Here is a 115,343-nt window from a genome sequence, read left to right as displayed (position 1 = left end):
CTGCATAATGAACGTAAACAGTAAAAATGAACCCGCACAGATTATCTGTGCGGGTTTTATTGTGGAGTGAAAGAGGTGTGTGTGGTGAGTTACCGTTGATAACGGCGATTTATCGCTGGTAACTAGGGTCAGGTGGATGAGATTGGTGAGTTACCGTTGATAACGACAATTTATCGCTGGTAACTAGGAGCAGGCGGATGAGATTAGTGGGTTACCGTTGATAATGGCGATTTATCGCTGGTAACTAGGTTCAGGCTGATAAATTCAGTGAATTACCGTTGATAATAATGATTTATCGCTCATAACCCAGCTAAAATAAAAAAAGTGATGAACAATTCCGTTCATCACTCGTATCTTATATCACTTCAATTGCATTGACATGCTCAATCTTCTGACGATATTCACTGTCATAGATGAAGGCATCGACCATACCGTCTTCATAAAGACGTTTACCATTCTTAGAAAACTGGAAGAACAGCTTGTCGACGTCGGCAAGCTTAATATCTTCGTGTTCACTGCCATTCGATAATCTGATAACTTTAGCATCTGCATTCGGTTCTGTAATCGCGAAAAAAGGCGCCAGATTGATGACATATGTACTTTCAAGCAGCTGCTGTTTCTTGAACTTTTTCTCTGAATTTAATGTCGGTGGTTTTGCGCCGCCTTCTAATATATCACGGTTCCAGGCTTTGTTATCTTTGAATAAAATAGGCTCAACGCCTGTCGTTTTACCTGCTTCCATCTCTTCAATCGTAATTTTACGATCATCAAAAATCCACGTCGATGGATCAAGCGTGATTTTAAATTTAACATTCCCTTGTATTTGTATAATCAAGTCCCTCACTCCTTTGATATAATTCTATCACAAGCCCCGTCCGTCATGTACTTTTGCTTGATTTTTATACAGGGCTACTATAAACTTTTAAAGTATAGAAGAAAAAGGGGTGTATGTCTATGGAACCAGTCGATTACAAACAACAGGCATATGACCAGCTTAATCAGGATGCAGAAAAAATACTGCAGCTGATTAAAGTTCAGATGGATAACTTAACGATGCCCCAATGTCCGCTTTACGAAGAAGTCCTCGATACGCAGATGTATGGTCTGAGTAAAGAAGTGGAGTTTGCCGCGAAGATTGGATTAATAGATAGAGAATTTGGAAAAACTCTGTTATCCGGCCTGGAAAAAGAACTTTCCAAGTTACATGATGCATTTACCAACGTCTAGAGCAGGTGCTTTAGACTATTTTTATTAGAATTGAGTGGTTGAGTTGTGAATCAGTTAAGAAGGTTCTTTAAATACATAAAAGATTATTCCAAGTATGTTGATTTTTCGCTTTTGATTATCTACATCGTTTTATGTACAATCGGTCTCGTCATGATTTATAGCGCAAGTATGGTTGGCGGTCCTCGTGGGATGCTGTCTGGTGCAGGGGCTGTCAGTTCAACTTACTTTTACAAAAGACAGCTGTTTGCAATTATCTTAAGTTTCGGCATCGTCTTCTTTATGACTTACTTTATGCATATCAATATCATTAAAAATAAGCGTGTCCAGCAAAGTTCAATCATCGGTGTACTGATTCTTCTGATCGCGACGATGCTTTTCGGTACAGAAGTCAATGGTTCGAAGAGCTGGCTGAATACGGGTATTATGATGATACAGCCAGCTGAATTTCTGAAGATCGTCACGATCATCTATTTAGCTTATATTTATGATAAAAAGAAAAATCTAAATCAGATGAGCCTGGATCTGGTAGCGCCTATTATTCTGATAGGTTTCTGTTCAGGTCTTGTCATGCTTCAGCCGGATATGGGATCAACGCTCCTGATATTTATGATTATCATCAGTATTTTGATGTACTCAGGAATTGCTTTCTATACGATGTTAAAAACGGCTGCAGTCATTTTTGGGGTTGCCTGCGTTTCTCTTCTTTACAACTTAGTGGCTAACGGCAGTCTCTTATCTCCTCACCAGGTCGCGCGTTTCGAAGTACTGAAGAATCCTTTTAAAGATGAGAGTGGTATTGGTTATCATCTCTCCAATTCTCTGATGGCAATCGGTAATGGTGGCTTATTCGGCCGTGGTCTCGGTAACGGTATTATGAAGCTTGGTTACTTGCCTGAACCGCATACCGATTTCATCTTTGCGGTTATTTCGGAGGAACTCGGATTAGTGGGTGTTATTATCATTATTTCACTCCTGTTCTTTATCGTTTATAAAGGGTTTATGTATGCAGCACTTGCAACATCCATGTTCTATCGCCTGATCTGTATTGGTGTGGCAAGTTATATCGGGATACAGACTTTTATCAATCTGGGTGGTGTAGTGGGGCTCATTCCATTGACAGGGGTGCCTCTCCCGTTCTTAAGCTACGGTGGGTCCAGTATGCTGAGTCTTTCTATCGCAGTCGGTTTACTGCTGATGGCTTCTAAGCACGTTAAACAGGAGCGCTTAAACCGTTAAATAACTATATCGTCACATCTTGAAATGTCAGAGTGATTGTTCATATTGTATAATAAACGTGTCAGCAGGGCTGGCATGTTTTTTTATTTTGAGGAGGATGACTATGCGCCAAATTACGAAGATTTTAGCAGCAAACCGCGGAGAAATTGCGATCCGTATTTTCAGAGCGGCTACTGAACTGGGTATTCCGACAGTTGCCATCTATTCCAAGGAAGACAGCCGGTCCCTGCACCGTTACAAAGCGGATGAAGCTTATTTAGTGGGTGAGCACTTAAGTCCAACTGAAAGCTATCTCGATATTGAAGGCATCATCAGTATTGCTAAGAAGTGTGGTGCTGATGCGATTCATCCAGGCTATGGTTTCCTGAGTGAAAACGAAACATTTGCACGCAGATGTTTAGAAGAGGGTATCATCTTCATTGGACCTGAACTGCGCCATCTTGATATGTTCGGTGATAAAGTGAAGGCTAGGAGTCAGGCCACTGCTGCTGAACTGCCGGTTATTCCCGGCACAAAGGAAGCGGTCCAGTCTTTTGATGAAGTGACATCATTTGTAGAAACACATGGCTTTCCGATTATCATTAAAGCTATCTCCGGAGGCGGAGGTAAAGGGATGCGGATCGTCGAACATGCAGCTGAACTGGAAGATGCCTACACAAGAGCAAAATCTGAAGCACAGAAGTCATTCGGCAACAGCGAAGTCTATCTGGAGAAACTGATCAAGAATCCGAAGCATATCGAAGTTCAGATCTTAGGTGACCAGCACGGCAATCTCGTCCATTTATTTGAGCGTGATTGTTCTGTACAGAGACGTCACCAGAAGATTGTGGAAGTGGCACCTTCTGTCGGATTGTCCGAGGAGATGCGAATGAAAATCTGCGATGCGGCTGTTCAGCTGATGAAGAAAGTCGGCTATGTTAACGCCGGGACGGTCGAGTTTTTAGTCGCTGATGACGCATTCTATTTCATTGAAGTCAATCCTCGTGTACAGGTTGAACATACGATTACTGAGATGATTACAGGCGTTGACATCGTCAAGACACAGATTCTGATTGCTGACGGTGAAGCACTTCATGACACGCGTATAGAGATGCCGCAGCAGGAAGAAATTCAGACTTTAGGCTATGCCATTCAGTGCCGTATCACAACAGAAGATCCACTCAATAACTTTATGCCGGATTCAGGTACCATCATGGCTTACCGTTCAAGCGGTGGTTTTGGTGTCAGACTGGATGCGGGAGACGGATTCCAGGGGGCAGAGATTTCTCCTTATTATGACTCGCTGCTGGTTAAAGTATCCACTCAGGCGATCACATTCAAGCAGGCAGAAGAAAAGATGATTCGCTCATTAAAAGAAATGCGTATTCGCGGTATTAAAACGAATATCCAGTTTTTAATCAATGTGGTGAAGCATCCCGTATTTGTCAGCGGCGAATATAACACGAACTTTATAGATGCGACACCTGAATTGTTTGATATTCAGGAACCGAGAGACCGGGGCACAAAGACACTTGAATATATCGCTTCAGTCAGTGTGAATGGTTTTCCTGGCGTATCAAATGAGAGACCTGATATGATGATTCCACAGTTGAACTATGAAAAATCATTGACGGGTTCAAGACAGCTCCTGATAGACGAGGGTCCAGAAGCGGTAGCGAAATGGCTGAAAAGTCAGAAGGACGTATTAATCACTGATACGACCTTCCGTGACGCCCACCAGTCACTTCTCGCAACACGTGTCCGCACAAAAGACATGATGGACGTCGCACCTGCGACCAGCAGACTGCTGAAAGATGCATTCTCACTTGAGATGTGGGGCGGTGCAACCTTTGATGTGACCTATAATTTCCTGAAGGAAAATCCGTGGGAAAGACTGGAACAGTTAAGAGAAACCATTCCCAATGTGCTCTTCCAGATGCTGTTACGAGCGTCGAATGCGGTCGGTTATAAAAACTACGCCGATAATGTCGTCGAAAAATTTGTAGCTGAAAGTGCAGCTGCAGGGATAGATGTCTTCCGTATCTTTGATTCACTTAACTGGCTGGACCAGATGAAAGTCGCTAACGAAGCGGTACAAAAAGCAGGTAAGATTTCAGAAGGGGCCATCTGTTACACAGGTGATATTTTAAATCCACAGCGTTCTGACATTTACACGCTGGACTATTATGTCAAGATGGCTAAAGAAATGGAGCGAGCAGGTTTCCACATTCTTGCGATTAAAGATATGGCAGGACTCTTAAAACCGGAAGCTGCTTATCAGCTGATTGGTGAACTGAAAGCGGCAGTTGATATGCCGATTCATCTTCATACCCATGACACAAGTGGTAACGGGATAGCCACTTATTCGAGAGCAATCGATGCAGGTGTGGATGTTGTTGATACAGCACTCGGTGCGATGAGCGGACTGACGAGTCAGCCGAACGCCGGCACTCTTTACCATGCAAGACTTGGCACAGAGCGCCAGGTTGCTGCAGACATTGAAGGACTGAATGAACTGTCTCATTACTGGGAAGCTGTACGTCCGCTGTACGCCAGCTTTGAAAGTGATATCAAGTCGCCTAGTGCTGAAGTCTATGCACATGAAATGCCGGGCGGACAGTATTCAAACTTAAGACAGCAGGCAGCGAGTCTGGGTCTTGGGGAACAGTTTAATGACGTCAAGGATATGTATCGCCGTGTGAATTTAATGTTCGGGGATATCGTCAAAGTAACACCGTCATCTAAAGTGGTCGGTGATATGGCGCTTTATATGGTGCAAAATGACCTGGACGAGGAATCTATCTTTGCCAAAGGGGCAGCACTCGATTTCCCGGAATCTGTTGTCCAGTTCTTTAAAGGTGAAATCGGACAACCTGTCGGTGGTTTCCCGGCAAGACTGCAGCAGCTGATTTTAAAAGGACAGCCTGCACTTAAGAGCCGCCCGGGCGAAACCATTCCGGATGTTGACTTCGCGGCGCTTGAGGAAGAGCTGAAAGAACTGCTGAAAGCAGATGTCTCAGCACAGGATGTCATCAGCTATGCGCTCTATCCAAAAGTCTTCCTGAGCTTTAAAGAGACAGAGAAACGGTTCGGTAATATTTCAAAACTTGATTCTAGACTCTTCTTCTATGGCATGCAAAAAGGAGATATTGTGGCGATAGAAATCGATAAAGGTAAAACATTGATCGTTAAACTGATCAATATTGGTCATGTCCATGCAGACGGCTATCGCTGGGTTTATTTCGAAATGAACGGTATGCCGCGTAAAGTCTATGTTAAAGATGCAGCAGTAGAAGTCACTTCAACTGCTGCACGTCAAGCCGATCCCTCAGACCCGACTCATATCGGTGCACAGATGCCGGGCACAGTAGGAGAGGTGAAAGTGAAAGCTGGCGAGAAGGTCGTTAAGGGGCAGGTTCTTCTTGTTACAGAAGCGATGAAGATGGAAACGTCTGTCCAGGCTCCTTTTGCAGGAACAATCAAGGAAATCAATGTTGAAGCAGGAAGTACGGTTAAGACAGGAGATTTATTAGCAGTGATAGAACAATAAAAAAGGAAGGTCAGCTGACCTTCCTTTTTTATTGTCTTAATTTAGCTCTGGATATCAGTAAGATGAAATAGCAGAGTAAGCCGAATAGTAAAGTGATGAAGAGTGCGTGTAACAACGCGATATAAAGATTGACGCCACTGAAAACAGTAAGTGCGCCGGTCGTGACCTGCAGACAGATCAGAATAAAGGCAGTCAGATAACCATATTTAATGACGCGGTACTGTGCGTAATTCTTAACGGCATGATATGTGATGTACGCAAGCCAGATAAAGAGTATCAGCGCCAGTGTACGGTGACTCATCTGTACCCATTCATAGAAATTCTGAGGCATCTGAAACTTACCGGGCTGACAGAGCGGCCATGTAGAGCAGGCAAGACTTGCTTTTGTATGTCTGACGAGAGCGCCACTATATATAACAAAGTAGATAAAGCTCGTAAGCCCGACTGTATGATAGCGTAGTGGGTTTTTGATGATCAGCTTTGTCGCATCAAATTTCTGGTCTACTTCGAAGATCAGAAGCATCAGCAGAAACACGGAACTGTAACTGATCAGCGAAATACCGAAATGAAGCGCTAAAATAAAACTATTCTGCTGCCAGACAACTGCCGCAGCTCCGATTAATGCCTGAGCAAAAATAAAACCAATACTCATGATACAGAGAAATTTTGTTTCTCTTTTATGGCCGATATGCTTCATGCTGAGTATGACGAGCCAAGTCACTGATAAAAGTGCAAGTCCTGAAACACCTCGATGCGCAAGTTCGATCAGTGTTTCCTTTGGAATATAAGTCGGCATGATTTTACCATGACAGAGCGGCCAGCTTCTACCGCAGCCATCTGCTGAACCCGTCTTTGTAACCAGTGCACCTCCTATTTGTACGAAGAGCATCAAAATAGTCGTAAAGACTGAAAGCCATTTTAAGTTTTTTTCTTTTAACAACCTGTTCACCTCTGAAGTTCTAGTGGTCACGAAATTCGAAAACAATTCTTTCAATATATATGTTAAAATATTTCCGGATTATCATTTCATGTTTGAGTCCATATGTTATAGTATAACAATGTTTAGTAACTGTAAATGTGTCACATATGTGAATACTCTCTCTCATCAGTTACAGTAAAATGTTATCATTTTATTTCTGAAATATATAGAATTTGTGTCAATTTTGATTTATTATTGTTATTATATGCGTCAGGTGTGTAAAGGAGGTTGGAAATGCTGAATGAAAATGTCATCATTCCGATTGATGATAGCAGATTAACAGCAAAAGATATTAAAGCTGTAATCAAACTTGGACTGGTGCAAGGTAACTTAATTCCGACATTTGTCGGGGGCTGGCTTGCAATTATTCTGACGGGTCAGTCGTTCCTGGGTAGTATGCCGGAACTCATTGCAATGCTGGTAGGCTCTGTTTTAATTATGGGCGGTAGTTGTGCATTAAATAATTTTTACGATCAGGATATTGATGCTTTGATGCCGAGTAAGATGAACCGGCCAAGCGTAACAGGTAAAATCAGTAGTAATCAACTGCTGATGCTTAGTCTGATACTGATCGTTGTCGGACAGGCGCTTCTGTTTTCTATTAATATGACAACGGGTATCATTGGTTTTCTTGGCATATTCGGTTATGTCATTCTCTATTCTGTATGGTCTAAACGTCATTTAGTGTCAAACACGATAGTAGGGAGTTTTCCTGGTGCAGTTCCGCCGCTTATTGGCTGGGCAAGTATCGATCCTCACTTATCGACAACAGCCTGGATGCTCTTTATCATCATGTTTGCCTGGCAACCCGCTCATTTTTATGCACTTGCAATCAAGCGTAAGGATGAATACGGCTTAGCCAATATCCCGATGCTGCCAACTGTAAAAGGTTTCAAGCGTACAAGGCTTGGCATGCTCTTATGGGTACTCGCATTATTGCCGACACCATTCTTTATGGCAGAGCTAGGGAACGTCTTTATTATACTGGCAACTGTGCTCAATATCGGCTGGCTGCTGCTTGCATTATCAGGCTTTCGCGCGAGCGTTAAAGAAGCAAAATGGGCTATGCAAATGTTTATCTATTCTTTAAACTATTTAATGATATTTTTTGTTATGATAGTGGTAGTTACTTTAATTCAAATGATTTAATTATGAATGAGTGAAAGAGGGGTTATTTTTAATGAACAAATTGAAGAACACAAAATTGTTTGGCCTGTTTTTTGTTCTGGCAATGGCTTTATCAGGTTGCGGTAAGCCATACTTATCCGCACTTCGTCCAGCAGGGGAAGTGGCACAGGAGCAGTTCAACCTTATGATGCTTGCTGTGTACATCATGATTGGCGTTATTTTAGTCGTTTTTATTATCTTCATCCTGGCTGTTCTCAAGTTCAGACGTGGTAAAGTCGGCGAGAACTTTATGCCTAAACAAGTTGCAGGTAATCACAAGCTTGAAATCATCTGGACGACAATTCCAATTATCTTACTTCTTATCTTAGCGATTCCAACAGTATCTCTTACATTTAAGTTAGCAGATACTAAAGCGATGGATAAAGTCGATGAAAAAGGTAAAAACAAAGAAATGATCGTCAATGTTACAGCGAACCAATACTGGTGGGAATTTGAATATCCAAACCAGGAAGTTGTGACTTCTCAGGAATTAGTGGTTCCAACTGACACTAAAGTTTATTTCAGACTTCATGCAGCAGATGTAAAACACTCATTCTGGATTCCAGCTGTCGGTGGTAAGCTTGATACAAACGTTGATAACATCAACAAGTTCTACTTAATCTTTGATTCTAAAAAAGCAAAAGAAGCAGACAATGTCTTCTACGGTAAATGTGCTGAGTTATGTGGACCTTCACATGCTCTGATGGACTTCAAAGTTAAAGCAATGGACAAAGCAGACTTCGATACTTGGATTAAAGATATGCAAGGTACTAAAAAAGCAGTAGCAGCTACAAGTGATCAAGCTAAAGAAGGGGAAAAAGTCTTTAAGCAATCATGTATCGGTTGTCACGCTGTTACACCAACAGGTAAAGGCGCTAAAGGTCCTAACTTAACAACATTCGGTGAACGTACACGTATCGCAGGTGTATTAGAGCACAACGAAGAGAACCTTAAAAAATGGATCAAAAATCCTGACAGTGTTAAACCAGGTAACAAAATGACGGGTCAGTACAAAGTTTCTGACAGCGACATTGATGCACTTGCTGCTTATTTAATGGAACGTAAAGTCGAGAACTAAAGTTTAAAGGGAGGTTACACAATTGTCTACACAAGCTAAAAGAGGTTTTGGTGCAACAATTAAAGAATATTTAACAACTGTTGACCATAAAAAAATCGCGATTCTTTACTTGATTATGGGTGGTCTGTTCTTCGCAATGGGTGGTCTCGAAGCGATGTTCATCCGTATCCAGCTCGCTGTACCTGAGAATGATTTCTTATCAGCGGGTCTTTATAACCAAGTACTGACAATGCACGGTACTACGATGATTTTCCTGGCAGCCATGCCACTGTTATTCGCATTTATGAATGCAGTTGTGCCATTACAGATAGGAGCGCGTGACGTCGCGTTCCCATTCTTAAACGCACTTGGTTTCTGGTTATTCTTCTTCGGAGGAATCTTCCTGAACTTATCATGGATTTTAGGTGGCGCACCTGATGCAGGTTGGACATCTTATGCATCATTATCACTTGCTTCAACAGGTCATGGTATTGACTTCTACGCACTTGGACTTCAGATTTCTGGTGCGGGTACATTAATTGCCGGTATCAACTTCTTAGTCACTATCATCAATATGAGAGCACCTGGTATGACTTACATGCGTATGCCATTAATGACATGGACAACATTCGTTGCTTCAGCTTTAATCGTCTTCGCATTCCCACCACTTACAATCGGTTTATTCTTACTGATCTTCGATAGAATGTTCGGTACAGGATTCTTCATCGTATCTCAAGGTGGTAACACAATTATCTGGGAACACTTATTCTGGATCTTCGGTCACCCGGAAGTATATATCTTAGTATTACCGGCGTTCGGTATCTTCTCTGAAATTATTCCGACATTCTCTAGAAAACGTCTGTTTGGTTACTCAGCGATGGTATTCGCAACAGTATTAATCGGTTTCTTAGGCTTCATGGTATGGGCTCACCACATGTTTACAGTAGGTCTTGGACCAACAGCGAACGCGATTTTCGCGATTGCGACTATGGCAATTGCCGTACCAACAGGTATCAAAATTTTCAACTGGTTACTGACAATCTGGGGCGGTAGTATCGAATTTACGACTCCAATGCTTTACTCTTTAGCCTTTATTCCATCATTCGTTATGGGTGGGGTAACAGGGGTCATGCAGGCATCAGCACCAGCTGACTACCAGTATCATGATTCTTATTTCATCGTGGCGCATTTCCACTACGTGATCGTCGGTGGGGTTGTATTCGCTTTACTTGCGGCACTGCACTTCTACTGGCCACTGATGTTCGGTAAAATTTTAAGTGAAAAATTAGGTAAGATTGCATTCTGGATCTTCTTCTTCGGTTTCCACTTAACATTCTTTATTCAGCATTTCCTTGGTTTAATGGGTATGCCACGTCGTATCGCGACTTACTTACCAGGTCAAGGTTATGATACATTCAACTTAGTTTCTACAATTGGTGCTTTACTGATGGCTGTAGCGGTTATCATTACATTAATCAACGTAATCTGGACGACTGCTAAAGCACCTAAAGTCGGACGCGATGCATGGGGAGATGGACGTACGCTTGAGTGGTCTTTACCACAGCCAGTTCCATTCTATAACTTTGCTCAGACGCCACTTGTACGCGGCTTAGATGCATTCTGGTTAGAGAAAACAAAAGGGAATGGCGAAATTTTACCAGCTGAATCTTTAGGTGATGTACACATGCCTAACAATTCAATCCTGCCATTCATCCAATCTTTAGGATTATTCGTAGCAGCATTTGGTGCTTTATACTTTGCTGATGGTAAAGAATGGGCGATCGATGCAGTAAAAGATTTACCAGTTCAAGCTTGGTCTCCATATGTTCTTGGATTAGGTCTTCTGATTACTGTGGGTGCTATGATGGCACGTTCACTGAAAGATGACCATGGTTACCACATCACTAAAGAAGAGTTGATTGAGTACGAAAGAGGTGTGAAATAATGGCACATGTTGAAGAAAAAATGACAGTTGAAAGATGGCCAAGTCACCCTGAGACTGCATCACTTGAAGGTAAAAACAAGTTAACTGGTTTCTGGATTTTCCTTGGCGGTGAAACAGCGCTCTTTGCTTCATTATTTGCAACTTACTTAGCACTTAAAGACCATGTGCCAAGTGAAGAACATTTAAAAGCAGAACAACTATTCCATTTACCGCTTGCATTTGTAATGACGATGTTACTGTTAACATCGTCTCTCACAAGTGTCTATGCGATGTACCATATGAAAAACTATGACTTCAAGAAAATGATTACATGGATTGTCATCACTATCTTACTTGGACTTTGTTTCTTAGGACTTGAGATTTATGAGTTTGTAGAATACGTCCATCAAGGTCATACATTCCGTTCTAGTGCATTCGGTAGTGCGTTCTACTTCTTAGTAGGTACACACGGTCTTCACGTTTTAATCGGTCTTGGATGGGCAACACTGCTTGTCATCCGTAACATGAAGCGTGGTTTATCAGTTTATAATGCAGCGAAGTTTAATACTTTCTCATTATACTGGCACTTTATTGACGTAGTCTGGGTATTCATCTTTACAGTAGTTTACTTGTTAGGGGTGTTAGGATAATATGGCTAAGACGAATGAACATTACGTATCAGAACATGTTAAAGTGAGAGATGTAGATTCTGTAAGTACGCACACTACTCATGAAGTTCATGAATCTCACTCACCACGTTTCAACCGTGCACGATTTGACTACGACCGTCGTAATCGCACAGCAGAAATGAGACAACAAGTAACGACATTTGCTGTCATGATCTTTCTGACTTTCATCGCATTTGCGATGGTGGCAGCAGGTCTTGATAAAGCGATTGTCTTACCGATATTGATTCTGCTGGCATTCATTCAAGTTATTCTGCAGTTCTTCTACTTCATGCATATGAAGCATGAAGGACACGGCGTCGCTAAAATATTCATGCTATCAGGTATCTTCCTTGCCCTGTCATTTATGGTGACAGCACTTTACTTAGTATGGTTAGGCGATCCACTTAAATAATTGATGACACCACTGATTAAGTTCAGTGGTGTTTTTTTAAAAAGACATAAAACGTTCGTTATTGGAAGGTTTGTCCTTTTCCTTTGTATTTTATAATTAAACTAAGATTATATTTTTGGAGTGATTATATGCATAGTCTCAGTTCGGTCTCTATATTTGGTTTCTTTGCGAACTGGAGTCCGTTTTACATTGTTGCACTGCTGTTTGTAACAGTTGTCTATTTTTTAACGGTTACGAAATGGCGTCATGAAATTCCCGGCAATCGGCCATTAAAACGAAGTGAAGTGATTCTTTTTATTGTCAGTATGATATTGATGTATATCGTTAAAGGAAGCCCGATTGATTTACTCAGTCATATCATTTTCAGTTTTCATATGCTGCAGATGGCTGTACTTTATTTAATGATTGTGCCGATTCTTTTCTTTGCGATACCGAGTTATTTTATTGATTACCTTGTTTCCCGTCCTTATATTAAACCTGTATTTGATGTTGTTTCCCGTCCTGTGTTCGCCATTATTCTTTTCAATGGTCTATTCAGTGTTTATCATTTACCCGTTGTCCTGGATTTCTTAAAACAGAGTGCGACTTTGCATTCACTGTTTACGATACTGCTCTTTGTAGCTGCATTTAATATGTGGTATCCAGTATTCAACCGTACTGAACTTCCACGCAAGCAGCTGACAGGATTACTTAAGCTGGTCTACATCTTTATGATCGGTGTTCTACTCACACCGAGCTGCGGACTGATCATTTTTGCACAGCATCCGATGTATAAGACTTATACTGATCCAAAAGCCTGGCTCGGTGCAATGGCTCTCTGTGTACCACAAGGGACGCTGGACAGTGTGATGAGTGCAACGAATATTTCAGGACCACAGTACTTTACGAATATGTCATCTCTTGAAGACCAGCAGACGGGTGGGGTCATCATGAAAGTGCTGCAGGAGATATTCTTCGGTTTTATGCTTTTCTATGTCTTCTTCAACTGGCGCTGGTCAGAAGGCAGAAATGAAGAAGAAACTACTCAGAGAAGTCTGGAAGCTCGTCAGAAAGAACAAGCTTACTATAATCAATTCAGATAGGAGAATAATATGAATTTACCGATTTTACCGACTATCAGTACATCCTTTATTGTTATCAGTGCGATTCTTGTCGCTATAGGCTGGTATAGAATCGCGAAGAGAGACTACGAAGGACATAAGAAAGTGATGCTTGCAGCTGGGGCGAGTGCACTGACGTTCTTTATCATCTATGTCTCACGGACATTATTTATCGGCAATACCTCTTTCGGCGGGCCGGACAGTATTAAACTGTACTATACGATTTTCCTTGTCTTCCATATTACACTTGCCACGACAGGTGGTGTTTTAGGACTGATTATGATCTGGTCAGGACTGAAAGACAGATTGAATATCCATAGAAAGCTGGGGCCGACAACTTCAATCATCTGGTTCTTTACTGCAATCACAGGGGTTGCGGTTTATCTACTCCTTTATGTCTTCTATAAAGGCGGCGAAACAACGTCTGTATTTAAAGCGATATTAGGCATTTAATGAAGAGCAGCGGATTATCCGCTGCTTTTTTGCATAAAAAAACACACTTACCGATGTAAGTGTGTTCAATCAGATTTTAAAGTCCGTTTTAATGGCACCGGATTCTATGAATGTCACAATGACAAGAAGGATAATAGGACCGATGAAGAAGCCGACAAATCCCATCAGCTTTAATCCGATGTACATAGAAATCAATGTAGCAAGAGGACTCAGTCCAACACCGTTACCCATAATCTTTGGTTCCAGCACTTTACGCTGTACAAGCAGGAACACTGACAGCAGGGCCAGTTTAATCGCTGTTACATTATCGCCTGTAATCAGCTCATACAGAGTCCAGGGAATCGTGATACCTGTTGCACCGATAATAGGCAGTAAGTCTACAATACAGATGATCAGACTCAGGACGAGTGCATTTTCAGGGACGATAAATAGTAGACCGATAAATGTAAATACCCAGGTGATGAAAGAGAGAATAACAGCAGCTCTTAACATACCGAAGACAGATGTTGATACTTTTTTCCAGATGAGCAGACCCCGATAATAAGTTTTCTCATATGTATGTTTGCGTATCAGTTGCTTCATGCGGGGGACTTCCAGCATGAACAAGAACAGAGCAACAAGAAAAACAAGGCCAGAGATAATCAGCTCAGGTAACATGGAGACAAAATTTGTGATGTTCTGAACACTGAAATAGTCCGCTATACTGTCGCGCATAGAAAGGAGAAACTTCTGGACTTCATCATTAAGTGACGCAGTAACACTTGAAGGTAGCAGCTGATTCAGATTTACCTCTACACTGGACCATGCATCGATCAAGGTGTCCGCTTTAGTGGGCAAGGTTTTAGCGAAATCAAATAGCGCTTCTACTACTTTTGTCAGTATCAGATAAAGTAATACGAGTAAGATAAGTAGTATACCTGAATAGAGCGCTGTGACACTCCATTTACGACTGCCAATTTTAAATTCCAGCTTCCTGACAGCAGGTTCAAGCACAAGTGCGAGAATTAAAGCACTGACGATTGGAATAGAAATGGGTAATATAAAGTAGAAGAAGAGTATCGTCAGCAGAATAAAAATCATAAGAGTGATATTTTTTTTAGTTAAAAGTCGCTTGAACAAATTCTGTCCTCCTTATCGCTATTAAAAAAGACGTGGCAGATGCCCACGTCTTAAGCAAGGATTTCTCTGAGATCGTTGCTGATGCTGATGATTGTACGTTTGCAATGTTCAACCACTGCTGGTGGGAAGTATTCATCCTCACCATATTCAATGCCTGTTGGATAGTAATGCTTACCTAAGTAAGGATCCATCATCTGGATTGTAGCGTTACGAGCGCCCACATCGCCTTCAACGGCATAACCTGGAATACGAAGGTAGTAAACACCTTCTTCAATCTGATATTTTAAGTCGTAAGTGACACGTTCGTAATCCCAATGTCCACCCAGATTAAGACCATGTTTATTCATAACGTGCTGAATCACATTTTGATCAGCAACGATGTTTTCAATACCTGAATTGTCGAATACCATTTTATTTACCTCCCTCAATATGCTCAACTCTAATTTTATGACAAAAAGAGGATTGTTGCAATCAGTTATTTACTTAAGTGCAAATAATGTATAATATGAAAAAACAGACGGAGATAATAATGAAGAATATTGTAATTAAAATGCTGCTCGTCCTGGCAGCTTTAATAGGACTCTTTCTGCTGTTCTATTCACTAGGCGACTTTAACAGCCTGGAAGAACCCGAGCAGAAGAATAAGACAGAAGAAAAACAGAAGAATAGTGCGCTTTCGAGTGGACCCGGCACCTATGTAGGGGGTTCGATTGACGACTGGACAGAAGACTACGGTTATCCTGAACGTATTTATCAGGCTGACAATAAATATCAGCATTATATCTATAATGAAAAGAATGCACTCTATGATGTCAGAGTACGAGATGGACAGATAGGTATGATTTATGCGACGGGACCTGAAGCGGATATAGAACCATTCAGGATTAATCAACAGGCGGCAGAGATTTTTAGAGGTACTTCTATAGATACTGAGCCTGATGTCTCTTCTGAAGATGGCGACTACCATTTTGAATTGACAGAAGTCGACCTGAAAACCCAGCTGCTCGTTCAGTATGATGATATTTATGCACAGGTCTATATTGATCGTCAGACAGGCAAGGTGATGGCTGCAAGATTTATGACTGCACCACTGCTTGTTCAGATGCTGCCATACACAGCCCACTTGAACGGTCAGCCGCTAGAGCGTACAATGAGAATAGAGCAGTCGGTTCTGCAGGAACAGAATGCTCAGCAGACAGTCGTTGAACTCATCAATATGATGCGGGCAAATTATGAAATACATCCGCTGGACAAAATAGAGAACAATGCACCCTGTCAAAAAGAGAATAGTATTACAGCTTATGATTCAGCTGAAGCAGTTAATCAATGGCTGAATCAAGAACAGCGCGAAAAGATGCTTAACAATCATTATAACAGTATAGTCGCTGCAGTAAGTGATTGTTATGCTGTCAGCTATAGAAAGAATTAAATGGGGTATGATGATGATTTATGATGACCAGCTGTTCAATCTGCTGGATCAGGCAGATGAACTGAACAGCATGATACTGGAAAGTGAATGCTTTAAACAATATAGACAACACCAGCTGGCTCTCCAGCAGCATGCAGAAGTCAGCGCAATGAGGAAGAACTTACTTAAATTGAAAGAGCGTTATGACGAAGTGATGCGGTTTGGACGCTATCATCCTGATTATATGGAGACGCTACTCACCACAAGAAGAGCAAAGAAAGAATACGATCTGCATCCAGTCGTCGCAGAGGCGAAGAAAAGTGAGATGGCATTACAGACGTTACTAGATGAAATACTTATCATTATATCCCGTTCCGTATCGGATGAAGTGAAAGTAGAAAGCGGCAATCCATTTTTTACTACTGAACATAGTTGCAGCGGAGGCTGTTCCTGTTCAGCATAAGAGGTGCTCGTGTGGGTAAAAAGAAAGAACGTAAACTGAGAAAAGACTGGCAGAAACGTTATACTTTTTTTGAACAGCCAGTAGAACAAGTTTACCGGACTGGTTTTGTGACTTCATTTTATTTCAAACAGTATGCACGATTTGTTTATCATCTGCCTGTTAAGAAAAAGGTACTTGCGATCGGCTGTTTTCATGGTACTCTGCTTAGTACGATTGATCGCCACTCACCGATAAAAGGGTTTTATATCGACCAGGCCCCGAGAGATATGGAACAGGCCATTCATCTTTATCCGCACTTTTCCTATAAGCAGCTTAAACGCACCCATATACCTTACAAAGAAAATAAATTTGATGTGATTTATGTCAGTATACCGTTTCATCTCTTTTACGAACCGGAAATAATGATTGCTGAATTGATTCGAACAGGGCATTCATTCGTCCTATTTGATCTGAGACGTTATGACTGGCTGCCCGTACTCGTCGCTGCCGGTCTATTACCGAAAGTCACTATAGAGCGAGCTGTCAAGTTCTATCATGTCGAAATTTAGAGTTGCCTATTATCAGAATATTTGATAAAGTATAGTTATTCTAAGAAGAGGTGTTTAACCATGAAGAATCCAATGACGCAACTGAAAAGCTGGCAACTGTCATAGGACTTATATCCGTCATAGATATAAGTCATCTATGACGGTCTCTTCAGGTTATTATTTACCGAGGCCGTGTATCTTACATCGGCTTCTTTTTTTCGGCCGATGTCTATACATCGGTCGTTTTTTTAGGAGAAAAATTTAAGGAGGCAACAATATGGAAACACGTGCATCATGGAATTCAAAACTAGGCTTTATACTAGCAAGCGCAGGCTCAGCGATAGGACTTGGCGCTATATGGAAGTTTCCATATGTGATGGCGGCGAATGGAGGCGGCGCATTTTTAACCATCTTTATTCTTTTCACGCTGTTGATAGGTCTGCCCCTTCTTTTATCCGAGTTTGTGATTGGCAGACACGCACAGACAAACAGTACAAATGCGTTCAGTAAAGTAACGGGTAAAAATATGTATGATGGCATCGGTCACCTAGGGAATATCGGGGTATTTTTATTACTTAGTTTTTACAGCGTTATTGGCGGCTGGATTATCATTTATTTTGTACGGACTATTTATTCACTGGTTACCGGCAATCAACATGCACGTTATGATGAACTCTTCAATACACTGATCAGTCAACCGGTTTATGCTCTCTCCGGACAATTCATCTTTATTGCACTGACAGCATTTATTGTTGCTGCAGGGGTTGAGAAGGGCATCGAGCGTGCGTCAAAAGTCATGATGCCGTTACTTTTTATCTTCTTTATGGTCATTATTATACGCTCAGTCACTCTTGAAGGCAGTATGGCAGGGATTGTCTATTTCCTGAAACCTGATTTTCATGCTTTGAACCGAGATAGTATCCTGTTTGCTTTAGGACAATCATTCTTTTCACTGTCAGTCGGTTTTGGAGGCATGCTGACCTATGCCTCTTACTTGAAGAAAGACACTGATCTCGTGCAATCCGGGTTCTCTATCGTCGGACTCAATATTTTAGTGACCCTATTAGCTGGACTCGCTATATTTCCAGCGACGACAGCCCTTCATATCGACAATGCAGAAGGTCCAGGACTGTTATTTGTTGTTCTGCCTTATGTCTTTGACCAGCTGGCGTTTGGACAGTTGTTCTATTTGATATTTCTGCTGCTCTTTATGTTCGCGACAATTACGTCTTCGATTAATCTGATGGAAATCAATGTGGCAAATATCATTAAAGGTAAAGACGCAGGTCGAGGGCGAGCTGTTACCTTTATCTCAGTTTTACTTTTTGTAGTGGGGGTACCATCTGCCTTATCTTTTGGACTCCTAGGAGATGTGAAGTTTTTAGCGGGCACTTTCTTCGATAACATGGATTATCTCGTATCGAATATACTCCTGCCGATTGGTGCCCTTGCTTTTTCGCTGTTTTCAGGATATGTACTGGACAGAAGAATAGCGGAGGAGGAAATTGTTATCGGCATGCGTTACCGAGGCTTGTTTAAGGTCTGGATTGTATTGCTAAAGTATGTGATACCCGTGATTATCGTACTTGTTATGGGCACGTTGATATTTAAGTAAATGAGTTACGAGCGACAAACGGGATTTATCGCTGATAACACAAATTAAAAAGGGACCACATATGTGGCCCCTTTCTTATTTCTTATTGATGGTCAGTCCGATTCGCATCAGATTCCAGACGAGTGAGGTATATGTCCGGTAAACGACGAATCTTTCATTCCATTCCGGATTATATTTCTGTTTATATTTTCGTAATCCTTGGAAGCTGTACAAGTTATTGAAATGATTGAAAACATGTCCTGCGACACGTTCACGGGCATAGCCGTATCGATTCTGTCCGACATTTGATAGAGTTGCCATACCCATATTAAAGTAGTCGTAGCCCTGCTCCTTAGAATACAGCAGCATGTTTAAGTAAAGTGCATCCATTGCTGGGATATCGAGGTCCGGAAGCCAGCGAATCAGATCGACGGACAGTGTGTTGTTGTAGTGAGTCGGCATCAGTGTGCTGAATGCAACGATATGGTTTTCTGTGTCTTTGATTACAGCAATAGGTGCCTGCTCAAGGTAATGTCTTGTAAATGCGCCGACAGAGAACCGCATTTCCTGCTTGCCATTCAGCCATGCATCACTGACCCGCTTCAGTTCTTCGATAAATTCATCTTCAAATGGCGCTTCTACTATAGAGAAGGTATAGCCTTCTTTTTCCAGCTTATTCAGCGTTGCGCGAAAAGCTCGCTGCTTTTTACCGCTGACTGTAAAGTCCTGAAGCGGAATAAGCGCTTCTTCACCGATTTTGAAGAAATGATTACCGAAGCCATGATAAAGCGGTAAATATTTGGACTGTACCTGATAAAATATGACGTCATGACCAAGGAAAAAGGCTTTGTCGTAGAAATCCATCAGGAGTTGTTCAAAGTGTTCATGATTCCCGACAGGATCACCCATTACTATCAATGCATTTTTCGTTTTATGGAACATCAGGAAAGCATCCCGTTCCTCGTTCAGGAAAAATGATTTATCGCCAGTGAAAGCGAGATGACTGACATAGCTGCCTTCTATTTCAATGATTGATTTCAGTTCTTCTTCTGTCACTTCTTCAGTAAGTAAGTGATTATATTTTCTTGAATAATAATAAGTTAAAAGTGCACTGACTACGGCAAAGATCAGTACCGTGCCCCACATTAGTGCGCCTAAAAGCTGATCATCGAAATGAGTCGCTTTATGAGGATAAATCTCAAGCATATCAATGGTCACCCAGTGATTGACCGCTAATAGAAGTGTGATTAATGTTGCACTGATGACTATTTTAAGAGGGGTCAGACTGCGTTTGATCATTGTCGTCTTACGGTATTTATAAATCAGTAAAGCAAGGATGGTCGTCAGCCAGACGTATGAAATAATCGTTCCGTATGATAGGAATGTCGTGACTAGTAGAACAGCCGTCGACAGAATACTGAGCATCGTCGCACGTTTCGTACCATGCATGACCCCGTTTGCACTGATTAACAGTGTCAGACTGGCTGCAACATGGAAGATGATGATGACTGCATAATACGTATAACGTCTCTCAGCAATCGCGTCATAGACAATCAGAAAATGGTTGAAGTAATAGACGAGACTGGTGATAATGGTCAGCAGCGCGACAATCAAGCCTGAAAACTGATAAGGTGAAGCTTTTTGCATCGCCCGAATAAATGAGCCCGTCATGGCCGCTGAACTTAACAGCTTATTATCTTCTATATATGTTTTCGCGCTTTCTTTATATTCAAAGACTGACAGCAAGAGAGCGACGAGAAGCGGGAAGAAATAATAGACTGTGCGGTAAAGCAGCAGGGCAAGTAATCCTTTTTCTTCACTGATGCCTAATGTGCCGAGCCCTGTTAACATCACTAAATCAAACGCACCGAGTCCGCCTGGAATCATGCTGATAGTACCGGACAGTGACGCAATAATGAAAAGTCCTGCAACAGCGGTAAGTGGCACTTCGATATTCAGTTCATGCAGAATAAAATAAAATAAAAGAATCGCTGCAATCCAGTCAATGATAGAAACGAGCGTAAAATTGACACCGAGTAACCGCTGATCTTTGCTGATCGGCTTGATGATGCTGAACACGATATAAGCAGGTGCATAAATACAGGCAAAAAGGACGATCCAGTTACCATAAGGAACCGCTTTAATATCAATCAGACCATATGCGATATAACACAGGACGCTGAGTCCACTGATGGTTGATAATAAAAGCAGACTGATGGCACGCTTTAATGGTGCCTGGTCAGGTGATTTTGGCTGATACTGAAATATTCTGAGACCGGCACCGAATAATCCGCCAAGACCGAGAATATTGTTGAATGCATTTGTAATAAAACTGACCGGCAGTAAATGACGGAGAGAAATGTTCACGTTCAACTGACGTGTCAGTACATAGTCATAGAGTGACAGCGACAGAACAGCGAGGAGACCTGCAACAATAATCAGTATGAAATTGAGAGTCGGCAGCTGTCTGAATAAGTGAATAGTCTCCTTGAAATTGACTTGCGCAAGTTCACGCGACAGAATGACCATTGCTGCAGTAAAAAATATGAAGATCAATGCTGTTTTCAAATAAGATAAAGTACGGGAATTCATCATACACCTTCTTTTTTATAGATACAGAGTCGTCCAGGCGTTTCGTAGCTCTTTTTAAATCGTCGTCTGGACATTTTCATGATCTGTCGTCTGGACGGGAAGAGTGCCGGTAAGAGGAGAGGTCCTATCTTCATCCAGAGCGGATCAATATAGTAATAATATTTTTTATCGTAACCGATAAGGAGAGTGATGTGTATATTACTGACCCAGTGCTTCTTGCCGTCTGAAGTATGAAATATACGCTCAAGGGCTGTGAAACCGAGATGTGTATGATAAATCAGTACAGGCTGATTGTGATCAAGCAGCGTCTCCAGTTCAGATAACGAAGCCCCTGTACCGTCCGCGATGTTTGAATCAAACTGCTTCAAATAAGGGACAAAGGCGGACGGAAAAATAGTCTGATGACTGTTTAAGCTGATAGAAGAAGGGTGACCGACATAACCTTTTTCTGGATTAGAGTCATGCTTCGGCCAGTATTTCATCAGTTTTTCCGGGCTGACAGCACCATTTAGAAGCATACTCGCCGCAACACCTTCACAACCCATGATCATCGGTTTCGGAAACCACTGACTCTGAGGTTTAACCGGGATGAGTTTCATCTGAAACACCTCACTTTATAATATAGTTTACTTGTTAAAAAATGGCAAATGAATAAAAATCGTGCAGATGGTCTGCACGATTTCTCTTATTTGCGATATCGTTCTTTGATTAAGTGATAAGCAAGGTCAGGTCGGTCAGTCACGATGGTGTGTGCCCCTTTCTGGAGCAGGTCATCCATTTCGTCTATACTGTTGATGACCCAGTAGCCGACCGCGATATTATGGCTGGCAAGGAAGTTCATCCAGCGAGCGGAATCCAGGCGGATACCCCGGAATGAAACAGGTATCTGGAATGTATCAGCTTGCGGCTGATAGAGATGACCGTAACCACTTGTATAGAGCGCATAGGCTTTTCGGACTTCATTGACGCCGGCACCTGTCGCGACACGTGAATTAAGGGCAGTAAAACGCGCCGTCTGTTCATCGTGGAAACTCGTTACAAGGACGCGGTCTTCAGCGTGAAGTTTCGTAATAAGTTCGTTCAGAAGTTCCGGTGCTTTCATACCTGCTACAGTCTCCGGTCTGTCTTTAATGTCAATGTTGATACGTTTGTCCGGGAACTTGGTAATCAGTTCTTCAAGCGTGACGATACCTGCATCTTGTTGTCCTCTAAATGGATAGTCACCATTGATATCTTTGAAATAGTAGCTAAAGTCAAGCGTCTTCAGTTCTTGAAGTGTTTTGTCTGCAATAAGACCAGTACCATTAGATACGCGGTCGACATAGGCATCATGGAAGACCACGATCACATCGTCCTTTGTCACTCGGATATCTATTTCAAAGCCGTCTACTTCAAGACTAGCGGCTTCATTAAAAGCAGCCATCGTGCTCTCCGGTGCCAGTTTCATGCCGCCACGATGAGCAAACACGTACGGTGCACGACCTGTAAAATAAGGGCGGATTGCACGTTTTTCATTTTTAGCAAGTTGCTTAGATACAGCAATACTAGTACCGTAGGCAGCGAGGAGCATTGCGCCTGTTTTTACTGTTTTATTCATATCATTGCCTCCAGTCATTTTGATACATTTTATTTTACCAAATAACGTGATACTATAAAAGAAACTGTAATAATGAGGTTGAACGATGACTTTAACACCTAGAACAAATTTAATTATTTATATGAAAAGCAGTAAGAATGAGCGGCAGCTGAGAAAATACGGCCATATCGCTTACTTCAACCGCAAGGACAAATGGCTGTCTCTTTACATCGATACAGAAAAAGTCGATGAAGTGCTTGAGCAGTTATCACGTCTGAAATATGTACTGAATGTCGAGATTTCTCCTTATCAGACGCTCGAGACCAACTATGAATCCTTATAGCGGAGGCAGTTGTCTCTGAAGTCTTAAGACGCCAATCAGATAATTATAGAAAAGAGCCTGTTCATGGAAGTGATGCATCGCTTTTGTCTCGAATTCCAGAAAAGGCAGCTGATAGTTCTCTGCCCAGCCTCTGATCAAGTCGAAACGCTTGTTGGAGTCCGGGTAAGGATAGGGTAGAGATTCAAAAGTAGAATAAATCCCTTGAAAACGGCCTTGTTTGGTCGGGTTCATGATCACGAGGATACTTGTCTTTGGTGTCTTTTCAAGTGTCGTATGCAGGGCGACCACACTTCTGATACGTTCATGGTTATAACGGATCAGTTCTTCAAATTCAAAGAAATCACTGAGGCCGGGGCCCAGTTCGATAAATGATTGTGACATAATTAATCTCCTTTTAGGTAGGTGTAATCGTGCGAGTAATAGCAGGAAAATATAAGAAACTTAAAATAGAAGCGGCGGCAGGGATGACCTCCAGACCGACGACAGATAAAATTAAGGAAAACATATTCAATATTTTAGGACCGCTTGATGGCATCGGCCTGGATCTTTTTGCAGGCAGTGGCGGCCTGGGTATTGAAGGGTTGAGCCGCGGCCTCGAGTCTGTTATATTCGTAGATGGCTCGAGAGAAGCGGTTACCGCCATTCGAAAGAATATTGAAGCAATTGATGAACAAGTAGAAGTATATCGCAATGATGCGTTCCGTGCATTAAAAGCATTGAAGAAACGCGATATTAAATTTGACATCATCTTCCTGGATCCGCCTTATCAGAAAGGGCTTCTGAATAAAGCGCTGGAACAGATTGAAGAATTTCAGCTGCTCAAGCCAGATGGACTGATGATGTGTGAATGCGGTAAAGATGAAGCAGTGAATCCTCGTTCTTTCTCAGTCATTAAAGAAGAAGTATATGGCACGGTTAAAATCAGTATATTAAAAGGAGTTCAACATGACGATTAGACGAGCAGTCGTACCTGGTAGCTTTGATCCGATTACCCTCGGACATTTAGATATCATAGAAAGAAGTGCTAAAATATTTGACGAGGTCCATGTCTCTGTATTGAATAATTCCAGTAAAGTAGGCCTGTTTTCAATGGATGAGCGACTGGAACTCATCAAGGAAGCGACTGCTGCATGGCCAAATGTCCAAGTGCACTATTTCTCAGGTCTTCTGATTACGCATTGTGAAAATATAGGAGCTCAGACTATTGTCCGTGGTCTGCGTGCAGTCAGTGACTTTGAATATGAGATGCAGCTGACAAGTATGAACAAGAAACTGAACGATGATATAGAGACACTTTATATGATGACGAATAATCACTATTCATTTATCAGCTCAAGCATAGTGAAAGAAGTTGCTAAATACGGTGGTAATGTGAGTGAAATCGTACCCGCACACGTTGAAGAAGCACTTAAAAAGAAGTTCGCTGATAAATAACAGGTGTGTTGAAATCGTTTCTTTTATCACCTGATATGAGATTATAGATCTGTGTCGCTCGAATTTCCATTGCGAAGAGCGATGCATTTTTTTTGTTGATATTTGTGTGAAGGTGAGGGATACCTTTGATATACGCACGTCCTTTATCATTCATCGCCAGCACGCGTATATCAGTGATAGGCTGTCCTTCCTTAATATTAAGCAGTGTATAGGCCAGGAGACGCTGCAGGCGGGTATAAGTATAGCGCTTTGTCTTGATGGTCTGCATATAGCTGCTGAAGTCATGTGAGTTGTCGATACTTGACTTCAGTCTGTTTTCAAGGCCTTCAGTCATCATGTAGATATTTCTGAGTTCTTCAGGCGTATGGCTGAGGATTTTGTACTTAAGGAGCGGAAAGAAATCCTCCCAGCTGACGGCAAGTGCTGTATCGATAGACGCGGGTACTGATTCAGAAAAATCATGACCGGCGCTAATGGCTTTACGGATAGCAGTTGCGCTGGCAATACGCCCTGTCAGCTCTGTATCATGATAGTGATTCTGTATACGCTTAATAGGTATCAAATCTAGCATTGGGTCAGCCGCTTTAATATACTGCATAGCGAGAATATTATTGGGCTGTGAGAAAGTTTCGTCACCCATCATCACTGCATAGCTTCTGCCGCTTTTAATGTCAGCTTCTCTGACGCGGTTTGCCTCAGCTTTAAGTAAGTCGAGATCATCGCATTCCGCCCCGAACGCCAGCGCATCAGCGCGCAGAATCTGGGCTGTTTTGACACCGCCATAAGCGAAGTCGTCAGCATAACTCATTGCATAGAACTGAGGTAGTTCTACGACGAGGTCACAGCCGTTAAGAGCCGACTCGGCACGCGCGAATTTACTGAAGATAGCGGGTTCACCGCGCTGGGTGAACTGGCCGCTCATAATAGCGATGACGATATCAGCATGACTTTTTGCACGTGCCATCTCTGCATGGTACTGATGACCATTATGATAAGGGTTATATTCAGCAATGATAGCGACTGACTTCATTGATATTCACTCCTGTTGTCGTTATAATGAACATTGTAGCAGAATATACTGTTAAGAAAAAATCTTGACAAAGTATATAGTTTGAAGTTAAAATAAATTTTGTGTTTGTAAGAGGTGAAACCTATGAAATGGTCTATAAATCAACTTCGTAAACACCAGGATGCACCACTTCAATTTGAGAATGATGTTGAATTTCCACATCTTATTGATAATCTTCAGTTGATTGACTTATCGCCGATTCATGTAGAAGGCTCTTTAACCACTAAGTCCAAGGAAGTTTATGCAGATATTCTGATCACAGGTCATTATGTGATGGAAGACGCTAGAACGCTTGAACCTGTTGAAGTTCCGATTCATATTGAGTCGATGGAAGTATTTGATATGAATGATTTTGATCTGGACGAGGAACTCAACCGTCATGAAATCATCAACGGGATGATTGATCTGAAGCCCGTCGTTGAAGAATTGGTTGTACTCGAAAAGCCTGTCCGCGCCGTTAAAGAAGACTCTGAAATGTCTCTGACGCAAGGAAAAGGCTGGGAAGTTGTTAACGAGGATCAGCTTCAGCAGAAACCTGCTGTCGATCCGCGTCTCGCTAAATTGCAGGATCTGCTTTAATATGTAGAGGAGGAGAAAAACATGGCAGTACCAAAAAGAAGAACATCTAAAACAGCAAAAAGAAAACGTCGTACTCACTTCAAAATTTCAGTACCAGGTATGGTAGAATGCTCAAGCTGTGGCGAAATGAAATTATCACACCGTGTATGTCCATCATGTGGCGCTTACAACGGTAAAGAAGTAGTCGCTAAGTAATACATTCCCTTATTTCTGAATAGAAATAAGGGCTTTTTTATGTTTAAGCAACTACATTGTAATATGTACTTTAAATCTTTATAATTGTGAACAGAATAATATGAAGGAGTTCGACTCATGAAGATATCAACAGTTCAAGATGACCGTCAGAGTTTTCTAGGCAAATATGCAGCAGGTGACTTTTCAAGCTACGACTATGCGATACAGGAACCTGGCATCTATGAGTTGCGTCATCAGACTGCGCCTCATCCACATACAGAAAAACTGAGTCAGGTCATTGAAAACTATATGTCTGACCTTGAACTGACTACCCTGCAGCGGGATAATATCCAGGCCCTGCGCTCAGGTCATCAAGTTGTCATCGGAGGTCAGCAGGCAGGCTTATTTATCAGTCCGCTCTATACGATACATAAAATTATCTCAATCATCGTTCTGGCTGAAGAGCAGTCAAAAGCGCTTAACACTCAAATAGTGCCGGTCTTCTGGATAGCGGGTGAGGATCATGATTTCAGTGAAGTCAACCATGCTTACCTCTATAATAGTGATAAAAATAAGATGCAGAAGTTAAAAGTAGCTTCTAAGCGTGAAGCGGAAGATTCTGTTTCACATTTCGAGCTGACAGAAGGTGAAATGACAGCCACTATTACTGCATTCGTCAGTCAGCTGCTTGAAACAGAACGCACAAAAAGCATCTATGATCAATTGATGAAGCTGCCTTTAAACTGGACCGCGCATTTTAAACAACTCATACATGAACTATTTAAAAGCTATGGTCTAATATTAATTGACAGTGCAGATGCAGAACTAAGACAGCTGGAAAAAGAACAGTTACTCTGGATGTTTGATCATCATGCAGACATTGATGCCGCTTTTCATAACGGCCAGCAGAAAATGGATTCCTATTCCATTGAGACGACGACAAACGTTCACTTATTTATGTCTAGGGACGGCAAACGTCAATTATTGAATGAAGAAAATGGTCGCTATTATTTAGGTAAATCTGATGACAGCTTCACGAAAGAAGAGGTCCGTTCAATGATTGAGACGTCACCTGAACGTTTCAGCAATAATGTGGTGACAAGGCCGCTGATGGAAGAACTGATGTTCAATACGCTCGCTTTTATCGGTGGGCCGGCAGAAGTCAGATACTGGGGCGAACTGCACGCAGTCTTCCAGTTTGCGGAACGGGAAATGCCGGTAGTTATGCCTCGTATGCGTCTCACTTATGTTAATGCGCGTATCCGCAAGTTGATTGAACGTTACGACTTGCCCCTAGCAGCTATCGTGACGCACGGCATACAGGAGCAGGCAGACCATTTCCTGCAGCAGGATGCGAACGTGGAGCTGTTTGAAACACTATACGGGACGACTCAGCATTTAGAGTCACAGTACGGTGAAATGATGCAACTTGCTGAGAGTGAGCAGGTCAGCCGTCTCATTGCTTCTAATCTAAAGCATCATCTGAAACAGGTGGATTATTTAAAAAAAGCTTATAACAAAGAACTTCATCAGCGTAACAAAACAGTGCTTAAGCACTATGGTGAAATCGATGCCCACCTTCATCCAAGAGGCGGTCTGCAGGAACGGACATGGCATCCTTTAGTGATGCTGAATAATTATTCACTTGATTTTTTTGACCAAGTTATTGAAAGCGTTCAATATACTTTAGATCTGCAGATTGTAGAAATTTAATACGTTTGTATAAACCATTTTACTTATATGTAAAGTGGTTTAATTTTTTTGTTAAAATAGTTGTGGGATTTTTTATATAAATTGTGGTGAAAAGTGGGGACGTATGGTAAATTATTAGTGAGACGGGGTGATAGCGATGTTCATGGGAGAATATTCACACCAGATGGACGTGAAGGGACGGTTGATAATCCCTGCCAGATTTCGTGATGAATTATCAGAACATTTCGTGATTACTCGCGGTCTTGATCGCTGCTTATTCGGTTATACACACGCTGAATGGCATAAGATTGAAGAGAAACTTACCGCTCTCCCGATTACGAAAAAAGACGCGCGTAAATTTATGAGATTGTTTTTCTCAGGTGCAGTTGAAGTCGAACTGGATAAGCAGGGACGCATCAATATCCCGGCTAACTTGAGAGCGTATGCGGGTCTATCTAAAGAATGTATTGTCATCGGTGTCTCATCCCGGATTGAGATATGGGACCGTACTGAATGGCAGAAATTCAATGAGGAAACTGAGCCCCATTATTCAGAAATTGCTGAAGAACTGGTTGATATAGATTTTTAGGAGGTAGAATATGTTCCATCACATTACCGTACTGTTAAATGAAACAGTCGATATGCTGGATATCAAGAAAGACGGCGTTTATGTCGATTGTACGTTAGGTGGTGCAGGCCATAGTCTCTATCTGGTTAAGCAGTTATCGGATTCAGGCAGACTGATTGCAATCGATCAGGATGATACTGCATTGAATAATGCTAAAGAAGTACTTAAAGAACATTTACATAAGGTAACACTCGTTAAAAATAATTTTCGTCATTTACGTACGGTTCTCGATGAACTGAATATCGATAAAGTAGACGGCATTCTATATGACTTAGGTGTCTCTAGTCCGCAACTTGATGATGCTGAGAGAGGATTCAGTTATCACCAGGAAGCAAGACTGGATATGCGTATGGACCGCACCCAGGACTTATCAGCTTATGAAGTAGTCAATGAATGGCCGTACGAAAAACTCGTTTCTATCTTTTATCGTTACGGAGAAGAGAAGTTTTCAAAACAAATCGCTAGAAACATTGAAAAAACAAGAGAAACAGAGCCGATTGAAACGACGGTACAGCTCGTTGAAATCATTAAAGAAAGCATCCCGGCCCCGGCACGACGTAAAGGCGGTCATCCAGCCAAAAGAGTCTTTCAGGCTATCAGGATCGCTGTCAATGACGAACTGGGCGCATTTGAATCATCGATCGAACAGGCGATTGATTCAGTTAAAGTAGGCGGACGTATCTCCGTCATCACGTTCCATTCCTTGGAGGATCGGATGTGCAAACAAATTTTCCGTGAATACGGAAAGGGACCTGATATTCCGCGAGGATTGCCGGTTATACCGGAAGAATTCAAGCCGAAGCTGAAACTTGTCAACCGCAAACCTGTTGAATCTTCTGAAGAAGAATTGACTGCCAATAATAGAGCGAGAAGTGCGAAGCTCAGAGTAGTGGAAGTATTAAAATAAGAGGTGACAACATGGCAGCTGAATATGTAAACAGTAATGTCTTTGAAAGAGCGTATGACACACCCGTAAAAACTAAAACAAAAACGGCAACAAAAACCCATGTTGTTTCATTATCCAAATTAGAGAAAATGGTCTATCTGGTCCTTGTGGCATTAATTGCACTGGTCAGTAGTTATATGCTATCTTTAAAGTATGATGCGTATGATATGAATAGCAAAATTGCAACAACACAGTCTGAAATTATTCACCAGAAAGATGTTAACGGCGAATTAAAATCTGAAGCAATGAAGCAATCATCTTACGAACGTATCTATAGTAAAGCACAAGGTTACGGCCTGAGCTTGAAAAATGATAACGTAAAGGTCGTGCAAAAAGATGGCAGCAATTAAAATAAAGAAAAATAAAATAGGAGCAGTCCTTCTGGTTTTGTTATTCGGACTGCTCTTTTTTCTGTTGATTTTTAGATACTCCTTTGTGATGCTGACAGGAACATCATCCGGACAGGATCTTGTTCTTAAAGCGAGTGAAAAATATGCAAGAAATATTATTAATCAGCCTAAGCGCGGCAACATTTATGACCGTAATGGCCAGATACTCGCACAGGACGTCAATTCGTACAAACTGATTGCGGTCCTGGACAAGAATATGAAGAATACAGATCAGTCTCCAGCGCATATCGTTGATGTCAAGAAGACATCTAGTGCCCTTGCAAAGATTATTGATATGCCGGAGAAAGAAATACGTGCTAAATTATCGACAAAAAAAGCGTTCCAGGTTGAATTCGGTAAAGCAGGCAGAGATCTGACTTATGCACAGAAGAAGAAGATTGAAGCATTGAAATTGCCTGGGCTGACGTTCTTCACTGAGAAGAAGCGCTTCTATCCGAATGGTAACTTTGCATCACATACGATAGGCTTTGCAGAGAAAAATCCGGAGACCGGTCAGATTGAAGGCATGCTGGGAGTTGAAAAGGTATTTAATACTTATTTATCCGGCCAGCCGGGTAAGACTTCATTCAATCAGGATATCTGGCAGTATGTGCTGCCTAACTCAGGTAATGTGAAACCGGCAGTAGATGGTGATGATGTCCATCTGACCATCGATAAGAATATCCAGATATTTGTTGAAGATGCAATGGATAAAATGGTAAAGCGCTATAAACCGAAGGATGTCTTTGCTGTTGTAGCAGACGCGAAAACAGGTGAAATACTAGGTTTCAGTCAGCGCCCGACCTTTAATCCGGAGACACGGGAAGGTTTTGGTGATAAGTGGCAGAATGACTTATTCCAGAACACTTATGAACCAGGCTCTACGTTTAAGACATATGGACTGGCTGCTGCTATACAAGAAGGAAAATATCAGCGTCAGAAAAAATATATGTCAGGTACGCGAGAAGTCGAAGGGCATGAGATTTCCGACTGGAACGATGTCGGCTGGGGCAAGATTTCCATGAATAAAGGATTTCAGCTCTCTTCAAACGTCCTGATGATGAAACTGCAGGATGAAGTCGGTATCGATAAAATGAAACAATACTACGAAAAGTTTGGATTTGGCAAAAAAACTGGCGTGCTCTTTGACGGGGAACCTGCAGGCAATATTTCTTGGGGAGATCCACTGAGCCAGAAAGTTTCAGCTTTCGGTCAGTCAACAACAGTGACGCCAATACAGATGGTCCAGGCTGAGTCCGCTATACTTAATGAGGGCAAGATGCTGAAACCTTATATCGTCCAGTCAGTGACTTCCCCTGATCGTTCAGTGGTGATTAAAGGTAAAAAAGAAGTGGTCGGGCAGCCGATTACAGCGGATACGGCTAGAAAGACAATGCGTGAACTGAAAGATGTTGTCTACGGTTCTGAGATGCATGCGTTTAACTACCGTATTGATGATTATCAGATTGCGGGTAAGACCGGAACTGCACAAGTGGCTGATACGGAAAATGGGGGCTACGTACAGGGAGCTAACCCTTATTTTGTCAGCTTCATGGGTTATGCGCCGGCAGATAAACCGAGAGTCATCGTTTATATGGGTATGTCTCTAGCACAAAAAAATGATGCAGAAGCGTATAATATGGGTGTATCAAGAGAGTACAAGCCTTTGATGGAAAATACACTTAAATATCTGGATGTTTCTTCAGGGTCACAGAAAAAAGTGAAGCCGACGACGACTGAAGTGCCATCAGTCATCAATGAGACAACAGATAAAGCAGTATCTGAAATCGAATCCAGAAACCTGGAGCCGATTGTACTGGGAAGTGGTGATAAAGTGATTGCAAGTCAACCTGCAGCAGGCCAGTTACTTGATGGAAGTAAGGTGCTCTTACTGACTTCGGGCGATGTCACCTTGCCTGACCTCTCCGGCTGGTCGAAGCGGGAGCTTAATGCACTTGAAACCTTGACTGGTGCAGCGATTAAATTTGATGGCAGTGGCTATGTCGTTAAGCAATCTGTTCCAGCAGGTACCGCCATCAAAAAAGGTGTCGATATTGTCGTCAATATGGATTCATTAGATCCTTTAAAACAATCTCCGGCTTATGACCAGATTATTGATGCAGAACGAAAAGACGAGGAAAATGCCTTGCAGAAAGAAGTCGACCAATCAAAGACCCAGCCTAAAGAAAAGAAATCCACTCAGGAAAAAGAATCACAAACTACAAAGGAGAAAGCGGCTAATAACTAGCCGCCTATAACAATTATGCAGACAATTATTTTTACACTCAGTGCTTTTATTCTGACCGCTATCCTGGTACCGCTTTTCATTCCGTTGTTAAAACGCTTGAAATTCGGCCAGTCGATTCGTCAGGAAGGACCTAAAAGTCATATGAAGAAAAGTGGGACACCGACTATGGGAGGTCTTACTTTTCTGCTCAGTACTTTGCTCTTAAGTCTGATCGCTCTTCTATTTGTAGAAGACCGTGGACCGATCATCTTGCTGATTTTAGTGACGCTTGGATTTGGTCTTATCGGCTTTATCGATGACTACATCATTGTGGTGAAAAAGAATAACCAGGGACTTACATCAAAGCAGAAGTTTCTCTTTCAGATTCTGATTGCGGTACTGTTCTATTCGGTCAGCCGTTTTCTTGGACTGCTGGATATCAGTACGACTGTCAACATTCCATTCACTGATGCAGGGTTACCTTTAGGTCTTCTGTACATTGTGTTCATCATTTTCTGGCAGGTCGGATTCTCGAATGCGGTCAATTTGACAGATGGTGTAGATGGTCTTGCGACAGGGCTCTCAATCATTGCATTTGGTTGTTATGCCTATTTAGCCGCTATACAGAATCAGTCAGGTCTCATGCTTTTCACGCTGATCCTTATAGGAAGTTTAGCTGGATTCCTTCTCTACAACAAAAATAAGGCTAAACTCTTTATGGGAGATACTGGATCACTTGCACTTGGTGGAATCATCGCTACTGTATCTATTATGCTGAATCAGGAACTGACGCTTCTTTTCATCGGTCTAATGTTTGTTGCTGAAACGTTGTCAGTTATGCTGCAGGTGGCCTCATTTAAATTAACAGGTAAACGTATTTTCCGTATGAGTCCTCTTCATCATCATTTTGAACTGGGTGGCTGGAGCGAGTGGAAGATTGTCCTTGTCTTCTGGGCTGTAGGTTTAATCAGTGGATTGATCGGCATTTATTTAGGAGTGAACTAATATGAAAAACGTGACAGACTATCAAGGTAAACAAGTTCTTGTTCTTGGACTCGCAAAAAGTGGTTTTGAGACAGCAAAGCTGTTATTGAAACTAGGGGCGACGGTGATCGTCAATGACGGCGGCTCGCTTGAAGCAAGCGAGGATGCGCAGGCACTTCGTACGCTTGGCGTCCGAGTGTTCGACCAAGGCCATCCATTAGAGCTTTTAGAAGGTACAGAGCTGATTGTTAAAAATCCGGGCATCCCGTATCGCATTGAAATACTGCAGGAAGCGCTTAAGCGAAATATACCTATTATTACGGAAGTGGAACTTGCCTACCAAATCCATGAAGGCAGAACCATTGCAGTTACAGGTACGAATGGCAAAACAACAGTCACTTCTCTCATAGGTGATATGTTCAAGCATAGTGACTTAAAAGGACATCTCAGTGGCAATATCGGATATGTCGCTTCTAAAGTCGCTCAGGAAACTGACGAGAAAGATTATATGCTGACAGAACTGTCGTCTTTCCAGCTGATGGGGATACAGACATATCGTCCACATATCGCTGTTATCACAAATATTTATTCTGCACATCTTGACTATCATGGTACACAGGATGAATATGTCCGCGCTAAAATGAATATCTTTAGAAACCAGACAGCTGAAGATTTTCTTATTTTTAACTCTGCACAGAAAGAGTTGTTAAGCGATTATGAAGTCAATGGTCAGATCATTTATTTCTCGACAACAGAAGAGACTGACGGCAGCTATATGAAAGACGAAAAAGTTTATTTTAGAAATGAGTTCATCATTGATGTAAAAGATATTGTTCTGCCAGGGAAGCATAATCAGGAGAATGTACTGGCCAGTGTAGCAGCCTGTAAACTAGCAGGTATTGCGAATGAAGCCATCATCAAAACGCTGACAACATTTAAAGGCATCAGCCACAGGTTAGAGTTTGTGACAGAACAACAAGGGGTCAGATACTACAATGACTCAAAAGCGACGAATACGCTTGCTGCCTCTTTCGCATTAGATGCGTTTAAAGAACCAATTCACTGGATCTGCGGCGGTCTGGACCGTGGAAATGGGTTTGAAGATTTAGACCAGCATGTCCAGTCAGTTAAGCGTATGTATATAGTGGGTGAGACGACAGAAAAGTTAAAGGCGTTTGCAGAGCAGCACGACATTGATTACACGATCTGTCACGACGTGAAAGATGCGGTCAATCAGACAGCTGAATATACTGAGGACGGAGATATCGTTCTGCTGAGTCCTGCCTGTGCCAGCTGGGATCAATATAAGACATTTGAAGTGCGCGGTGATGAGTTCATCAGACAGGTCGGTGTCATATGTCAGATGAACGATTAAAGCAGCTGAAACAAGGCGGACGGCAAAAAAGAAAACGCAAGCATAGAATACAGTTCGCCATTTTTATGACTGTAATTGCCCTCGTGACATTAATACTGCTCTATATGTTTACAGGTATCAGTTATGTCAAGGATGTAAAAATTGAAGGCAACCATCTCATTACGAACAAGAAAGTAAGTGAAATACTGAATATAGGGGATAAGAGTCGGATTTATACTTTGCCGGTATCTGAGATGGAGCAGAATCTTCGTCTGCAAGACGGCGTCAAAAAAGTGGAAATCAGCCGTCATTTCCCGAATCAGGTCAACGTGAAAATACAGGAGTATGCGGTACGTGCGATAATTGCTGATGGCAGCGACTATCGACCGGTGCTGGAGAATGGTCAGATTCTGAAAAATCAGCAGGCCGAAAAATCAGGTCCTATCTTAAATGATTTTGAAGGCAGTGACCGTGTAATGATGATTGATATTCTTAATCGAACAGAAGAATCGATAAGAAATAATATGTCCGAGATTAATTTTCTGCCTAACCGTGAGGCTTCTGCGCGTGTGCAGATTTTTATGAATGACGGGCTGGAAGTGATCGGTGATTTAAGAACGATGGGCGACAAGCTCAATTATTATCCGGGAATGGTCAAAGATATTCCCCGGGACCAGAATGGTAACCTAGTTAAACCAGGTATTATTGACCTTGAAGTAGGAGCTGTCTTTATTCCGTATGAATCAAAGAAAGCAGAAGAAAAACGGCTTGAAATCGAAAGTGAGATAGAGGCGAAGAAAGAACGGGATAAAAAAAAGCACGATGCAAAAATGCAGTCTCTCAAAAAGAAATTAGAAAGCAAGAAAGCGAAAAAGTCTGATAAACAAGTATGAAGCAATATATTATGAGTAAAACCGTTTTTTTGTTCACAATGACGAATGAATCATGTAAACTTAAAATAGTGTAAAAATTAGAAAAAAGGGGTGCCTATTTGATGGAAGAACATTACTATGTAGCCATAGATATCGGCTCAGCGAGTGTAAAGGTGGTTGTCGGCGAGAAGTTTCATAACGGAATTAACGTCATAGGCACAGGCCAGACTTTTACAGATGGAATTAAACGAGGCGTTATCGATGATTTTGATGTAGCGAAGCAGGCGATTTCAGAAGCACTTAAAAAAGCTAAAATTGCTTCTGGCGTTGACATTAAAGAAGTTTTTGTCAAGATGCCGGTTATTCATACAGAAATACTCGATATTGAGAATGCGATTCAATTCAGCGGAGAATCTACTGAAATTACTGGACAGCATATAGAAGATGTCCTTGATTCAGTTCGTGATAAATACAAAGCAGACAACTCTGAGATTATCGGTGTCTATCCAAAACTTTTCATTGTCGATGATATTCATGAAGTCAGCGATCCTAAAGAAATGGTAGCGACTCAAAGTCTCGCTGTTGATGCAGGCGTCATCACTATCAATCGCTCTTTACTTGTTAATACTTTAAGATGTGTGGAATCATGTGGCGTTGAAGTGCTGGATGTGTTCTCAGATGCCTACAACTATACGTATATTCTGACGCCTACTGAAGTTGAGCTCGGTGCTTGCGTCATCGATATCGGAGATCAGCTGACACAAGTCGCTTTTTATGAGCGTGGTGCTTTATTTGATGCAGACAGTATCCCGGTTGCGGGCAGCCATATTACGAACGATGTCGCACAGGCACTCAACACTTCTTATGATAAAGCAGAGCGCATCAAAGAGCAGTATGGGCATGCGTTTTATGACAACGCAAGTGAACAGGACGTCTTCCACGTTACTCAAAACGATAAAGACGAAGAAGCGGCATTCAATCAGAAAGAACTGAGTGATTTCATCGAAGCACGTGTCGAAGAAATCTACGAAGAAGTCTTTGAGCTGTTGCAGGAGATGGGCATCGACAAAGTCAACGGTGGTTTCGTGATTACCGGTGGTACTGCTAATATGCTCGGCATCAAGGATTTACTGCAGGATATGGTCAATGAGAAAGTCCGTGTCCACGTTCCAACTCAGATGGGTATCAGAAAGCCTGAATTCTCTTCAGCAATCGCTACCATTTCAAGTGGTATTAACTTTGATGAACTTCTTGATTATGTTACAATTAATAATCATGAAACACCTGTGGAAGAACAGTACACAGTTTCTGAAGAAAAACCTAAGCAATCCAAAGGCTTATTTAAACGTAAAAATCAAGTAAATGTCGAACCAGGCGAAACAGTTACTGTTAAACCTGATGACATCGACGAAGAAGTAAAAGAAGAACAACCAGGATTAATGAAAAAAATCATGAAATCATTATTTGAATAATGGCCATTACAGTATAGGAGGAAAAGGGAATGTTGGAATTTGAACAAGGATTTAATCATCTGGCTACATTAAAAGTCATTGGTGTCGGTGGAGGCGGTAACAACGCGGTTAACCGAATGATTGAACACGGCATGAACAATGTTGAATTCATCGCAATTAATACTGATGGCCAGGCATTAAACTTATCAAAAGCTTCATCAAAAATTCAGATCGGTGAAAAATTAACACGTGGCTTAGGCGCAGGTGCTAATCCTGAAATCGGTAAAAAAGCAGCTGAAGAATCTCGTGAACAGATTGAAGATGCGATTCAAGGTGCTGATATGGTATTCGTGACTGCTGGTATGGGTGGCGGTACTGGTACTGGTGCAGCTCCAGTCGTAGCAAAAATCGCTAAAGAAATGGGCGCACTGACAGTCGGTGTTGTGACTCGTCCATTCTCATTTGAAGGCCGTAAACGTCAGACACAGGCAGCAGCCGGTGTTGAAGCGATGAAAGCAGCAGTAGATACACTGATCGTTATCCCGAACGACCGCTTACTTGATATCGTTGATAAATCAACGCCGATGATGGAAGCATTCAAAGAAGCGGATAATGTATTACGTCAAGGGGTACAAGGTATCTCTGATTTAATCGCAGTATCCGGCGAAGTCAACCTTGACTTCGCCGACGTGAAAACAATCATGTCTAACCAAGGTTCTGCACTGATGGGTATTGGTGTCGCATCAGGTGAGAACCGTGCAATGGAAGCTGCTAAAAAAGCGATCTCTTCTCCACTTCTTGAAACTTCTATCGTAGGTGCTCAAGGTGTCCTGATGAATATCACAGGTGGCGAATCCTTATCACTGTTCGAAGCTCAGGAAGCAGCGAACATCGTTCAGGATGCAGCAGACGAAGATGTGAATATGATTTTCGGTACTGTTATCAATCCTGAACTGCAGGATGAAATCGTAGTGACAGTTATTGCGACAGGTTTCAATGATAAACCAGTTCGTCCGACAACAAGCGCACCAGTCAGAGAAACACAAAGAGAAGAGCGTTATGAGTCTCAGCAGACTTCATATTCTCAGCCTACTTATTCACAGTCACAACCACAGACTCAATCACAGTCTAAACAGACTGAATCACGTGACAGTGACCTTGATGTACCTAGCTTTTTACGTGACCGTTCACGCTCACGTCGTACAAGAAGATAATCAGACTATTCAATCGGTCCTATCGCCACTCAGGTGATCGTAGGACCTTTTTTGTTAGGAGAAGCTTATGTATACAGAACTTAAAACAGTAGCAAATAAAATAATCGGTATCACGAACAGACAAGGCGGAGTCAGTCCCTATCCTGCAGATGCGATGAATATGGCGCTCTATATCGATGATGCTCCGGAGAATGTCATCACTAATCAGCAGCGTCTGGCAGAAGCCATAAATTTCAGTCGTGATAACTGGGTTTTTCCGATTCAGATACATGACAAAGAGGTAGCTGAAGTGACACAGGATGACAGAGGCACGAATATCAGCGAACTGACTGAAAAACTTCATGGCATCGATGGTCTTTATACATATGACCGGGATGTACTTCTGACGATGTGCTTTGCAGACTGTGTCCCAGTCTATCTTTATTCGGATCTGGATAATTTCATCGCACTCGGTCATGCAGGATGGCGTGGCACGAAAGAGGAAATCGTCAAGAAACTGGTTGAGGCATATCCGTCACCTGAGCATTTGCACTGTATGATAGGTCCTTCGATCTGTGAGAACTGCTATGAAGTGAATGCAGATATCAAATCCCAGTTTAGTTCTGATGCCGAGCCTTATTTTGAACTAAAAGACAACGGCAACTATAAGATTGACTTACAAGGAATCAATAAAATGCTGGCAGTTAAAGCAGGCGTACCGAGTGAGCAGATTGAAATCAGTGGTATCTGTACTGCTGAAGACGAGCGGTTCTTTTCTTACCGTACAGAAAAAGGCAAGACCGGACGCATGTTAGCTTTTATAGGAACGAGGAATCAATCATGAATGTAAAAGATAATCTCAAGGTTATACAAGATGAAATAGAATCAGTCACAGCGCATGCTCCGACTATTATCGCAGTGACAAAATATGTTACAATAGACCGAGCACAAGAAGCGTACGATGCGGGTCTCAGACATTTTGGCGAGAACCGGATTGAAGGGTTTCTTGAGAAAAAAGCAGCACTTCCCTCTGAGGCAACGTTTCACTTTATCGGCTCATTGCAGACACGAAAAGTAAAAGAGGTCATCAATGAAGTAGATTACCTGCATTCACTGGACCGCCAGTCGCTTGCTGATGAGGTAGAGAAGCGTGCAGAACATACAATCAAATGCTTTGTTCAGGTCAATGTAGCAGGGGAAGATTCTAAACATGGTTTTGCACCAGAAGAAGTCATTGCTTTTGTAAAAGGCCTGCAGGGGTTTGAGAAGATAGAAGTTGTAGGTTTAATGATGATGGCACCCCATATTGAAGATCAGATACAGTTACGTACATACTTTGCTGAACTGAAAGAGCTGCAGCATCAGGTTGCAGCACTCGGTCAGTCAAATGCACCTTGTAAGGAATTATCAATGGGGATGAGTAATGACTATTTATCTGCCATCAGTGAAGGTTCAACATTTATTAGAATTGGGACTAAGTTAGTCGGATAGGAGGCTGTCATGGCGATTAAAGATGTATTTAAAGGGTTCTTTGTCATTGATGATGAAGACAATGACAATGAAATTTATAGCAGTGAAGATACGAGAGAAGAACGGTTACGTGCGCAACCTGTACAGAAGCAGACAGCGCCTGCACCCGTGAAACAAGTGAAGACGACGACTGAAAAACGTGTCGTGAAACCGAACGTCGTCAATATTAAACCGGAGCCAGCATCAGCAAGTTCGAAGATGTGTCTGTTTGAGCCTCGGGTATTCTCAGATACACAGGATATCGCGGATGAGCTGAAAAACAGAAGAGCGACACTCGTCAATCTGCAGCGTATCGATAAGATATCAGCGAAACGTATTATCGATTTCCTGAGTGGTACTGTTTATGCAATAGGCGGCGATATACAGCGTATTGGTCAGGATATCTTCTTATGTACACCAGATAATGTGGAGGTCGCAGGCAGCATCACTGAGATGCTGGATGCACCAGAGGAGGAAGAATGAGTTTAGCAGTTATTGATATGATTTTTAATGGTATTTTAGTTCTCTTGAATATCTATTTCTATGCCATCATTATTTATATTTTTATGTCATGGATACCGGGATTAAGAGAATCATTCATCGGTGAATGGATCGCGAGATTTGTAGAGCCGTATCTTGAAATCTTCAGGAAGATAATCCCGCCGCTCGGCATGTTTGATTTCTCACCGATTGTTGCGATTTTTGTCCTGCAGATGTTCGTAAGAGGCCTTATCGCTATTTATAATCAATTTATTGTACCGATGTTGATGTAATTAATAAAAATAATCTCATGTAGGTGAGATTATTTTTTTATCTGAAAGGACAGTTAAAATGAATATCATGCAGCACTTCAGAAATGAGGAGCAGGATGTCATTAAGAGCGCGATGCAGTACTGTGATCGTGCTGAACAGACTTATGCTCCTGTTCTGACACCGTTTCTCGATCCTCGCGAACAGTATATTTTTTCAGTGGTAGCGAAACAGACGGGTGTTAAAATCACGATGTTCGGCGGCGATGACCAGAGTGAACGTAAGCGGGCTATTTTAGCACCTGACTATTTCGAGGCAACTGAAGAAGATTTTGAATGTCGTCTTGTTGAAGTTCATTATCCGGATAAATTCGTTTCGCTGTCTCATCGCAATTTATTAGGATCCATCATGCAGACCGGCATCAAGCGTGAACAGCTCGGGGATATTAGAGTCAGCGCACGGATACAGTTTGTCGTCACAACTCAGATGGCACTCTATCTGGAAAGAGAACTGACAAAAATTAAAGGTGCAACTGTTAAACTTGAAACGGTGCCATTCAATGAAATAGTACAGTCAGAAGAGCATTATCAAGTAGTGACCACAACAATTGCAAGTCTAAGACTGGACGCTGTCATTCAGCAATTGACGCGTAAATCACGTGCAGTCGCTCAGAAGTTGATAGATGCGGAACACGTAAAAGTCAATCATACCGTGATCACCAAAACGAGTTTTACGATTGAAGAAAGTGATTTAATTTCTATTAAAGGCTATGGCCGTGCTAAAATAGCATCAATAGGCGATCGTACAAAGAAAGACAAAATCAGAGTGACGTTTGAAACGTTATTCAATTAGAGGTGAAAATAGTGGAATACATGCCAAAAGATATCGAAATGAAACAGTTTAATATCGTTCATAAAGGACTCAATGAAACCGAGGTCAGAGATTATTTGCGTGAACTCAGTAATGAACTGGAGAAGTTGCGTGAGGAGAAAGTGATGCTGCAGCGCATCATTGATGATAAAGATGAAAACATCAGCCGTTTCCGTGCTGTAGAGAACACAATCGGTGAGGCCCTGGTTGTCGCGCAGCGTGCTGGTGATGAGATTAAGGCATCAGCTGGTATGCAGGCAGATGTTATTATTAAGGATGCCCAGAATCATGCTGACATGCTGATCAACGATGCAATGCAAAAAGCGCGTGAGATTACGTTCCAGACTGAGGATATGAAGCGTCAGTCAAAGATTTTCCGCGCGCGCTTTCAGATGCTGGTTCAGGCGCAGCTTGATCTTCTGCAGAATGAGGACTGGAATTATCTCTTAAACTATGATTTAGAAACAAAACCTATTGAACAAACCCCTCAGGATGAGGTAGAATAGATTTAATATTGATAGAGACGGTATGAATTCATTCATATATCAGCGAGCTGAAGGCGGTGAAAGTTCAGCATATGAAGATTGATACGGATCACTTTATCTTTAATTAAATACAATTAATGAGTGAACTCCAGGAGTTAAGCAGGGTGGTACCGCGGATTTTTCCGTCCCTGTATAATGCCTGGTGTTTTTTTTATTATAACGAAATGGAGCTGGAGAAATGGATTATAAAGAGACATTATTAATGCCGAAAACAGATTTCCCGATGCGCGGGGGACTGCCGAACAAAGAACCACAGATTCAGGCCCAGTGGGAGAAGCAGGACCTGTATCATCGAATTTTAGACAAGAATGCCGGAAAACCCGATTATATCCTGCATGACGGTCCACCATACGCCAACGGACAGATTCATATGGGTCATGCCCTGAATAAAATCATCAAGGATTTTATTACACGTTATAAGGCGATGACGGGTTACCGTACACCCTATGTACCAGGCTGGGATACGCATGGTCTGCCGATTGAGCAGGCACTGACGAAAAAAGGTGTCAACCGTAAGGAGATGTCTGTCGCTGAGTTCCGTGAATTATGTAAGCAGTTTGCACTGGAACAGGTCGAGCTGCAGAAGACTGATTTCAAGCGTCTTGGCTTAAATGCGGACTGGAATAAGCCTTATGTAACATTACAGGAAGTCTTTGAAGCTGAACAGATCCGACTTTTCGGTGATATGGCGAAAAAAGGCTATATCTATAAAGGAAAGAAGCCGGTCTACTGGTCCCCTTCAAGTGAATCATCTCTTGCTGAAGCGGAAATCGAATATCAGGACAAAGTATCCCCTTCTATCTATGTGGCATTTGACACAAAAGACGGCAAAGGTATCGTGGAACCGGGCGTGAAATTTGTCATCTGGACAACAACGCCTTGGACACTGCCGGCAAACGTGGCGATCGCTGTCAATTCTGAACTGACTTATGTACAGGTCAATGTGGAAGGTAAGTCTTATATTGTTGCACAGGCACTGCTTGACTCAGTATGTGAAGCAGTCGGCTGGGATAAGGAAGCGGTTACCATTGAGAAAGAATTCAAAGGCACTGAGCTTGAACGTCTCACTGTACAGCATCCGTTTATCGATCGTGAATCACTGCTGATTCTAGGTGACCATGTTACGACTGATGCAGGGACAGGCTGTGTTCATACAGCACCTGGCCACGGGGAGGATGACTTTATCGTCGGTCAGAAATATGACCTGCCAGTTATCTCGCCTGTCGATGATAAAGGGGTCTTCACTGAGGAAGCAGGCGAGTTTGCGGGGGTCTACTATGACAAAGCGAACAAACTGATTACAGATAAACTGACAGAAATCGGTGCACTGCTTAAACTTGAATTCTTCACCCATTCATATCCGCATGACTGGCGTACAAAGAAACCTGTTATTTTCCGTGCAACACCGCAGTGGTTCGCCTCAATCAACAAAGTCCGTCAGGATATTCTGAATGCGATTGAAGAGACTGAATTCAAAGTGGACTGGGGTAAGACACGTATCTACAATATGATCCGTGACCGCGGTGACTGGGTCATCTCACGTCAGCGTGCCTGGGGCGTCCCACTTCCAGTCTTCTATGCAGAGAATGGTGACATCATCATGGAAGAAGAGACGATTGAACATGTCGCAGCACTTGTAGAACGGTTCGGTTCAAACGTCTGGTACGAAAGAGAAGCGAAAGATTTATTGCCTGAAGGTTACACGCATCCGGGCAGCCCGAACGGTGAATTCACGAAAGAGAACGACATCATGGACGTCTGGTTCGACTCCGGTTCTTCTCACCGCGGTGTACTGGAAGCACGTCCAGAACTGTCATTCCCGGCAGATCTTTACTTCGAAGGGTCTGACCAGTATCGTGGCTGGTTCAACTCTTCTATCACGACTGCTGTTGCAACTCGTGGTCAGTCACCTTATAAAAAATTATTGTCACATGGTTTCGTTATGGATGGTCAAGGCCGGAAGATGAGTAAATCACTGGGCAATACGATTCTGCCGGAGAAAGTCGTCAAGCAGATGGGTGCAGATATTATCCGCCTCTGGGTCATGTCAGTTGATTATCTGGCAGATGTCCGCATCTCTGATGATATCCTTAAGCAGGTATCGGAAGTCTACCGGAAGATCCGTAACACATTCCGTTTCTTACTCGGAAACGTCAATGACTTTAATCCTGCTGATGCTGTCGCTTATGAGGACCTAGCAGAAGTTGACCGCTATATGCTGAACCGTCTCTATGACTTTGTGGCTAAAGCACGTGACCATTATGAAAACAATGACTACTTGTTTATGTATCAGGAGCTGCAGAACTTCATCAATGTCGAACTCAGTAATTTCTATCTCGATTACGGGAAAGATATTCTTTACATTGAAGCGAAGGATGCCGACATCCGCCGTAGTATGCAGACGGTCCTTTACGAGATTCTGGTTTCGCTGACGAAGCTGCTGGCACCGGTCATTCCGCATACAGCAGAAGAAATCTGGAGTCATACACCGCATGTCACTGAAGACAGTGTGCATCTGACTGATATGCCGGAAGTCCACGAAGTGGACAGTAATCTTGTCGCGAAATGGGACCGCTTCCTGACATTGCGTGACGATGTCCTGAAAGCACTCGAAGAAGCGCGTAAAGAGAAGATAATCGGTAAATCACTCGAGGCAAAAGTGACGCTGTACGTAGAAAATGCTGATGATAAAGCGATTCTTGACTCAATGGATCATTTGCACCAGCTGTTCATCACGTCACAGGCTGAAGTTGTTGACGAGAAAGTCGGCAATGACTATGCGGAAGCTAGCGTCTTAGTAGAGAAAGCAGACGGCGAGAAATGTGAGCGCTGCTGGAACTACTCAACAGAGCTGAATGACGATCATCTCTGCCCACGCTGTGCCGCAGTTGTCGCTGAATAATAGAAACGCCGCATCCTGATTACGGGAGCGGCGTTTTTTAGTTAAAGAGGAGCGGATTGACTAGATAGAAAAAGCAAGCTGTCATGAAAAGACTGATCTATCTCAAAGGGATAGCCGCCACGACGAATTAAGTCATTATTCACTAATCATTATCTTTTTCAAAATTATTTAACTACTTTAAAAATATTATGTAAACTTCAATTATATAAGACGATTTTCTTATTCTATGGTAGAATAATTGAGATTGGAGTGAAAATATGAAAAGAAAATATAATCTGCATCTGATGGTGCCGCTTGCTTTTTTTCTCATGGCAGCTGATCAGTTAACGAAATGGATGATTGTGAAAACGATGAATGTCGGTGATTCAGTGTCAGTCATCGGTGATATTTTAGAAATTACATCTCACCGTAATCACGGTGCAGCGTGGGGCATGCTGCAGAATCAGATGACCTTCTTCTATATCATTACCCTTATCGTACTGGTTGCTATTATTTATTTCTATAGAAGTGAAGCGCCCTTCAAGCCTGTGATGCAGCTCGGTCTGACGCTCATTTTTGCGGGTGCTGTCGGTAATTTTATCGATAGATTGTTCAGAGGAAATGTCGTCGATTTTATTGATACAAAGATTATTAATTATGATTTTCCGATATTCAATGTCGCTGATGCGTGTCTGACTATGGGTGTGATTGTACTGATTTATGAGATTTTAGTGAATGAGAGTAAGGAGAAAAAGAATGCAAACATTTAACTTTGAAGTGCAGGAAGAAGAGATCGGTCAGCGTATTGATAAATATCTGACAGACTCAAATAGTGACTGGTCACGTAATCAGATTCAGGACTGGATCAAGAATGGATTAGTCGTCGTCAATAATAAACAAGTTAAAGCAAACTACAAACTTCGTATGGATGATGAAATTGTGGTGACTGAAAAGCCGGTTGAAGAAGTCGATTTAGTAGCAGAGGATCTTGGCATTGAAATCTATTATGAAGATAAAGATGTCGCGATTGTCTATAAGCCTAAAGGCATGGTCGTTCATCCTGCCCCCGGCCATCCAAATGGCACACTGGTCAACGGTCTTATGTATGCGATAAAAGATTTATCGGGTATCAACGGTGAAATCAGGCCAGGTATTGTCCATCGTATTGATAAAGATACTTCCGGACTTCTGATGGTCGCTAAAAATGATATTGCCCATCGTGGTTTAGTCGAGCAGCTTGTCAATAAAACAGTGACACGTAAATATACAGCGCTTGTCCATGGCATCATTCCGCACGAATTCGGTACAATCGAGGCACCGATCGGCCGCAATCCACGTGACCGCCAGGAGATGTCAGTGCAGGATGACGGTAAATCGGCGGTGACACATTTTAACGTCCTTGAGACATTTGATAAGTATACGTTAGTGGAATGTCAGCTTGAAACAGGCCGTACGCACCAGATTCGTGTGCATATGAAGCATATTGGCTATCCGCTGGTCGGTGACCCGAAATATGGTCCGAAGAAAACTTTGGATATCGGTGGACAGGCGCTGCATGCTGGGGTTATCGGCTTCGATCATCCTGTGACAGATGAATATATCGAACGTACTGCTGAGCTTCCGGAATATTTTGAGGAACTGATCCGTAAACTGAGAAAATAATCTTGAAAAGCAACGTTGCTATGACATTGCTTTTTTAAATGGTAAAACTTGCATTTGACATCAATCTTCATTGTGGTAAGATGTAGTTAACTTAATCACGTTGCTTTTAACTGAGTCCAGAGAGGCTCATAAGGCGTTGAGCAGGATAACCTCACGTCTATTTGACGTGAGGTTTTTTAGGAGGGTTAAGATGAAACAGCGAGTCATATTGGATGATAAAGCAATTGACCGAACATTGACACGTATCGCGCATGAAATTCTTGAGAACAATAAAGGGACTCAGAATCTAGTGCTGTTAGGTATCCGCACACGCGGTGTTTTTCTTGCACAGCGTATACAGTCTAAGATTGAACGCATTGAAGGCGTTACTGTGCCGACAGGTATTCTGGATGTCACAGAATATCGTGATGATGTCACTGCACGTGTGAACTCGGAGCTTCAGGCTTTTCAGATTGAAGCAGATCTGAATGGTCAACATGTGGTGATTGTCGATGATGTCCTTTTTACAGGGCGTACAGTGCGTGCTTCTCTGGATGCTATTTTGGACCATGTACGTCCTAACCGTATCAGTCTCGCTACACTCGTCGACCGTGGACACCGTGAACTGCCGATTCGTGCAGATTTCATCGGCAAAAACATTCCGACTGCCTTGAGTGAAGAAATCATCGTCATGCTTGATGAAGTCGACGAAAAAACACAAGTCTATATTAAATAGCTCTTTTAAATCGGTACGAGAGACCGGCAAAGGGTAATTAAGTGAAAACTTAAGCCTCTTTGCATACGCAGAGAGGCTTTTTTTAAAAGGAGAATATACATGCAGATGAATGAAGAGATTTATGAAAGAACGGTTGAACCGATTTATGATGTGCACGAAAAACCGAAATCAAGTGAATGGCTGCTGCTCAGTTCACAGCACTTATTCGCGATGTTTGGTGCCACAGTCCTCGTCCCGTACTTAACTGGACTGACTGTCTCTGCAGCCTTGATTGCGTCAGGGCTTGGGACTCTGCTCTACATTTTGATTACAAAAGGACAGATACCTGCTTATCTCGGCTCAAGTTTTGCATTTATCACGCCGATTATTGTTGGTTTAAAAACGCATGATTTAGGCGAAATGCTCGTCGCGCTCTTTATGTCAGGGTTGATGTACGTCATCATCGGCTTCCTGATTAAACTGAGCGGTACAGACTGGCTGCTGAAACTTCTGCCGCCTGTCGTTGTAGGGCCTGTCATTATGGTTATTGGTCTTGGTCTTGCACCGGTTGCAGTCAATATGGCGATGTATACAGACAGTGGGGCCGCGACCGGCTATAACGGCAAATATCTGATTATCGCAGGGGTCACTTTACTGACAGTGATAGCGTTTAATATATTTGCAAAAGGCTTTTTTTCCATCATTCCGATCCTGATGGGGATTATTGCAGGTTACATCACTGCTGTGATGTTAGGTGTCGTTGACTTCACCGGAATTGCTAAAGCGCACTGGCTGCAGCTGCCTGAGATCTGCATGCCTTACCGTGACTACACGCCGACGTTTGACTGGGTACTGATCATGGTCATGATTCCGATTGTCTTTGTGACGGTCAGTGAGCACATTGGTCATCAGGTTGTCATCAATAAGATTGTCGGTCGTAACTTCTTCAAGAACCCTGGACTTCACCGCAGTCTGATAGGGGATGGCATTTCTACGATGGTTGCTTCACTGATTGGTGGCCCCCCTAGCACGACATACGGTGAGAATATCGGGGTACTGGCCATCACAAGAATCTACAGTATCTGGGTTATCGGCGGTGCAGCAGTACTCGCACTCATCCTCGGTTTTGTCGGTAAATTTACTGCACTTGTTTCAAGTATTCCGACACCAGTAATGGGCGGGGTGTCCATCCTGCTCTTCGGTATCATTGCAGCAAGTGGTTTACGGATGCTCGTTGAGTCAAAAGTCGATTTCGGTAACAAACGTAATCTGATTATCGCATCTGTTATTTTAGTGCTCGGTATCGGTAAAGCACACATTGATTTCACAGTACAGAACATTCATCTGAACATTGAAGGTATGGCGCTTGCTGCACTCGCAGGCATCCTGCTGAACCTGATTTTACCTGAAGCAAAAGTACACGAATAGGAGCGGATATAATGGATAATTTCTTATCAATCGCACATCTCTCTAATGAAGAAATCATGTCAATCATCACGCAGGCACAGCGCATCAAAGCAGGTGAAGTCGAACGCTTTGAAGGCTATGCCGCTAATCTTTTCTTTGAGAATTCGACCCGTACCAAATGTTCATTTGAAATGGCTGAGCGTAAACTTGGGCTGGATGTCATTCCATTTGAAACATCAACTTCTTCTGTCACTAAAGGTGAAACACTTTATGATACAGCGAAGACACTGGAAAGTATCGGTGTCGATGTACTGGTCATTCGTCACCCGGAGAACGAGTATTATAAAGAACTCGTGAACCTCGGCATTCCAGTCGTTAATGGTGGAGACGGTAGTGGGCAGCATCCGAGTCAGTGTCTGCTTGACTTGATGACAATTTACGAGGAGTACGGTACTTTTGAAGGGCTGAACGTCCTGATCTGCGGGGACATCTTAAACTCGCGTGTTGCACGCAGCAACCAGGAGGCATTGACTAGACTCGGTGCAAAGGTACGCTTTGCTGCCCCGGATTACTGGCAGGACAAAACGATTGATGCAGAGTACGTTAAGATAGATGACGTGATTGAAGAACTCGATGTCTGCATGCTCCTGCGTGTCCAGCATGAGCGCCATAATGGTGGTAAGACGTTTGAAGAAGCACATTATCACCATGAGTTTGGTCTGACAGCTGAACGTTACAACAAGATGAAAGAATCAGCAATTGTCATGCATCCGGCGCCTGTCAATCGCGGTGTTGAGATAGAGACACAGTTAGTGGAAGCAAGTAAATCACGTATTTTCAGACAGATGGAAAATGGTGTCTACACGAGAATGAGTATTTTAAGTCATATTCTGAAAAAGGGAGAGAAATAGCATGAGTACATTACTGCGAGGCGGACAGATTTTAGAGAACGGCCAGCTTGTTGAAAGAGACATCAGAATAGAGGATGGTAAAATTACAGAGATCGGAGAACGCTTAAATGTTTATAACAGCGATATCATCGACTTAAAAGGACAGTTTATATCAGCAGGCTTTATCGATGTACATGTCCATTTACGTGAACCAGGCGGTGAGCACAAGGAGACGATTGAGACAGGTACAAAAGCTGCAGCCCGCGGTGGATTCACAACGGTCTGTCCGATGCCGAATACACGTCCAGTTCCTGATACTGTTGAAAACTTAGATAAACTGAACAAAACGATTCATGACAGTGCTGTTGTACGCGTACTGCCATATGCTTCTATCACAGAGCGTCAACTGGGTGAGAACCTGGTGGACTTCTCAGCACTAAAGGAACATGGAGCTTTTGCATTCACTGATGACGGTGTTGGTGTCCAGACTGCTTCAGTGATGTACGAGGCTATGCAGCAGGCAGCGAAGCTCGATATGGCGATTGTCGCCCACTGCGAGGATAACTCACTGATTTACGGCGGAGCCATGCATGAAGGTCAAGTATCAAAGAAGCTCGGGATCCCAGGTATTCCTTCTATCTGCGAAGCGGTACAGATTGCACGTGACGTTCTGCTTGCAGAAGCGGCGGACTGTCATTACCATGTCTGTCACGTTTCAAGCATTCAGAGTATCAGAGCGATCCGCGATGCGAAACGTGCAGGTATTAAAGTGACAGCAGAAGTCACACCGCACCATTTACTGCTGAACGAAAATGTCATCACTGAAGATGATGCGATTCTCAAGATGAATCCACCGCTTCGTTCTAGAGAAGATCAGGAAGCATTGATTGAAGCACTGTTAGACGGCACAATCGATTTCATTGCGACAGACCATGCTCCACATGCGGCAGATGAAAAAAATCAGCCGATGGTCAAAGCACCGTTCGGCATTGTCGGCAGCGAGACAGCATTCCCATTACTTTACACGCACTTCGTTAAAAACGGCGACTGGACACTTGAACAGCTCGTTGAATACTTAACAACTAAACCGGCAGATGTCTTTAAACTGCCATACGGCCGACTCGCAGTCGGGGAACCGGCAGATATTGCTGTTATTAATTTAGATGAAGAATATGAGATTAAAGAAGAAGACTTCTTATCAAAGAGTTCAAACACACCGTTTATCGGAGAAAAAGTTTTCGGTAATGTGACATTGACACTGGCAGAAGGAAAAATCGCTTATCAGGAGGGGCAACATGCGTAAACAAAGATTTTTAGTACTGGAAGACGGCACGATTTTTAAAGGCTATCGTTTCGGCAGCGATAAAGAAACACAAGGTGAAATCGTTTTTAATACAGCGATGACTGGTTATCAGGAAACATTATCTGATCCTTCATATACAGGACAGATCATTACATTCACTTATCCGTTAATCGGTAACTACGGTATCAACCGTGATGACTATGAGACGTTGAATCCTTCATTAAAGGGGATGGTCGTGCGTGAGGCGTGCGAACTGCCAAGCAACTTCCGTAATATGGCTTCACTTGATGAGACGCTAAAAAACTACGATATTCCGGGGATTGATGGTGTAGATACACGTAAACTGACACGTATTATCCGCCAGCACGGTGTACTTAAAGCTGCATTTGTTAACGAAGAAGCAGATGTAGAAGCGACAATTGAAAGTTTAAAAACAGCTGAGTTTCCGACTGATGAAGTAGCGCAAGTTTCGACAAAGACAGCCTATGTTTCAACTGGTAACGACTTACGCGTTGTGCTGATTGACTTCGGTAAAAAAGAAAACATTGTCCGAGAACTGAACTTACGCGGCTGTGACGTTACAGTGATGCCTTGGAATACAACAGCAGAAGAAATCCTGCGTTTACGTCCGGACGGCGTGATGCTGTCAAACGGTCCAGGTAACCCGGAAGTCGTACAGGACGGCATCAATATGATTAACGGTATCCTCGGTAAAGTACCGTTCTTTGGTATTTGTCTCGGCCATCAACTCTTTGCACTTGCATGCGGGGCTTCCACATTCAAGATGAAATTCGGTCACCGCGGTGCGAATCATCCGGTGAAGAACCTGGCGACCGGCAAAATTGAAATCACTTCACAGAACCACGGCTACTCAGTAGACCCTGAAACAGTGAAGGATACAGATTTAGTGATCACACACGTCGCACTGAATGACGGTACTGTCGAAGGTCTGCGTCATAAAGAACTGCCGGCATTCTCTGTACAGTATCACCCTGAAGCAAGTCCAGGTCCACACGATCCAAACTACTTATTCGATGATTTTATTCAGATGATGAACGAAAATAAAGGGAGTGTCATGAATGGCTAAACGTAATGATATTAAGACTATACTCGTAATTGGTTCAGGACCGATTATTATCGGACAGGCAGCAGAATTTGACTATGCAGGAACACAGGCCTGCCTCGCTCTTCGCGAAGAAGGTTACCGTGTTATCCTCGTCAACTCTAACCCGGCGACCATCATGACTGATACTGAGATAGCTGATAAAGTTTATATCGAGCCATTAACACTTGATTTTGTTGCACGTATTATCCGTAAGGAACAGCCAGACGCACTGCTGCCAACTCTTGGTGGTCAGACAGGGCTGAACATGGCAGTCCAGCTGCATGAAGCAGGTATTTTAGAAGAGAATAACGTTACTTTACTCGGCACAAAACTGTCATCGATAGAACAGGCAGAAGACCGCGACTTATTCCGCAGCCTGATGAATGAACTCGGTGAACCTGTACCTGAAAGTGATATCGTCAATGATGTTCAAGGAGCGGTTGATTTTGCGAATGACATCGGCTATCCGGTTATCGTACGTCCTGCATTCACGATGGGTGGTACAGGCGGCGGTATCTGTCATGATGAACAGGAACTGATTGAAATCGTGACGAACGGTCTGAAATACTCACCTGTGACACAGTGTCTGATTGAAAAATCAATCGCTGGCTTCAAAGAAATTGAATACGAAGTGATGCGTGACTCTAATGACAACGCAATCGTTGTATGTAACATGGAGAACATCGATCCGGTCGGCATCCATACGGGTGACTCAATCGTTGTGGCACCTTCACAGACATTATCAGACAGAGAATATCACATGCTGCGTGACGTTTCGCTGAAAATTATCCGTGCACTTAAGATTGAGGGCGGCTGTAATGTTCAGTTAGCGCTCGATCCGCATTCATATAACTATTACATTATCGAAGTCAACCCGCGTGTATCCCGTTCTTCTGCGCTTGCTTCTAAAGCGACAGGCTATCCAATCGCTAAACTCGCTGCGAAGATTGCAGTCGGTATGACGCTTGATGAGATGCTGAATCCTGTAACAGGGACAAGCTACGCTGCATTTGAACCGGCACTGGACTATGTCGTCTCTAAAATCCCGAGATTCCCGTTCGATAAATTTGAAAAGGGTGAACGTGTACTCGGTACGCAGATGAAAGCGACAGGCGAAGTTATGGCAATCGGCCGTACTTACGAAGAATCATTACTGAAAGCAATCCGTTCACTTGAATACGGTGTACACCACCTCGGTTTACCTAATGGTGAAGAATTCGAGATGGATTTCATCGAAAAACGTATTTTAGAACAGGATGATGAACGTCTTTTCTTCATCGGTGAGGCACTGCGCCGCGGTGTGACACCAGAACATATTCATGAGCTGACTAAAATCGATCTCTTCTTCCTGAATAAAATGCAGCATATCATTGATATCGAGCATGACTTAAAAGATAACCCGGGCGATATTGATCATCTGATCTGGGCTAAAAAATATGGCTTCAGTGACCGTGTGATTGCACACCGCTGGAACATGACAGAACGTGAAGTATATGATTTAAGACAACAGCACCAGATTTTACCGGTCTACAAAATGGTGGATACTTGTGCTTCTGAGTTCGAATCGAGCACGCCTTATTTCTACGGCACATATGAAACAGAAAATGAATCAATCGTAACAGATAAGAAGAAAGTCATCGTTCTTGGATCTGGTCCAATCCGTATCGGTCAAGGGGTCGAGTTTGACTATGCGACTGTACACGCTGTATGGGCGATTCGTGAAGCAGGCTACGAGGCAATTATCATTAACAACAACCCTGAAACAGTCTCTACTGACTTCTCTATCTCAGATAAACTGTACTTCGAACCGTTAACAGAAGAAGAAGTTATGAATATCATCAACCTCGAGCAGCCGGAAGGGGTTGTCGTGCAGTTCGGTGGTCAGACGGCGATCAATTTAGCAGATAAGATCGAGAAATACGGTGTCAAAATCTTAGGAACATCTCTTGAGAACTTAGATAAAGCAGAAGACCGTAAAGAGTTTGAGGCGCTGATGCAGGAAATCGGTATCCCGCAGCCTCTCGGTAAAACAGCGACATCAGTAGAAGAAGCAGTAGCCAATGCGAACTATATCGGCTATCCGGTTCTCGTCCGTCCTTCATACGTCCTCGGGGGCCGTGCGATGGAAATCGTCTACGATGAACAGGAACTGACGAATTACATGACACAGGCTGTTAAAGCGAGTCCGGAACATCCAGTGCTGATTGACCGCTATCTGACAGGTAAGGAAATTGAAGTTGACGCAATCTGTGACGGTGACACAGTCGTGATTCCTGGTATTATGGAACATATTGAACGCGCGGGTGTTCACTCAGGTGACTCTATTGCTGTTTATCCGCCGCAAAGCTTATCACAGGAACATATCGACACACTGGCAGATTACACAGAACGTCTAGCGCGTGGTCTTGAAATTATCGGTCTACTTAACATTCAGTTTGTTATTGCTGATGATAAAGTCTATGTACTGGAAGTGAATCCTCGTTCAAGCCGTACAGTGCCGTTCTTGAGTAAGATTACAGAAGTACCGATGGCGAACCTCGCAATGAAGGCTGTACTGGGTGAGAAGCTGACAGATAAAGGCTACACAAATGGCTTAGTACCATTTAAAGAAGGCGTCTTCGTTAAGGCACCGGTCTTCAGCTTCAGCAAACTTAAAAATGTTGATATTACACTTGGACCAGAAATGAAATCGACAGGTGAAGTGATGGGTAAAGACATCACTTTAGAAAAAGCACTTTACAAAGGACTCGTAGCAAGCGGCCTGCAAGTCAAAGACCATGGTACAGCACTTGTGACTGTCGCTGATAAAGATAAAGAAGAAGCGACAGAGCTTGTTAAACGACTGCATAATGTCGGCTATCGCATCATGGCGACAAAAGGCACTGCGCAAGTCTTAAAAGACGCTGGCATTCCAGTCGTTGAAGTCAGCAAAATCGGTGACGAACTGAACTTGCTGGATGTCATTAAAGATGGCCGTGTACAGCTCGTCATCAATACGATGACAAAAGGTAAACAGTTTGAACGCGATGGCTTCCAGATCAGACGTGAGTCAGTGGATAATGGCGTACCATGTCTCACATCTTTAGATACTGCGCGTGCGTTGATCGGTGTCATTGAGAGTATGACATTTAATATGAATCAGATGTAGGAGGGTAACATGCAGGAAAAAATGACCGTTGTCAGTCACAATCTGATTGCACGTAATATATATGAACTTGTAATGCACGGTGACATCACTCGCAATATGAAGACACCAGGACAGTTTGTTCACATCAGAGTCGGAGATTCTTCTGAGTTTATGCTCAGAAGACCGATCTCTATCTGTGAAGTCAACATTGAAGAAGAAACACTCACTTGTCTGTACCGTGCAGATGGTAAAGGAACAAAGGCTCTGTCCAAATCTAAAGCAGGCGACCAGATCGATATTTTAGCACCGCTCGGCAATGGTTTCCCTGTAGAAGCGGCGAAAGAGACAGCGCTACTCATCGGTGGCGGTATCGGAGTTCCTCCTCTGTACGAACTTTCAAAGCAGCTGAATGCAAGAGGCATCCGGACAATCCATGTGCTTGGATTTAATTCTAAAGAGGATATCTTCTATGCCGACAAGTTTGCAGCGCTCGGCGAGACACATATCGCGACAGCTGATGGCAGTTACGGCACAAAAGGTTTTGTCACGGACATCATCAAGACCCTGCCGAAAACCTATGACACGTTCTATACATGTGGGCCAATCGTGATGATTAAAGCGATTCAGGAGACATTGCCGGATACTGAAGGCTATGTTTCACTTGAAGAACGCATGGGATGCGGCATTGGGGCATGTTATGCTTGTGTCTGCAAAGCGGATAATGACCACGGCTATGTCAAGATCTGTACAGATGGACCGGTCTTTAAGAAAGGGGAGCTGGAACTATGAGATTGAATGTAAAACTGCCTGGCCTCGACTTAAAGAACCCGGTGATGCCGGCATCCGGCTGCTTCGCTTTCGGTCAGGAATATGCTCAGTTTATGGATTTGAATAACTTAGGGGCTATTATGATTAAAGCAGCAACAAAAGAGCAGCGTTTCGGCAATCCGACGCCGCGTGTAGCAGAGACGTCCAGTGGGATGATCAATGCGATCGGTCTGCAGAACCCAGGCGTCCATCATATTATTGAGCATGAACTTAAATGGCTTGAACAGTTCGAGACACCGATTATTGCTAACGTAGCAGGCTCTACAGAAGAAGACTATGTCTATGTAGCAGAACATATCTCACAATCACCGAATGTCAAGGCGCTGGAACTAAACATTTCCTGCCCGAACGTTAAAGAAGGTGGCATTCAGTTTGGGACAGATCCTGAGACAGCTGCACGGCTGACACGTAAAGTAAAAGAAGTATCCAGTGTTCCGGTCTACGTCAAGTTATCACCGAATGTCACGAATATTGTGCAGATGGCGCAGGCTGTAGCACCTTACGCTGACGGTCTGACGATGATCAACACACTCGTCGGCCTGCAGCTGAACAGCAGGACAGGCGCGCCTATCATCGCTAATACAATCGGCGGTTTAAGCGGTCCAGCTATCAAACCGGTAGCGATGCGTATGGTCTATGAAGTACGTCAGCATCTGGATATTCCAATCATTGCGATGGGCGGAGTGACTTCAGCTCAGGACGTTATTGACTATATATCTGTCGGTGCAGATGCAGTAGCTGTAGGAACTGCAAACTTCCAGAATCCGACTGTCTGTCAGGATATTATCGATGAACTGCCTGGACTGCTGGATGCACTTGGTGTTCAGCACATCCATGAACTCAAAGGTCGTACACTTGACATCCTGGGGGTAAAATAATGAACACTAATCCAATCATTGCACTTGATTTTAGAAATATGGAAGAAGTGCTGACTTTTCTGAAACCATTTGATGAGCAGCTTTTTGTTAAAATCGGGATGGAACTTTATCTGCAGAATGGTCCCACTATTGTTAAGGAGGTACGTGACCTTGGTCATGATATCTTCCTCGACTTGAAATTGCATGATATTCCGAATACAGTCGGTCAGGCGATGAAAGGTCTGGCGGGACTGGACATCCAGATGATCAATGTCCATGCAGCAGGTGGCAGCAAGATGATGACAGCAGCGCTTGACGGCCTGAAAGCAGGCGGTAGCCAGGCACAATTGATCGCCGTCACTCAGCTGACGAGTACGTCAGAAGAGATGATGAACGAGGAACAGGGCATACCTGGAAGTATTAACGACAGCATCGTGAACTACGCAAGGGTGACGCGTGATGCCGGTCTCGCCGGCGTCGTCTGCTCTGCAAATGAAAGTGCGCTGATTAGAGAAGCGCTGGGTGAAGACTTTCTCAAAGTGACACCGGGCATCCGTACGCTGGCAGATGCCAAAGGCGATCAGGTCAGAATTGCAACACCTGAATTTGCACGTCAGAATGGTTCGACGCATATCGTTGTCGGACGTTCTATTACGCAGGACAGTGATCCTGTTGCAAAATATCATTCTATTAAGAAAGCGTGGGAACAAGGATGTTAAAAGAAGAAATTGCAAAACGTTTACTGGAAATAGAAGCAGTATCGCTGAGTCCGGATGAGCCGTTTACATGGGCATCGGGCATCAAGAGTCCCATTTACTGTGACAACCGTCTGACAATGTCTTATCCTGAAGTTCGTGATGAAGTAGCCGCAGGTCTTGTTACGCTTATTAAAGAACATTTCTCTGATGTAGAGGTCATTGCTGGAACAGCGACTGCAGGTATTCCACATGCCGCGTTCGTTTCACAGAAAATGGCACTGCCGATGAGCTATGTACGGTCATCAAGTAAGAAGCACGGCAAAGGAAACCAGATTGAAGGTCTCGTCAAGCCTGGTCAGAAGGTGGTGGTCGTTGAAGACCTCATTTCAACAGGTGGCTCTGCAATTGATGCAGCAGATGCGCTGAAAGAACATGGCGCAGAAGTGCTTGGCATTGTTGCCATTTTCAGCTACCAGCTGAAAAAAGGTCAAGAGCGTTTACAAGCAGCTGGGTACCCGTACTTTACACTGAGTGATTTTGATTCACTGATTAAAGTAGCAGCAGACATGAAGAAAATTAAAGAACAAGATATCGCGACGTTAGTGGATTTCCGCGATAATCTTTAACCCTTAAAATACTCGTTTATTGTATACTACAATAAACGAGTATTTTTATGGAGGTGACGTATGAGCAAAAAGTGGGATCACATCAATTCATTCATTAAGGATACGACTCCCGCAAAGAGAGTCAGACAATTTAATCAGCTGCCAGATAAAAAATCGAGCCTGAAAGCACTGGTGATCAGACCAGCTGCAGAGTTTGAATATAAGATTGAATCGTTTCAGAGTTTTTTGAAATATACGTTATCAAGACCACAGATTGTTGCAGATGATCAGACAAGCGGCAGATATTTTCTCTGGGCACTTCTTAATCTCCTGCTTTATATTGCCATTCTCTTCTTCATAGGTGCAACCGGCGAGCAGGTTGAATGGCAGGATGGTCTGCAATATGCAATATCAGGGCTTATATTTACGCTTGTCCTGATTATCTTTACGTTTTTTACTCAGTTGATTTCAATCAATTCCAATATCACGATCTATAAAGTTTTCGTAGATATTTTGAGTTACTATACATTAGTGTGTGTCTTCGGTTTTATACAGCTTGGTTTTCAACTGCTGTCTTTACCTTATAATCATGCATTAGAAATACTGACTTTTTTAGTCGTGCTCAGTATACCGACGCGGCTCTTTATTTCTTATCATCATGACCATAAGTTTGAAGTGGATATCTTTAAAATGAATCTGTTGTTACTTGTGCTGATCGTCCTTTATATGATGTTCACACGCCATATCAGCTGGTTAAATTTTTTCAGCGGAATTTAAAAAAGCACCTGACAACTTGTCAGGTGCTTTTTTGAGTTAGCTGAAGAACAGCTGATTAATTTTTTCTGCAATCGCATCGATGTCATCAGTGATAAGTGAAACATATAGCTTAATCTTCGGTTCTGTACCAGAAGGGCGAAGTGCAATCCAGCCATCATCAAAGAAGAATTTGAGCACATCTGCCTGTGGAAGGTTTATAGCGTGACTGCCATCAGCATCCACACGTTCCTGTTTGAGGTAATCTTCAGTTGCAATGACCTTTAATCCGGCAATCTCTGTCGGTGCGTTATCGCGCGCTTCTTTCATGATAGTCTGTATCTTTTCTTTACCGCTCTGTCCTTCAAAAGTATGCGCGAACAGTTTCTCCTGATAATGACCATAGTCACGGTAAATTTCATTCATCTGGTCAACTAATGTTTTTCCTTCATTTTTCAGCTCACTCGCAAGTTTGATGATTAATGGCACAATCTGTACTGCATCTTTATCACGTACAAAAGGACTGGCCATGTAACCATAACTTTCTTCGTAACCGAAAATATAATGGTAGTTTTGATCTGTTTCAAATTCTGCAATTTTTTCTGCGATAAACTTGAATCCAGTCAGGACATCAAACATTTTAACGTTATTTTTCTCAGCGATGACTTTACCCAGTTCACTTGTCACGATAGATTTGACGGCTGCACGGTCTGCAATGTCTTTTGTCTGATTGATGCGGTAGTTGAGAAGCAGGCTTCCGAGCTGGTTACCGTTGAAGTAATGGTATTCTCCCTCATGGAGTGCAACGACACCCATACGGTCAGCATCAGGATCCGTTGCAATCAGTAAATCGGCATTTGTTTCTTTACCCAGTTCTACTGCCATATCAAAGGCATCATGGTCTTCCGGATTAGCAGATTTTACACTTGTGAAGTCTGCATCTGGTACACATTGTGCTTCTACAAGCTGATAGTTGTTAAAGCCGACAGCCTCAAGAATTTCCGGGACAATCGGGACACTTGTTCCATGTAAACTTGAGAAGACGATTTTTAAATCAGATTGTGGGATGTCACCAATTAAGTTGATCACTTCTTTTTTATAGTCTGTGACAACTGAATCAGGCACAGGTACAATCAGTCCTGATGCTTGAAGTTCTTCTTTATTTTTGACTTCAATATTTAGTTCATCTTCCACTTGTCCGATGTACTGACTGACTTTCTGGGAACCTTCAAGAGCCATCTGTCCACCATCCGGACCATATATCTTGATACCGTTATATTCAGGTGGGTTATGACTTGCTGTAATCATTACACCCGCATCTGTTTGAAGATGACGGACTGAATAAGACAATTCCGGTGTTGTATGGTAACGATCATATATATATGTTTTAATACCATTTGAAGCGAGTACGATAGCAATCTCATCACAGAATTCAGGTGAGAGATGACGGGTATCATAAGCGATTACAACCGTCGGGTCCTGTGTGATTTCATTCAGATACTGACTCAGACCGAGTGCAACTTTTTGAACAGTAAAACGGTTCAGACGATTGGGTCCAAGACCGAGTTTTCCTCTTATACCCGCTGTTCCGAATGCAAGCGCACCTTCAAATCCTTCATTCTGCTGCTCAGAAGATAATGTATGAAACTGAGAGTCAGAGATTAAACTTTGTGACAATTTTTCTTCCCATTGCTGTCTTGTTGGCATATTGACCGCTCCTTAGTAAATTGTTTTTCTAAGTATAAGACATTCAAAAGGTTTTAATGTGACAGTTTTTGACACTTGACCTGCTGAATGTACATTACTGAGTTCTATATTAAATACCCCTAGTCTCGGCAGTTCAATCGTATAATTGAGCGCAGTAGGATTGAAGAAAAGAATAAATTCATCGTACAAGTCAAAAAGAAGAATACCGAGAACAGGGTCTGGTGCTTTTATTTCGATAATACGCGTCTTGATTGATAAGGCATCTTGAAGGTGAAAGACTTCGTATGCTTTTTTTAGCTGAATGGCTTTTCTGATGATGGTGATATCTTCATTGTATTTGATACGTCGATTCCAATCAATGCGATTGATGAAATCGCTTAAATTATAAGTGTTGCCATGACCATACTTAGTTCTATAAAATTCCTGGCCGGCATGAATGAATGGGATACCTTGACTGAGTATGGTGAAAACAGTGGTCATCTGATGAAGTTTCAGCACGTTTTCAGGATGCTGCTTAGAAGTATAGCTTAAACGGTCAAACAAGGTATGGTTATCGTGGACTTCTGTGTAGTTAATCGTCTGTTCGACCGGCAGACCATAGTCTCCTTGGAAGAGCTTGAAAACCCGTTCTCTGAAACGTCCTGAACCATTGATATAGCCAGTGTCACCAATATCAAAGTTATTGCCTTTTAAAGTATCTCTGAAATAATCATTGAAAAAGTGGATTTGTGGCACGAGATAGGCCTGGTCATGTGTTGTCTTCTCGTTATCGGGCAGTGCCGTATTTAAATGCCAGCCTTCACCAAGAATAAGCATGTTCGGATTGAGAGCAGTCAGCATTTCTTCAACCTGCTGCATCGTCTTCACATCGATTGCACCCATCAGATCAAAGCGAAATCCATCCACCTGAAAATTCTGAGCGTAATAGTGAAGAGTGTCGAGAATAAACTGACGAGCCATCTGTCGTTCGCTGGCAAAGTCATTACCGACCCCTGTCCCATTACTAAGTGATAAATCAGAATAGTAACGGAAATAATAACCGGGAACAAGGCGCTCAAATGATGAAGTGGGCTGATGAAAGACATGATTAAATACAACGTCCAGAATAACACCTATATGTGCTTTGTGGTAACGCTGGACAAGTGACTTCAGCTCAAGCACTCTTTTGACGGGATCCTTTGGGTCAGTAGAGTAGCTGCCGTCAGGTGTCTGGAAATACATCGGGTCATAGCCCCAGTTGTAGCTGGTCGTAAAATGGACATCATCGACTTTGGCGAAATCATTGACAGGCAAAAGTTCTATATGAGTGATGCCAAGAGACTTTACATAATCAAAGCCAGTGCTATAACCATGTTTAGTCGTAGTGCCTGATAGGGTCATCGCCTCAAATTTTCCTTTAAGGTCTTGTGGAATCCCGCTGTTTGGATGCATGGAGAAGTCACGTACATGAACTTCATAAATGATGCTATCAGCAGGGGGCAGAATAGGCCGTGAGTGTATATTAAACCCATCAGGTGCGACTTCAGGATTGACGACCACACCGGCAGTCGCGTTGATCGTCAGTCCTTTTGCATAAGGGTCAATCACTTCATGATACTCATGGTTTACTTCAACGCCGTAAAAATAAATGGCACCGAGATAGTCTCCTTGCAGTGTAATGGACCAGTTACCTTTATCTTCATTCATTTCATAAGGTTCATGATTAACGAAGAGAGTGATTTTGCTGGCGACAGGGGACCAGACCTTAAATGTTGTATACGCCTGTTTGTATTCAGCACCGTAACGATCTTGTCGTGCAAAGCGCTCATCAAATTCTGCTGTGCGAACGACCTGACCGGATATGACCGGTAATCGGACGTCCCCGAACTCTAACCACCATTTTTTATTCAGTGCAATAAGCGACTGTGCGATGAGTTCATATAGTTCAGATGAACGCTGATTCACTTGAAGGGGTAATATATCGTCATCACTCACTAAATAGACAGGTTCAGTGATAGGATTTGTATACTCTAATGAAATTGTCGTAAATGTATCGATGTAACCACGCATTTAAAAACCTCCTGCTCGGAATAGTTTTATTATAAGGATTTCAGGCTTATTTTTCTTCTCATTTGCTGTTGAAAAGAAAATATTGTCTTAATTTTTGTATTATTCATAATTTATAAAAGAATTTCGCTTTTATTTTGCGGTTAAAAGAGGGTATGGACTATAATGGAAATAAAGTGACAGAGGGGAAATGATAATGTTGCAACCTATTACAGATTTAGATCAATATCTTTTTCATCAAGGCACGCACTATGAATCCTATCAGTTCCTAGGCGCTCATTACGACCCGAAAAGTGAGATGACGACATTCACTGTATGGGCACCTCATGCGTATAAGATTAGTTTAGGGCTGGACGTGAATAACTGGACAGGTGCTGATTATCCACTGAACCGCGTGACTGATGCAGGATTATGGCACGCAGAATTCAAAATCGCGCCAGGTACGACATACAAATATGTCATTGATACAGAGAATGGCCGACTTTTAAAAGCGGATCCTTATGCGAGATACGCCCAGAGAAGACCACGTACTGCTTCAATCGTTGAAGCACCTTCCAGTTATGAGTGGCAGGATGAAGAATGGTTGACCCAGCGTGAGAAGACCGATTATTTTAAGTCGCCTATTAATATTTACGAGGTGCACTTAGGAACATGGCGTAAACATGAAGTGGATCAAGGCGATTTAAGTGTGGATGAATATACGGATTTGACTTATTACACATATAGAGAAATGGCAGAAGAGATGGTACCTTACGTTAAAGAGATGGGCTATAGCCATGTCGAAATATTACCCGTGACAGAACATCCCTTTGACTTATCATGGGGTTATCAGGTGACAGGTTATTATGCGCCGACATCACGTTTCGGAACACCGGATGATTTTAAGTATTTAGTGGATTCATTTCACCAGGCGGGCATCGGTGTCATCATGGACTGGGTGCCAGCGCATTTCTGTAAAGACGAGCATGGATTAAGACAGTTTGATGGTAAGCCCCTCTATGAACATCAGGATATTAAAAGAGCAGTCAAAAAAGGATGGGGCACTCTGACATTTGATTACGGGCGACCGGAGATACAAAGTTTCTTGATTTCTAATGCTAATTACTGGCTGACGGAATTTCATTTAGACGGACTTCGTGTAGACGCTGTACATAGTATGACAGACTTGAATTTTGAAAATCATACTCCAGATTCTAAAATATACAATGATGATGGTACAAGCGTCCATAAAGAAGGCGTTGCCTTTATTCAGAAACTGAATACTGTTATTTTTGAATATCATCCTCATGTGCTGATGATGGCTGAAGATTCGTCTGATATCCCGATGATTACAGCACCAGTCGACAAAGGTGGACTAGGCTTTAATTACAAATGGGATCTCGGTTTTATGCATGATACCCTCGATTATTTCGAACTACCGCAGGAGGCGCGGCAATATCATCATCAAAATCTGACATTTCCGATGATGTATCGTTATAACGAAAATTATATTCTGCCGTTTTCGCATGATGAAGTCGTCCATGGCAAATTATCGATGCTTGACAAAATGCCGGGTGACCAGTGGCAGAAGTTTGCGAACTTACGAGCATTATATGGCTACCAGATGACGCAGCCGGGCAAAAAGCTCTTGTTCATGGGAAGTGAGCTGGGACTCTACTCCGAGTGGAAAGATAAAGATCAGATTGACTGGTTTATTCTTAAATATCCTTATCATCATGGCATGCAGAAATATGTACGTGCGCTCAATCATTTCTACCTGAGTCATCCTTCATTATTTGCTGATGATTATGAACCAGAGGGCTATGAATGGATTGATCCAGATAACAATAAACAGTCTGTTGTAACTTATTTGCGTAAAAGTGAAGAGGAAGAACTGATTATAGCCATCAATATGACTGGACAAGTTTATTATGATTTCGAAATAGAAGTACCAGAACAAGCAGGCTACAAAGAAATATTCAGTTCTGATGCAGAAGAATTCGGTGGCAGCAATCAATTAGTATCAGATGAGCTTTTTGCAGTTAAAAGTGAAAAACAAGGGTATAAGTATGTTATTAGAACTAAATTACCGCCGTTCGGTATTTCAATTTACCAGCAGACGGCTCAAATCAAAAATGTGGGGGAATCCAGATGAGTACAGAAGTAGTAGGGATGTTATTAGCAGGTGGTAAAGGGACACGTTTAGGTCAGCTGACTAAGAAAATTGCTAAACCAGCTGTTCCTTTTGGAGGTAAATACAGAATTATCGATTTTACACTGAGCAATCTTTCAAATTCAGAAATTTCTACAGTTGGCGTACTTGTTCAATATGCACCCTTACTTCTGAATCGTCATATCGGTATGGGTAAACCTTGGGGACTGGATCGTCAGGAAGGCGGTATTTCTGTACTGGCACCATTTGCGAATCAGGAAGGTGCTTCTTGGTTTGAAGGGACTGCAGATGCAATCACGAAGAACATCCATTTCATCGATCAATATGATCCGGAATATCTGCTGATTTTATCAGGTGACCATATCTATCAGATGGATTATCAGCGTATGCTCGACTTCCATAAAGAAAAAAATGCAGATGCAACCATATCTGTTATTGAAGTACCGATGGAAGATGCTTCTCGTTTTGGGATTTTAAACACAGAAGAAGACTATAAGATTTATGAGTTTGACGAAAAACCAGAAGTGCCTAAAAACAATCTTGCATCAATGGGTATCTATATCTTCAACTGGAAACTGCTTCGTGAATACTTAGTAGAAGATGAAAAAGATCCTAATTCAGAGCACGATTTTGGTAATGACATTATTCCTAAAATGCTCGACAATGATAAACAGCTTTATGCTTACCGTTTTGACGGATACTGGAAAGATGTAGGAACAATCCAGTCTTACTGGGAAGCGAACATGGATTTATTAGAAGAGGACCTAGCAGAACTGCTGAACAGTAAAACTTGGCCGACTTATTCACATGAGCTCAACCTGCCGCCGCAATATATTGGTGAAGAAGCAGAACTGAAAGATTCACTCGTGTGTCCTGGTTCTTTTATTTTTGGTAAAGTGAATCACTCTGTACTTTTCAGCGAAGTATCTATCGGAAAAGATACTCTTATCCAGGATGCAATTATTCAGCCGAGAACAGAAGTCGGCGAAAATTGTGTGATTAAAAAAGCGATCATCATGCATGATTTGGAGATTCCGGATGGCGTAACGATTGACGGTTCAAATGAAGCGGAACCGATTGTAGTCGGTCCTGAAAATATCGATGACTATATCAATGGAGGTAAATAATGATGCGTTCTTTAATGGGCTTAATTAACTTAGAAAATGAACATGACTTTTTAGAGGAGCTGACTTACTTCCGTAACGGTGCGAGTGTACCGTTCGCTGGCCGTTATCGTCTTATTGACTTCAGTATCTCTAACATGGTGAACTCTGGTGTGGATGAGCTAGCACTATTTGTTAACCAGAAATATCGCTCACTGCTTGACCACCTTGAAAACGGTGAAAACTTTGGGCTGAATGATAAACATTCACGACTCTTCGTCCTGCCGCCAGACTGGCATGACCCTACTGATATTTCACGCGGTGATTTAAGACATTTCCATAATAACCGTGATTTCTTCAGTCGTTCTAAAGCGACAGATGTTATTATTTCAGGCTCCCAGTTTATCGCAAACGTGAACTACAAAGATGCCTTTAAATATCACGTTGAATCTGATGCAGATATCACGTTGATCGGTGAGATTGAAAATGAACTGCATGAAATGCATGGACCTGTTCAGCGAATTAATGAAGAAAATGGTAAAGTCACGTTCTTAAACCATGACCAGAGCAATCCTCATCTTTATACGGGCGTCTACATCATTAAAAAAGAGAAGTTAATTGATATTCTGAATTTCTGTATCGGTAACTATAAAGACAATTTCTTCATTCAGGGAATTCAGGAACGCTTAGGTGAACTGAACGTCAAAGTTTATAATATCAATACACGTTCTTTCTATATCAATTCACTAAAAACGTTCTATCATAGTAACCTGGCAATCTTGAATCCGACGATCTATAAAGATTTGTTTATGCAGGATTGCCGTGTACGCACTAAAATTTCTAATCAACCTCCAACTAAATATAAAGAAGACTGTACAGTGAAGAACTCTATGGTAGCAAACGGCTGTGTAATTGATGGCTCTGTTGAAAACAGTATTCTCTATCGCGGAGTAACCGTTGGTAAAGGCACAGTTATTAAGAACTCAATCATCATGACAAACAGTAAAATTGGTGAAAATGTAGTTCTTGAGAATGTTATACTGGATAAAGACGTAACAATCAATGACGGCCAGCATTTAGCGGGATCTAATGATAAACCGTTTGTTGTGGCTAAACGTCAAACAATATAAAAGAGGTATAAAAATGAAAAAAGTATTGTTTGTAGCTTCTGAATGTACGCCATTCTTTAAATCGGGTGGACTCGCTGATGTAATCGGCAGTCTCCCACAATATTTAAATGACACGGATGACTGTGAAGTCCGTGTCATTCTGCCGTTATACTCCAAGTTAAAATCTGAATATCGTGCGCTCTTAACAGAAGTCATGATTTTCGAAACAGAAGTAGGGTGGCGCAAGCAATATACAGGTATTTACGAGATCATCTATGAAGGCGTCCACTACTACTTTGTCGATAACGAACAGTATTTCAAACGCGATAATCTATACGGCTATGAAGATGACGGTGAGCGTTTCGTTTACTTCTCCAATGCTGTCATTGAATTTATCTATCGCGGAGACTTTAAACCGGACGTGCTCCATGGCCATGACTGGCAGGCAGGTGCCGCTGTTGCGATTGCGAAAATTAAGCAGCCAGTACCTGGTATCCGAACAATCTTTACGATTCATAATATTCTCTACCAAGGCTGGATGGAACATGCTGCATTTGGTGACCTTTTCAACCTGGATATCAGCCATTTTTCTGGATTTGAATGGGGCGGCATGCTGAACTTAATGAAAGCAGGTATTTTCCACGCAGATAAAATAACAACAGTCTCTCCGACTTATGCTGAAGAAATTAAGACAGCGCATTACGGTGAAGGTTTAGAACCGATGCTGAATATGCGCAGCTGGGACCTGCTTGGTATCATCAACGGACTGGATGTAGATGACTATAATTCTATGAAAGATTCCAATTTAGATGTGCCTTTTAAAACTTCTATTATTAAGAAACGTCAGAATAAAAAGCGTCTGCAGCGTGAGTTTGGATTACCGGTTAAAGAGGTGCCGATGTATTCTATCATCACCCGGATGGTCGAACAAAAGGGACTTCATTTAATCACACATATCCTGGAAGAATTTATTCAGCAGGATGTTCAAATCGTTATACTGGGCAATGGTCTTTATGAGTTTGAATCCTTCTTTAATTACTTAGCTGAGAAGTATCCAGATAAAGTCTATGCTTATATTGGTTTTAGTGAAGGCTTATCACGTAGAGTTTATGCAGCGAGTGACTTCTTTATTATGCCATCACTCTTCGAACCATGCGGTCTATCTCAGCTCATTGCTCTCCAGTATAAAGCGATTCCGATTGTCCGTGAGACAGGCGGTCTGAAAGATACAGTCATGCCATTCAATGTTTATACAGGAACAGGGACCGGCCTCACTTTTGCCAATTACAATGCACATGAATTACTGGATCGTCTGAACTATTCTCTGACAATCTATCACGACGCGGAACTTTACAAAAGGATGTTCACTAACATAACGAAGGTCAATCATAGCTGGTCACAATCTGCGCACCAATATCTTGACATCTACTAAGGAGAATAAAAGTGAAAACATTTACTAAAGAAGAATTTCGTGAGTTGCTGGAAAAGAAGGTAAGGGATAAACGGACTAAGACTCTGGAAGAAACGACTGATAAAGACTTATTCTATGCGATTGCATCAATTATAAAAGATTCTATCAATGAAGCAAGTATTGAAACAAAACAGCGTTATATTAACAACAAGAAACGTCAGGTCTCATATTTATCGATGGAATTCTTAATCGGCCGTTTAATTGAAAGTAACCTTATCAATACTGGTTTTAAGAAGGTCTGTGATGAAGTTTTAGCAGATTTAGGACGAAAACCGAGAGACGTTTATGGAGAAGAGCAGGATGCGGGTCTCGGTAATGGTGGTCTCGGCCGTTTAGCGGCTTGTTTCCTCGATTCAATTGCAAGTCTGGGCTATGCAGGCCACGGTTTTGGTATCCGTTATCGCTACGGACTATTTGAACAGCGAATTGTTTCAGGCAGCCAGATCGAACTGCCGGATAACTGGCTCCGAGAAGTTTACCCGTGGGAGACACGAAAAATCGATGAAGCTATTGAAGTCAAGTTTGGCGGAGAAGCTGATTTTACGGTAGAAGATAATCATTATCAGTTCCATTATCGTGATCAGGAAGTCGTATTAGCAGTTCCATATGATGTCGGAATCGTCGGTTATGAGAATGATGTCGTGAACACACTTAGATTATGGAGTGCTGAAGTACCAGAAAACGCAGTCAGCCCTGAGCAATATAAAAATCAACTTGAATATATGCAGAGTGTAGAGAAAATCTCCGGCTTCCTTTACCCGGATGATTCTACAGAAGAGGGCCGTTTCTTAAGACTGAAACAGCAGTATTTCTTAGTTTCTTCTACGATTCAGACTTTAATCCGTCGTTTTAAATCCCAGTATGATATGCCGATTGAACAGTTCCATGAGAAGAATGTCATCCAGATCAATGATACTCATCCGACATTCGGAATCCCCGAACTGATGCGTATACTGATGGATGAAGAGGGACTGAGCTGGGAAGAAGCATGGTCTATCACTTCTCATACTTTCGCCTATACGAATCATACGATTATGCAGGAAGCGCTTGAGAAATGGCCAGTTGAAATGGTTAAACGTGTGAGCCCGAGAATCTATATGATTATTCATGAAATTAATGAGCGATTCTGTAAACAAGTCTTCGATGAACATGAAGAACTACGTGACCGTATCAGTGAGCTCGCTGTGATCAGTGATGACGTGATTCATATGAGCAAGCTTGCCATCGTCGGCAGCTACAGTGTCAACGGCGTAGCGGCACTGCACTCAGATATTATTAAAGACTATACGTTCCATGATTTCTACCGATTAACACCCGAGAAGTTTAACAATAAGACAAACGGTATTACGCACCGTCGCTGGCTGATGGGTGCTAATCCAGGATTGACTGACCTGATTACAGATGCTATCGGTGATCACTGGATTAAATCACCTGTAGAACTTAATCAGCTGCTGCGTTATCAGAATGATAATGGCTTCCTTGACCGCTTAGCAGAAGTAAAATTACAGAATAAAAAAATACTGCAGGATGTCATCTACAAGAAAACTGGTATAGAAGTTAATGAACACTCTATATTCGATGTCCAGGTCAAGCGTCTACATGAGTATAAACGTCAGTTGCTTAATATTTTCCATGTCATTCATCTGTATAATGAAATCAAGAGAAATCCGAAGCTGAAAATGGTGCCGCAGACATTTATATTTGGTGCAAAAGCGGCGCCAAGTTATCACCTCGCGAAGGAAATCATTCGTCTTATTCATCTTGTCGGTGACTTAGTTAACGAGGACAAAGATGTGGCAGGCCGTATTAAAGTGGTCTTCCTCGAAAATTATAATGTCACACTCGCAGAATACATTATGCCGGCTGCTGAGATTTCAGAACAGATTTCTACAGCCTCAATGGAAGCATCCGGTACCGGCAACATGAAGATGATGATGAATGGTGCAGTCACTTTAGGTACGATGGACGGCGCCAATGTTGAAATTGCTGAACTGGTAGGTAAAGAAAACATCTTAATCTTCGGTTTATCAAGCGAGGAAGTCATTAGTTATCAGAATGAAGGCGGCTATCAGGCGAATGATATTTACCAGACAGATGACCGACTCAAGTCTATTTTAGATGGCTTAAAAGACGGTCGTTATGCAAAAGGCGAAACATTCAGCGATATTTACTACCGCATTTTAACGAATAACGATCCATATTTTATCTTAAAAGATTTTACTTCATATCTTGAGACACATATCAAAGCTGTGACACTTTACGAAAACAAACAGACTTGGAACAAAATGAGTCTCGTGAATATCGCACAGTCAGGTAAGTTCTCAAGTGATCGCACCATAAATGAATATGCAACAGATATCTGGAAATTGATTTAATTGATTTAAAAGACAGTCTGCCGGCTGTCTTTTTTTGACAAGGAGGCAGACATGCGAATATTTTTAATCTCGATTGGTATCGTTTCGACGGTATTAGGCCTGATAGGCGTCGTTCTGCCTCTTCTGCCAACGACACCATTCGTGCTTCTCGCGGCTATCTGTTTCGCCAGAAGTTCAGATCGTTTTCATGACTGGCTGATTTCGACAAAAGTGTATAAAGCCTATGTGCTGGAGTTTCAGAAGAATAGAGGATTCACTTTAAGACAGAAGTTTAAGATGCTTCTTAGTCTCTATATCGTTGTCGGGTTTTCATTCTGGATGATTGATCATCCATATATCAGAATAGGACTCGTCATTATGGTTATCCTGCAGACAGTAGTTTTGTTTACATTGATCAGAACAATACCGGATAAAGGATGAATTAGAAGGTGAGTTATGAGTGATAAACGGCATTTCTCGCCAGTAACTGAGCGAAAAGAAGAGAATTACGTGAGTTACGAGCGATAATTTGCATTTATCACCAGTAAATGAGCGAAAAGCAGAGAATCATGTGAGTTACGAGCGATAAGCGGCATTTATCGCCAGTAAATGAGCGAAAAGCAGAGAATCATGTGAGTTACGAGCAATAAATCACATTTATCGCCAGTAACACCACACAAAAGAAGACCATACATCAAGTGATGCACGGTCTTCTTTTATTTCACTCTCATCTGATCAACAGTCTGTTTTTCTGGATCTACATAAATAGTAGACTGATCGGTATAAGTCACAAATCCAGGCTTCGCGCCACTTGGTTTATGCACATGTCTGATCAACGTATAATCGACTGGCACACTTGCCGATTGTCCTGCTTTTGAATAATAAGCGGCTAGCATTGCTGCGTCCATCAAGTCGCTGTCACTCGGGTCTTTCTTCATGATGACCACATGTGAGCCGGGTATATCTTTCGTATGGAACCATGTATAGTCTTTACGCGCCACTTTATTGGTCAAGTAATCATTCTGCAGGTTATTTTTACCGACCAATATTTCAGTGCCTTCTGATGACTGATATTTTTCCAGGACGATTTTATCTTTACCTTTACTTTTTTGTTTCTGTCGTTTTCTGAGAAGACCTTGTTCCATCAGTTCTTCGCGCATGCCTTCTATATCTTCATAAGTGATATATGAGAGCTGGCCTTCCAGATTCTCTAGATAGGCAATCTCTTCTTCTGTCTCTTTGATCTGACTCGCTGCATGGACTTTACGAGTCTTCAGTTTATTGTACTGTTTATAATAATACTGCGCATTTTCAGCAGGAGTTTTGCGCGGATTGAGCGGAATCGTAATATTCTCATTTGTATAATAGTTGAATGCCTCAAACTCTGTCATACCATTTTTCAGCTGGTACATATTAGCTGTGATCAGTTCGCCGTACAGCTGTGCGTCATCCAGTGAATTGGCTTCCTCGAGTTCATTGACGAGTTTCTCCAGTTTCTTTCTGTCCTTATGCAGAAGCTGGGTAATGTGACGACTGAGATCGATACTGCGTGATTTGATACGCTCTCGTTCGCCGCGTTCATTGAAATAGTCGTCGAGTAACTGTGACAGAGTGTCAAAGGTTTTATCTGGCGCGCCGAGCGTTTCAAGCGGCATAAAGTAGAAGAATTCCTTCGGTGCACGGTTGTAATAGACGGGCACCACTTTTTCTGTTTTCGCCATAAACTTCTGGAAAGCAGTATCAATATCATCATCCATCGACAGTAGTTCATCTATCGCAAGTGGACTGAATCCCTCAAGGACGTTCAGCAGCTGACGTCTGACAGGTGCCGCATCTAAAAGATTTGAAACATGTTCCAGCGTATAAGGATTTTCTTTTGTCGCTGTTGGCGGTTCCTCGTACTTAAAGCCGGGCATAATCGTACGTGCAGCATTCGTGTTAGGTGTCAGATGTTTCATACTTTCTAGAATCTTGTCATCATGATCCGTTAAGATAACGTTACTATGTTTACCCATCAGTTCGATGACGAGACGACGTTTCACCGGATCGCCGATTTCATCTGTATTGTCGATATCGATGAAAACAATACGGTCATTACCTTTTTGTCGAAAGCCTTTAATAATGCCGCCTTCCAAGTGTTTACGCAGTACGCGCAGAAACATCGGCGGTTCAAAAGGATTCGGCGCCTTGTTATCCGTTAAATGCAGACGCGCAAAATTGGGATGTGCTGAAATCAATAACTGCTGATTCCTGCGGTTCGCGCGGACAGTCAGAATAATGGTCTGTGTATCCGGCTGTGTGATTTTATTGATACGTCCTGAGACGAGAAATTGTAGTTCGTCGAGCATCTTGCCCGTAAATAATCCATCAAATGCCATTTGTTTCACCTCTATATGATATTTATATAGTTTACCACTCGATGATGAGAATATGAAATGAAGCATGTATTTTTCAAAAAATATATGTTACTCTTAATAATAATCATTTTATTGTAGAAAGGTCGTAATGATGGATAACGAAAAAGGTTTATTAATTGTTCTATCGGGTCCTTCCGGCGTAGGAAAGGGCACTGTCAGGAAAGCAATATTTGATGACCCGGACACGGATTTCGAGTATTCTATATCTATGACGACGCGTAATATGCGACCGGGTGAAGTAGACGGACGCGATTATTTCTTTAAGAAACGTGAAGAATTTGAAGCCCTGATTGAAGCGGATGAATTTATTGAGTACGCTGAATATGTCGGTAACTACTACGGTACACCTGTGCAATATGTTCGCGACACAATGGATGCAGGCAAAGATGTATTCCTCGAGATAGAAGTAGAAGGGGCGAAACAAGTCCGTAAGAAATTCCCTGAAGCGCTCTTTATCTTCCTTGCACCGCCGTCACTCGCTCACCTTGAAGAACGTCTGATTGGTCGCGGTACAGAATCCAAGGATGTGATCGCTTATCGCATCTCTGAAGCACGTAAAGAAGTTGAAATGATGAACCTTTATGATTACGTTGTGGTCAATGATGAAATTGAGCAGGCGAAATCACAGATTCAGACCATCGTTGAAGCAGAACACTTAAAAAGAGAACGTATTGAAGCACGTTTTAGAAAAATGTTACTGGAGGCAAAAAAATAATGTTATATCCACCATTAGATAAAATCAAAGACAATGTGAACTCAAAATACTTAGTCGTGACGCTCGCGGCAAAACGCGCACGTGAACTTCAGGACAATCCTGATTCAAACTTACTTGAACGTTATGTATCTTATAAACCGGTTGGGCAGGCTTTAGAGGAAGTAGCTGCTGGTCGTATCCACGTAGAAGAATAAGTCGGCAGTCGCCGGCTTTTTTGTTTGGAGAAGAATCATGTATAATAAATGTACTATCATTTAGGAGGACGTCATGAAGATTTTATTAAGTGTAACAGGTGGTATCGCAGCCTATAAGGCGATTGACCTGACTAGCAAACTCGTGCAGCGTAACCATGAAGTGAAAGTCATGATGACACCGTCTGCGAGAGAATTTATTACACCATTGCCGTTTCAGGCACTAAGCCGTAACGAAGTCCATATCGATATATTCGATGAAACTAAGCCCGAAGTCATCAAGCATATCAATCTTGCGGACTGGGCGGATATCAACATCATTGCACCGGCAACCGCTTCTACAATCGGTAAACTGGCGCATGGCATTGCAGACAATATGGTGACGACGACACTGATTGCGTCGACTAAACCAACCTTTATCGCACCGGCGATGAACAGCAATATGTACAGTCATCCGGCTGTTCAGGAGAATATGCAGAAGCTCAGTGATATGGGCTACCATTTTATCGATGCGGGCAGTGGATTTCTTGCGTGCGGCTATATTGCAAAAGGGCGCATGGCTGAACCGCTCGACATCATTGAGGCGGTCGAATCGTTTCAAGTGACAAAACAATACAATAATGACTTATTCGGCAAAAAAATACTGGTGACAGCAGGTCCGACCATTGAACGGATTGATGCGGTACGTTACTTGACGAATAATTCAACTGGCCGTATGGGTTATGCCATTGCTGAAGCGGCACAACTGCGCGGCGCTGATGTCACGCTTGTGAGTGGTCCTGTTCAGCTGAAAGTGCCGAACAATGTGCGCTTTGTTCAGATAGAAAGTGCAGCTGAGATGTTCGAAGCAGTGACGACGCGTATGAATCAGGACATCATCATTAAAGCAGCTGCGGTTGCAGATTATACGATAGAGAGACAGCACGGGAAGATGAAGAAAAAAGATGAAGACTTCACGCTGACTCTGAACCGTACACAGGATATCCTGAAATATTTAGGAGAACATAAGACAACGCAATATTTAGCAGGTTTTGCAGCAGAAACAGAGCAGGTGGAAACATATGCACGCGGCAAGCTCGTCAAGAAAAATGCAGATGTCATCATTGCCAATAATGTCGGCGATACATCAATCGGCTTCAAGTCAGATCAAAATGCTGTCGAGATGTTCTTTAAAAATGGCGCAAGCCGTAAAATAGAGAAGATGCCTAAACTGGAGATTGCCCATGAAATACTGACATCTATTAAGCAGGATATGCATGTACGCTAGAATTGTCGTCGATGTCAACGCGAAACGAGTCGACAAGCTATTTGATTATTCAGTACCTGAACAGCTGGAAACGGTTGTTCAGATCGGCATGCGGGTTGTCGTCCCTTTCGGTCCGAGAAAAATACAGGGCTACATCATTGAACTCGTCGATGCAGATCATGACAAAAAGCTCAAATCTATTCTTCATATTCAGGACATGACACCCGAACTGAACGAGGAACTGATCGCTTTAAGTGAATGGATGCAGACCACGCATATCGCAAAGCGGATTGCGATACTGGATATCATGCTGCCACGAGCTGTCAAAGGAAAATATCACAAAGTCTATCGATTAGAGGAGCCTGAGGAAATCAGCGACGAACTCTATCCGCTTTTCAAAAATCAGCAGGTCCGTATCAGTTCGCTATCGGCGGATAACATCTTAAAACTGAAGCCTTATGTTGTGTCGGGTGTCGTTACTGAAGATGTGGAAGTCAATCAGCAGCAGCGGGTTAAAACGCAAAAAGCAGTTGAACTATGTGACGTCAATATAGAAGAGACACTCGCATCTCTGCGCAGTGATAAGCAGAAGGACTGTCTGCTGACACTGGCAGACGCAGGCGTACTGACTCTGAAGGAACTAAAAGAACGTGATTTTTCAGCAGCCGTGATAGCTGGCCTCGAGAAAAAAGGTCTTGTCAGAAAGATCGACATAGAGGACACGCGTGATCCGTTTGCCCACCGCTTAATCCAGTCTGATGCTAAAAAAGTCCTCCTGCCTGAACAGCAGGCAGCTTATGATAAAATCAGACGGTCCATCGATGGGGAAGAACATCGCGTCTTCCTGCTGCACGGCATAACAGGGAGCGGTAAAACGGAAGTGTACCTGCAGACGATTGCTGATGTGCTGCAGCAGAACAAGACGGCACTCATGCTCGTGCCGGAAATTGCCTTGACACCTCAGATGGTCGAGCGATTTAAGGCACGATTCGGTGATGAAGTCGCCGTCATGCACTCAGGACTCAGTATAGGCGAGCGTTATGATGAGTGGCGGAAAATCCGAAGCGGTAAGGCACGAGTATCTGTCGGGGCACGTTCAAGTGTCTTTGCACCATTTGAAAACTTAGGGCTTATCATTATTGATGAAGAACACGAGGCGAGCTATAAGCAGGAAGATTATCCGAGGTATCATGCACGTGACGTTGCTTTCTGGCGTGGCAATTATCACAACTGTCCAGTGATCTTGGGCAGTGCGACACCGTCTCTTGAGAGTTATGCCCGTGCTGAAAAAGGTGTCTATGATTTACTGACTATTAAGACACGTGCCAATCAGTTCCCGGTGCCGACTGTGAATGTCGTCAATATGCGGGACGAACTTGCTGCAGGCAACCGCTCGATGTTTTCAAGAGAACTGACTGAGGCCATTAACGACCGCATTCAAAAAGGTGAGCAGATCGTCCTCTTCCTGAATAGACGTGGGCATGCACAGTTTCTTCTCTGTCGGGACTGCGGGCATGTGCCGAACTGTCCGAATTGTGATATCAGTCTGACCTATCATAAGGTAACAGATGAACTGAAATGTCATTACTGTGGCCATAAGGAGTATAAACCGCTGACTTGTCCGAACTGTGACAGCGAACATATCCGTGAAATGGGGGTCGGCACCCAGAAAGTTGAAGAACTCATCTATCAGCATTTTGAAGGTGCTAAAGTTATCAGGATGGATAATGACACAACGTCTCGAAAAGGTGCACATGAACAGCTGCTCTTGAAATTTAAAAATCAGGAGGCGAATATACTGCTCGGGACACAGATGATAGCAAAAGGACTGGATTTTCCGAATATCACTTTAGTCGGTGTTCTGAATGCAGATACGATGCTTAATCTGCCGGACTTCAGAAGCAGTGAGCGGACATTTCAGCTGCTGACTCAAGTGGCAGGGCGTGCAGGACGTGCGGACAAAGAAGGGCATGTGATCATTCAGACCTATAATTCTGAGCATTACGCCGTTCAGTATGCGCAGAATAATGATTATCTCGGCTTCTACAAAGAAGAGATGACTTACCGGAAAATCGGCAAATATCCGCCGTACTATTATTTAGTCAATCTTATTTTCAGTCATGCAGACATGAAGGAAGTGCTGCTGGAGAGTAAGCACATCCACCAGACGCTTCTGCAGCATCTTTCGCCGTCAAGCTACGTACTGGGACCTGCTCCGTGTACGATTGCCCGTATCAATAGTCAGTACCGCTTCCAGATTATTATTAAGTTTAAGAGTGAGCCCACACTTTTAGCAGCACTTACTTATCTGGATGACTATTATTATGAAAAGTTTGTTAAGAACAAGTTTTCCTTGAGTATCGATATTAATCCTCAGATGCTGATGTAAAGTTCCTTATTCTTTAGAATAAGGAACTTTTGTTTGCTTACAGCGTGTATATTCCTTTATACTAATATGATGCATATAAAAGAGTAGGAGGTCTTATCATGACCGTTAAAAAACTAATTGATCAACAGCATGAACTGCTGCACCGCGAAGTTAAGAATGTCTCAAAATTTGATGATTCCCTGCGACAGCTGATTCTGGATCTGGAAGATACGATGTTTGAGTCAGACGGTGTAGGTATCGCAGCCCCGCAGATTGGTGTGGATTTAAAAGTGGCTATCGTTGATATGGAAGAAGACGGTATTCTGCAGTTGATTAATCCTGTGATCACCCACTATTCAGAAGAGACAGAAGTAGATATAGAAGGCTGCCTCAGTCTGCCGAATGTATTTGGTGAAGTACCGAGAAGTGTTAAAATAGAACTGACGGGTAACGACTTAAAAGGGAACACAGTGGAAATGACCGCTTTTGATGATATCGCCCGAGTGATACAGCATGAGGTGGACCACCTGTATGGTCACCTGTTTACAGAGAAGATGACACGAGAAATCAGTCCTGAAGAACTGGAGGAGATGTATCATGACTAGAATCGTTTTTATGGGAACACCTGATTTTTCAGGTCCTATTTTAGAAGCAGTTGCAGCAAATTATGATGTGGTGGCAGTTGTGACACAGCCCGATAAACCAGTGGGACGTAAAAAAGTACTGACACCGCCACCGGTTAAAGTGGTTGCTGAAGCGCTAGGCATCAAGGTCCTGCAGCCTGCTAAACTGACCGGTTCAGATGAACTCGCTGCTATCATCGCCATGCAGCCTGACCTTATTGTGACTGCCGCATACGGTCAGCTGCTGCCTGAAGAACTATTGAATGCTCCAAAGCTCGGCTGTATTAATGTTCATGCGAGTCTGCTGCCAAAATATCGCGGTGGTGCACCGATTCATTATGCTGTAATGAATGGTGAACAGGAGACGGGTGTCTCCATCATGTACATGGCGAAGAAACTGGATGCAGGTGATGTCATCAGTCAGCGCGCCATTACTATCGAAGAGACCGATAATGTCGGCACTCAGCATGATAAGCTGTCAGCGCTCGGCGTTAAACTGTTGTTAGAGACGCTTCCTTCTATTATTGCAAGGACTAATGATCGTACACCTCAGGACGAGAGCAAGGTCACTTTTGCGTCTAATATCAGCCGTGAAGACGAACTTGTGGCGTTTGACCGTCCGACGACTGAAGTCCATAACCATATTCGAGGTCTATCTCCGTGGCCGGTGGGTTATGCCAAGCTGGACGGTCAGAATATGAAGTTCTGGTCCGCAAGTCGTGCAGAAGGTCACGGAAACCCAGGTGAAATACTGCAGGCAGATAGAGATGGGCTGCTCGTTGCGACATCTGATGGTGCCGTCCTTCTGACAGAGATTCAGCCTGCAGGTAAGAAACGGATGGCAGCCGGAGATTTTGCTTCCGGCCGTAAAGACTTACTCGGGAAGGTGTTCAATGGATAAGAACGTCAGATATGTTGCACTTGAAATTCTGGATGATGTCCTGACTGAGGGCGGCTATAGTAACTTGCTCATCAATGCTGCTATCAAGGAAGATAAAGTAGAAGAGAAAGACCGGGCACTTCTGACTGAGCTTGTCTACGGTACATTGCAGCACAAGCTGACACTAGAATATTATATAGAGCCTTTTATTAAAGCGAATCTAAAAGGCTGGATGAAGCGACTTTTAATGATGAGTGTCTATCAGGCTGTCTATTTAACGAAGATTCCAGACCATGCCATCATCAATGAAGCGGTGGAGATTACTAAGCGCCGGGGTTCTTATTCAGGTGCTAAGACAATCAATGCGATTCTCCGAAATTTTCAGCGAAGTGAATTGCGTTCACTGGATGAAATAAAAGATGATTTAAAACGTCTCAGCATTGAGACAAGCACCCCACTCTGGCTGGTCAAGCACTGGAAGACACATTTCGGGCTTGAAGTGACGCGTAAAATCTGCCAGAACCTGCTTGAACGTCCTGATACGAGTGTGCGTGTTAATACGACAAGAATGAAAATTGAGGATGCTATTAAGCGTCTTAAAGAAGAGGGTTATACAGTCAGACAATCAGACGTTGTACCTGAATGTCTGTTTATTGAAGGACCGCCGATTGTTCAGACGCGTCTTTTTAAGGATGGGCTTGTTTCTGTGCAGGATGCGTCCAGTATGCTGGTCGCACATATCATGAATCCAGAGCCAGGTGACACGATTCTTGATACATGCAGTGCTCCAGGCGGTAAGACTTGTCATATGGCAGAGAAACTGAACCAGACGGGTCACATCGATGCGCATGATATTCATGAGCATAAACTTGAACTGATTGATTTCAATTTACGCAAACTACGCCTGACTAACGTAGATATTTCACTTCATGATGCACGAGCGCCGTTCGATAGACAGTATGATAAAGTGCTGGTTGATGCACCATGCAGTGGGCTCGGTGTTGCGAAACGTAAACCGGAGATCAAATATGACAAGACTGCAAAAGATATAGATAACTTATGGCCGCTCCAGCTGGATATACTGCGCAATGCGGCGGAAGCTGTCAAGCCGGGCGGACTGATGATATACTCAACTTGTACAATCGAACAGATGGAAAACGAAAATGTCGTCTACTCATTTATAAAAGAAAACAATAATTTCGAGATAGAACCGATTGAACTTGCAGGAGAAACACATAAAACACTGCAGATTCTACCGCATGACTTTAATGCTGATGGCTTCTTTATCGCGAAATTACGAAGAAAGGATGTGTCTTAATGGCACTGCTTGAGAAAAAGAAAAATAAATTTATGCCTAATTTTGATAAGCCGTCTATTTATTCACTGCAATTAGATGAACTGAAAGACTGGCTCGCTGACCATAGTCAGCAAGGCTTCCGTGCGAAACAGATCTTCGACTGGCTGTATGTCAAACGTGTCTCTTCATTTGAAGAGATGACCAACTTATCTAAAGAACTGCGTGAGCTGCTGGAAGCAAACTTCGTCATGACAACGCTCAAAACAGTTGTTAAACAGGAGAGTAAAGATGGAACGATCAAGTTCCTTTTTGAACTGCAGGATGGCTATACAATTGAAACAGTCTTGATGCGACACGACTACGGTAACTCGGTCTGTGTGACGACACAGGTAGGCTGCCGTATCGGCTGTACGTTCTGTGCCAGTACACTTGGTGGCTTAAAGCGGAACTTAGAAGCAGGAGAAATCGTTGCGCAGGTGCTGAACGTACAAATGGCTCTTGATGCAACTGAGGAACGGGTCAGCCATGTTGTTATCATGGGTATCGGTGAACCATTTGAAAACTACGATGAAATGATGGATTTTCTGAAAATCATCAATCATGATAATGGTCTGAATATCGGTGCACGTCATATCACAGTCTCTACGTCAGGCGTCGTTCCACGTATTTATGACTTTGCGGATGAAGAACTGCAGATCAACTTTGCACTCAGTCTTCATGCAGCAGACAATGATGTCAGATCCCGTCTGATGCCTATCAACCGTGCCTATAATCTGGATAAACTGATGCCGGCAATCGAATATTACACAGAGAAAACAGGCCGTCGTATCACATTCGAATATGGCCTGTTTGGTGGGGTCAATGATCAGGTACAGCATGCAAGAGAACTTGCTAAACTCATTAAACATTTAAATTGTCATGTTAACTTAATACCTGTCAATCACGTACCTGAGCGAGATTATGTTCGTACGCCTAAAGAAGATATCTTCAAATTCGAGAAGGAATTAAAGCGTAATGGCATCAATGCGACCATCAGACGTGAACATGGCTCTGATATCGACGCGGCATGTGGTCAGTTAAGAGCAAAAGAACGACAAGAAGAAACGAGGTAAAGAGGATGGAGGCACGCTTTTTCACAGATGTAGGTCATACCCGTGAAAATAATGAGGATGCGGGTGGCATTCTGACAAATCATACAGGGCAGCAGCTGTTCATCGTCTGCGATGGCATGGGTGGTCATAACAGCGGAGAAGTGGCGAGTCATTTCGTAGCTACGCGTCTTAAGCAGATTTTTGAACAGGAAAATCTGATTGAGTTCAATCAGGCAGAGGACTGGCTGAAAAGCAGAATCTCTGAGATTAATCGTGAATTATACGATAAAAGTCAGCTTGAAAAAGTGAATCAGGGGATGGGGACTACACTTGTTGCTGCCATGCTGTTCGACAAAAAAGTCATCATTGCCAATGTCGGAGACTCTCGCAGCTACTTAATCAATGAGCGCGAGATGAGACAGCTGACAATTGATCATACGTTTGTGCAGCATCTTGTCATGGCGGGTGAACTGACGAAGGAAGAAGCGGCTCAACATCCTCAGCGTAATATCATTACTAAAGTAATCGGCACAGACCGTACAGTGATTCCGGATATCTTTACTTTTCCGTTGTCTCGCTATGACTATCTGTTACTCTCATCTGATGGACTGACAGATTATGTGCCTGAAAATCAAGTGCATGACATCATCATGCAGGAAACATCTCTAACAGATAAAGGCGAACGAATGATAAAGCTGGCGCTCGAGAGTGAAGTGAGAGACAATGTCTCATTTGTGCTTTGTAAACTCGGGGGTGTCTTTTAATGCTTGGCAAGATAATCAGTGAACGTTATCGTCTGACTCGATTAATCGGCGGTGGCGGTGCAAGTCAGGTTTATCTGGCTGATGACTTTATTTTAGATCATCAGGTGGCAGTTAAAGTCATCACCATACCGGCACATGATAAAGAGCGTGCGGTTAAACGTTTTGAACGTGAAGTAGAGAATGCCACGACGCTCAGTCATCCTAATATAGTTAAAGTGCTCGATGTAGACGAGGATGACCAACATTATTATTTAGTGATGGAATATATAGACGGACCGACTTTGTCAGACTATATTCAGGATAAAGGCCGCCTTTCTGTTGAAGAAGCGATTTTCTTTACAAAACAGATCTTGAGAGGCATTGGCCATGCGCATCATCATATGATCATTCACCGTGATATTAAACCGCAGAATATTTTGATGACTCATGATCATGTGCTGAAAATCACGGACTTCGGGATTGCTCGTGTATTAAGTGAGACAGCGATGACGCAGACCAATCACATCATGGGATCTGTCCATTACTTATCACCTGAACAAGCTAAAGGCAAAGCGATAGATGAATCTTCTGATATATACGCGATCGGTGTTGTTCTTTTTGAGATGCTGACAGGCAAACCGCCGTTTGAAGGTGAATCAGCCGTCAGTATTGCAATCAAACAGATTCAGGAAGCCCTGCCGCTTGTCACTGACGTACGGGATGATGTTCCACAGAGTCTCGAGAATGTCATTATCAGAGCGACGATGAAGGACAAATACAGCCGTTACCGTACAACAGATGAAATGTACAATGACCTCGCGACTGTCTTAGATGAAAAACGAAAAGAAGAAGCGCGTTATACAGTAGTGGAAGACAAGACAATGGTCATGCCTGCTGTTCAGACGGAAGAAGAGACGAGACCAGAACCGAAGAAGAAAAATCGTTTTCTGCTGATCTTTCTGCCGCTCCTTTTTACACTGCTGATTTTAGGCAGTATAGCAGCATATATGTTGATGCCTAAATCAAGTTTTGTCCCTGATCTGACTGGACAGCAGCTGACGGATGGTGTAAAGATGCTTGAAGAGGAAAATCTCAGGAAAGGCCGCGTCATCAATGAGTTCTCTGACCAGTACGATGATGGCATGATTATCTCAGCCAATCCTTCAGTAGGTGAGAAAGTTAAGGAATACACTAAAATCAATCTGACCGTCTCTAAAGGCAAGGAGACTTTCAAAGTTAAAGACTATGTAGGTCAGAATATTGAAAGCGTTAAAGAAAATCTATATAAGGCGGGCTTCGATAAAGTAAAAGTTCAGGAAGTTGAAAGTGATAAAGCTGTCGGCAAGATTCTGAGTCAGAATCTTGCTGAAGGAGAAGAAATAGAACCTCGCAATACGACGATAGAATTTAAAGTCTCTAAAGGTCACGATGACATCTATGTCAATGATTATAGAGGTCAAGATTATCAGGTTGTGAAAGAGCAGCTGGAGTCACAAGGCTTTATTGTGACCGTAAGCGGTGAGACTTATGATAGTGAGATTGAAAAAGGGAAGATTCTAAGTCAGAGTGCGCTTAACTTAGCATTGCCTTATGACTCAGCAATCAGTTTTGAGTTATCTAAAGGTAAAGACCCGCAAAGTGAAAAACCGACGACCGAAAAGCCGATAACAGAAGATCAGCCTGATGATCAGTCTGATAACAATCCGGCAATGGTTAAGAACTATACCTCTACGATTATTGTGCCATACGGTGGCAGCTTTGAAGGTCCGACAAGCGGCAAAGAACAGCGTGTTGAGGTCTTTGTAGAAGATAAGGATCATCAAATGACTGATGTTTATCAGACCATTTCAACTAATAAAAATCAGACCGTGACGATTCCCATGATTATTGAAGAAGGAAAGTCCGGTTCTTATGTCATTAAAATCAATGGGAAAGTTTTCGAAAAAGAAACGATTAACTATGATGACATTTAATAAAGAGTGAAAACCATGCTGTTAGCTTTCATAGCCAATAACATGGTTTTTATTTTTTTAATCGATGTGATGCGTGAAAAGATTCGTTTTAGGGTAGTAAATGATTGTGAGAGGATGGGGGGACAGCCATGTACGAATATGTCAATACATTTAAGGAAGTTAGGTCAATTCTAGAGGATCTTGGATTGAAAGATGATGCTATAAGTGATAACTATCAATCTGTCTTTAACAAACTCAATCCAAATCCATTTACTTTTCAGCAGGTGATGGTTGATTACCTGGCAGAGTTTAATCTGAAGTCTCTGGATTTTGTTGATCAGAGATACTGGTCAAACGGTATTCGTGTCAGACGAACGGGAGATGTTCTGATTGTCACGGCAGTGACGGCTGATAGAAGATTTGTCGTCAGCGACCGCATTACTCATCTGTCAGGCGATTCTATTGCCATGCTCGGAGAACGTTATCAGAAACTTTTATTTAATGAGCAGACAGATAGACAGGACTGGCATCCTATTTTGAAGAAACAGCATGAGGCAACAGTTCTGCGCGGCGATCAGATTTATACATTTGATTTAAAGGCATTTGAAGAAGAGGGTACTCCGGAAGTTTTCGAACGTGATGGATTTACGGAAGTCATCGTGCACCATATTAGAGGTCTTTACCAGCTAACAGACTTAAGAAAACCGCTGCTGATTGATTTACGGGATGCTTATGGTGTGGTTCCGGAAGAGCGGATCAATCATATGGCTGAGCGTTTTTCAGAGTCTGTATTCCTTGTTGATGGTATGACTAAAGGCAGTGCAGAACGACTGGCCGCTAAAATCAATAATCAGCAGCTGGTCGGTCAGGAGACATATGGTCAGGCTGAACGACTCAATAAACAATCGCTGGGTGAGCAGTTCTTCATCTATTCAGAAGGTAAAGATATGACGGTTATACCGGGGACTGTGGTAGAATTGAATTACGAGACAGATATTGTCAGAGAAGCTGCTATTCAATTATTAAAACAACTTAGAGGGGGAAATATTAATGGCTAAACGTATGCCGAAGGTTAAAGGACTCGATCAGACACTGACTGTTTTAAAGGAAGGTTATGAGTTTATACCCAATCGTACAAAAGAATTAAATACAAATGTTTTTGAAATGAGAGTATTAGGCGGTAAGAAAGCCGTTGTCATCAGCGGTAAAGAAGCTGCTGAATTATTTTACGATAACGACAAGACAGAACGGTCTGGCACATTGCCGAAACGACTTGTAAAAACATTGTTTGGTAAAGGTGCTATCCATACAACAACAGGTGACAAACATAAAAACAGAAAGACATTATTTATGTCACTGATGACGGATAACAACCTTGAATATCTTCGTAAACTGACTCGCAACTACTGGTTTGAAGATACAGCACGTCTGCAGGCGATGGATCAGACTAACGTGTACCTTGAATCTACTCTTGTGTTATTAAAAGTTGGATTCCGTTTTGCTGATGTACCATTTGATACACCTGAACGCATGGAACAATATGCAAAAGATATGAATGCAATGGTGGATTCATTCGGTTCTATCGGGACAGCTTACAGTGGTTACAAACGTGCACTGAACGCGCGTGACCGTGTAGAAGACTACCTGGAGAAACAAATCATCGCGACACGTAAAGGTAAACTTTTCCCTGAAGAAGGCTCAGGTTTATACGAATTCAGTCACTGGAAAGATATGAACGGTAAACAGATGGATTCACGTCTTGCTGCAGTTGACTTAATGAATACGATTCGTCCGCTTGTAGCGATTAACCGTTTCATTTCATTCGGTGTACTGGCCATGCATGAATATCCAGGCGAACGTGCTCGAGTGGCGCAGAATGATAACAGCTATGCTTATAAATTTGCTCAGGAAGTCCGTCGTTATTATCCGTTCGTGCCTTTCCTGCCAGGTAAAGCGAAGAAAAATATCACGTTCGATGGCTATAAAATCGAAAAAGATACGATGCTTATTCTCGATATTTTCGGTACACTTCATAGTGAATCTTTATGGCAGAATGCAGAACAGTTCTATCCGGAGCGTTTTGAGAACTGGGACGGCAGCCCATTTGATTTAATCCCTCAAGGTGGAGGCGATTACTGGACAAACCACCGCTGTGCAGGTGAGTGGATGACTGTCATCATCATGGAAGAATCAATGAAATACTTTGCACAAGAAATCCAGTACGATGTACCCGCACAGGACTTCACAGTGGACCGCACTAAATTACCAGGTCAGATCAACAGCGGTATGATTATTGAGAACATCCGCAATAACTTTGACCGTCGCCGTTAAAAAAAGCAAATCCGCAAACATCAGTTTGCGGATTTTTTTATTGTTCTATTTCACCGTGCCACTTATCCATGCCGCCTTCGACATTCGTCACATCGTAGCCTAAGTCATGCAGATAACGCGAAGCTTTCTCTGAACGCATACCTCGCTGGCAGATGACATAATAACTTGTATCTTTTTTCAATGAATCTGCACGTTCTTCCAGTTCAGATAAAGGATAGTTAAACGCTTCTTTAATATGATCGGCAGCAAATTCTTCTTTTTCGCGGACATCTAAGACAACATCATCTGTGCCGACTTGAAGTGTTTCCTGCAATGCATCTGTTGTAACTGATTTAATTGTCATCAAAATCACCTCTAGATATTATTATGTTTCTAAATTATTATACCCTGATGTGTTTACAATTATCCAAGATAGGGGATTGAACATTGTTTGCACTAGGCGTATGATATGGAAGTCAATTTAAATTAAACAAACGAGGTCGACTATGAAAACAGAAAATACGAGCAACCGTTTTAAACTGGCAATGATGCTTGTCGCTATAGGCATTGTTTATGGAGATATTGGGACATCACCCCTTTATGTCATGAAGGCTGTGGTCGAGACAAACGGTGGCATGGAAGCCATGACAGAACAATATATTATTGGCTGCCTGTCACTCATTATCTGGACGATTACGCTTCTGACGACGATTAAATATGTACTGATTGCAATGCGTGCAGATAACCACGGTGAAGGTGGTATCTTCAGTCTTTACACCCTCGTCCGTAAGAGACGGAACTGGCTGATTGTCCCTGCTGTCATAGGGGGTGCGGCGTTACTTGCTGACGGCATTTTAACGCCTGCTGTAACCGTGACATCAGCTATAGAAGGGATTCAGGAAATACCGGGTCTTAAAGATTCTCTCTTATCAGAGCAGAAATATATACTAGCAATTGTTATCACGATTATTACATTGATTTTCTTTGCACAGCGTTTTGGTACCGGCAGTATTGGTAAAATATTTGGACCTTTTATGCTTGTCTGGTTCAGTATGCTGGGTATCTTTGGCATTTTTAATCTGACTACGGACTTAACTGTGTTAAGAGCCCTTAATCCGCTTTACGGGATTGAGATTCTGTTCGATGACAGCAATAAGATGGGTCTGATGATTTTAGGGACGGTTTTCCTTGCTACAACAGGTGCAGAAGCACTGTATTCTGATATGGGGCACGTCGGTAAAGGGGCTATCTACCGGACATGGCCATTTGTTAAGCTCATGCTGTTACTGAACTATTTCGGTCAGTGTGCATGGATTATTGAGCGCGTTAAGACACGTGACTTTAAAGCGGGAGAAGTCATTAATCCATTCTTCCAGATCATGCCTGACTCCTTTATCTTTATCGGGGTAATGATTGCGACAGGTGCAGCCATTATCGCATCACAGGCACTGATTTCTGGTTCATTCACGTTAGTATCAGAAGCGATTCACTTACGTCTCATGCCTAAAGTGGATATTAAATATCCGTCGACCATTAAAGGACAGATGTACATCCCTTCTGTCACATTCTTTATCTGGTTACTCTGTATCATGGTCGTCCTTTACTTCCAGACATCTGTGCATATGGAGGCAGCTTACGGTCTAAGTATCACGGTGACGATGATGATGTCAACTATTCTTCTCTGGCACTATTTGATTCAGCGAAAGCACAATGCAGCAATTGTCACTTTAGTGATCGGCTTCTTCCTGATGCTTGAAGCGGCATTCTTTATTTCTAGTCTCGCAAAGTTTATGCACGGAGGCTATATTGCTGTCCTGATTTCACTTGCAATCGCTCTCCTGATGGTCATCTGGTATAAAGGCTATCAGATTAAAGATCGCAGAACATATGACATCAATATTGATCTTTTTAAAGGGCAGCTCGAGCAGTTATCACAAGATAAGCGTTTCCCTAAATATGCAACCAATCTGGTCTACTTATCTACAACAGCAGATATGAAAATGGCAGAAAAACAGATTTTTAAATCTATTCTGGACGGTATTCCTAAACGTGCTGATATTTACTGGATAGTCAATGTCAAAGTGTCCGACCAGCCGTTCCAGGTCAACTATCAGATAGAAGACTTCGGTACGGACAATGTCTTTAAAGTACAGCTGATACTCGGATTCAGAATGCATCAGAATGTCAATCTCTATATCAAGCAGATTGCCGCAATGATGCTGAAGAAGGGCTGTATCGCTGAGCAGCATCGGACTTATGGTACGAATCCGACGCTTAAACTGGCAGACTTTACTTATATTATTCTGCAGGATGACTTGCCGATAGATGCAAAAATAGCCTGGCGTGACCGTTTGATTGTTGAAACGAAAATTTTTATTAAGAAATTTACCGCGTCACCGATACGCTGGTTTGAACTGCCTTCAAATGAAGTGCATTATGAGACGGTTCCTATTTCAATGCCGGTCAACAAAGTACCGACGATTAAACAGATTAAAAATATGAAGAAATAAAATAAGCCCGGTATCCGAAAGGATACCGGGCTTATTTTAATTAAAAGTGCTAATTTGAGAAGTCTGGTCGACAAGTTTACCATCATCCAGCATAAACAGCCGGTCTGCTTTAGAGAACAGTCGCTGATCATGGGTGATCATGATACAGACCGTATTAGAAGATTTGACACGTTGCTTCAGCATATCAACCACTTCTAGTGCACGTTCCTTATCAAGACTGGCTGTCGGTTCATCAGCTAAAATCATTTTAGGTGCATTCATAAATGCGCGGGCAATCGCTGTCCGCTGCTTTTCTCCACCTGACAGTCGATTTGGATAGGCTTTAGAACGATGTTTCAGACCGAAATCATTTAAGAGAATATCAGCTCTTTCTGAAGCTTCTTTAGCTGCCATACCGTTTTCTGTGGCAACAGCTGTCAGCTGATCTTTGACGTTTAAATAGGGTAATAGATGAGAAACCTGAAAAATAAAGCCGATATCACTTAAACGCATCGCAGTCATCTGCTGATCGCTTAATGAATTCCAGGAACGGCCGTCCAGCACAATTTCACCAGAAGTAGGGGACAGCAGACCGCCAATAATAGTCAGCAATGTACTTTTCCCTGAACCTGAAGGACCATAAAGTATAACGATTTCGCCGTCCTGTACATCGAGATTGATACCTTTTAAAACTTCAGTTGCTTGTTCACCAGTACCATAAGTTTTTTTGATTTCTTTGATTTCCAGCATCTTATTCGCCTCCTAAAGCAAGTTGCGGATCTATACGAATGACTTTAATAAGTGACAGTAATGCGCCGACGAGTCCGACGACAAAGAATAATGCAGCGAGTAATGCGATAAGATGATTATTTAAGAAGAATGGCATTGTGACAGGGAGCTGACTTGCGATGAGGAAAGTCAGACCGATAGCAACGGCTACACCGATTGTTGTGATGAACAGTATTTCAAGCAGAATCATACCAGCAATCTTAGAGTTTTTGAAACCAATCGCTTTTAAAATACCGTACTCGGTTGTTTTCTGAATGGTGATGACATAGAAGAAAGCGGCGATAACAATAGCTGATATGACAAACAGAAAAATCACCATTAAATTGAGAGGCATCTGTTCTGCTTCATAACTTGCGATACCTTTTTTTAAGTCGTCTGCTGAGATGACTTTAGCATCAGATAGACCGTCAACAGAGTCTTTGCTTACAAGTCCGATATTGGGTTTGATAGCAGGATTAATTCGTTTAATCCCTTCTTCTGTCATATAACCGACAGCAGTGTGAGCATACATATTATCTTTGACATAACCCGTCACTTTATAGTCGATATCTTTATTTTTGACCTTAATAGTATCTCCGATTTTAATATCGTCTTGATGATAATCATCAATAGCAACTTCATTTTGATTTGCCGGCATCTTTCCTTCAGCAATCTCAGGCTTGGCATCTTTCATATAGACAGCCGCTATTCCGGTGTTATTCTCAAAAGTCGCAAGCTGCATAGAAAGAAGGGGGATATTCTGTTCTTTTAATACTTTGATGTCTTCATCAGATAACTGTGAAGCGGTCAGTGAGTTGTTGGCATCATCACTGATGACATAATGACTGCTGTTCAGCTCTTCAATCAGCGAGATATTATCTTTTCCAAGCCCTTGTGCTAAACTTGAAACAAAGAGAACGAGAAAAGCAAGTAGAAAAAGAATCGCTGTAATCATGGCATATTTAAATTTATAGTATTTAAGTTCCTGTAGTGCGAGTTTCATGTGTATACATCCTTTCGTTGTTTGAATATACACTGATTATAAAAGTGTTATATGAACGGAGTATGAACAGGAGGAAAAAGATGAAAAAAATATTAGTAGTAGATGATGAGCGCGCTATTCGTGAGATGGTAGAACGAGGATTGAAACAGTATGAAGTGAAACTTGCAGCAGATGGCGACGAGGCGATTCACGTTCTTGACCATGAGAAAATTGATCTCTGTATAGTAGATGTCATGATGCCGGGAATGGATGGTTTTGAGTTATGCGACCACATAAAAACCTATTACGAGAAGCCGGTCATCATGCTGACGGCACGGAGTGAGCTCAGTGACAAAAGGTCAGCTTTCGAAGCGGGGACAGATGATTATGTGACGAAGCCGTTTTTAGTCGAGGAACTCGCGTTCAGAGTCAACGCGATCTTAAATCGTTATCAGGCTCAGTCAGCTCTTACTTTAGGACGGATGGAACTAGATATCGACAGCTATGAGGTGGTAGTGGGAGAGGATACCCTTTATCTGCCACGAAAAGAGTTTGAACTGCTTGCAGAACTTATCAGGCTGTCTCCTAAAGTAGGCACACGTGAGCAATTGATTGAACATGTCTGGGGGTTTGACTTTGACGGAGATGAACGGACCATTGATGTGCACATCAAACGACTGCGTAAAAGGCTCGCGAACTATCCCGAATTCGAAATATTGACTGTAAGAGGTGTCGGATATAAGGTGCAGCATGTTTAAGAAACTGTCGACCCATTTTGTCGTTTCAACTCTTTTCACATTCTGTATAAGCGCGCTTCTCAGTTTTATTATCGCAAATGTCTACTACCATCTGTTTCTTAAGCCGGCGAATGATGACCGGATCACTCAGATTGTTAAAGAACAGAAACATTTCATCGAATCACATCCTGAGATTAAACCTGCGACTTTTTTCGCACAGATGGCTTCTCTTAATTTTCAGGTGATGACGGTGCATGACCACGAAGTGAATTATTATGGTACACCTTTTCGTGTCAAGAATCTGGAAGATGGTCAGGATGGCATCTATCATGGTATTAAAGAACGTCCATTCAATTTATTCATCACGGGTTTCTTCGATAATGAGACGCGTAATACAGTCGGTATTGATATGCAGGTTGCAGGTGAGGATTACCGCGTCTACATCAGACCAGACGTCGGGCAGAGTATGGGAGAGTTCAGGATATTTCTTGCCATATTACTCGTCTATATCTTAATTTTCACCGTATTTTTCATTATATTGAGTGCGGGTTACTTCGTGAACCCGGTGAAGAAACTGCAGCTATATGCGAAGCGGATTCGTTCAGGTGACTACAGTGACCAGTCTTCTATTACAAGACGCGACGAAATAGGTGAGCTGGCCCGTGAAATGGAAGAGATGTCGATTGCCATTCGTCATCATCAGGCGGTCAATGAACGATTTGTAGCGAACGTCAGTCATGAAATTCAGTCTCCTATCACGAATCTGATCGGTCTGACTGATCAGCTGGCGGACCATTACAATAGTGAAACGATAGCAGCGATTCAGCATCAGTCCAGACGACTAAGCGGACTGACAAAACAGCTGCTGACACTTGCATCGATTGAAAATGAAGGAAATAGACTACAGCTTAAGACATTCAGCGGCAAAGACATGATGAAAGAAGTCATCAATACCTTTATGTATCAGCTGGATGAAAAAGAACTGCTCTTAACGACACATTTCGATGACAGTGAGCTGACCGCACATAGAGCTCTGTTGATGCAGCTCGTGACTAACCTTCTCTCCAATGCGATTAAATATTCAAAACAGGAAGGTTCTATTTTAATCACCTTAAAGAATCAGGTTATCACGATAGAGGACGAAGGTGTCGGAATGGATGACAAGACACAGCAGCATCTGTTTGAACGTTTCTTTAAATCAAAAAGCAATGAAGACCATGTGCCGTCCAATGGTCTCGGAATGGCTATTGTTAAAGAGATAGCAGACCTTCACGGCTTCAAAATAGAAGTGAATAGTGCAGTGAATCAGGGGACGACTATCACAGTTGTATGTTAAAATAGGACTAATTTAATGAAGAGGTGACTTAGTGAGAGAAGGATTAATCTATAAAGCGTTAAGTGGATTTTATTATGTGGAAAGCGAAGGTGAAAGCTTTCAGTGCCGGGCGAGAGGTGTTTTCAGAAAGAAAGGACTCTCTCCGCTTGTTGGTGATAGAGTGAAGTTTCAGATTGAAAATGAAATTGAAGGCTATATTACGGAACTTCTACCTAGACAAAACGAACTTGTACGTCCTCCTGTTGCCAATATCGATCAGGTACTGATTGTCATGAGTGCAAAAGAACCGGAATTCAGTCTTAACTTGATTGATAAATTTCTGGTCATCGTTGAAAGCTATGATATTATGCCGAGCTTAATCGTGACGAAAAAAGACCTGTTGTCAGAGGAAGAAGAAGCATTTATTCAGGACAAACTGGATTACTATCATTCTGTCGGCTATTCGACTCATCTGATTTCGAATCTTGAGGACCAGTCAGCGATGCTTCATATGCTGGTGCCAGGCATCAATGTCCTCTCCGGTCAGTCAGGCGTCGGTAAATCTTCACTGATCAATGCAGCGCGCCCGGAATCGAATCTCGAGACAGGCGTCATTTCTAACGCGCTTAACCGAGGAAAACATACGACCCGTCACGTCGAACTGATTAAAACAAGTCAGGGGTACATTGCTGATACGCCGGGCTTCAGTTCTCTTGACTACGCGCACATCGACAAATATATGCTCAAGAACTGTTTTCCTGAGTTTGTGGCTGCGGCTGATGAATGTAAATACCGTGAGTGCCTGCATGTCAATGAACCTAAATGTGCTGTCAAAGCGAGTGTGGGCGAGACGATTCTTCAGTCTCGTCACGACCATTACTTACAGATGATGAATGAAATTGAAACAAGAAAGGTGAGATACTGATGAAAATAGCACCTAGTTTACTGTCCTGTGACTTTACTGAACTGAGACAGGAAGTCAGACGATTAGAAGCAGCAGGTGTAGACTATCTGCACTTTGATGTGATGGATGGTCGTTTTGTACCTAACATTTCTTTTGGACTGCCTATTTTAGAGCAGCTGAGAGAAATGACGAATCTGACCATTGACAGCCATCTGATGATAGAAGAACCAGAACGTTATATAGAAGCTTTTGCAGAGGCGGGCAGTGACATCATTACGGTTCATGTTGAAGCGACTCGTCACTTACACCGGGTGATTCAGCAGATTAAACAGACAGGAAAAAAAGCAGGCGTGACGCTGAATCCAGGCACGTGCATAGAGCAACTGATGCCGGTGCTTCAGGATGTTGACCTTGTTCTTGTGATGACCGTGAATCCAGGGTTTGGCGGCCAGTCATTCATCGGCAGTATGGTTGATAAAATTCAGTTTCTGGCTGATTACCGCATGCAGCATCAGCTTAACTTTGAAATTGAAGTGGATGGCGGGGTGAACGAACATACTGCGCAGCTTTGCCGAAAAGCCGGCGCAGATGTGTTAGTAGCGGGCTCTTACTTCTTCAAACATGAAGACTATAAGACGCCGACATCTATGTTAAGAGGTGAATAACGATGGACTTACATCTATTATGTACAGCGCATCATTTTAATACGAAAACACTGGATGATCTGAAACATGAAGACTGGATAGGCATTGATTACGGCGCACTGATGCTTGTGGAAGCGGGGATTACACCAATTGCTGCATTCGGGGATTTTGATTCACTGACAGAAGTGCAGTTTAAAAGGGTGCAGGATGAACTTGATGTTGATGTACTGCCGACTGAAAAGAATGAGACAGACCTTGAAGTGGGTATACAATATGCACTCACGCTGGATTATGACCGAGTGTTTATACACGGCGCGACTGGTGGCAGACTGGACCATTTTCTCGGTAACTTGCAGACCCTCCTGAATAAAGAAGTAATGCTGTCTTCAAGCGAGTTCTTTATCGTAGACGATGTCAATGTGATCCAAGTGCTCCCAACAGGGACACATATCATACAACGTTATCAGGATATGACATATGTCTCTTTTATACCCGTTGAAGCAGGTGTCTTTTTAACGATTGATGATTTGAAGTACACTTTACCAAGGACTCAGCTGGATATGGGGACAACACGTACCGTCTCCAATGAGTTTGTCACAGAGCGTGCAGAAGTCATCGTTGAGAACGGCATGGTCTACATGATTCAGAGTAAAGATGCATAAAAAAAAGACCTTCCACACAAAGGTCTTTTTTTGTATCTATATATGCATTAAACGCGAGTGACTTTACCTGATTTAAGTGCACGAGCTGATACCCATACACGTTTAGGTTTACCATCGACAAGGATTCTAACTTTTTGTAAGTTAGCGTTCCAGCGACGTTTGTTCGCATTCAGAGCGTGTGAACGGTTATTACCAGTCACAGCTTTACGACCTGTAACGTGACATACTTTAGCCATGTTATTTCCTCCTTTAATGACATATAGAGATACACTTATCTTTCTACACCATAGTAATTTAACACAATATGAAGTTCGATGCAATGATTTTATCGTCACTTTTCTTTCCATCATTCTCATTTTTGTCACAATACTTGTATATGAAGGCGTTTATTGCTTATAATAACATGATGAATCAATTAAATGAGGAGGTTCCTTATGACTTTAGAAATCAACAACGAATACGGCAGTATTGATATTTCAAATGATGTCATCGCAACAATCGCAGGTGGTGCTGCTGTTGAATGTTACGGAATCATCGGGATGGCTAGTAAACATCAAGTAAGAGATAATATCGCTGACATTCTAAGACGGGACAATTATTCTAAAGGCGTCATCGTCACGCAGCATGAAGGTACACTCGCTGTAGATATGTACATTATTGTCGCGTACGGTACGAAGATCTCTGAAATTGCTAATAATGTACAATCTGTAGTGAAATACACGCTTGAAAAGACACTTAATCTAAAAGTGAACTCAGTGAACATATATATCCAGGGCGTTCGTGTCATTAAACTGGATGAGGAAGAATAGGGAGGATCTTATCAATGAACAAAATCGATGGCAAGCTATTTGCTGAAATGATTGCTGCGGGGGCAAATAACTTATCACAGAATGCAGAGTATGTGGATTCTCTGAATGTTTTTCCGGTACCGGATGGTGACACAGGAACGAATATGAATCTGTCAATGTCTTCAGGCGCTAAAGAAACGAAGGAACATGTCGAAGCCCATATCGGTAATGTAGGGAAAGCTTTCTCTAAAGGATTACTGATGGGTGCACGCGGGAACTCAGGTGTCATCTTATCGCAGCTGTTCCGCGGCTTTTCAAAATCTATAGAGACCTGTGAAGATATAGACGCAAAGAAATTTGCAAAAGCCTTTGATTCAGGGGTGAAAACGGCTTACAAAGCAGTGATGAAGCCTGTTGAAGGTACAATCCTGACAGTTGCCAGAGAAGCGAGTGAACATGCTACAGAAATCGCTCAATCAACAGATGACGTCATTGTAGTGATGGAAGCCATTGTTGAAGCGGGTAATGCGTCACTTAAGCGTACACCAGACCTGTTGCCAGTCTTAAAAGAAGTCGGTGTCGTCGATAGTGGTGGGCAGGGGCTCGTTTATGTGTACGAAGGATTTTTAGCAATGATGAAAGGTGAAAAAATCGCTGAACCTGTCAACGTGAAAATGGATGAGAATTTCATCAATGACGATCATGATTTCGGAGATGTCGTTAAAACTGAAGATATTGTTCCAGGATTCTGTACTGAATTTATGGTGCGCTTCAAGTCGGGTATGAAACCATTTGACGAAGATGAGTTCAGAAATGATATGGCGAACTTTGGTGACTCACTGCTAGTCATTTCTGATGATGAAATCGTTAAGACGCACGTTCACTCTGAAACACCGGGTGAGGCCCTTACTTATGGTAGTCAGTACGGCGAGATCATCAAGATTAAAGTAGAAAATATGCGCGAACAGCACCGTGAAGTGCTGCGTAAACGCGGTATCAAGCAGGAAGCGAAAGTCGTCGATAAAGCAGTTGTCACGATTTCAATGGGTGAGGGAATCACTCAGCTCTTTGAATCAATAGGTGCGACACATGTCATCAGCGGTGGTCAGACGATGAATCCTTCGACAGAAGATATTGTCAAAGTGATTGAATCTTCAAAATGTAAAGAAGCTATTATTCTGCCGAACAATAAAAACATCATCATGGCGGCGGAACAGGCGGCAAGTGTTGTCGATATTCCTGTAGTCGTCATTCCGACTAAAACGATTCCTCAAGGCTTATCAGCTCTTCTCAGATATACGCCGGAAGCAGAACTGGAAGAGAATCAGACAGCAATGGCTGAAGCAATCAGCCATGTGAAGTCTGGATCAGTCACTTATGCTGTTCGTGACACTTCTATTGAAGGCGTTGATATCGAAAAAGGTGCTTATATGGGTCTGTTTGAGAGCAAGATTAAAGTAGCTGACTTTGATCAGGCGAAAGTCTGTCAGCAGCTTCTGGATGCTATGATTGATGAAGATAGCGAAATTGTTACAATCATTGCCGGAGAAGAAGCAGACGAAGAACAGGTGAATGCTTTAACTGAATATATTGAAGACCGATACGAAGACGTAGAAGTAGAAGTTCATCAAGGTCAGCAACCAATCTATAGTTTTATCTTTGCTGTTGAATAACTGAATGTATTAAAGCTGTTTCCTAGTGAAACAGCTTTTTTTGATACTTCTTACTATTTTTTACAAAGAATGTGTGATACCATTTAATTATACATTAAATGGGAGGTTTATCATACGTAATCTGCTGAAGGATAAAAGTACATTCTATGCGTTCGTTGCAGCGACTATCACGACTATTATTGGACTTTTTATTATTAATCAGAACTGGCTAGGCTAGTGGTCAGTGAATCCTTTTAGACTGTTCATGATGATTATGTCATAATGGACTTAAGATAAAGTGTTAAGGATTATGATGTATGAAGAGGGATGGCATGACTAAACAACATCTAATTGAAACCGAACGGCCGCTGACAGACCTTAAAGGCGTCGGGCCGCAGACAGTCCTAAAACTCAATGATTTAGGGCTTTTTACTATGAGTGATATTATTATGCATCTTCCTTATCGGTATGAAGATGAGACGGTTATTGATATCAATGAAGCAACTGACGGAGATAAAATTACAGTCACAGGAGAGATCTACAGTACGCCCCGTGTCAGTTATTTTGGGCGCAGTAAGTCCAAGATTATGTTTCATATGTTAGTGGACGGTGTTGCTATCCGTGTTGAATACTTTAACCAGCCCTATATTAAACACCAGGTCAATCTAGGAGATACGGCTACAGTATCGGGTAAATGGCAGCGATCGAAACAGATTATTCAAGGAACCAAATTCAGCAAGGAAGTCGCTTCAAGTGAAAATGCACTTGTCCCTCAGTACAGTCTGAAAGGTTTAGTGAAGCCCAAGCAGTTTCAGAAGTTTGTGCATCAGGCCTTTCAGTCGACAGAAATCACGCCGATGATACCCGGCTATCTAATGGATAAATATAAACTCTGGGACTTAAAAGAGTCGCTTGAGACACTGCATTTCCCGCGTGATTATCATGCGTTAAAGCAGGCGAAGCGGACTTTTGCCTTTTGTGAGCTCTTTCTCTTTCAGCTGAAAATGCGGATGCTGAATCAGACTGAACATGCAGCAGGTCTGTCTGTCAGCATCGACTATGATATACAGGCAGTCAAGGCCTTTATTGAGACATTGCCATTTGAATTAACAGATGCACAGAAAAAAGTGGTTAACGAAATATTTCGTGATATCAAGCTGCCGATGCGTATGAACCGACTGCTGCAGGGAGATGTAGGTTCAGGTAAAACGGTCGTCGCAGCAATCGCAATGTACGCGCTTCTCACTGCAGGCTACCAGAGCGCACTTATGGTACCGACAGAGATACTGGCGGAACAGCACGCAGAAAGTCTGGCAGGTCTATATGGTGATCAAGTACGTGTTGCCCTTCTGACGAGTTCTGTTAAAGGAAAAAGACGACGCATTCTGCTTGAGCAATTAGCAGCTGGTGAAATAGATGTCATCGTTGGGACTCATGCATTAATACAGGACGAAGTCATCTTCCACCGGTTGGGACTGGTCATTACAGATGAACAGCACCGTTTCGGAGTCAATCAACGTAAGCGACTGCGTGAGAAAGGTGATGACGCCAACGTACTCTTTATGACAGCGACCCCAATACCAAGGACGCTTGCTATCTCTGTTTTTGGGGAGATGGACGTCTCAAGTATCAAGGAACTGCCGAAAGGTCGTAAACCGATAGAGACATCCTGGGCTAAACATGAAGAAATGGGTACAGTGCTTGCACAGACCAAACAGGAAATAGCTAAAGGACGCCAGGCATATGTCATCTGTCCATTGATTGAAGCGTCTGAGAAACTGGACGTACAGAATGCCGTTGAGATATACGAAACGTTTAAAGGCCATTTCGGTGAACGTGTCGGTCTTCTTCATGGTAGAATGTCTTCAGAAGAAAAAGATGAAGTCATGGAAAAGTTCAGCCGTCATGAGCTGGATGTGCTGGTTTCAACAACTGTTGTTGAAGTCGGTGTGAACGTGCCAAATGCGACGATGATGATTATTATAGATGCTGAAAGATTTGGTCTGTCGACGCTGCATCAGTTGCGCGGACGTGTAGGACGTAGCTCACATCAGAGTTACTGTGTACTGATCAGTAATCCTTCTACTGAAACAGGGATAGAGCGTATGCAAATCATGTGTCAGACGACAGATGGTTTCCTCTTGTCTGAGAAAGACCTTGAAATGCGTGGTCCCGGAGACTTTTTCGGCGTTAAACAAAGCGGGCTGCCTGACTTTAAAGTTGCGAATATAGTGGAAGACTATCGCATGCTCGAAGTCGCTCGTGACGAAGCAAGTGAAATGATACTGAGTGGTAAGATCGATGAACCTGAGAATGTCTGGCTGAAGAAAAGAATGTTGCTTGAAGTCAGTACGCTCGAAATTGATTAGGAGATGAAAAATGAGAATTTTTTACAGGGTTTTAGGTGTTTTATTGATTGCTGCTGCTGTCGTCATGTTTTTCTGGCAGGATATACGTGCGCTGGTCACTAATCAGGTGAATGATAAAATCATTCAGGCATATGAAAAGAATGAAGCGGCTCCCGAAGTCAATGATCTGGAGAAATGGATTTCAAAAACAGAGCCGGATAAACTGAAACTGACTGAAGACATGCTCGGCTATCTGAAAATACCGGCTGCAGATATCAATGAGCCTCTGTTAAAAGGCCCGGCGACACAAGTCAATCTGAAAAACGGTGTAACCCTTGTCGAAGAGGGTGAGCAACTTTCTGAACAGAATATCGCGATTGCCGGTCACCGCGTGGAAGGTGCAGGTATCCGTTTTAACTATTTAGATCGAGTGAAAAAAGGGGATATCGTGACTATCCTGACACGTAAAGGTGAGAAAAACTATGAGATCTATAATATTTACGATGTGAATCCTTCTCAAGTAGATGTATTGAAAGAAAGTAAAGGGAAGCCACAGGAACTCACGCTTATCACTTGTGACAGCTATAATCCGGATACCTTATTATTTGAAAAACGAATGATTGTAAAAGCGCGTATTATAGAAACAGCTTAAGCTCCTTCACAGGAGCTTTTTTAGTTATTGATTAACAAAATAGAGCAAGTTATGATAGACTAATTAAGACCAACTACTAAAAGGATGTCCTAGTATGAAAAGAATGACTAAAATAGATCGTCAGAATCAGCTTGTGTCAAAACTTCGAGACAATCCATTTTTGACAGATGAAGATTTAAGTGAAGCATTTGGAGTCAGTATTCAGACCATTCGTCTGGACAGACTCGAGCAAAACATTCCAGAACTTCGTGAGAGAATCAGAGGTGTAGCGGTTCAGCATCATGATGAAGTTAAAGCATTGCCTCTCGATGAAGTCATCGGTGAGATTATTGAACTGCAGCTGGATAAGGTGGCTATTTCAATACTCGATATTCAGGAAGAGCACGTCTTCCATCGCAATCAGATTGCGAGAGGTCATTTTCTATTTGCCCAGGCCAACTCACTCTGTGTGGCACTGATTGATGATGAGCTCGCACTCACTGCTTCTAGTGAAGTGAAGTTCATCAAACCTGTTAAACTAGGCGACCGTGTCGTCACTAAAGCTTTACTGGTAGAAAAACGGAAGAAACGTGCGACAATTGAAGTAGAGAGTTCTGTTCAGCAGCAGCAAGTATTCAAAGGCCGGTTTGTCATGTATTACTTTGGTGAAGGAGAAGAGTAATGATTAAAATAGCAGTAGACTTGATGGGTGGCGACAATGCACCTGATATCGTTGTAGAAGGAATTAAGCAGTTACTTGATAAAGACCCGGAAGTAGAAATTCTGTTATTCGGTGATGAAAAACACGCGTTTCAACATGACCGTGTGACGTTCCAGCACTGCACAGAAGTGATTACGATGGAAGATGAGCCTGTTCGCTCTATTCGTCGTAAAAAAGATGCTTCTATGGTGCGCATGGCTGAAGCAGTTAAATACGGTGAAGCAGATGCCTGTGTGTCAGCAGGTAACACAGGGGCATTGATGTCGGCCGGACTTTTTATCGTTGGTAGATTACCGGGTGTTGAACGTCCAGCCTTAGCTCTGACATTGCCAACTGTAGATGATAAAGGATTTATTTTACTGGATATGGGTGCGAATGCAGATGCGAAGCCCGAACATCTCGCGCAATATGCGCTGATGGGCTCCATTTATGCCAAGTCAATACGTAAAATTTCGAATCCAACTGTCGGTCTTCTGAATATCGGAACAGAAGATAAAAAAGGAAATGCGCTGACGCGTGAGACCTTTAAACTGTTATCTGATCAGGACAATATCAACTTCAAAGGAAATGTCGAATCGAAGGCACTCCTTATGTCAGCAGCAGACGTTGTCGTAACAGATGGCTTTACCGGCAATATGGTCTTAAAGACGCTTGAAGGGACAGCAACAAGCATTTTCAAAATGCTGAAGCAGGAACTGACAAAGAATATGAAAAATAAACTGGCTGCAGGCGTCTTAAATAAAGATCTGCAAGGTATAAAAGGGAAGATGGATTATGCTGAATATGGTGGTGCTGTTCTGTTTGGTTTAAACGGTATCGTCATCAAAGCGCATGGGTCATCAGACGCGCGTGCATTCTATAATGCACTGCGTCAAGCTAAGGAATCAGTAAAAGAAGGCGTTGTTGAAGCGATGAGAAAAGAGGTGTCACATGACTAAACGTGTGCTCATGTTTCCTGGACAAGGTTCACAGAAACTTGGAATGGCTGGCGATTTAAAAGAATCCGTGACTGCATTAACAAAGCAGCTGGATTTTGACATCGTTGACATTATGGCTCATGATGAAGCAAAACTTAGCTTAACAGAATATACTCAGCCGGCTATCGTCAGTCACAGTGCCGCGCTTATTGAACGGTTCAAAGGCGATTTTGACTATACAATCGGTCATAGTCTCGGTGAATATGCGGCGCTTGTTGCAAGCGGTGTGATCCGTGCAGAAGATGCTGTTCAGATTGTGGCTAAACGGGGTCAGCTGATGGCGACTGCTTTTCCAAAAGGGGGCGGTTCTATGGCAGCCGTACTCGGCCTTGATATTAAAGAAGTAGAAGCGCTCTGTCAGGAGATTTCGACAGAAGACGCAGTGATTGAGCCTGCAAACATCAACTGCCCAGGTCAGATTGTCGTATCCGGTCATCAGTCTAAGATTGATGAACTTGTGAAAAACGGTAAGTCACTGGGGGCGAAAAGAGTGTTACCGCTTAATGTTTCAGGACCTTTTCACTCTTCAATGATGAAAGTCATCGAAACTGAATTCAGCGAGTTTCTTGACGGATTTGAATTTAAGGATGCTAAAGTTGCCGTTGTCCAGAATGTGTCTGTTGCGCCTGAGACGGATGCCGCAACGATTAAGCGTCAGCTGATTGAGCAGCTTTATTCACCGGTGCGTTTTGAACAATCTGTACAGCATCTCATCGACGCAGGTGTCACTGAATTTGTGGAGATCGGTCCGGGCAAAGTACTGGGTGGACTCGTGAAGAAAATCAGTCGTGACGTGACGATAACGTCAATTGAAACAATAGAAGATTTAGAAGGGTGGAATCATTAATGACTACAGCACTTGTAACAGGTGCATCGCGCGGTATCGGACGTGCGATAGCATTGCAGCTTGCTGCAGATGGTTTTGACATTGTGGTCAATTATGCCGGCAGTAAAGATAAAGCGGACGCGGTTGTTAAAGAAATCGAACAGCTAGGTCAGAAAGCCGTTGCGGTTCAGGCTAACGTCGCGCATAAAGAAGAAGTGCAGGAAATGATTAAGACGACAATCGATACGTTCGGATCGATTGATGTCGTTATCAATAATGCCGGAATTACCCGCGATAACTTAATGATGCGGATGAAAGAAGACGACTGGCAGGATGTCATCGATACAAATCTGACAGGTGTCTTTAATGTTGTGCAGAGTGTAACGCGTCAGCTGCTGAAACAACGTGCGGGTACCATTATCAATATCTCCAGTATTGTCGGTTCTATCGGTAATGCCGGTCAAGCCAACTACGTCGCAGCTAAAGCAGGCGTTGAAGGCCTGACAAAAACTTTTGCGCGCGAACTTGCTTCTCGTAACATCACGGTCAATGCGATAGCTCCAGGTTTCATCGTCTCTGATATGACTGACCAGCTGAGCGAAGACCTGCAGAACGGTATGAAGGCACAAATTCCGCTTGCCAGATTTGGCGATGTGTCAGATATTGCACATGCAGCTAGCTTTTTAGCGTCTGATAAGGCAAAATATATTACAGGCCAGACCATTCACGTCAATGGCGGCATGTTCATGAACTAACATTTCAAGGAGGTGAAAACAATGGCAAATTTCGATAAAGTAAAAGATATCATCGTTGACCGTTTAGGCGTAGACGCTGACAAAGTGACACCAGAAGCATCTTTCAAAGATGATTTAGGTGCTGACTCTTTAGACATCGCGGAACTCGTGATGGAACTTGAAGATGAATTCGGTATGGAGATTCCTGATGAAGAAGCTGAAAAAATCAACACAGTTGGTGACGCAGTGAACTACATCGAATCTTTAGAAAAATAAGTTGAAGTGGTCTCATAAGAGACCACTTTTCCTTTTTTTTCAGGGCTTTTTAACGTAAAATAGGAGAGATAACATTAAGGAGGCACTCAATGAACCGAAAACAGACAATCTTAAATCAATTCCATCTGAAATTGAACCAGAAGATGAATGAACTTTCTATCAAACCCGTTAACACACAGCTTTATGAACAGGCTTTTTCACATTCCAGTTTTATCAATGACTTTAAGCTTAATAAAATAATGGATAATGAGCGTCTGGAATTTCTAGGTGACGCGGTGTTAGAATTGGTGGTTTCTCAGTATCTCTACCGAGAACATAGCGACATGTCTGAAGGACAGCTGACTAAACTACGGGCGGCCATCGTCTGTGAACCATCACTTGTAACATTTGCTACGCATCAGCAGTTTGCAGACCTGATTCTGCTCGGTAAAGGTGAAGAGAAGACTGGCGGCAGAACTCGCCCTTCACTTATCGCGGATGTATTTGAAGCCTTTATCGGTGCCTTGTACCTCGACCTCGGTTTTGATGCTGCAGTCCGCTTTGCTGAAATTGCAATCTTCCCTTACATCGCGGATGAACTTCTGACAGGTACAATAGACTTTAAGACCTATCTGCAGGAGTATATGCACAAAAGAGGAAGCGGTCAGATTACATACCGCTTAGTCAATGAGAGTGGTCCAGCGCACTTCAAGGAATTTACATCGGAAGTGCTGTCAGATACTGACGTGATCGGTGTCGGCACAGGACGGACGAAAAAAGAGTCAGAACAGCAGGCGGCTAGACTGGCGCTGGAGTCCGTGCAGTTAGGAGAATAGTATGGTTTATTTGAAGACAGTCGAAGCTTATGGTTTTAAATCATTTGCTGATAAGACAAAAGTAGAGTTTGATCAGGGGCTGACTGCTATCATCGGTCCTAACGGTTCAGGCAAGAGTAACATAACAGACGCTATCCGCTGGGTACTGGGTGAGCAGTCAGCGAAAAGTCTGCGCGGTGCCCGCATGGAAGATGTCATCTTCTCGGGCACAGAAAAGCGTCAGGCACTCAATTATGCAGAAGTGACACTGAAACTGGATAATAGTGACCGTCAGATCGATGCAGACGCACAACTGAACATTACGAGAAGACTTTATCGTTCAGGTGAAAGTGAATATTTCATCAATCAGACGAAAAGCAGGTTAAAAGACATCACAGAGCTTTTTCTTGATACAGGACTCGGTAAAGAATCTTTCAGCATGATTTCTCAAGGAAAAGTAGATGAAATACTCAATGCAAAACCAGAAGACCGACGCCACTTGATAGAAGAAGCGGCAGGCGTCCTTAAATATAAGAAACGCAAAAAAGAGACAGCTTCCAAGCTCGATGAAACGATGCTTAATCTCTCTCGTGTCAATGACATTATCTTTGATCTTGAAGCGCGTGTAGAACCGCTGGCGATAGAGTCAGCGACAGCAGAAGAACATCAGGCACTGACACAGGAAATGACAGAAGCAGATATTCAGGTGACAGTGACTGATATCCAGGCACTGAAAACAGAATATGCTCGTCTGGATACTGAAATCAAAGAATTCAATGACATGATTCTGATCAAAAAAGAACGGGCTGACAAGCTTGAGAAAGAACTCAGTGGACTGAATGACAGAAATACTGTACTGACTGAGAGTCAGGATAGTCTGAATCAGCAGAGACTGGAACTCTCTACACAGCTTGAACGACAGCAAGGCAGATTGTCTGTCTTGTATGAAAAGCAGGATAATCAGTCACAGGCAGAGGCAAGACAAAAGAAAGAACTGCAGAAACTCGAGTCAGAACGACAAGCTCTTCAGCAGGCTGATCAAAAACAATCAGGTGAGACAGCTGAACTGCAAACAGAGCTGAAACAGGTGAGACAGGAAGAACGAAGTGCTGAGAAGAAACTGACAGAACTGAATAGTGACGTTACTGCTTTAATCGAGTCAGCACGCGACCAGTATTATCAAGTGTTAAGTGAACAGACGTCTGCAAGAAATGAACTGAAATATATTGAAAAAGAACTGACAGCTTTAGAGCGGTATTTCACAGAGAATCAGACTGACTCTCATGATTATCAGGACATGCAGAGGGAACATGAAGTCTTCGAGGATAAACTGAAACAACTAGAAAAAGACTTGATGACTAAACGGACCGCTTATAAGGAATGTCTAGCCGATATTCAAACGAAGCAGACACGTTACCGTGAACTGGATGACCAGCTACGCCAGGGTCACCGTTATCTGGATAAGCTGAAGTCAAAATATCAGAGTCTGACCGCCATGCAGTCAGAATATCAAGGATATTATCAAGGTGTAAGACTGGTGCTGAGAGAAAAGCTTGAAGGCATTTACGGCGCTGTCGCAGAACTGATTGATATCGACTCCAAATATCAGACTGCGCTGGATATTGCGCTCGGCGGTCAGCTCCAGAGTATTGTCACTGAAGATGAAACGAGTGCCCGTGCAGCCATCCAGTTCCTGAAGAAACGAAAAGGCGGGCGTGCCACTTTTCTGCCGCTCTCAACTATTCAGCCGAAAGTGATGGCAGATAGCATGCTCAATAGAATGAAGCAGCTAGAAGGCTATGTCGGTCAGCTTTCTAATCTGATTACAGTTGATCCGAAGTATGCTTCTATCGTGCGTAATCTGACGGGGCTGGTGGTAGTTGCTGAAGACCTTGAGAGCGCGAACAATATTGCCAGACAGACAAGCTATAAGTTTCGTATCGTCACACTGGACGGCAATATCGTTAATCCAGGCGGCTCAATGACAGGCGGCAGTGTGAATCAGCCCTCTATCCTTCTAAGACAGAAAGAAGAACTGGAACAAGTGAGTGTGCAGTTATCCTCTTACCAGGAACAGTTATCAGCACTTGAAAATGAATTTAACAGCCTGAAATCAGAGATTACAGATGCTGAAATCAGAGCACAGAATTTGCAAAGCGCAGGCGAAGAACTGGCTGAAGAAGAACGTGTACTTAAACAGCAGCGTGATGAACATCAATCACGTCTGTATACTTTAAAAGCCATTAATCAGCAGCATGAAGAAAGACTGAAGCAGAAAAACGAATATGAGACGACTCATCAGCGACTGAATCAGTCGATTAGCGAAAATGAAGTGCAGCTGAAAGAAATAGAGCAGCAGATTACTGATTACCAGCTTCTCCAGACAGATGCGCGCTCTATTGAGAAAGAAGTCAACGCGACTCTCGCTGAATTACGTCAGAGAAAAGTCATACTTGAAGAACGTCTGAAATATCAGCGGGACAAACAGCAGACTAATGAAGAGCGACTGAAGCAAGTGAGAGCCGCCATATCAGATTTAGAAGCAGTTGATGAGTTGAATCATATCGAAGAAAAAATCGCTGCTCTTAAAGAAGAAATCAAACAGAGCGAAGAGAAATTGTCTGTAGTCACGCAACAGTTTGATCAAGATAGAAGAGCAGCTGAAGAAGTAGCGGCAGGTATAAGAGAACAGCAAGTGAATTATAACGAACTCATGCGTCAGCTGAACAACCTTGAAAATGGGGTTGGTGAGATGAAAGGTCAGTATTCACGGATAGATGTCCAGCTGGAATCATTGATCTATCATTTGATGGAAGACTACCACATGACCTTTGAAGCGGCAGAAAATCTTTATCCTGAACCGACAGATATTGATGCTGCCCGCAAGCGTGTTAAACTGACGAAACTCGCTATTGAAGAACTGGGACCGGTTAATCCTAATGCTATCCAGCAATATAAAGAGGTTAAAGAGCGTTATGATTTCCTATCAGAACAGGAAACAGATTTACTCTCTGCAAAAGATACGCTGGAAACGATTATGAAAGAGATGGATGATGAAGTAACAGCCAGATTTAATGAAACTTTCAGTCAAGTTCAGTCTAATTTTGCACAAGTATTCAGCGAGCTTTTTGGCGGAGGAAACGGTGAAATTAAACTGAATTCTGATGATGTCCTGACAGCGGGTCTGGATATCGTAGTGGAACCGCCTGGTAAGAAACGTCAGCATCTGACGCTCTTATCAGGCGGTGAGCGGGCGCTTACAGCTGTTGCACTCCTGTTTGCCATTCTGAAAGTTAGGACGGCACCGTTTGTTATACTGGATGAAGTTGAAGCGGCGCTTGACGAAGCGAATGTACTGCGTTTTGGTCAATACGTTAAAACGCTCAGTCACGATACACAATTCATTGTGATTACGCATAGAAAAGGTACAATGGAAGCAGCAGACAGACTTTACGGTGTAACTATGCAGAACTCTGGCATCACGCAGATGGTCAGTGTCGATTTAAATGAATTAAATCATAATGAAATAAAGGAGCTTACAAAATGAGTTTTTTCAAACGACTAAGAGAAAGATTTGCGCCTACAGAAGAACGGCGCGAGGAACTGCCGTTAGAACAACTGGAAGATGAAGAGGTTCAGCCTCTTCCAGAAAGACAAGTAGAACCACCGGCAAAGAAAAATAACGAATGGACATTCGACTTTGATGATGACGACCTGATGTCCATCGAAGAATTTGAAGAACTTGAAGCGCAGCAAATCGGAGCGAAATTCCGTCAAGGACTTGAAAAGTCTCGTGAAAACTTCCAGAACAGACTGAATGATTTACTCGCGCATTACCGGACAGTTGATGAGGATTTCTTCGAAGCACTGGAAGAGATGCTGATTCAGGCCGATGTCGGCTTCAATACGGTGATGGAGCTTGTCGAATCATTAAGATTTGAAGCAAAGCGTCGCAATATCACGGAAACTGCCGATTTACGAGAAGTCATCGTTGAAAAGATTGTTGAGATCTATGAGCAGGAAGATGATGAACTGCAGGCGATGAATATTCAGGAAGATGATCTGACAGTCATCTTAATGGTGGGAGTCAACGGTGTCGGTAAAACGACGACAATCGGTAAACTGGCCCATCGTTATCGTCAGCAAGGTAAAACAGTGATGCTTGCTGCAGGAGATACATTTCGTGCAGGTGCAATCGAACAGCTGCAGATCTGGGGTGACCGTGTCGGCGTGGAAGTCGTCAAACAATCTGAAGGCTCTGACCCTGCTGCTGTCATGTATGATGCAATCAATGCTGCCAAAAATAAAGGGGTTGATATCCTGATCTGTGATACAGCAGGACGTCTGCAGAACAAAGCGAACCTTATGAATGAACTTGAAAAAGTGAAGAAAGTGCTATCTAAAGCAGTAGCAGGGGCTCCGCATGAAGTCCTCCTTGCACTTGATGCGACAACCGGACAGAATGCACTGGTTCAGGCTAAAGCCTTCAAAGAAGTAACGGATGTAACAGGGATCGTTCTGACTAAGCTGGATGGTACAGCTAAAGGGGGTATCGTCCTCGCTATCCGTAACGAGCTTCATATTCCAGTTAAATTTGTCGGACTCGGTGAGAAACTGGACGACTTGCAGCCATTTGACGCGGAAAGTTATGTTTACGGTTTATTTGCAGATATGATTGAAAACAGTGAAATCGAAACAACAGAAGACGAAGAAGAAAATCATGCAGGCTAATATTGATAAAACCATGCGCATGAATTATCTCTTTGATTTTTATCAGGGCCTTCTGACGGATAAGCAGCGCAATTATTTAGAACGCTACTATCTGGATGACGAGTCATTATCTGAAATCGCAGAGACTTTTGAGGTGTCGAGACAGGCAGTTTATGATAATATTAAACGGACTGACGAACTGCTGGAGGATTATGAAGTAAAGCTTGGGCTTTACCAGAAATTTGAGAAAAGACAGCAGCTGATAACAGAGATGAAGGCAATGACTGAAGACAAGGCCTTGATTACTAAATTAGAACAGTTAGAAATGATTGAATAGGGGGTCATCGCGTGGCATTTGAAGGATTATCAGACAGACTCCAGGCGACCATGCAAAAAATCAGAGGAAAAGGAAAGGTAACAGAAGCAGACATCAAAGTGATGATGCGAGAAGTGCGTCTGGCGCTTCTTGAAGCCGATGTTAACTTCAAAGTAGTAAAGCAATTCGTTGCAACAGTATCAGAGCGTGCACTCGGCAGCGATGTCATGACTTCACTTACACCAGGGCAGCAGGTCATCAAGATTGTACAGGATGAGCTGACTCAGCTGATGGGCGGTGAAAATACACAGATCAATATGAGCAAGAAGCCACCGACAGTTGTCATGATGGTCGGTCTGCAAGGGGCAGGTAAAACAACAACTGCTGGCAAACTGGCACTTTTGATGCGTAAGAAATACAACAAGAAGCCCTTACTGGTTGCGTGTGATATTTATCGTCCCGCTGCGATTCAGCAGCTGCAGACAGTCGGCAGGCAGATTGATATTCCTGTCTTCACATTAGGGGACCAGGTCAATCCTGAGGAAATCACCCGTCAGGCGCTTGCGCATGCGAAAGAAGAGCATCTCGATTTTGTCATTATCGATACCGCCGGCCGACTTCACATTGATGAAGCACTGATGAATGAGCTGGTCGACGTTAAAGAAGTATCTAAACCGGATGAAATCATGCTCGTCGTTGATGCCATGACCGGTCAGGACGCAGTTAACGTTGCAGAAAGTTTCGACCAGCAGTTAGATGTCACAGGTGTAACCTTAACTAAACTTGATGGCGATACACGTGGTGGTGCGGCACTTTCTATCCGTAGTGTGACGCAGAAACCGATCAAGTTCGTCGGTATGAGTGAGAAAATGGATGGACTTGAACCGTTTCATCCAGAACGAATGGCATCCCGTATCCTCGGAATGGGTGATGTCTTAAGCTTGATTGAAAAAGCACAGGCATCTGTTGATGAAACAAAAGCAAAGGAACTTGAACAGAAGATGAAGACTTCATCCTTCACGTTCGATGACTTCCTGGAACAGCTGGATCAGGTTCGTAACTTAGGTCCCCTAGATGATCTGCTGAAAATGATTCCCGGTGCCAGCAAAATGAAGAATGTGCAGTCACTGAACATGAATCCGAAACAGATTGACCACGTTGAAGCGATTATTCGTTCGATGACGGCTAAAGAAAGAAAAGATCCGTCAGTGATCAATGTATCGCGTAAGAAGCGTATAGCAGCAGGATCAGGACGCAGTATGGCGGAAGTCAACAGACTGATCAAGCAGTTTGAGGAAATGAAGAAAATGATGAAACAGTTCTCTGGCATGAAAAAAGGCAAAAAAGGCCGCAATCCATTCCAGGGTATGAACTTACCGTTTTAGTGACAAACCAGCTACTCACGTAGCTGGTTTTTTCTAGTTTATATATTTTTCTGAATGAACAATAGGTTGATGCTTTAGTTCTTCAGAAGATAGAGATTGATGTGATTAATGGGTGGGGTTTTTGACTGAATATTCAAGCATTTCATTTGCTATTATTTTCCTTGATTCTCTATAATTAAATTATATCTAAACTGAGGAGGTAATTTTATTGGCTAATGAAGTGATTAAAGAGTCTTATGGTCTATTTATCAACGGTGAATTTGTAGAAGCAGAAGGCAATGAAACACTCGAAGTTTCCAACCCTGCAACAAGCGAAGTGTTAGGACGCGTCGCTAAAGCGTCTGAAGGCGATGTGGATCGAGCGGTTCAAGCTGCAAAAGAAGCATTCAAGACCTGGCGTTACACTTCTCCGGTAGAGCGTGCGGAGTACTTGAATAAGATTGCTGATGCGATTATTGAACATAAAGACGAACTTGCTCAGATTGAATCGCTTAATACAGGTAAGGCACTGCGTGAGTCTTCCATGATTGATATTCCGACAGCAGCAGACCACTATCGCTACTTTGCGAGTGTCATCCGCTTAGATGAAGGTTCTGTCCAGGATATGGATGCGAACACAATGAGTATCATCCGTCATGAACCGATTGGTGTCGTAGGTGCTGTTGTTGCCTGGAACTTCCCCTTCTTACTCGCAGCATGGAAATTAGCACCGGCTCTAGCTGCAGGTAACACAATTGTTATTCAACCGTCATCTTCAACACCATATAGTATGCTGAAGTTAGCAGAAATCATTAAAGACATTCTGCCGGCAGGTGTTGTCAATATTCTGACAGGTAAAGGTTCGGAATCGGGTAATGCCATCTTCAATCATGAAGATGTAGCGAAATTATCATTTACAGGTTCTACTGAAGTCGGCTATTCAGTGGCTAAAGCAGGTGCAGAACGACTAGTTCCTGCGACACTTGAACTGGGCGGTAAAAGTGCAAATATCGTCTTCAGTGATGCCAATATTGAACAGGCGATTGAGGGGGTCCAGTTAGGTATTCTATTCAATCAAGGGGAAGTATGTAGTGCAGGTTCAAGACTATTTGTTGAAGATAAGTTCTATGATGAATTCATCAGCAAACTAAAAACAGCGTTTGAGAGCGTTAAAGTCGGCGATCCTATGGATATGGAGACGCAGATGGGGTCGCAGACAGGTCAGGCACAGATTGATAAAATTGAAAGCTATATCCAAGTTGCCAAGGAAGAAGGACAGAATATCGTTACAGGTGGCGAGCGTATCACGGATAACGGTTTAGATAAAGGTTACTTCTTCCAGCCGACTATCATTGAAATTAATTCTAATGACAGCCGTCTTGCGCAGGAAGAAATCTTTGGACCTGTACTTGTCGTTCAGAAGTTCAGCGATGTGGAAGAAGTCATTAAACTTGCTAATGACTCAGAGTATGGCCTCGGTGGTGGCGTCTTCACTAAGGACATCAACCGTGCGCTTAACATTGCGAACCGTATTGATACGGGTCGTGTCTGGATCAATACTTATAATCAGATTCCAGCGGGTTCACCGTTCGGCGGTTACAAAAAATCAGGTATCGGTCGTGAGACATACCGAGAGACAATCCGTAACTATCAGCAGGTCAAAGGCATTTATATTGATCTGACAGATAAACCGAAAGGATTATATTAAATGAAATGCCCTGCTTTGGCAGGGTTTTTTAAATCTTATTATGCCTTTGTCATATACCATGTTATGTCTTTAAATGAGTTTTAGCATAAAGAGGTACAGTTAGAAATATTGTGCAAAACATATTAATATGACAGGAGATAGTGAAAACTGATGAGGAGTTAATGGGATGAGCGGTCGTAAAAAAAGGATATTAGTAGCAGGTGGCATTAATGGAATGGGGCGTCTGGTTGCTTTAGATCTGGCTGAACATCAGATTGAACTTATCATTCTGGGAGATGATGCTAAAATAGGACAGGCGCTCTGTGATGAAATAATTGCTGACAGTATTTTAACACACGATGATTTATTTTATTATCATGCAGACCTTTCTTCTGAGGCGAAGGTAAAGGAACTGGCTCGTGAACTGAAAAGGGATTTCAGTCATATTGATGCAATGATTATTACAGAAGGACAGATCTATCCTAAGCAGTCATTGACTGCTGAAGGACTGGATAGAAATTTAGTAGCTAATTACTTTTCTCACTACTGGCTGATACAGCAGTTCCGACCTTTACTTAAAGGAGGGAGAATCCTGCTGCCTGCCAGTCATCCACATATGGTGAACCGCTCAAAAGTCACTCTGCCGACTGAACAGCAGACGAAACGATATCGCGGGATTGTCGCAGCCAGACAGGCGCTTGTTGCCCGGATTCTTCTGATGCGTTACTTAAATCAGCCTTTAAAGAAACAGAATATTACTATTAATGTCTTCAATCCAAGGATGAGCAGTAGATTGAGTCTGTTTGCAGCGGATCGCTCAGGAGAACACATTCATACAGCTTCTCAACTGGCTTTGGATGATGATGTTGAAGGGTTAACAGGTCAGTTCTTTGATGATAATAAAAAAATTATTAAGCTGTCTAAAAATTATTCACTTTTAAAAGCAGATGAATTTTATAAATGGTCTAAAGAGCAGAACCGTAGAATATAATTCTATGGTTTTTTTTCTGTATAGGCTTGCATTTAATATAGAAAACAATATAATTAATATATCAAATATAATAAATATAGTAGGGGTTCTCGTATGAAAATAGAACTTGGATTAACTTCTTTTGGTGATAACTCAGACATTTATACAGAAGAAGGGGTTATACCGAAAATATCTGCAGCAGAACGTATGCGAAATATTGTGGAAGAAATTAGACTGGCTGATGAAGTCGGACTTGATGTCTATGGGTTAGGGGAGCATCATCGTCCGGACTATGCGGTCTCTGATCCAGTGACAGTACTCGCCGCTGCGGCTATGCAGACCGAACGTATCCGCCTGTCTTCAGCGGTCACTGTACTATCTTCAGATGACCCTGTGCGTGTTTATCAGCGCTTTGCAACATTAGATGCTCTATCTGGTGGTCGTGCTGAAATCATGGCAGGCCGCGGGTCTTTCACTGAATCTTTTCCGTTGTTCGGTTATACCTTGGATGATTATGATTTGTTATATCAGGAAAAATTAGATCTCTTGCTGCAGATCAACCACCATGAAAAAGTAACTTGGAATGGACAGACACGGACAGCGATTTATGACCGCGGTGTTTATCCTCGGGCGGTACAGGATAAGTTGCCGATTTACCTGGCGACAGGTGGTTCACCGGAATCTTCTGTTCGAGCAGGACACTTAGGACTGCCCATCACCTACGCAATTATAGGAGGTAATCCCGGACGCTTCCGTTATAATGTAGAGGTTTATAAAGCAGCAGCCAGAGAAGCAGGTCATGACTTAAGTCAGCTCTTTATCGCTAATCATTCATGGGGATATATCGCTGACACAGATGAACAGGCATTCAAAGAATATTATCCTTCGACTGAAGCGAGTCATAATGTCCTTGCAAAAGAACGACACTGGGCGCCTTATAATGAGACAGCCTATATATCGGAAATAGAACACGGTTCGTTATATGTCGGCAGTCCGGAACGAGTCGCAAGGAAAATAATCAGTACAGTTGAAACACTCGGTCTGAACCGCTTCATGGTTCATCTGCCGATGGGTTCGATGGAACACGACAAAATCATGTATGCCATTAAATTATATGGTGAAAAAGTCAAACCGATAGTGGATGACCATTTTAAAGATAAATAAGAGTGAGGAGTCCGTCATATGACAAATGACGGACTCCTTGTTACGATGAAAAGGATGGGGAGCTGAAAAGAGTCTATCACTCAGCTGATTTCGGACTTTACAGATTAACCTGCTGTCAATAATGCAGCAGAATGGTCTGTCAACATAATATTGGACAGTTTTTATAGAATATTTCTTTATATTCCCTTGGTGTTAGATAATTTAATGCGCCGTGCGGCCTGACATTGTTATACCAGTTCACATAATCAAAAAGTTCAAT

Annotated in this window: 108 protein-coding genes (1 of these 108 running past the window's edge); 91 read left to right on the top strand and 17 right to left on the bottom strand. The window is 42.6% G+C overall.

The features are described 5' to 3' along the window. Positions 1 to 24, top strand: partial view of a YlaH-like family protein gene (locus tag ERX27_RS01570; protein WP_133431076.1) — the 3' end only. The gene continues 303 nt to the left of window position 1, outside the view; only the last 24 of its 327 coding nucleotides appear in the window; its start codon lies beyond the left edge, outside the window; its stop codon occupies positions 22 to 24. Positions 25 to 355: 331 nt separating this feature from the next. On the opposite strand, the gene ERX27_RS01565 is transcribed toward ERX27_RS01570, so the two are convergent. Then, on the bottom strand, positions 356 to 832 hold the full coding sequence (locus ERX27_RS01565; RefSeq protein WP_133431130.1) for a hypothetical protein: 477 nt from the start codon (positions 830 to 832) through the stop codon (positions 356 to 358). Positions 833 to 954: 122 nt separating this feature from the next. On the opposite strand from ERX27_RS01565, the gene ERX27_RS01560 reads away from it, so the two are divergent. The 3 genes from ERX27_RS01560 (at position 955) to ERX27_RS01550 (ending at position 5,992) form a co-directional block, all read left to right on the top strand. Next, positions 955 to 1,227, top strand: coding sequence for an Fpa/YlaN family protein (locus ERX27_RS01560; RefSeq protein ID WP_133431074.1), 273 nt, complete (start codon positions 955 to 957; stop codon positions 1,225 to 1,227). Between the two features lie 45 nt (positions 1,228 to 1,272). After that, positions 1,273 to 2,463 (top strand): FtsW/RodA/SpoVE family cell cycle protein, encoded by a 1,191-nt coding sequence (locus tag ERX27_RS01555; RefSeq protein WP_133431073.1) that lies wholly within the window; start codon positions 1,273 to 1,275, stop codon positions 2,461 to 2,463. Between the two features lie 103 nt (positions 2,464 to 2,566). Continuing rightward, positions 2,567 to 5,992 (top strand): pyruvate carboxylase, encoded by a 3,426-nt coding sequence (locus ERX27_RS01550; RefSeq protein WP_133431072.1) that lies wholly within the window; start codon positions 2,567 to 2,569, stop codon positions 5,990 to 5,992. Positions 5,993 to 6,020: 28 nt separating this feature from the next. Here ERX27_RS01550 and ERX27_RS01545 read toward each other — a convergent pair whose 3' ends face one another. Then, entirely contained in the window at positions 6,021 to 6,932 is a 912-nt protein-coding gene (locus tag ERX27_RS01545; RefSeq protein WP_133431071.1) for a COX15/CtaA family protein, read from the bottom strand. Positions 6,933 to 7,208: 276 nt separating this feature from the next. On the opposite strand from ERX27_RS01545, the gene cyoE reads away from it, so the two are divergent. The 7 genes from cyoE to ERX27_RS01510 all read left to right on the top strand — a co-directional run bounded on the left by cyoE (position 7,209) and on the right by ERX27_RS01510 (position 13,752). Continuing rightward, on the top strand, positions 7,209 to 8,120 hold the full coding sequence (gene cyoE, locus ERX27_RS01540) for a heme o synthase (RefSeq protein WP_424960604.1): 912 nt from the start codon (positions 7,209 to 7,211) through the stop codon (positions 8,118 to 8,120). A 31-nt stretch (positions 8,121 to 8,151) separates the two neighbouring features. Further along, a complete protein-coding gene (coxB, locus tag ERX27_RS01535) occupies positions 8,152 to 9,216 on the top strand; it encodes a cytochrome c oxidase subunit II (protein WP_133431068.1) in 1,065 nt (354 codons plus the stop codon). Between the two features lie 22 nt (positions 9,217 to 9,238). Beyond that, a complete protein-coding gene (ctaD, locus tag ERX27_RS01530) occupies positions 9,239 to 11,140 on the top strand; it encodes a cytochrome c oxidase subunit I (RefSeq protein ID WP_133431065.1) in 1,902 nt (633 codons plus the stop codon). Next, positions 11,140 to 11,769, top strand: coding sequence for a cytochrome c oxidase subunit 3 (locus ERX27_RS01525; RefSeq protein WP_133431063.1), 630 nt, complete (start codon positions 11,140 to 11,142; stop codon positions 11,767 to 11,769). Before ctaD ends, ERX27_RS01525 begins: the two co-directional genes overlap by 1 nt. A gap of 1 nt (position 11,770) precedes the next feature. Next, positions 11,771 to 12,199 carry a cytochrome C oxidase subunit IV family protein gene (locus tag ERX27_RS01520; protein WP_133431062.1) on the top strand — a complete coding sequence of 143 codons (429 nt, stop codon included), beginning with the start codon at positions 11,771 to 11,773 and terminating at the stop codon, positions 12,197 to 12,199. A gap of 128 nt (positions 12,200 to 12,327) precedes the next feature. After that, positions 12,328 to 13,281: a cytochrome c oxidase assembly factor CtaG gene (ctaG, locus tag ERX27_RS01515; protein ID WP_133431061.1), complete on the top strand. Its 954-nt coding sequence runs from the start codon at positions 12,328 to 12,330 to the stop codon at positions 13,279 to 13,281. 9 nt (positions 13,282 to 13,290) lie between these two features. Further along, positions 13,291 to 13,752 carry a DUF420 domain-containing protein gene (locus ERX27_RS01510; RefSeq protein WP_133431060.1) on the top strand — a complete coding sequence of 154 codons (462 nt, stop codon included), beginning with the start codon at positions 13,291 to 13,293 and terminating at the stop codon, positions 13,750 to 13,752. A 69-nt stretch (positions 13,753 to 13,821) separates the two neighbouring features. Here ERX27_RS01510 and ytvI read toward each other — a convergent pair whose 3' ends face one another. Together ytvI and ERX27_RS01500 are read right to left on the bottom strand one after the other, a co-directional pair. Then, positions 13,822 to 14,871 carry a sporulation integral membrane protein YtvI gene (gene ytvI, locus ERX27_RS01505; protein ID WP_133431059.1) on the bottom strand — a complete coding sequence of 350 codons (1,050 nt, stop codon included), beginning with the start codon at positions 14,869 to 14,871 and terminating at the stop codon, positions 13,822 to 13,824. Positions 14,872 to 14,921: 50 nt separating this feature from the next. Next, the gene (locus ERX27_RS01500; RefSeq protein ID WP_133431058.1) at positions 14,922 to 15,281 is read right to left on the bottom strand and encodes a YugN family protein; all 360 of its coding nucleotides are present in this window, start codon (positions 15,279 to 15,281) and stop codon (positions 14,922 to 14,924) included. A 119-nt stretch (positions 15,282 to 15,400) separates the two neighbouring features. On the opposite strand from ERX27_RS01500, the gene ERX27_RS01495 reads away from it, so the two are divergent. The 4 genes from ERX27_RS01495 to ERX27_RS01480 all read left to right on the top strand — a co-directional run bounded on the left by ERX27_RS01495 (position 15,401) and on the right by ERX27_RS01480 (position 18,884). Continuing rightward, positions 15,401 to 16,300 (top strand): CAP-associated domain-containing protein, encoded by a 900-nt coding sequence (locus ERX27_RS01495; RefSeq protein ID WP_165983043.1) that lies wholly within the window; start codon positions 15,401 to 15,403, stop codon positions 16,298 to 16,300. Between the two features lie 13 nt (positions 16,301 to 16,313). Then, positions 16,314 to 16,742, top strand: a complete 429-nt coding sequence (locus ERX27_RS01490; RefSeq protein ID WP_165983042.1) for a YlbF/YmcA family competence regulator — start codon at positions 16,314 to 16,316, stop codon at positions 16,740 to 16,742. Between the two features lie 11 nt (positions 16,743 to 16,753). Further along, positions 16,754 to 17,290 carry a methyltransferase domain-containing protein gene (locus ERX27_RS01485; protein ID WP_165983041.1) on the top strand — a complete coding sequence of 179 codons (537 nt, stop codon included), beginning with the start codon at positions 16,754 to 16,756 and terminating at the stop codon, positions 17,288 to 17,290. Between the two features lie 256 nt (positions 17,291 to 17,546). Continuing rightward, positions 17,547 to 18,884, top strand: coding sequence for a sodium-dependent transporter (locus tag ERX27_RS01480; RefSeq protein ID WP_133431054.1), 1,338 nt, complete (start codon positions 17,547 to 17,549; stop codon positions 18,882 to 18,884). 75 nt (positions 18,885 to 18,959) lie between these two features. On the opposite strand, the gene mprF is transcribed toward ERX27_RS01480, so the two are convergent. The 3 genes from mprF to ERX27_RS01465 form a co-directional block, all read right to left on the bottom strand. Further along, the gene (mprF, locus tag ERX27_RS01475; protein WP_165983040.1) at positions 18,960 to 21,455 is read right to left on the bottom strand and encodes a bifunctional lysylphosphatidylglycerol flippase/synthetase MprF; all 2,496 of its coding nucleotides are present in this window, start codon (positions 21,453 to 21,455) and stop codon (positions 18,960 to 18,962) included. Continuing rightward, a complete protein-coding gene (locus ERX27_RS01470) occupies positions 21,455 to 22,054 on the bottom strand; it encodes a C39 family peptidase (protein WP_133431052.1) in 600 nt (199 codons plus the stop codon). Before ERX27_RS01470 ends, mprF begins: the two co-directional genes overlap by 1 nt. A gap of 86 nt (positions 22,055 to 22,140) precedes the next feature. Further along, the gene (locus tag ERX27_RS01465; RefSeq protein WP_133431051.1) at positions 22,141 to 23,052 is read right to left on the bottom strand and encodes a glycerophosphodiester phosphodiesterase family protein; all 912 of its coding nucleotides are present in this window, start codon (positions 23,050 to 23,052) and stop codon (positions 22,141 to 22,143) included. 85 nt (positions 23,053 to 23,137) lie between these two features. Between ERX27_RS01465 and ERX27_RS01460 the strand changes: the two genes are divergently transcribed. Continuing rightward, complete coding sequence (locus ERX27_RS01460; RefSeq protein WP_133431050.1) at positions 23,138 to 23,374, top strand: DUF2129 domain-containing protein; 237 nt, start codon at positions 23,138 to 23,140, stop codon at positions 23,372 to 23,374. Here ERX27_RS01460 and ERX27_RS01455 read toward each other — a convergent pair. Next, a complete protein-coding gene (locus ERX27_RS01455; protein ID WP_133431049.1) occupies positions 23,369 to 23,755 on the bottom strand; it encodes a DUF7147 family protein in 387 nt (128 codons plus the stop codon). The genes ERX27_RS01460 and ERX27_RS01455 overlap by 6 nt on opposite strands. A gap of 29 nt (positions 23,756 to 23,784) precedes the next feature. On the opposite strand from ERX27_RS01455, the gene rsmD reads away from it, so the two are divergent. Further along, a complete protein-coding gene (gene rsmD, locus ERX27_RS01450) occupies positions 23,785 to 24,330 on the top strand; it encodes a 16S rRNA (guanine(966)-N(2))-methyltransferase RsmD (RefSeq protein WP_133431048.1) in 546 nt (181 codons plus the stop codon). Beyond that, the gene (coaD, locus tag ERX27_RS01445) at positions 24,320 to 24,808 is read left to right on the top strand and encodes a pantetheine-phosphate adenylyltransferase (protein ID WP_133431047.1); all 489 of its coding nucleotides are present in this window, start codon (positions 24,320 to 24,322) and stop codon (positions 24,806 to 24,808) included. Before rsmD ends, coaD begins: the two co-directional genes overlap by 11 nt. Here the strand turns inward: coaD and ERX27_RS01440 are convergent. Further along, entirely contained in the window at positions 24,783 to 25,838 is a 1,056-nt protein-coding gene (locus tag ERX27_RS01440; RefSeq protein ID WP_133431046.1) for a tRNA(Met) cytidine acetate ligase, read from the bottom strand. The genes coaD and ERX27_RS01440 overlap by 26 nt on opposite strands. 123 nt (positions 25,839 to 25,961) lie before the next feature. Between ERX27_RS01440 and ERX27_RS01435 the strand changes: the two genes are divergently transcribed. The 32 genes from ERX27_RS01435 (at position 25,962) to ERX27_RS01280 (ending at position 58,874) form a co-directional block, all read left to right on the top strand. After that, complete coding sequence (locus ERX27_RS01435) at positions 25,962 to 26,456, top strand: YceD family protein (protein WP_133431045.1); 495 nt, start codon at positions 25,962 to 25,964, stop codon at positions 26,454 to 26,456. Between the two features lie 21 nt (positions 26,457 to 26,477). Beyond that, the gene (gene rpmF, locus ERX27_RS01430) at positions 26,478 to 26,651 is read left to right on the top strand and encodes a 50S ribosomal protein L32 (protein WP_133431044.1); all 174 of its coding nucleotides are present in this window, start codon (positions 26,478 to 26,480) and stop codon (positions 26,649 to 26,651) included. 117 nt (positions 26,652 to 26,768) lie between these two features. Then, on the top strand, positions 26,769 to 28,343 hold the full coding sequence (gene bshC / locus ERX27_RS01425; RefSeq protein ID WP_133431043.1) for a bacillithiol biosynthesis cysteine-adding enzyme BshC: 1,575 nt from the start codon (positions 26,769 to 26,771) through the stop codon (positions 28,341 to 28,343). Between the two features lie 136 nt (positions 28,344 to 28,479). Further along, the gene (mraZ, locus tag ERX27_RS01420; RefSeq protein ID WP_133431042.1) at positions 28,480 to 28,911 is read left to right on the top strand and encodes a division/cell wall cluster transcriptional repressor MraZ; all 432 of its coding nucleotides are present in this window, start codon (positions 28,480 to 28,482) and stop codon (positions 28,909 to 28,911) included. Positions 28,912 to 28,921: 10 nt separating this feature from the next. Then, on the top strand, positions 28,922 to 29,857 hold the full coding sequence (gene rsmH, locus ERX27_RS01415) for a 16S rRNA (cytosine(1402)-N(4))-methyltransferase RsmH (protein WP_133431041.1): 936 nt from the start codon (positions 28,922 to 28,924) through the stop codon (positions 29,855 to 29,857). Positions 29,858 to 29,868: 11 nt separating this feature from the next. Further along, positions 29,869 to 30,246: a cell division protein FtsL gene (ftsL, locus tag ERX27_RS01410; protein ID WP_133431040.1), complete on the top strand. Its 378-nt coding sequence runs from the start codon at positions 29,869 to 29,871 to the stop codon at positions 30,244 to 30,246. Beyond that, on the top strand, positions 30,233 to 32,533 hold the full coding sequence (locus tag ERX27_RS01405; protein ID WP_133431039.1) for a penicillin-binding protein: 2,301 nt from the start codon (positions 30,233 to 30,235) through the stop codon (positions 32,531 to 32,533). Before ftsL ends, ERX27_RS01405 begins: the two co-directional genes overlap by 14 nt. 15 nt (positions 32,534 to 32,548) lie before the next feature. Then, positions 32,549 to 33,517 carry a phospho-N-acetylmuramoyl-pentapeptide-transferase gene (gene mraY / locus ERX27_RS01400; RefSeq protein ID WP_133431038.1) on the top strand — a complete coding sequence of 323 codons (969 nt, stop codon included), beginning with the start codon at positions 32,549 to 32,551 and terminating at the stop codon, positions 33,515 to 33,517. 1 nt (position 33,518) lies between these two features. Further along, on the top strand, positions 33,519 to 34,871 hold the full coding sequence (murD, locus tag ERX27_RS01395) for a UDP-N-acetylmuramoyl-L-alanine--D-glutamate ligase (protein ID WP_133431037.1): 1,353 nt from the start codon (positions 33,519 to 33,521) through the stop codon (positions 34,869 to 34,871). Continuing rightward, the gene (locus ERX27_RS01390) at positions 34,853 to 35,743 is read left to right on the top strand and encodes a cell division protein FtsQ/DivIB (RefSeq protein ID WP_133431036.1); all 891 of its coding nucleotides are present in this window, start codon (positions 34,853 to 34,855) and stop codon (positions 35,741 to 35,743) included. Before murD ends, ERX27_RS01390 begins: the two co-directional genes overlap by 19 nt. A 101-nt stretch (positions 35,744 to 35,844) precedes the next feature. After that, positions 35,845 to 37,194 (top strand): cell division protein FtsA, encoded by a 1,350-nt coding sequence (ftsA, locus tag ERX27_RS01385; protein ID WP_133431035.1) that lies wholly within the window; start codon positions 35,845 to 35,847, stop codon positions 37,192 to 37,194. A gap of 29 nt (positions 37,195 to 37,223) precedes the next feature. Then, complete coding sequence (gene ftsZ, locus ERX27_RS01380) at positions 37,224 to 38,387, top strand: cell division protein FtsZ (protein WP_133431034.1); 1,164 nt, start codon at positions 37,224 to 37,226, stop codon at positions 38,385 to 38,387. Between the two features lie 67 nt (positions 38,388 to 38,454). Continuing rightward, complete coding sequence (pgeF, locus tag ERX27_RS01375; RefSeq protein ID WP_133431033.1) at positions 38,455 to 39,210, top strand: peptidoglycan editing factor PgeF; 756 nt, start codon at positions 38,455 to 38,457, stop codon at positions 39,208 to 39,210. After that, positions 39,207 to 39,857 (top strand): YggS family pyridoxal phosphate-dependent enzyme, encoded by a 651-nt coding sequence (locus tag ERX27_RS01370; RefSeq protein ID WP_133431032.1) that lies wholly within the window; start codon positions 39,207 to 39,209, stop codon positions 39,855 to 39,857. The genes pgeF and ERX27_RS01370 overlap by 4 nt, the downstream gene beginning before the upstream one ends. 9 nt (positions 39,858 to 39,866) lie before the next feature. Beyond that, positions 39,867 to 40,358 (top strand): cell division protein SepF, encoded by a 492-nt coding sequence (locus ERX27_RS01365; protein WP_133431031.1) that lies wholly within the window; start codon positions 39,867 to 39,869, stop codon positions 40,356 to 40,358. After that, positions 40,355 to 40,648 (top strand): YggT family protein, encoded by a 294-nt coding sequence (locus ERX27_RS01360; RefSeq protein ID WP_133431030.1) that lies wholly within the window; start codon positions 40,355 to 40,357, stop codon positions 40,646 to 40,648. Before ERX27_RS01365 ends, ERX27_RS01360 begins: the two co-directional genes overlap by 4 nt. A gap of 58 nt (positions 40,649 to 40,706) precedes the next feature. Continuing rightward, positions 40,707 to 41,477: a YlmH family RNA-binding protein gene (locus ERX27_RS01355; protein WP_133431029.1), complete on the top strand. Its 771-nt coding sequence runs from the start codon at positions 40,707 to 40,709 to the stop codon at positions 41,475 to 41,477. A gap of 20 nt (positions 41,478 to 41,497) precedes the next feature. Beyond that, positions 41,498 to 42,001, top strand: coding sequence for a DivIVA domain-containing protein (locus tag ERX27_RS01350; RefSeq protein ID WP_243715852.1), 504 nt, complete (start codon positions 41,498 to 41,500; stop codon positions 41,999 to 42,001). Between the two features lie 217 nt (positions 42,002 to 42,218). Beyond that, entirely contained in the window at positions 42,219 to 44,942 is a 2,724-nt protein-coding gene (gene ileS, locus ERX27_RS01345; RefSeq protein ID WP_133431027.1) for an isoleucine--tRNA ligase, read from the top strand. A 257-nt stretch (positions 44,943 to 45,199) separates the two neighbouring features. Continuing rightward, positions 45,200 to 45,691: a signal peptidase II gene (gene lspA / locus ERX27_RS01340; RefSeq protein ID WP_133431026.1), complete on the top strand. Its 492-nt coding sequence runs from the start codon at positions 45,200 to 45,202 to the stop codon at positions 45,689 to 45,691. After that, positions 45,678 to 46,583, top strand: coding sequence for an RluA family pseudouridine synthase (locus ERX27_RS01335; RefSeq protein WP_133431025.1), 906 nt, complete (start codon positions 45,678 to 45,680; stop codon positions 46,581 to 46,583). The genes lspA and ERX27_RS01335 overlap by 14 nt, the downstream gene beginning before the upstream one ends. Before the next feature lie 190 nt (positions 46,584 to 46,773). Further along, complete coding sequence (gene pyrR, locus ERX27_RS01330) at positions 46,774 to 47,298, top strand: bifunctional pyr operon transcriptional regulator/uracil phosphoribosyltransferase PyrR (RefSeq protein WP_133431024.1); 525 nt, start codon at positions 46,774 to 46,776, stop codon at positions 47,296 to 47,298. Positions 47,299 to 47,397: 99 nt separating this feature from the next. After that, a complete protein-coding gene (locus ERX27_RS01325; protein WP_133431023.1) occupies positions 47,398 to 48,705 on the top strand; it encodes a uracil-xanthine permease family protein in 1,308 nt (435 codons plus the stop codon). Positions 48,706 to 48,716: 11 nt separating this feature from the next. Beyond that, a complete protein-coding gene (locus tag ERX27_RS01320; protein ID WP_133431022.1) occupies positions 48,717 to 49,595 on the top strand; it encodes an aspartate carbamoyltransferase catalytic subunit in 879 nt (292 codons plus the stop codon). Between the two features lies 1 nt (position 49,596). Then, positions 49,597 to 50,877 (top strand): dihydroorotase, encoded by a 1,281-nt coding sequence (locus tag ERX27_RS01315; RefSeq protein ID WP_133431021.1) that lies wholly within the window; start codon positions 49,597 to 49,599, stop codon positions 50,875 to 50,877. Beyond that, the gene (locus ERX27_RS01310) at positions 50,870 to 51,964 is read left to right on the top strand and encodes a carbamoyl phosphate synthase small subunit (RefSeq protein WP_133431020.1); all 1,095 of its coding nucleotides are present in this window, start codon (positions 50,870 to 50,872) and stop codon (positions 51,962 to 51,964) included. The genes ERX27_RS01315 and ERX27_RS01310 overlap by 8 nt, the downstream gene beginning before the upstream one ends. Beyond that, the gene (gene carB / locus ERX27_RS01305) at positions 51,957 to 55,130 is read left to right on the top strand and encodes a carbamoyl-phosphate synthase large subunit (RefSeq protein ID WP_133431019.1); all 3,174 of its coding nucleotides are present in this window, start codon (positions 51,957 to 51,959) and stop codon (positions 55,128 to 55,130) included. Before ERX27_RS01310 ends, carB begins: the two co-directional genes overlap by 8 nt. 9 nt (positions 55,131 to 55,139) lie before the next feature. Continuing rightward, a complete protein-coding gene (locus ERX27_RS01300) occupies positions 55,140 to 55,898 on the top strand; it encodes a dihydroorotate dehydrogenase electron transfer subunit (RefSeq protein WP_133431018.1) in 759 nt (252 codons plus the stop codon). Continuing rightward, positions 55,895 to 56,815, top strand: a complete 921-nt coding sequence (locus tag ERX27_RS01295; RefSeq protein WP_133431017.1) for a dihydroorotate dehydrogenase — start codon at positions 55,895 to 55,897, stop codon at positions 56,813 to 56,815. Before ERX27_RS01300 ends, ERX27_RS01295 begins: the two co-directional genes overlap by 4 nt. Continuing rightward, on the top strand, positions 56,815 to 57,513 hold the full coding sequence (gene pyrF, locus ERX27_RS01290; RefSeq protein WP_133431016.1) for an orotidine-5'-phosphate decarboxylase: 699 nt from the start codon (positions 56,815 to 56,817) through the stop codon (positions 57,511 to 57,513). Before ERX27_RS01295 ends, pyrF begins: the two co-directional genes overlap by 1 nt. Then, positions 57,507 to 58,118 carry an orotate phosphoribosyltransferase gene (gene pyrE / locus ERX27_RS01285; RefSeq protein WP_133431015.1) on the top strand — a complete coding sequence of 204 codons (612 nt, stop codon included), beginning with the start codon at positions 57,507 to 57,509 and terminating at the stop codon, positions 58,116 to 58,118. Before pyrF ends, pyrE begins: the two co-directional genes overlap by 7 nt. 60 nt (positions 58,119 to 58,178) lie before the next feature. Further along, a complete protein-coding gene (locus tag ERX27_RS01280; RefSeq protein WP_133431014.1) occupies positions 58,179 to 58,874 on the top strand; it encodes a hypothetical protein in 696 nt (231 codons plus the stop codon). Positions 58,875 to 58,910: 36 nt separating this feature from the next. Here ERX27_RS01280 and ERX27_RS01275 read toward each other — a convergent pair whose 3' ends face one another. Then, positions 58,911 to 60,557: a phospho-sugar mutase gene (locus ERX27_RS01275; RefSeq protein ID WP_133431013.1), complete on the bottom strand. Its 1,647-nt coding sequence runs from the start codon at positions 60,555 to 60,557 to the stop codon at positions 58,911 to 58,913. Between the two features lie 12 nt (positions 60,558 to 60,569). Next, a complete protein-coding gene (gene pulA, locus ERX27_RS01270; protein WP_133431012.1) occupies positions 60,570 to 62,606 on the bottom strand; it encodes a type I pullulanase in 2,037 nt (678 codons plus the stop codon). A 193-nt stretch (positions 62,607 to 62,799) separates the two neighbouring features. Here pulA and glgB point away from each other — a divergent pair, with 193 nt between their 5' ends. The 6 genes from glgB to ERX27_RS01240 are packed head-to-tail and all read left to right on the top strand — an operon-like array spanning position 62,800 to position 71,233. Then, positions 62,800 to 64,737, top strand: a complete 1,938-nt coding sequence (gene glgB, locus ERX27_RS01265) for a 1,4-alpha-glucan branching protein GlgB (protein WP_133431011.1) — start codon at positions 62,800 to 62,802, stop codon at positions 64,735 to 64,737. Beyond that, complete coding sequence (locus ERX27_RS01260) at positions 64,734 to 65,882, top strand: glucose-1-phosphate adenylyltransferase (RefSeq protein WP_133431010.1); 1,149 nt, start codon at positions 64,734 to 64,736, stop codon at positions 65,880 to 65,882. The genes glgB and ERX27_RS01260 overlap by 4 nt, the downstream gene beginning before the upstream one ends. Further along, the gene (gene glgD / locus ERX27_RS01255; RefSeq protein WP_239035544.1) at positions 65,882 to 66,988 is read left to right on the top strand and encodes a glucose-1-phosphate adenylyltransferase subunit GlgD; all 1,107 of its coding nucleotides are present in this window, start codon (positions 65,882 to 65,884) and stop codon (positions 66,986 to 66,988) included. Before ERX27_RS01260 ends, glgD begins: the two co-directional genes overlap by 1 nt. Before the next feature lie 13 nt (positions 66,989 to 67,001). After that, positions 67,002 to 68,399 carry a glycogen synthase gene (locus ERX27_RS01250; protein ID WP_133431009.1) on the top strand — a complete coding sequence of 466 codons (1,398 nt, stop codon included), beginning with the start codon at positions 67,002 to 67,004 and terminating at the stop codon, positions 68,397 to 68,399. 11 nt (positions 68,400 to 68,410) lie between these two features. Further along, positions 68,411 to 70,813, top strand: a complete 2,403-nt coding sequence (locus ERX27_RS01245; RefSeq protein WP_133431008.1) for a glycogen/starch/alpha-glucan phosphorylase — start codon at positions 68,411 to 68,413, stop codon at positions 70,811 to 70,813. A 51-nt stretch (positions 70,814 to 70,864) separates the two neighbouring features. Beyond that, positions 70,865 to 71,233, top strand: a complete 369-nt coding sequence (locus ERX27_RS01240; RefSeq protein ID WP_133431007.1) for a YbaN family protein — start codon at positions 70,865 to 70,867, stop codon at positions 71,231 to 71,233. Positions 71,234 to 71,508: 275 nt separating this feature from the next. Here ERX27_RS01240 and ERX27_RS01235 read toward each other — a convergent pair whose 3' ends face one another. Further along, positions 71,509 to 73,170, bottom strand: coding sequence for an Rqc2 family fibronectin-binding protein (locus ERX27_RS01235; RefSeq protein WP_133431006.1), 1,662 nt, complete (start codon positions 73,168 to 73,170; stop codon positions 71,509 to 71,511). 130 nt (positions 73,171 to 73,300) lie between these two features. Between ERX27_RS01235 and gmk the strand changes: the two genes are divergently transcribed. From gmk to ERX27_RS01175, 12 genes are all read left to right on the top strand, one after another. Continuing rightward, positions 73,301 to 73,924, top strand: coding sequence for a guanylate kinase (gene gmk, locus ERX27_RS01230; RefSeq protein ID WP_133431005.1), 624 nt, complete (start codon positions 73,301 to 73,303; stop codon positions 73,922 to 73,924). Continuing rightward, positions 73,924 to 74,118: a DNA-directed RNA polymerase subunit omega gene (gene rpoZ, locus ERX27_RS01225; RefSeq protein WP_133431004.1), complete on the top strand. Its 195-nt coding sequence runs from the start codon at positions 73,924 to 73,926 to the stop codon at positions 74,116 to 74,118. Before gmk ends, rpoZ begins: the two co-directional genes overlap by 1 nt. A gap of 73 nt (positions 74,119 to 74,191) precedes the next feature. Then, positions 74,192 to 75,382, top strand: coding sequence for a bifunctional phosphopantothenoylcysteine decarboxylase/phosphopantothenate--cysteine ligase CoaBC (coaBC, locus tag ERX27_RS01220; RefSeq protein WP_133431003.1), 1,191 nt, complete (start codon positions 74,192 to 74,194; stop codon positions 75,380 to 75,382). Then, positions 75,372 to 77,750 (top strand): primosomal protein N', encoded by a 2,379-nt coding sequence (gene priA, locus ERX27_RS01215; protein WP_133431002.1) that lies wholly within the window; start codon positions 75,372 to 75,374, stop codon positions 77,748 to 77,750. Before coaBC ends, priA begins: the two co-directional genes overlap by 11 nt. A gap of 98 nt (positions 77,751 to 77,848) precedes the next feature. Then, positions 77,849 to 78,334, top strand: a complete 486-nt coding sequence (gene def, locus ERX27_RS01210) for a peptide deformylase (protein ID WP_133431001.1) — start codon at positions 77,849 to 77,851, stop codon at positions 78,332 to 78,334. After that, positions 78,327 to 79,253 (top strand): methionyl-tRNA formyltransferase, encoded by a 927-nt coding sequence (fmt, locus tag ERX27_RS01205; protein ID WP_133431000.1) that lies wholly within the window; start codon positions 78,327 to 78,329, stop codon positions 79,251 to 79,253. The genes def and fmt overlap by 8 nt, the downstream gene beginning before the upstream one ends. Beyond that, positions 79,246 to 80,550 carry a 16S rRNA (cytosine(967)-C(5))-methyltransferase RsmB gene (rsmB, locus tag ERX27_RS01200; RefSeq protein ID WP_133430999.1) on the top strand — a complete coding sequence of 435 codons (1,305 nt, stop codon included), beginning with the start codon at positions 79,246 to 79,248 and terminating at the stop codon, positions 80,548 to 80,550. Before fmt ends, rsmB begins: the two co-directional genes overlap by 8 nt. After that, on the top strand, positions 80,550 to 81,641 hold the full coding sequence (rlmN, locus tag ERX27_RS01195; protein ID WP_133430998.1) for a dual-specificity RNA methyltransferase RlmN: 1,092 nt from the start codon (positions 80,550 to 80,552) through the stop codon (positions 81,639 to 81,641). Before rsmB ends, rlmN begins: the two co-directional genes overlap by 1 nt. Positions 81,642 to 81,646: 5 nt before the next feature. Further along, complete coding sequence (locus ERX27_RS01190) at positions 81,647 to 82,384, top strand: Stp1/IreP family PP2C-type Ser/Thr phosphatase (protein WP_133430997.1); 738 nt, start codon at positions 81,647 to 81,649, stop codon at positions 82,382 to 82,384. Beyond that, positions 82,384 to 84,336 (top strand): Stk1 family PASTA domain-containing Ser/Thr kinase, encoded by a 1,953-nt coding sequence (gene pknB / locus ERX27_RS01185; RefSeq protein WP_133430996.1) that lies wholly within the window; start codon positions 82,384 to 82,386, stop codon positions 84,334 to 84,336. Before ERX27_RS01190 ends, pknB begins: the two co-directional genes overlap by 1 nt. A 128-nt stretch (positions 84,337 to 84,464) precedes the next feature. Next, the gene (locus ERX27_RS01180) at positions 84,465 to 85,373 is read left to right on the top strand and encodes a hypothetical protein (RefSeq protein WP_133430995.1); all 909 of its coding nucleotides are present in this window, start codon (positions 84,465 to 84,467) and stop codon (positions 85,371 to 85,373) included. Continuing rightward, positions 85,366 to 86,646, top strand: coding sequence for a cytochrome P450 (locus tag ERX27_RS01175; RefSeq protein ID WP_133430994.1), 1,281 nt, complete (start codon positions 85,366 to 85,368; stop codon positions 86,644 to 86,646). The genes ERX27_RS01180 and ERX27_RS01175 overlap by 8 nt, the downstream gene beginning before the upstream one ends. 37 nt (positions 86,647 to 86,683) lie before the next feature. On the opposite strand, the gene ERX27_RS01170 is transcribed toward ERX27_RS01175, so the two are convergent. After that, the gene (locus ERX27_RS01170; protein ID WP_133430993.1) at positions 86,684 to 86,989 is read right to left on the bottom strand and encodes a rhodanese-like domain-containing protein; all 306 of its coding nucleotides are present in this window, start codon (positions 86,987 to 86,989) and stop codon (positions 86,684 to 86,686) included. A gap of 142 nt (positions 86,990 to 87,131) precedes the next feature. On the opposite strand from ERX27_RS01170, the gene ERX27_RS01165 reads away from it, so the two are divergent. Next, a complete protein-coding gene (locus tag ERX27_RS01165; RefSeq protein WP_133430992.1) occupies positions 87,132 to 89,135 on the top strand; it encodes a KUP/HAK/KT family potassium transporter in 2,004 nt (667 codons plus the stop codon). 36 nt (positions 89,136 to 89,171) lie between these two features. Here ERX27_RS01165 and ERX27_RS01160 read toward each other — a convergent pair whose 3' ends face one another. Further along, the gene (locus tag ERX27_RS01160; protein ID WP_133430991.1) at positions 89,172 to 89,864 is read right to left on the bottom strand and encodes an ABC transporter ATP-binding protein; all 693 of its coding nucleotides are present in this window, start codon (positions 89,862 to 89,864) and stop codon (positions 89,172 to 89,174) included. A 1-nt stretch (position 89,865) separates the two neighbouring features. Next, entirely contained in the window at positions 89,866 to 90,885 is a 1,020-nt protein-coding gene (locus tag ERX27_RS01155) for an ABC transporter permease (RefSeq protein WP_133430990.1), read from the bottom strand. Positions 90,886 to 90,965: 80 nt separating this feature from the next. Here ERX27_RS01155 and ERX27_RS01150 point away from each other — a divergent pair, with 80 nt between their 5' ends. Genes ERX27_RS01150 through ERX27_RS01130 form a run of 5 tightly spaced genes read left to right on the top strand, consistent with a single transcriptional unit; the run spans position 90,966 to position 95,126 of the window. Beyond that, positions 90,966 to 91,622, top strand: a complete 657-nt coding sequence (locus ERX27_RS01150) for a response regulator transcription factor (RefSeq protein ID WP_133430989.1) — start codon at positions 90,966 to 90,968, stop codon at positions 91,620 to 91,622. Beyond that, positions 91,615 to 92,937: a sensor histidine kinase gene (locus ERX27_RS01145; RefSeq protein ID WP_133430988.1), complete on the top strand. Its 1,323-nt coding sequence runs from the start codon at positions 91,615 to 91,617 to the stop codon at positions 92,935 to 92,937. Before ERX27_RS01150 ends, ERX27_RS01145 begins: the two co-directional genes overlap by 8 nt. A 31-nt stretch (positions 92,938 to 92,968) precedes the next feature. Next, complete coding sequence (rsgA, locus tag ERX27_RS01140) at positions 92,969 to 93,841, top strand: ribosome small subunit-dependent GTPase A (protein ID WP_133430987.1); 873 nt, start codon at positions 92,969 to 92,971, stop codon at positions 93,839 to 93,841. Continuing rightward, entirely contained in the window at positions 93,838 to 94,485 is a 648-nt protein-coding gene (gene rpe, locus ERX27_RS01135; protein ID WP_133430986.1) for a ribulose-phosphate 3-epimerase, read from the top strand. The genes rsgA and rpe overlap by 4 nt, the downstream gene beginning before the upstream one ends. A gap of 2 nt (positions 94,486 to 94,487) precedes the next feature. After that, the gene (locus ERX27_RS01130; RefSeq protein ID WP_133430985.1) at positions 94,488 to 95,126 is read left to right on the top strand and encodes a thiamine diphosphokinase; all 639 of its coding nucleotides are present in this window, start codon (positions 94,488 to 94,490) and stop codon (positions 95,124 to 95,126) included. 47 nt (positions 95,127 to 95,173) lie between these two features. Here the strand turns inward: ERX27_RS01130 and rpmB are convergent, their stop codons facing one another. Then, the gene (rpmB, locus tag ERX27_RS01125; protein WP_133416852.1) at positions 95,174 to 95,362 is read right to left on the bottom strand and encodes a 50S ribosomal protein L28; all 189 of its coding nucleotides are present in this window, start codon (positions 95,360 to 95,362) and stop codon (positions 95,174 to 95,176) included. 198 nt (positions 95,363 to 95,560) lie between these two features. On the opposite strand from rpmB, the gene ERX27_RS01120 reads away from it, so the two are divergent. From ERX27_RS01120 to ERX27_RS01040, 17 genes are all read left to right on the top strand, one after another. After that, positions 95,561 to 95,935: an Asp23/Gls24 family envelope stress response protein gene (locus tag ERX27_RS01120; protein ID WP_133430984.1), complete on the top strand. Its 375-nt coding sequence runs from the start codon at positions 95,561 to 95,563 to the stop codon at positions 95,933 to 95,935. A 14-nt stretch (positions 95,936 to 95,949) separates the two neighbouring features. Continuing rightward, on the top strand, positions 95,950 to 97,587 hold the full coding sequence (locus ERX27_RS01115) for a DAK2 domain-containing protein (protein ID WP_133430983.1): 1,638 nt from the start codon (positions 95,950 to 95,952) through the stop codon (positions 97,585 to 97,587). Between the two features lie 311 nt (positions 97,588 to 97,898). Further along, positions 97,899 to 99,935, top strand: a complete 2,037-nt coding sequence (gene recG / locus ERX27_RS01110) for an ATP-dependent DNA helicase RecG (RefSeq protein WP_133430980.1) — start codon at positions 97,899 to 97,901, stop codon at positions 99,933 to 99,935. A 10-nt stretch (positions 99,936 to 99,945) separates the two neighbouring features. After that, positions 99,946 to 100,566: a class A sortase gene (locus ERX27_RS01105; protein ID WP_133430978.1), complete on the top strand. Its 621-nt coding sequence runs from the start codon at positions 99,946 to 99,948 to the stop codon at positions 100,564 to 100,566. Between the two features lie 94 nt (positions 100,567 to 100,660). Further along, positions 100,661 to 101,227: a transcription factor FapR gene (gene fapR / locus ERX27_RS01100; protein WP_133430976.1), complete on the top strand. Its 567-nt coding sequence runs from the start codon at positions 100,661 to 100,663 to the stop codon at positions 101,225 to 101,227. Next, entirely contained in the window at positions 101,227 to 102,204 is a 978-nt protein-coding gene (gene plsX / locus ERX27_RS01095; RefSeq protein WP_133430974.1) for a phosphate acyltransferase PlsX, read from the top strand. The genes fapR and plsX overlap by 1 nt, the downstream gene beginning before the upstream one ends. Next, positions 102,197 to 103,090, top strand: a complete 894-nt coding sequence (fabD, locus tag ERX27_RS01090) for an ACP S-malonyltransferase (protein ID WP_133430973.1) — start codon at positions 102,197 to 102,199, stop codon at positions 103,088 to 103,090. Before plsX ends, fabD begins: the two co-directional genes overlap by 8 nt. After that, on the top strand, positions 103,090 to 103,824 hold the full coding sequence (gene fabG, locus ERX27_RS01085) for a 3-oxoacyl-[acyl-carrier-protein] reductase (RefSeq protein ID WP_133430972.1): 735 nt from the start codon (positions 103,090 to 103,092) through the stop codon (positions 103,822 to 103,824). Before fabD ends, fabG begins: the two co-directional genes overlap by 1 nt. A 21-nt stretch (positions 103,825 to 103,845) precedes the next feature. Further along, entirely contained in the window at positions 103,846 to 104,079 is a 234-nt protein-coding gene (locus ERX27_RS01080; protein ID WP_133430970.1) for an acyl carrier protein, read from the top strand. A gap of 89 nt (positions 104,080 to 104,168) precedes the next feature. Beyond that, on the top strand, positions 104,169 to 104,894 hold the full coding sequence (gene rnc, locus ERX27_RS01075; RefSeq protein ID WP_133430969.1) for a ribonuclease III: 726 nt from the start codon (positions 104,169 to 104,171) through the stop codon (positions 104,892 to 104,894). A gap of 1 nt (position 104,895) precedes the next feature. Next, positions 104,896 to 108,420, top strand: a complete 3,525-nt coding sequence (gene smc, locus ERX27_RS01070) for a chromosome segregation protein SMC (protein WP_133430968.1) — start codon at positions 104,896 to 104,898, stop codon at positions 108,418 to 108,420. Next, the gene (gene ftsY / locus ERX27_RS01065; RefSeq protein ID WP_133430967.1) at positions 108,417 to 109,604 is read left to right on the top strand and encodes a signal recognition particle-docking protein FtsY; all 1,188 of its coding nucleotides are present in this window, start codon (positions 108,417 to 108,419) and stop codon (positions 109,602 to 109,604) included. Before smc ends, ftsY begins: the two co-directional genes overlap by 4 nt. Continuing rightward, entirely contained in the window at positions 109,594 to 109,920 is a 327-nt protein-coding gene (locus ERX27_RS01060) for a putative DNA-binding protein (RefSeq protein WP_424960603.1), read from the top strand. Before ftsY ends, ERX27_RS01060 begins: the two co-directional genes overlap by 11 nt. An 11-nt stretch (positions 109,921 to 109,931) precedes the next feature. Next, positions 109,932 to 111,284, top strand: a complete 1,353-nt coding sequence (ffh, locus tag ERX27_RS01055) for a signal recognition particle protein (protein ID WP_133430966.1) — start codon at positions 109,932 to 109,934, stop codon at positions 111,282 to 111,284. Between the two features lie 208 nt (positions 111,285 to 111,492). Then, complete coding sequence (locus ERX27_RS01050) at positions 111,493 to 112,971, top strand: aldehyde dehydrogenase family protein (protein WP_424960602.1); 1,479 nt, start codon at positions 111,493 to 111,495, stop codon at positions 112,969 to 112,971. Positions 112,972 to 113,137: 166 nt separating this feature from the next. Further along, entirely contained in the window at positions 113,138 to 113,941 is an 804-nt protein-coding gene (locus ERX27_RS01045; protein ID WP_133430963.1) for an SDR family NAD(P)-dependent oxidoreductase, read from the top strand. A gap of 93 nt (positions 113,942 to 114,034) precedes the next feature. Beyond that, positions 114,035 to 115,084: an LLM class flavin-dependent oxidoreductase gene (locus tag ERX27_RS01040; protein ID WP_133430962.1), complete on the top strand. Its 1,050-nt coding sequence runs from the start codon at positions 114,035 to 114,037 to the stop codon at positions 115,082 to 115,084. A 139-nt stretch (positions 115,085 to 115,223) separates the two neighbouring features. Here the strand turns inward: ERX27_RS01040 and ERX27_RS01035 are convergent. Further along, positions 115,224 to 115,343, bottom strand: a 120-nt coding sequence (locus ERX27_RS01035) for an IS3 family transposase (protein WP_165983039.1), incomplete at its 5' end; no start/stop codon positions are given.

The sequence above is a fragment of the Macrococcus brunensis genome, assembly GCF_004359615.1.
Classification (GTDB): Bacteria; Bacillota; Bacilli; order Staphylococcales; family Staphylococcaceae; genus Macrococcus; species Macrococcus brunensis.
Note: the sequence above shows the minus strand (reverse complement) of the source record. Positions and strands in the feature narration are given on the sequence as shown.

Bases quoted from the DNA above. Each gene is read 5' to 3' on its own strand.
- ERX27_RS01045 (WP_133430963.1), top strand. From the start codon at position 113,138: ATGAGCGGTCGTAAAAAAAGGATATTAGTAGCAGGTGGCATTAATGGA.
- ERX27_RS01275 (WP_133431013.1), bottom strand. From the start codon at position 60,557: ATGCCAACAAGACAGCAATGGGAAGAAAAATTGTCACAAAGTTTAATC.
- ERX27_RS01500 (WP_133431058.1), bottom strand. From the start codon at position 15,281: ATGGTATTCGACAATTCAGGTATTGAAAACATCGTTGCTGATCAAAAT.
- ERX27_RS01300 (WP_133431018.1), top strand. From the start codon at position 55,140: ATGCAGGAAAAAATGACCGTTGTCAGTCACAATCTGATTGCACGTAAT.
- coaD (WP_133431047.1), top strand. From the start codon at position 24,320: ATGACGATTAGACGAGCAGTCGTACCTGGTAGCTTTGATCCGATTACC.
- ERX27_RS01335 (WP_133431025.1), top strand. From the start codon at position 45,678: ATGCAAACATTTAACTTTGAAGTGCAGGAAGAAGAGATCGGTCAGCGT.
- pulA (WP_133431012.1), bottom strand. From the start codon at position 62,606: ATGCGTGGTTACATCGATACATTTACGACAATTTCATTAGAGTATACA.
- ERX27_RS01160 (WP_133430991.1), bottom strand. From the start codon at position 89,864: ATGCTGGAAATCAAAGAAATCAAAAAAACTTATGGTACTGGTGAACAA.
- ERX27_RS01115 (WP_133430983.1), top strand. From the start codon at position 95,950: ATGAACAAAATCGATGGCAAGCTATTTGCTGAAATGATTGCTGCGGGG.
- pknB (WP_133430996.1), top strand. From the start codon at position 82,384: ATGCTTGGCAAGATAATCAGTGAACGTTATCGTCTGACTCGATTAATC.
- ERX27_RS01360 (WP_133431030.1), top strand. From the start codon at position 40,355: ATGAGTTTAGCAGTTATTGATATGATTTTTAATGGTATTTTAGTTCTC.
- ERX27_RS01455 (WP_133431049.1), bottom strand. From the start codon at position 23,755: ATGTCACAATCATTTATCGAACTGGGCCCCGGCCTCAGTGATTTCTTT.
- ERX27_RS01180 (WP_133430995.1), top strand. From the start codon at position 84,465: ATGTACGAATATGTCAATACATTTAAGGAAGTTAGGTCAATTCTAGAG.
- rlmN (WP_133430998.1), top strand. From the start codon at position 80,550: ATGGCACTGCTTGAGAAAAAGAAAAATAAATTTATGCCTAATTTTGAT.
- ERX27_RS01460 (WP_133431050.1), top strand. From the start codon at position 23,138: ATGACTTTAACACCTAGAACAAATTTAATTATTTATATGAAAAGCAGT.
- carB (WP_133431019.1), top strand. From the start codon at position 51,957: ATGGCTAAACGTAATGATATTAAGACTATACTCGTAATTGGTTCAGGA.
- ERX27_RS01315 (WP_133431021.1), top strand. From the start codon at position 49,597: ATGAGTACATTACTGCGAGGCGGACAGATTTTAGAGAACGGCCAGCTT.
- ERX27_RS01040 (WP_133430962.1), top strand. From the start codon at position 114,035: ATGAAAATAGAACTTGGATTAACTTCTTTTGGTGATAACTCAGACATT.
- ERX27_RS01175 (WP_133430994.1), top strand. From the start codon at position 85,366: ATGGCTAAACGTATGCCGAAGGTTAAAGGACTCGATCAGACACTGACT.
- ftsA (WP_133431035.1), top strand. From the start codon at position 35,845: ATGGAAGAACATTACTATGTAGCCATAGATATCGGCTCAGCGAGTGTA.
- ERX27_RS01370 (WP_133431032.1), top strand. From the start codon at position 39,207: ATGAATGTAAAAGATAATCTCAAGGTTATACAAGATGAAATAGAATCA.
- glgD (WP_239035544.1), top strand. From the start codon at position 65,882: ATGATGCGTTCTTTAATGGGCTTAATTAACTTAGAAAATGAACATGAC.
- rsmH (WP_133431041.1), top strand. From the start codon at position 28,922: ATGTTCCATCACATTACCGTACTGTTAAATGAAACAGTCGATATGCTG.
- fapR (WP_133430976.1), top strand. From the start codon at position 100,661: ATGAAAAGAATGACTAAAATAGATCGTCAGAATCAGCTTGTGTCAAAA.
- ERX27_RS01490 (WP_165983042.1), top strand. From the start codon at position 16,314: ATGATTTATGATGACCAGCTGTTCAATCTGCTGGATCAGGCAGATGAA.
- ERX27_RS01130 (WP_133430985.1), top strand. From the start codon at position 94,488: ATGGACTTACATCTATTATGTACAGCGCATCATTTTAATACGAAAACA.
- priA (WP_133431002.1), top strand. From the start codon at position 75,372: ATGTACGCTAGAATTGTCGTCGATGTCAACGCGAAACGAGTCGACAAG.
- ERX27_RS01550 (WP_133431072.1), top strand. From the start codon at position 2,567: ATGCGCCAAATTACGAAGATTTTAGCAGCAAACCGCGGAGAAATTGCG.
- mraY (WP_133431038.1), top strand. From the start codon at position 32,549: ATGCAGACAATTATTTTTACACTCAGTGCTTTTATTCTGACCGCTATC.
- ERX27_RS01390 (WP_133431036.1), top strand. From the start codon at position 34,853: ATGTCAGATGAACGATTAAAGCAGCTGAAACAAGGCGGACGGCAAAAA.
- ERX27_RS01520 (WP_133431062.1), top strand. From the start codon at position 11,771: ATGGCTAAGACGAATGAACATTACGTATCAGAACATGTTAAAGTGAGA.
- fmt (WP_133431000.1), top strand. From the start codon at position 78,327: ATGACTAGAATCGTTTTTATGGGAACACCTGATTTTTCAGGTCCTATT.
- rpmB (WP_133416852.1), bottom strand. From the start codon at position 95,362: ATGGCTAAAGTATGTCACGTTACAGGTCGTAAAGCTGTGACTGGTAAT.
- plsX (WP_133430974.1), top strand. From the start codon at position 101,227: ATGATTAAAATAGCAGTAGACTTGATGGGTGGCGACAATGCACCTGAT.
- coaBC (WP_133431003.1), top strand. From the start codon at position 74,192: ATGAAGATTTTATTAAGTGTAACAGGTGGTATCGCAGCCTATAAGGCG.
- ERX27_RS01145 (WP_133430988.1), top strand. From the start codon at position 91,615: ATGTTTAAGAAACTGTCGACCCATTTTGTCGTTTCAACTCTTTTCACA.
- ERX27_RS01150 (WP_133430989.1), top strand. From the start codon at position 90,966: ATGAAAAAAATATTAGTAGTAGATGATGAGCGCGCTATTCGTGAGATG.
- coxB (WP_133431068.1), top strand. From the start codon at position 8,152: ATGAACAAATTGAAGAACACAAAATTGTTTGGCCTGTTTTTTGTTCTG.
- ERX27_RS01325 (WP_133431023.1), top strand. From the start codon at position 47,398: ATGCAGATGAATGAAGAGATTTATGAAAGAACGGTTGAACCGATTTAT.
- ftsL (WP_133431040.1), top strand. From the start codon at position 29,869: ATGGCAGCTGAATATGTAAACAGTAATGTCTTTGAAAGAGCGTATGAC.
- ERX27_RS01480 (WP_133431054.1), top strand. From the start codon at position 17,547: ATGGAAACACGTGCATCATGGAATTCAAAACTAGGCTTTATACTAGCA.
- fabG (WP_133430972.1), top strand. From the start codon at position 103,090: ATGACTACAGCACTTGTAACAGGTGCATCGCGCGGTATCGGACGTGCG.
- rsmB (WP_133430999.1), top strand. From the start codon at position 79,246: ATGGATAAGAACGTCAGATATGTTGCACTTGAAATTCTGGATGATGTC.
- ERX27_RS01250 (WP_133431009.1), top strand. From the start codon at position 67,002: ATGAAAAAAGTATTGTTTGTAGCTTCTGAATGTACGCCATTCTTTAAA.
- gmk (WP_133431005.1), top strand. From the start codon at position 73,301: ATGGATAACGAAAAAGGTTTATTAATTGTTCTATCGGGTCCTTCCGGC.
- ERX27_RS01350 (WP_243715852.1), top strand. From the start codon at position 41,498: ATGCCAAAAGATATCGAAATGAAACAGTTTAATATCGTTCATAAAGGA.
- lspA (WP_133431026.1), top strand. From the start codon at position 45,200: ATGAAAAGAAAATATAATCTGCATCTGATGGTGCCGCTTGCTTTTTTT.
- ERX27_RS01320 (WP_133431022.1), top strand. From the start codon at position 48,717: ATGGATAATTTCTTATCAATCGCACATCTCTCTAATGAAGAAATCATG.
- ERX27_RS01080 (WP_133430970.1), top strand. From the start codon at position 103,846: ATGGCAAATTTCGATAAAGTAAAAGATATCATCGTTGACCGTTTAGGC.
- ERX27_RS01190 (WP_133430997.1), top strand. From the start codon at position 81,647: ATGGAGGCACGCTTTTTCACAGATGTAGGTCATACCCGTGAAAATAAT.
- ERX27_RS01365 (WP_133431031.1), top strand. From the start codon at position 39,867: ATGGCGATTAAAGATGTATTTAAAGGGTTCTTTGTCATTGATGATGAA.
- ERX27_RS01235 (WP_133431006.1), bottom strand. From the start codon at position 73,170: ATGGCATTTGATGGATTATTTACGGGCAAGATGCTCGACGAACTACAA.
- ERX27_RS01465 (WP_133431051.1), bottom strand. From the start codon at position 23,052: ATGAATAAAACAGTAAAAACAGGCGCAATGCTCCTCGCTGCCTACGGT.
- ERX27_RS01435 (WP_133431045.1), top strand. From the start codon at position 25,962: ATGAAATGGTCTATAAATCAACTTCGTAAACACCAGGATGCACCACTT.
- pyrF (WP_133431016.1), top strand. From the start codon at position 56,815: ATGAACACTAATCCAATCATTGCACTTGATTTTAGAAATATGGAAGAA.
- ERX27_RS01105 (WP_133430978.1), top strand. From the start codon at position 99,946: ATGAGAATTTTTTACAGGGTTTTAGGTGTTTTATTGATTGCTGCTGCT.
- ERX27_RS01470 (WP_133431052.1), bottom strand. From the start codon at position 22,054: ATGAAACTCATCCCGGTTAAACCTCAGAGTCAGTGGTTTCCGAAACCG.
- def (WP_133431001.1), top strand. From the start codon at position 77,849: ATGACCGTTAAAAAACTAATTGATCAACAGCATGAACTGCTGCACCGC.
- recG (WP_133430980.1), top strand. From the start codon at position 97,899: ATGACTAAACAACATCTAATTGAAACCGAACGGCCGCTGACAGACCTT.
- ERX27_RS01120 (WP_133430984.1), top strand. From the start codon at position 95,561: ATGACTTTAGAAATCAACAACGAATACGGCAGTATTGATATTTCAAAT.
- ftsZ (WP_133431034.1), top strand. From the start codon at position 37,224: ATGTTGGAATTTGAACAAGGATTTAATCATCTGGCTACATTAAAAGTC.
- ERX27_RS01495 (WP_165983043.1), top strand. From the start codon at position 15,401: ATGAAGAATATTGTAATTAAAATGCTGCTCGTCCTGGCAGCTTTAATA.
- rpoZ (WP_133431004.1), top strand. From the start codon at position 73,924: ATGTTATATCCACCATTAGATAAAATCAAAGACAATGTGAACTCAAAA.
- ERX27_RS01260 (WP_133431010.1), top strand. From the start codon at position 64,734: ATGAGTACAGAAGTAGTAGGGATGTTATTAGCAGGTGGTAAAGGGACA.
- mraZ (WP_133431042.1), top strand. From the start codon at position 28,480: ATGTTCATGGGAGAATATTCACACCAGATGGACGTGAAGGGACGGTTG.
- rpmF (WP_133431044.1), top strand. From the start codon at position 26,478: ATGGCAGTACCAAAAAGAAGAACATCTAAAACAGCAAAAAGAAAACGT.
- murD (WP_133431037.1), top strand. From the start codon at position 33,519: ATGAAAAACGTGACAGACTATCAAGGTAAACAAGTTCTTGTTCTTGGA.
- ERX27_RS01295 (WP_133431017.1), top strand. From the start codon at position 55,895: ATGAGATTGAATGTAAAACTGCCTGGCCTCGACTTAAAGAACCCGGTG.
- ERX27_RS01560 (WP_133431074.1), top strand. From the start codon at position 955: ATGGAACCAGTCGATTACAAACAACAGGCATATGACCAGCTTAATCAG.
- fabD (WP_133430973.1), top strand. From the start codon at position 102,197: ATGACTAAACGTGTGCTCATGTTTCCTGGACAAGGTTCACAGAAACTT.
- ERX27_RS01525 (WP_133431063.1), top strand. From the start codon at position 11,140: ATGGCACATGTTGAAGAAAAAATGACAGTTGAAAGATGGCCAAGTCAC.
- ERX27_RS01155 (WP_133430990.1), bottom strand. From the start codon at position 90,885: ATGAAACTCGCACTACAGGAACTTAAATACTATAAATTTAAATATGCC.
- ERX27_RS01170 (WP_133430993.1), bottom strand. From the start codon at position 86,989: ATGACAATTAAATCAGTTACAACAGATGCATTGCAGGAAACACTTCAA.
- ileS (WP_133431027.1), top strand. From the start codon at position 42,219: ATGGATTATAAAGAGACATTATTAATGCCGAAAACAGATTTCCCGATG.
- pyrE (WP_133431015.1), top strand. From the start codon at position 57,507: ATGTTAAAAGAAGAAATTGCAAAACGTTTACTGGAAATAGAAGCAGTA.
- ERX27_RS01440 (WP_133431046.1), bottom strand. From the start codon at position 25,838: ATGAAGTCAGTCGCTATCATTGCTGAATATAACCCTTATCATAATGGT.
- ctaG (WP_133431061.1), top strand. From the start codon at position 12,328: ATGCATAGTCTCAGTTCGGTCTCTATATTTGGTTTCTTTGCGAACTGG.
- ERX27_RS01280 (WP_133431014.1), top strand. From the start codon at position 58,179: ATGAGCAAAAAGTGGGATCACATCAATTCATTCATTAAGGATACGACT.
- mprF (WP_165983040.1), bottom strand. From the start codon at position 21,455: ATGAATTCCCGTACTTTATCTTATTTGAAAACAGCATTGATCTTCATA.
- ftsY (WP_133430967.1), top strand. From the start codon at position 108,417: ATGAGTTTTTTCAAACGACTAAGAGAAAGATTTGCGCCTACAGAAGAA.
- ERX27_RS01510 (WP_133431060.1), top strand. From the start codon at position 13,291: ATGAATTTACCGATTTTACCGACTATCAGTACATCCTTTATTGTTATC.
- rnc (WP_133430969.1), top strand. From the start codon at position 104,169: ATGAACCGAAAACAGACAATCTTAAATCAATTCCATCTGAAATTGAAC.
- bshC (WP_133431043.1), top strand. From the start codon at position 26,769: ATGAAGATATCAACAGTTCAAGATGACCGTCAGAGTTTTCTAGGCAAA.
- ERX27_RS01405 (WP_133431039.1), top strand. From the start codon at position 30,233: ATGGCAGCAATTAAAATAAAGAAAAATAAAATAGGAGCAGTCCTTCTG.
- smc (WP_133430968.1), top strand. From the start codon at position 104,896: ATGGTTTATTTGAAGACAGTCGAAGCTTATGGTTTTAAATCATTTGCT.
- pyrR (WP_133431024.1), top strand. From the start codon at position 46,774: ATGAAACAGCGAGTCATATTGGATGATAAAGCAATTGACCGAACATTG.
- ERX27_RS01165 (WP_133430992.1), top strand. From the start codon at position 87,132: ATGAAAACAGAAAATACGAGCAACCGTTTTAAACTGGCAATGATGCTT.
- ERX27_RS01240 (WP_133431007.1), top strand. From the start codon at position 70,865: ATGCGAATATTTTTAATCTCGATTGGTATCGTTTCGACGGTATTAGGC.
- ERX27_RS01060 (WP_424960603.1), top strand. From the start codon at position 109,594: ATGCAGGCTAATATTGATAAAACCATGCGCATGAATTATCTCTTTGAT.
- pgeF (WP_133431033.1), top strand. From the start codon at position 38,455: ATGTATACAGAACTTAAAACAGTAGCAAATAAAATAATCGGTATCACG.
- ERX27_RS01355 (WP_133431029.1), top strand. From the start codon at position 40,707: ATGAATATCATGCAGCACTTCAGAAATGAGGAGCAGGATGTCATTAAG.
- ERX27_RS01310 (WP_133431020.1), top strand. From the start codon at position 50,870: ATGCGTAAACAAAGATTTTTAGTACTGGAAGACGGCACGATTTTTAAA.
- glgB (WP_133431011.1), top strand. From the start codon at position 62,800: ATGTTGCAACCTATTACAGATTTAGATCAATATCTTTTTCATCAAGGC.